The sequence below is a fragment of the Rhizobium leguminosarum bv. viciae USDA 2370 genome (assembly GCF_002008365.1).
GTDB classification, from domain to species: Bacteria; Pseudomonadota; Alphaproteobacteria; order Rhizobiales; family Rhizobiaceae; genus Rhizobium; species Rhizobium leguminosarum.
In genome coordinates this window covers 1-113721 of sequence record NZ_MRDL01000001.1, presented here as the reverse complement: position 1 = coordinate 113721, position 113721 = coordinate 1, and the positions used below count along the sequence as shown (strand labels likewise).

Genomic DNA, 113721 nt, shown 5'->3' with positions numbered 1-113721 from the left:
CAAGCTCTTTACCGAAAGTGCGCAAGCCGCCGAACCGAAGCGCGGCGGCCACCTGAAGCTCGGCCTCGAAGGTGGTGCGGCCACCGATTCCAACGATCCGGCAAAATTCCTGTCGCAGGTGATGTTCTGCATCGGCCGCTGCTGGGGGGACATGCTGGTCGAGTCTGATCCGCTGACGGGTGCTGCCGTGCCGGCGCTCGCCGAATCCTGGGAGCCGTCGAAGGACGCGGCGACCTGGACCTTCAAGATCCGCAAGGGCGTCAAGTTCCACAATGGCAAGGAACTGACGATCGACGACGTCGTTGCGACGCTGAAGCGTCATACCGATGCGAAGTCGGAATCCGGCGCGCTCGGTGTTCTCGGCTCGATCAAGGAGATCAAGGCCGACGGCGGCAATCTCGTGCTGACGCTCAGCGAAGGCAATGCCGACATGCCACTGCTGCTGTCGGACTACCACCTGGTCATCCAGCCGAATGGCGGCGTCGACGATCCGCTGGCCTCGATCGGCACCGGCCCCTACAAGATGACGAGCTTCGAGCCCGGCGTCCGCGCCACCTTCGAAAAGAACAAGGACGACTGGCGCTCCGACCGGGGTTATGTCGATTCGATCGAAATCATCGGCATGAACGACGCCACCGCTCGCATCGCGGCATTGTCGTCCGGCCAGGTGCACTACATCAACCGCGTCGACCCGAAGACCGTCAATTTGCTGAAGCGTGCCCCCAATGTCGAGATCCTCTCGACCGCCGGCCGCGGTCATTACGTTTTCATCATGCATTGCGACAAGGCGCCGTTCGACAACAACGACCTGCGCCTGGCCCTCAAATACGCCATGGATCGCGAGACCATGGTGCAGAAGATCCTCGGCGGTTACGGCAAGGTCGGCAACGACTTCCCGATCAACAGCACCTATGCGCTGTTCCCCGAGGGCATCGAGCAGCGCGCCTACGATCCCGACAAGGCGGCCTTTCACTACAAGAAGTCGGGCCATAGCGGCTCGGTCCTCCTGCGAACCTCCGAAGTCGCCTTCCCCGGTGCCGTCGATGCGGCCGTCCTTTATCAGGAAAGCTGCAAGAAGGCCGGCATCGAGATCGAGGTCAAGCGCGAGCCGGGCGACGGCTACTGGACCAACGTCTGGAATGTCCAGCCCTTCTCGACCTCCTACTGGGGCGGCCGTCCGACGCAGGACCAGATGTATTCCACCGCCTATCTCTCGACGGCGGACTGGAACGACACCAAGTTCAAGCGTCCTGATTTCGACAAGCTGCTGCTGCAGGCCCGCTCCGAACTGGATGAAGCCAAGCGCAAGGACATGTATCGCACCATGGCGATGACGGTGCGTGACGAGGGCGGGGTGATCCTGCCGATGTTCAACGACTTCGTGAACGCCTCCACCAAGCAGGTGAAGGGTTATGTCCACGACATCGGCAACGACATGTCGAACGGCTACGTCGCGACCCGCGTCTGGCTGGACGCCTGATGGCAAGGGGCGTATGCCCCTCCGATCTCTAACGAAGCCGGGACCGTGGGATGAAAACCCGCGGTCCTCCCGACGTTTTAGCGCGAGGTCCTCGCTATGACCAATCCTGCCCCAAGCATCTTGCCCGGCCTCAGGTTCCGGCAGCGTTTTCCGCTGCTTGCCCTCATCCTCGAGCGCTTCGTGCTCAGCCTCGTCCTGCTTTTTGCCGTCTCCATCCTGATCTTCGGCGGCCTGGAAGCTTTGCCCGGCGATTTTGCCACCACCTATCTCGGCCAGTCGGCGACGCCGCAGGCCGTCGCCAATATTCGAGAGGATCTCGGACTGAACCGCCCGATAACCACGCGCTACGTCGAGTGGCTCGGCAACGCCGTCCAGGGTGACTTCGGCACTTCCTGGGCCAGCAAGAATTCGGTGAGCGAACAGATCGGCAAGCGCCTCGGCAACTCGCTGTTCCTGGCGGGTTTCGCAGCGGTGATATCCGTCCCGCTCGCGGTCGGCCTCGGCATGCTGTCGGTGCATTTCCGTAATCGCCTGCCGGATAAGATCATCAACGTGATTTCGCTTGCGGCGATCTCGCTGCCGGAATTCTTCATCGGCTACCTGTTGATCCTGTTCTTCGCGGTGAACCTTGGCATGGCCACCTTTCCGGCGACCGTCTATGACAGTATGAGTTTCGTCGAGCGGTTGAAGGCGATCGCGCTGCCGACGGCGACCCTCGTGCTCGTCGTGCTCGCGCATATGATGCGCATGACGCGGGCGGCAATCCTCTCCGTCATGTCCTCCGCTTACATGGAGACGGCAGAGCTGAAGGGCCTCAGCGCCTTCCGCGCGATCGTCAAGCATGCCGCCCCCAATGCGCTCGCGCCGATCATCAATGTCATCGCGCTGAACCTTGCCTATCTCGTGGTCGGCGTCGTCGTTGTCGAAGTGGTCTTCGTCTATCCCGGCATGGGGCAATATATGGTCGATGCGGTCACCGTGCGCGACATGCCGGTCGTGCAGGCCTGCGGCCTGATCTTCGCCGCCGTCTACATCTTCCTCAATATGACGGCCGATATCCTCGCGATTATCGCCAATCCCCGGCTGAGGCATCCGCGATGAGATTGAGAGACATCCCCATCACCGCCTGGATCGGCATGGCCGGTATCGCCATCGCCTTCATCTTCGCAATCTTCGCACCCTGGCTCGCCCCCTATGGCGAGACGCAGGTCGTCGGCGACGTCTGGCAGCTGCCGGATAATCAATATATCTTCGGTCTCGACAATCTCGGTCGCGATATCTTCTCGCGCCTGATCTACGGCGCGCGCACGACGCTGACGGTCGCATCCGCCGCCACCATCATCTCCTTCTCGCTCGGCATCATCCTCAGCTTCACCGCCGCTGTCTCGCGCGGCCTCATCGACACCGTCCTGTCACGCTTCAATGATCTGATGATGTCGATCCCGACGCTGATCTTCGCGCTCGTCGTTCTTGCGGTGCTGCCGCAAAACATCGTCGTGCTGATCCTTGTCATGGCGATCCTCGACTCCACTCGCGTCTATCGTCTCGGCCGTGCGGTGGCACTCGATGTCGCCGTGATGGAATTCGTCGAGGCGGCGACGCTGCGCGGCGAAGGCAAGCTCTGGATCATCTTCCGCGAGATCCTGCCGAACACGCTGTCGCCGCTGCTGGCAGAGTTCGGGCTGCGCTTCGCCTTCTCGATCCTGTTCCTGTCGACGCTCTCCTTCCTGGGCCTCGGCATTCAGCCGCCGGCGGCCGATTGGGGTGGCATGGTCAAGGACAACAAGGACGGCATCATCTTCGGCATTTCGGCAGCGCTGGTGCCGGGCACGGCGATTGCCGTGCTGGCCGTCTGCGTCAACCTCGTCGTCGACTGGCTTCTGAAACGCACATCCAGCCTCAAGGGAGGGCGCGGCGATGCCTGAGCTTCTTTCCGTTCGCAATCTGAAGATCGAAGCAACCAGCTATCCGCCGGGCGAACCGCCCAAGCGGGTGACGATCGTCGACGGCGTTTCCTTCGACCTCAAGAAGGGCAAGGTCCTCGGCCTGATCGGGGAATCGGGCGCCGGCAAATCGACGATCGGTCTCTCCGCACTCGCCTATGGCCGGGGCGGCGCCGAAATCACCGGCGGCGAGGTCTTGCTCGACGGCGACAATATCCTCGCGCTCGGCAAGAACGGCATCCGCCAGATCCGCGGCGCGCGGGTCTGCTACGTCGCGCAGTCGGCAGCCGCTGCCTTCAATCCGGCGCATCGGCTCGGCGATCAGGTGATCGAGGCTTCAGTCAAACATGGATTGATGACCAAGGACAAGGCGCGTGAGCGAGCGCTTTATCTGTTCGGGGTTCTCGGCCTGCCCAATCCCGAAACCTTCGGCGAACGTTTTCCCCACCAGGTCTCCGGTGGCCAGCTGCAGCGGGCGATGACGGCGATGGCGCTCTGCTCCAACCCCGAACTCATCGTTTTCGACGAGCCGACAACGGCGCTCGACGTCACCACGCAGATCGACGTGCTGGCGGCGATCAAGCATGCCATCGAGGAAACGCACACGGCCGCCCTCTACATCACCCACGACCTTGCCGTCGTCGCCCAGATCTCGGACGACATCATGGTCCTGCGTTATGGCAAACAGGTCGAATATGGCAGCGTCCAGCAGATCATCGAGGCGCCGCGGGAGGATTATACCCGCGCCCTCGTCAATGTCAGGCAGGCCTATCGCGAGGAGGCGGCCGACCAGTCCGCAGCACTTCTCAAGGTCGAAAATGTCAGCGCCGAATATTCCAACGGTTTCAAGGTGCTGCACGATGTCACGCTGCACGTGCCGAGGGGGCAGACGCTTGCGGTCGTCGGTGAATCCGGTTCAGGCAAATCGACCCTGGCGCGCGTAATTACCGGCCTGTTGCCGCCGAGCAGCGGGCGCGTCGTCTTTGACGGCAAACCGCTGATGCCGGGTCTCAAGAGCCGACCGAACGACGATCTGAGGCGTATCCAGCTGATCTACCAGATGGCCGACACGGCGATGAACCCGCGCCAGACGGTTCGAGACATCATCGGCCGCCCGCTGACCTTCTATTATGGCCTCAGAGGTGCCGAGAAGACCGCCCGGGTGAAGGAGTTGCTCGACCAGATCGAAATGGGCAAGGGTTTCGTCGACCGCTACCCGGCCGAACTATCAGGTGGCCAGAAGCAGCGCGTCGCGATCGCCAGAGCGCTTGCCGCCAAGCCCGAACTCATCCTCTGCGACGAGCCGACTTCGGCGCTCGATCCGCTGGTGGCGGAGGGTATCCTCAAGCTTCTCCTGCGCCTGCAGGAAGAAGAACAGCTGTCCTACGTCTTCATCACCCACGACATCGCGATCGTCAGGGCGATTGCCGACAGCGTGGCGGTGATGCATCGTGGCAAGCTGGTGCGGTTCGGTCCGAAATCGACGGCGCTCTCCCCGCCCTTTGACGACTACACCGATCTGCTGTTGAAATCCGTACCGGAAATGGAAATCGGCTGGCTGGAACGGGTGCTTGCCACGCGTCGCATGGAGAGCGCCGGTAACTGACTCGACGAGGGCAGAGCCCTCGTCTCACGGAAAGTGCATCAAGGAATGAGCATGACCTCGCGCGGCTTCGCCACCATCGAGAATGAATGGATTACCCTGAAGGATGGGACGCGGCTTGCCGCGCGCATCTGGATGCCGGATGGTGCTGAGGAAGATCCGGTTCCTGCCGTCTTCGAATTCCTGCCCTATCGCAAACGGGACGGAACCTGCCTCAGGGATGAGTCGACCTATCCGGTGTTCGCGGCCGCAGGCATTGCCGGTGTGCGCGTCGATATCCGCGGATCCGGAGAATCCGGCGGCGTCATCGACGGCGAATATACCGAAAGCGAGCTTGCCAATGCCTGCGAGCTGATCGCCTGGATTGCCGCGCAGCCATGGTCGAACGGCTCGGTCGGCATGATGGGCATCTCCTGGGGCGGCTTCAACAGCCTGCAGGTCGCAGCATTGCGACCGCCGGCGCTGAAGGCCGTCATATCGATCGCCTCGACCGTCGATCGTTACAATGACGACATCCACTACAAGAACGGCTGCCATCTCTCCGCCCAGCTCTCATGGGCGGCAACGATGCTCGGCTACCAGTCGCGCCCGCCCGATCCCGCACTTGTCGGCGAACGCTGGAAGGAGATGTGGCTGGAACGCCTGGCCGGCGAACCCTTCTTCATGGAGGAGTGGCTGACCCATCAGCGGCGCGACGATTTCTGGCGTCACGGCTCGATCTCAGAGGATTTTTCGAGCGTGGAGATTCCCGCGCTTGTCATCGCGGGCTGGGCGGACGGCTACCGCAATACGCCTCTGATGGCGGCCGAAGGCCTGAGCCACAAAGCGAAGGCACTGATCGGTCCCTGGGTCCACAAATATCCGCACTTTGCCTGGCCGAAGCCGCGCACGGATTTCCATGGCGAAGCGATCGCCTGGTGGAACAAATGGCTGCGTGGCGAGGATAACGGCATCGACACCTTGCCGCAGGCCCGCGCCTATATTCTCGATGCCATCCGCCCTGCCCCGCGACGCGACAGCGACCCGGGTTTCTGGGTCGCCAAGGACGTCTGGTCGCCGCCGCAGATGCAGTGTTTCTATGTCGAGCAGTTCGGCAAGCTGACGGAAGGCATGCCGATTCCGCACGCGCCCGAGCATCCCGTCTATCTCCGCTCTCCGCTCGACACCGGGACGGCATCCGGTGAGTATTTTACGCTGAAGCCCGATGCCGAAATGGCGATCGATCAACGCTCGGACGATGCCGGCTCGCTGATCTTCGATACGATGCCGCTTGCTGGCGATTACGACTATCTCGGCCGGCCTGTGCTCACGCTTGCGCTGCGCTCTCGGACGGCGGGCGGAAATCTCTGCGCCCGGCTCGTCGATGTCCATCCGGATGGCACGGCAACGCGTGTCGCCTTCGGCGTCGTCAATCTCACTCACCGCGACGGCAATGCAGATCCCAAGCCGCTGATACCAGGCGAGAAGGTGTCGATCCGGCTGGTGCTCGATGCCTGCGGTTATCGCTTCCGCAAGGGGCATCGCATCCGCCTTTCGCTTTCCACCGCATATTGGCCGATGATCCTGCCGCCGCCTGATGACGAAGGCATCGAGGTCGATATCGCGGCACTCGGCCTGGGGCTGCCGATGCTCGGCGAGCACCAGCGGATCGACATCAAGGAACCGGCCAATCCCGATCCGCTGCCGAAATACATCGAGCACGCGGCCGCCGCGACGAAGCGGCAGGTCGTCCGCGATCTCTCGGCCGCCCGAACGGAGTATCACATCCACGAGGATACCGGGCTCACCGAACACCCTGAGACCGGCCTCTCGACCCGGCAATTGCGGGAGGAAGTCTGGTCGATTGCGCCCGATAATCCGTTGTCGATGACCGGGACGTCGACCTGGACCTGCGACATGCGCCGCCCCGGCTGGTTCGTCCGCACAGTCGCGACCGCGCGCATTGCCTGCACCCGGACCGACTGGATCATCAGCGCTGTCGTCACCGCTTTCGAGGACGATGTGCAGATCTTCGAAAAGGTCTTTGCGGAAAAGCGGATCGCGCGTGACCTGATGTGATCGTTAGAGCCTTTCCGGGTTAGATTGCAGCATTCTGTTGGCTCAAACGGAGTCGGATGGTCGACCGGTCGGCGCGCGTCGTAGCCCGGCTCTACGGCCAAGTGGGCCGGTCGATCAGCCGGCCCGTTTGAGCCAACCCGAAGGGCCAGGCATCTTTCCGCCAGGATCAGAGGCGATCGGCTCGGACGTACCAAGGGGTATGCCCTTCGCCAATCGCCTTTGCCCTGACGAAAACCTGCTCCGGCAGAATGCTGCAATCTAACCCGGAAAGGCTCTAGGCCACTGCCAAACGCCTTATGGCCTCGCACACGGCACGGAAGCCGTCCCGCGCGCCATCGCTCATGTGGCGGGCGCGCAGCCACGCGTGCACCATCTGCGGCTCCTCCCGGAACCAGACTTCGACGCCCTCCGCGGTGAGCCGGGCGGCATAGTGCCGGCCGTCGTCCCGGAGCGGATCGAAATGCGCGACCGTGATGAAGGCCGGCGGCAGCCCGGCAAGCGAAGCTGCCTGCAGTGGTTCGGCAATCTCGTTGCCTGCTGGCGCCCGCAAGATCTCGCGATAATAGGCGACATCCGCCGTCGTCAATCCGGGGGCCGCGGCCATTTCGACATAGGAGCCTGCAGTAAGGTCACCGCCGAGCGCCGGATAGATCAGGACTTGGCCGACGACGCCTGACAGGCCCGCGTCGCGCGCGCGCAACGCAAGGCCCGCCGCAAGATTGGCCCCAGCGCTGTCGCCGATCAGCACGACCTTGCTGTTGGCGGAAAGCAGATGTTTCAACACGGTAAAGCCGTCATCCGTCTGTGCCGGCCAGCGATATTCAGGGGCTAGCCGGTAATCGACCGAAACAAGTTCCGCGCCGGCAAAATCAGCAATCTCGGCGCAGATGGCATGATGGCTCTCGAGCGAACCGACAACGAAGCCACCGCCATGAAGATAGAGCAGAATGGTGCGCGTGCTGATTTTCCGCGGACGGTAACGCCGGATCGGTATGCGCTGGAGCATGCCGTCCGCAAAGATCATCTCCGGGGGCAGCGGGCGATCGAAGCGTGCGCAGAGAGCGTCGTACCAATGTCGCTGCTGTTCGATCGATGCTTGAACGGCGTCTGGCGGATAGAAGGCATCGCAAATCGCGAGAAACTGCAGGATGCCCTTTTCGGTGGGGGCAGGTGGTTGAGCGGACATGGAGGTCCTTTCGCGATTTGGGACGTGACAGGTCATGTCCCTGGCCGACTCTGTCCTCATCATGCGCCTACGTGGCGTGAACAACCTGTCTGGTCGCGACCCGTGAATGTCGCGCCAACTCAAAATTCCCGATAATTTTTTGGCCATCGACCCAAGGAAAGCCATCCGAGAAACGTCTCAATCTGGAAATAGCATCTTGCTTGGCAGCATGGGGTAGGTGCGGAATTGGACGCGGAGCTCATAGAACGAGCGCAGGGCGGCGACCGGGAGGCCTTCGGGCAACTGGTCTCGCGCCATTATGATTTCGTCCATGCGACGGCGTGGCGTTGGTCGGGCAGTTCCACGGACGCCGACGACATTGCCCAGGAGGTCTGCGTCAAGCTCGGCGCGGCCATCCGCAGCTTTCGCGGCGCCAGCCGCTTCAGGACATGGCTCTACACTCTGACGCTCAACGCCGCCCGCGACCATAGACGCAAGCTTGCACGAGAGGAGCAGACATTCCGCGCTTACGCAGCCGAACCACCGCAGGATGCGCCGGGCGGAAATGACGACGAGATATCGAGCGAATTGTGGGCGGCCGTGCGCGCCTTGCCGGAGAGGCAATGCGACGCCGTGCTGCTCGTTTACGGCGAAGGTCTCAGCCATTCGGCTGCTGCCGATATCATGGGCTGCTCGGAGGCGACCGTGTCCTGGCAGGTCCATGAGGCGCGCAAGAGGCTGAAGGCCGTGCTTGGGAAGGAAGAGGTATGACCGTGGACAAGGAACTCGAAAAGCTCTCCCACTCCACACCGCCGGCAGCGACGCCGGAGGCGCGCGCGCGCGCGCTTGCCGCGGCGATGCAGGCCTTCGACACCGCCGGAAATAATGCGCTGGCGCCCCAAGGAAATGCGAAAGGCTGGCGTCAAAGCTCCATCATCAACTGGATATGGAGCCCTGCCATGAACAAGAAATTCCTCGCCGGTTCAGCCCTTGCGACGCTGCTCGTCATTCCGGCCGCCGGTTATCTCGCGATCGAGCTGACCCGCAACGGATTGCCGATCGTCGACCAGACTGAGATCGCCGGCGACCTTTCGCAAGGCGGAGCGTCGAAACAACCGGTCGCAACGGCGGATCAATCGGTCAAGGCCGCGCCGCAACTTCCGCCGCAAGCACCGGCCGAGAACGGCAGCTTGGCTGAGCAATCTGTCGCTGACGCGCAAGCGCTGCAGGACAAGGAGACACCGGCCCTCGCGAAACCCGGCGCGCGGATATCCGAATTCGACGCCAATGACATCGCCACCCTCACGAACAAATCGGAGGGTTCCGCCACGGCACTCGGGGCGGCCAAACGCTCTGCGCCGGCCGCTCCCGGCATCGCCCCCCAGCAGCAATTGGCCGAACCGATGGCCGCCATCGCCCCCTCGCCTGCTCCGCCTGCGGAGGGGCGCGTGCAGATGCAGCTCAATCCCAATCGCGAGCGGTTTGCCAATGCCGCGGCCAATCCGATCAAGAGCGTCTCGACGGATCCGGTCTCGACCTTTTCCGCCGATGTCGACAGCGCGTCCTATGCCTTCGTCCGCCGCTCGTTGACCGGCGGGGCGATGCCCGATCCGCAATCGGTTCGCGTTGAGGAGATGATCAATTATTTCCCCTATGACTGGCCGGGTCCTGAAAATGCCGCCCAGCCTTTCAAGGCGACGGCGACTGTGATGCCGACCCCGTGGAACCACGACACGGAATTGATGCATGTGGCGATCAAGGGCTATGACATCGCGCCGGCGACCACGCCGCATGCCAATCTGGTCTTCCTGATCGACGTGTCGGGTTCGATGGACGAGCCGGACAAGCTGCCGCTGCTGAAGAGCGCCTTCCGGCTCCTCGTCAACAGGCTGAAGGCCGACGATACCGTCTCGATCGTCACCTATGCCGGCAATGCCGGCACCGTGCTGTCCCCGACACGCGTGGCGGAGAAATCGAAGATCCTGTCGGCGATCGACAAGCTGGAGCCGGGCGGCTCGACCGGCGGCGCCGAAGGCATCGAGGCGGCCTACGATCTTGCCAAACAGGCCTTCGTCAAGGACGGCGTCAACCGCGTAATGCTGGCGACGGACGGCGACTTCAATGTCGGCCCGTCGAGCGACGAGGATTTGAAGCGGATCATCGAAGAGAGACGCAGGGACGGCATCTTCCTCACCGTTCTCGGCTTTGGGCGGGGCAATCTCAACGATTCCCTGATGCAGACGCTGGCGCAGAACGGCAACGGCAGTGCTGCCTATATCGACACCCTGGCGGAGGCGCAAAAGACGCTGGTCGAAGAAGCCGGATCGACGCTGTTTCCGATCGCCAGCGACGTCAAGTTCCAGGTTGAGTTCAACCCGGAACGGATCGCCGAGTACCGGTTGATCGGCTACGAGACGCGGGCGCTGAAGCGCGAGGATTTCAACAACGATCGTGTCGATGCCGGCGATATCGGCTCCGGCCACAGCGTCACGGCGATTTACGAAATTACGCCGAAGGGAAGCCCCGCGGTCATGAATGACGACCTGCGTTATGGCGCGGCCAACAATGCGCCGGCCGAGAACGCCGATACCGCGCGTCAAGGCGAGCTTGCCTTCGTCAAGATGCGTTACAAACGGCCGGGCGAGGATAAGAGTGCTCTCGTCACCACGCCCGTCAATGACAGCAACGCCGTCGCCGCCGTCGATGCCGCGCCGCAGGATGTCCGTTTCTCGGTGGCCGTCGCCGCCTTCGGCCAGAAACTGAGCCGGATTGCCGCCGTCGATTCCTATTCTTACCAGGCAATCGCCGATCTCGCCGCGGCATCGCGGGGAGCGGACACTTTCGGCTACAGGTCGGATTTCCTCAGCCTCGTTCGTTTGGCGGACGGCCTCAGTCAACGGTGAGGCATGAGGAAAAACTGCACCAAACGAGAGGCCGTCCCGGAAGGCGGCCTTTTTCTCCGTTATCCCAGTCTCGACCCGTTGGCCGTGAGATAAACGGCGTAGAGAGACGTGCTCGCGGTGATAAAGAGACGGTTCAATTTCTCTCCACCGAACGTAACGTTGGAGACGCCCTCGGGAATATGGATCTTGCCGAGCAGCGTTCCATCCGGATCATAGGCGTGGACACCATCGCCGGCGCTCGTCCATATCCTGCCTTTGCGATCCACGCGAAAACCATCAAACAGACCTGAGGTGCATTCTGCGAAAACGCCGAGATCGGTCAGCCTGCCCTCATTCGAGACTGCGAGCCTTCTGATATGGCGCGGACCGCCGGGCAGGTGCGTTGCGCCGGTATCTGCAACATAGAGCACCGTCTCATCCGGGGAAAAAGCCAGCCCGTTCGGCTTGACGAAATCGGCCGTCACCTGATCGGTCGTGCCCGTTGCCGGATCATGCCGGTAGACGTGGCATCCGCCGATTTCCTCCTCGCCGTAGTCGCCCTCATAGTCGTGGAGGATGCCGTAGCTCGGATCGGTGAACCAGACGGTCCCATCGGACCTGACGGCGACGTCATTTGGAGAATTGAGCCGCTCGCCTGCAATTCGATCGGCCAGAACGGTGATCCTGCCGTCGAATTCGGTTCGCGTGACACGGCGCGTCAGATGCTCGCAGGTGATGAGCCGTCCCTGATTGTCGACAGTGTTGCCATTCGAGTTGTTGCTGGGAGAGCGGAATACCGATGTGTGTCCGCTGGTATCGTCGTAGCGCATCATCCGGTTGTTGGGGATGTCCGAGAAAACCAGATAGCGCCCGGCGGCAAACCAGGCCGGCCCCTCCAGCCAGCGGCCACCCGTCCAAAGCCGCTCGACGCGAGCGTGACCGACGAAGCAGCTTTCAAAGCGCGGGTCGAGAACCTCAAAACCCGTACCGTCAATTTGCCCGAACATGATGCTCCTCCGTTTCCTTCAAATTGTTATCGATATCATCCTGTCGTGTTTTGAGGGCTTCGTATAGACATCTGTCCGCCGACCTCTGCGAAAAGCTGCCAAGAAACTTGGTTTTCAGACTTTGGAACGGTGCATTTCTGCAATAATATCGATTGTGCGATGATAGCGATAACTTTATCGTGTCTAGAATTGCCCAACTCGGAAGCTTTGTGAAAGCGGAGACCAGTGAAAAACGAGGATGAGCCGAAAGACAAGCGTCTCAAGCCGGGAGACGCTCAAAAGCTGACGATGGCGGAGGTCGCCAAATATGTCGGCGTCTCCGCCATGACCGTCTCGCGTGCCTTTCGCCAGGATGCGAGCGTTTCCGAGGAGACCCGCAAGCGTATCATGGAAGCCGTCGACGCGCTCGGCTATGTGCTCGATCTGTCGGCCGGCAGTCTTTCGTCGCGGCGGAGCGGTTTCATCGCCGCCCTGGTGCCCTCGATCAACAATTCGAATTTTTCCGACACGGCGCGGGGCATTACCGATGCGCTGCAGAATACCGGCCTTCAACTCCTTCTCGGCTATACCGACTATTCGGCGGAGAAAGAGGAAGAACTGATCGAGGCGATGCTGCGCCGCCGCCCTGAAGGCATCATCCTGACCGGTGGTTCGCACACGGCACGCGCGCGGCGCATGCTTGCAAAAGCCGGCATTCCCGTTGTCGAAACCTGGGAACTTCCGGAAAATCCGATCAATCAGGTCGTCGGCTTTTCCAACGGCGAGGCGATGGCCTTGCTGGTGCGGACACTGGCCGGCCAGGGATATCGGAAGTTCGGCTATATCGGCGGAACGACGGCGCGCGATACGCGCGGCAGCCAGCGGCGAAGCGGTTTCCAGAAAACTGTTGAAGAACTCGGCCTGGGGCCGGGACGGATGATTTCCTTCGGCGTCCCGCCTATCACCATGGAACAAGGCGGCCAGGCAATCGTCAGCCTGCTGGAGCGCTGGCCAGACACGGAAGTGGTTCTCTGCGTCTCCGACCTTTCCGCCTTCGGCGCCATCATGGAATGCACGCGCCGGGGAATGAAGGTTCCGCGGGACATCGCCATTGCCGGTTTCGGCGATTACGAGATCTCGTCCATCTGTCATCCGCGCATCACCACCATCAATGTCGATTGTTATGGCATCGGCCGTCAGGCGGCCGCCCGCCTGCTGGATGCCCTCCATACCGGCAACTCGACCGGCGATGAGATCACATTGACCGGCTACAAGGTTGTCTTGCGCGAAAGCACGGATCGTAACGGCGCGCCGTCCGCTTGAGTACTGCAGCGCCGCGCGTCTTTTCACATGCGCGGCGCCGTAACACTTTGAAGGCAATTTTATCCCTACATCGATTCCGATCTAAGGAGTTATGCAGCCGGTCAAAAGGCGATCTGCACTTTCATGGACTTGCTGCGGTCGCCTGCCAGTTCGAAGGCGGCAACGGCCTCTTCGATCCCAAAGACACCTGTCAGAAGCGGCTTCAGATCGACGCGACGCGCGTTGATCAGTTCGACGGCGAGCGCAAATTCCTCGTGAAAACGGAATGTGCCGCGCATCTCGATTTCCTTCGCAACGATCATGTTCTGCGGGATAGAGACATCGCCGCCAAGGCCGAGCTGGACGAGAACGGCGCGCGGCTTAAGCGTCTCCAGGCCCGCGCGCACGGCTCGCTCATTGCCCGACGCCTCGAACATGACATCGAAGTATCCCTTGTCAGCGCTGTAAGCGGCAAGGTCGGCAGCATGCGTGGCAACGTTGATCGTTCGATCGGCGCCGCTGGTGCGGGCAATTGCCAGAACGCTGTCGGTCACGTCGGTCGCAACGATCTCGCGGGCGCCGAGAACGCGCGCCGCGACGATCGCCAACATCCCGATCGGGCCGCAACCCGTAACAAGGACCCGTTTGCCGAGCAGCGATCCGGCGCGGTTTGCCGCATGCAACGTCACCGCAAAGGGTTCGGCAAAGGCGGCCTCGTGAATGGAGATGCCATCGGCGACCTTGTGGCATTGCCAGCGCTCCGCCACCAGCCGCTGGCGAAAGCCACCCTGAATATGCGGCATCGGCATGGCACTGCCGTAAAACCGCATGTTGAGGCAGTGGTTTTGCTGCCCCTTCAGGCAATATTGGCAATGGTTGCACGGCCGGCTCGGGGAAACCGCGACACGGTCTCCCACGGCAAGATCGGTGACGCCGGAGCCCAGCGCCTTGACCGTGCCGGCGATCTCATGGCCGAGGATCATCGGTTCGCGCAGGCGAACGGTGCCGAAACCGCCGTGATTGTAATAATGCAGGTCGGAACCGCAGATGCCGCCGGCTTCGATGGCAATCTCCACCTGCCCGGCGCCCGCAACCTCCGGCTCGCGCTCTTCGATCCTCAGATCCTTGGCGGCATGAATGACGATGGCTTTCATATCGGGACCCTCACACGACGGGAGTTGGAAGCGGGCTGCCTGCAAAATGCGCAGCGAGATTGTCTCTGACCAGTTGGCCCATGGCCTTGCGGGTCTCGACAGTGCCAGAGCCGTGATGGGGCTGCAACACGACGTTTTGGAGGGTCAGGAAACGGGCATCGATCCTGGGTTCGTTCAGGAAGACATCAAGGCCAGCAGCCTGGATGGTGCGGTCTTGAAGGGCCGCGATCAGCGCCTCTTCGTCGACGGTCGTCCCGCGCGAAACATTGATCAAGATGCCGTTCGGACCGAGCGCTTTAAGCACCTCAGCATTGATGATTTTCATGGTCGCCTCCCCACCGGGGACGATGACGATCAGAAAGTCGGCCCAATCCGCAAGCGCGATCAGGTCGGGTTCATAGGCGTAAGCTACATCCGTGTGGTCATGGCGGGCGAAATAGGAGATGTCGCAGCCGAAAGCGACAGCCCTCTTGGCGATCGCCTTGCCGATCCGCCCCATGCCGGCGATCCCCACTTTCTTGCCCGAGACGCGCGTCACCAGCGGCATGGCGACACTGCCCCACTGGCCGGAGCGGACCAAAACATCGGCCTGCGGGACCTGCCTCGCCGTGGCAAGCAGCAGTCCGACGGCGATATCGGCGACATCTTCGGTCAGCACATCAGGGGTATTCGTGACGCGAATGCCGTTGGCGCGGGCATAGGACAAGTCGATTGCGTCGGTGCCGACGCCGTAACAGGAGACGATTTCCAGTTTCGGCAATTGCGCCATCAGTTCTGCAGACGCTCCGAGTTCGCCTCGGGTCGCTATGGCGCGAATATCCTTGCCGACCCTGGAAATCAGCTCGTCCCGGTCTGCCGCTTCCCACAGGCGATGGACGCGGTAGTTCGCCTCCAGATCCACCATGTCCCATTCCGGATAAGCTCCAGCCATCAAGATTTCTACCTCAGGCATTCCGTTTCCATCCCGCATTTTGACAGTTGATTATGTTATCGATAACATATAATTCGGAAAAGGGATGTCAAGTGAGTTTCACCGTCAGCGGCAGTTGAAGCCGTCGCCTGCGGCGAGACCGGAGGAGTGATTTACATGAAGAACTTGTTTGATCTTACCGGACGGCGTGCCCTGATCACCGGCTCGAGCCAGGGGATCGGCTATGCCCTGGCCGAAGGCCTGGCGCAGCATGGCGCCGAGGTGATCATCAATGGCCGCACGCCCGAAAGCGTCAAACGTGCGGTCGAGAGCCTCAAGGATCAAGGCCTGTCTGCCCATGCGGCGATCTTCGACGTAACCAGCAAGAATGCTGCCAAAGAAGGCATAGACGCGATCGAAGCCGATATCGGGCCGCTCGACATCCTGATCAACAATGCCGGCATGCAGTTTCGCACGCCGCTGGAAGATTTTCCGGCGGACAAATGGGAACTGCTGCTGACCACCAACATTTCGAGCGTGTTCTACGTCGGCCAGGCAGCGGCCAAGCCCATGATCGCCCGCGGCCAGGGCAAGATCATCAACATCGCCTCCGTTCAAAGCGAACTGGCGCGCCCCGGCATTGCTCCCTACACTGCGACCAAGGGCGCGGTACGCAATCTGACCCGCGGCATGTGCGCCGACTGGGCCAAGTACGGCCTGCAAATCAACGCGATTGCGCCGGGCTATTTCAAGACGCCGCTCAATCAGGCGCTCGTCGACAATCCGGAGTTCTCGTCCTGGCTCGAAAAGCGGACGCCAGCCGGACGCTGGGGCAATGTCGAGGAACTGGTGGGTGCCGCTGTTTTCCTGTCAGGCCGCGGTTCGTCTTTCATCAACGGGCACACGCTGTATGTCGACGGCGGCATTACGACCTGCCTCTGATAGAGACGAGATGATGGATTTCGAGAAGAAGGCACGGCCTCTTGCTGTCGTCGTCATGGGCGTCAGCGGCTGCGGCAAATCCTCGGTCGGAGAACGCGTCGCTGCTCAAAACGGCATGGAGTTTGTGGAGGGCGACCAACTCCACCCCGCTGGAAATGTCGAGAAGATGGCGCAGGGCATACCGCTTACTGACGACGACCGCCTGCCCTGGCTCGACCGGATCGGCGAGGAAATAAAGACCGCGCAAAGAGCATCGCAAGGGCTGGTGATTTCCTGTTCGGCGCTGAAGAGAAGCTATCGGGACAGGTTGAGGCAGGCGGCGGACGGGCATCTCGCCTTTGTTTTCCTCGAAGGGTCCCGCAATCTGCTGCTGTCGCGCATGCAGGCTCGTCAGGGCCATTTCATGCCCGCGACTTTGCTCGACAGCCAGTTGCAGACACTGGAGCCGCCGACCGGTGAAGCTGGTGTGGTGACGGTGGCGATCGACAATGCCTTGGATGATATTGTGGCACTGGCTTGCAAGGGACTGAGCGGCATGGCCGTCAAGGGAGGAGATTAACATGCAGGATAACTATAGAGCAGATGTCGCCGTCATCGGTGCCGGTATCATGGGAACCGCGATCGTCACCCGATTGATCGAAACCGGGCATAAGGTCTCCGTCTTCGACCTGGATACCGAAAAAGTCGCGGTTTTGGAGGCCAAGGGCGCACGCGCGGCCGGCTCTGTGGAGGAAGCGGTCTCACGGTCGGCGTTTTGTGTGCTGAGCCTCAATCACGCCAGCATCGTCCGCGCTGTCGTCTTCGGCGAAAAGGGTGTTGCGGCGGCTGCAAATGCCGACAAGCTGCTGATCGACATGTCGTCGATCGACCCCGCCGAGACGGCTGAGATGGCGATGCGGCTGCGTCGGGAAACCGGCATGGCATGGGTGGATTGCCCGCTCTCCGGCGGCGTGCCAGGTGCGCTGAGCGGACGCCTGACAATTATGGCCGGCGGCAGCCCTGAGGATTTCGAACGGGCGCGCGTGGTGATGCGGCATCTTGCCGCCAATTACACGCTGATGGGTGCATCCGGCGCCGGGCAGACCACCAAACTGATCAATCAGCTGTTTTGCGCCGTGCTGTTTCAGGCCGTCGCCGAGGCGGTGAAGCTCGCTGAAGCCGGCGGCGTCGATCCGGCCGCCATTCCGGCAGCCCTTGCGGGCGGCAGGGCGGACAGCCGGATGATGCAGGAATTCATGGCGAAATTCGCCGCCCGGGATTTCTCGCCGACAGGCAGAATCGACAACATGTTGAAGGACCTGGATTCACTTCAGGCCTTCGCGCTGAAGACCAAGACGCCATTGCCGATGACCGGCTCCGTGGTCGAAATTCACCGCCTGCTCTGCGCTGCCGGTCTCGGGCCGAAGGACTCCGCCGAGATGATGCGTCTTCTCGACGGATTTCAGGCCGGCTGACGTCAATCTCGCTGAGAAATTCGAGATCGTCATCTTTCCGCTTGACCATCCATAAATGTTATCGATAACATACGACCAATGACAACCGCAGCTTTGGGAGGAGCCACAGTGGAAGCCAAGAGACTGCTGGAGTTCCAATCGATCACCAAGAGCTTCGGCGGCACGCAAGCGCTGCGGGACGTCTCGATCGATCTGCGCGAGGGCGAAATCCTCGCGCTGCTGGGGGAAAACGGCGCCGGCAAATCGACACTCATCAAGACGCTTGCGGGTATCTACAAGCCCGATGCCGGCGACATCCTGTTTCGCGGCCAGAGCTACCATCATCGCCCCCCGAAGCCGAACGAGCGGCAGCCGGTTGCCTTCATCCACCAGGATCTCGGCTTGATCGAGTGGATGACCGTCGGCGAGAATATGGGCCTGTCGCAGGGTTTCTCGATGCGTCGCGGCCTGATCGACTGGAACAGGACGCAGGCGCGTGCCAAGGAAGCGTTGAAACTGGTCGGCTGCGATTTCGATCCCACCACGCGGGTCTCGGCGCTGTCGCGCACGGAAAAATCGCTTGTCGCCATCGCCCGTGCACTTGCCGTCGAAGCCGACGTGCTGGTGCTCGACGAGCCGACGGCGAGCCTTCCCGCCGATGAAGTCGATCGGCTGTTCAATGCGATCCGCCCCTTAAAGGATCGCGGCGTCGGGATGATCTATGTCTCCCACAGGCTGGACGAGATTTTCCGGATTGCCGATCGGGTCGCCGTTCTGCGCGACGGATGCATGGTGGGACAGAAGCCCGTCAGCGAGACGACCCCCGACGAGCTGGTGACGATGATCATCGGCCGCAGCGGTGACAGCCTGTTTTCCAAGACCCAGATCACGCCCGGCAAGGCGATCGTCAAGGTTCGCGATCTCGTTTGCGCCGGCACGGGCGCGATATCGTTCGATATCCGCGAGGGCGAGCTTTTGGGATTGGCTGGATTGCGTGGCGCCGGCCAGGAACGGATCGGCCGCGCGCTGTTCGGTTGCGAGCCCTTCAACGGCTCGGTTCTGCTGCATGACGAGGCCCCCGACCTTTCCAGCCCGCGGCGCGCTATGGCGTCGGGCATCGGCTTGATTGCCCGTGACCGGACGGAGGAATCCGTGGCGCTCTCGCTTTCCATTCGGGAAAATACCTACCTCAATCCGGGAGCCGTCGGACGCGGGCTTTTGTCCTTCCTGTCGCCGCGCGGCGAAGCCGATCTTGCCCATAAGATCGGCCATTCCGTCGGCCTGCGGCCGAACGACCCGGATCTGCCGGTAGAGGCCCTGTCGGGCGGCAATCAGCAAAAAGTGGTCGTCGGCCGTTGGCTGGCGACCGGCCGCAAGCTGCTGGTCGCAGAAGATCCGACTGCCGGCGTCGATATCGGAGCGCGTGCGGAGATCTACCGTCTGATCACCCAGGCGCTCGAGGCCGGCCTCGCGGTTGTCGTGGTGTCGACGGACTTTGAGGAAATCGCCCATATCTGCCACCGCGCGCTGGTTTTCTCGCGCGGCAAAATCGTCAGCGAACTGACTGGAAGCGGCCTGACGACGGAGGCGGTCATCACGGCCGCATCCGCGTCGGAAGCTGCTTGAGCCATCGGGAGAACAGCCATGCAATCCATTGAATCCACGGCGCTGGAGCCGACCAAGAGCGAAATGGCCGGTCTGTCCACCGGACAGAAGATCGGACGCCTGATCCCGGTTTACGGGCTGGTGATCTTGACCGTCGGCCTGATCGTGATCTTCTCGATCCTTCTACCTGATACGTTCCCGACCGTGTTGAACGTCCGTTCGATTGTATCAGACAAGGCAATCATTGCGCTTCTGTCGCTGGCTGCGATGATCCCGATGGCATCCGGCCGCATAGACCTGACCGTCGGCTATGGCATCGTGCTCTGGCACATCCTCGCCATCAGCCTGCAAACGGCCTACGGCCTGCCCTGGCCGGTCGCGGTTGTCATCGTCCTCGCGCTCGGCGTCCTGACCGGCTTTATCAACGGGCTGCTGGTCGAAGTCGCAAAGATCGACAGCTTCATCGCAACACTCGGCACCGGAACGGTTCTCTACGCGCTTGCCCTCTGGCACACCGGCGGGCGGCAGGTGGTCGGCGTCCTGCCTGAGGGTTTCTATGCGCTGAACGGCACCATGCTGTTCGGCCTGCCGATCACCGGCTTCTACGTGCTGCTGATTGCGATCTGCATGTGGATCGTGCTCGAATACCTGCCGATCGGCCGCTATCTCTACGCCATCGGCGCCAATCCGAAGGCGGCCGCACTCAATGGTATTCCAGTCCGCAAATTCGTGATCGGCGCATTCGTCACCTCGGGGCTGCTGGCGGCTCTGACCGGGGTTCTTCTCGCCTCGAAGCTGCGCATCGGCCAGGCGAGCGTCGGCCTCGAATATCTCCTGCCGGCACTTGTCGGCGCGTTCCTCGGATCGACGACGATCAAGCCCGGACGGGTGAACGTCTGGGGCACCTTGATCGGCGTCATCATCCTGGCGGTCGGAATATCAGGAATTCAGCAATTCGGCGGGTCGTTCTTCGTCGAACCGCTGTTCAACGGCGTGACCCTGCTGATTGCCATCGGCATAGCAGGTTACGCCCAGCGCAAGCGCGGAGTTGTGAGGAGGATCACACCCGCATCCAAATGAGGATGCCGGCTCATCCCGGCATTTCATAACAAACAAAATGGAGGAGTGAACATGAAGCGCAGAACGTTATTGCAGGCAACGGTCGCAACCGTCGCCGTTATGCTCAGCATGCCGGCATTCGCCGATTCCATGACCGATGCCAAGGCTGTGGTCGAAAAGTATGCTTCCAAGGTGAGCGCCTGGGATGGGCCGACGAGCGGCCCCAAGGGCGCTGCCGGAAAGAACATCGTCATTCTTGCCGGCGATATGAAAAACGGTGGCATCCTCGGCGTGGTCAATGGCGTGCAGGAAGCGGCAGGCGCGCTCGGCTGGACGGTCAAGGCGCTTGACGGCGCCGGTTCAATCGGCGGACGGACCGCGGCGTTCGGCCAGGCCATGGCGCTGAAGCCGGATGGCATCATCATCAACGGCTTTGACGCGGTCGAACAGAAGCCGGCGATGGAAGCAGCCAAGGCTGCCGGCATTCCAATGGTTTCCTGGCACGCCGCCTCGGCGGTCGGTCCGGTTCCCGAAGTCGGCGTCTTCGCAAACGTCACCACCGATGCCATGGAAGTCTCGAAGTCTGCGGCGGATTGGGCCTTTGCCGATGCCGGCGGCAAGCCTGGTGTCATCATCTTTACCGACTCCACCTATGCGATCGCGATCGCCAAGGCCGATCGTATGAAGAAGGAGATCGAGGATCTCGGCGGCACGGTGCTCGAATATGTCGACACGCCGATTGCCGAAACCTCTCAGCGCATGCCGCAGCTCACCACCTCGCTTCTGCAGAAGTATGGCGCGAAGTGGACGCATTCGCTGGCGATCAACGACCTCTATTACGACTTCATGGGACCCTCGCTCGCCTCGGCCGGCATTGCAGGCGACGGAAAGCCGGTGAACGTCGCAGCCGGCGACGGTTCGGAGAGCGCCTATCAGCGTATCCGCGCCAAGCAGTTCCAGGCCGTCACGGTCGCCGAGCCGCTCAACCTCCAGGGCTGGCAGCTCGTTGACGAATTGAACCGCGCCTTTGCGGGCGCTCCATGGTCCGGCTATGTGTCGCCGCTCCATGTGGTGACCAGCCAGAACGTCGAGTTTGACGGCGGACCGAAGAACAGCTTCGATCCCGACAACGGCTATCGCGATCAATACAAGAAAATCTGGGGTAAATAACCCTTCCAGTCAGGGCGTATCGACCGATACGCCCTGATGTTCCGACAACACACCACTATCGATCCAGCTCCGGCGAGTTTTGGAAAAGAGAACCTATGATCATTCGTTATGCTTTGTTTGAAGGCGAAATCCATTCCGGTCGGGAAGAAGAATTCCGCGAATTCGTGCGGCAGCGGCTCGTCCCTCTCTGGACGAAATTTCCGGGAGCCGAAGAAATACGGGTGCTGGATGGGATGGAGCGCGACGAGGGCGCCCCGGTCTACGCCATGGCCTTGGCCATTCGCTATCCCGATATGGATGCGGTGAAGGCGGCACTTCTCTCCGATGTGCGGTCGCAGAGCCGCGAAGTCACCGGCGAACTCCTGCAACTCTTCACCGGCAAGGTGCATCACCACGTATTCTCGGCCAATGAATACGCACCACATATTGCCTGACATCAGACGAGTCTGACATTCAGACGGTTCGGGCGCCTGAAAGGTGGTTGAACAAAGACCCGTAAAGCGCCCGCGGATGACGGTCCCAGGCGCTTTTTTCACGCCTGCTAACGCCGATCATCCTGCGAAGGCGCCGGATGCGATCGTTCCGGTTGCTCGACTTTTGGGGACAATTTTCCACCAGCAGCGCTTTTATTAAACTAAATAGTCTATCGATTTAATAGATTATCCGCCATCTTACCGTGCATCGTTCCTGCAAACAACAATCCGAAACGGGAAGATCGACGATGACACTGGCAAAGACATTCAAAATTGCGTTGTTCAGTCTGCTTGGTCTCAGTGCCATTCATGGTCTGGCGTCAGCCCAGGCAGACGTCCCCCTGCTTTCCAAAGTGCCGCCAGGCACGGTGCTGACGATCGGCGATCCGGTCACTCAGAAAGCTCTCGAGGTGTCCGGCCTCGATAAAGAGCTCAGTTTTGAAGTCAAATGGGCCAATATCAGCGGCGGGCCGCAGACGTCGGAAGCTTTCCGCGCCCATGCGCTCGATGTCGGATCGGTGGCCGAGATCCCCTCGATCTTCGCCAACTGGAACAACCTGCCCGTCCGCAACATCGCCTATCGCGAACGCCGTGACCCGATTGCCAATCCCATCTACCGCTTCGGCATCGCGCCAGGCGCGGCCGTCAAGACGCTGGCGGATTTCCGCGGTAAACGCATCGCCTTCAGCCCGGGGCAGGCTCAGGGCACGCTCGTTCTGCGTGCCCTCCATGCCGCAGGCTTGAAGAGCGGCGACGTCACCTTGGTGGAACTGCCAAGCACCAGCGACGTCTATCCGAAGGCATTGGCGAGCAAGCAAGTCGACATCGCACCGCTCGGCGGCGTCTACATCAGGCGCTATATCACCCAATACGGATCGGACGGAGCGACCCTCGTGAAGCACGGCCTGCGGGACGATCCGAGCCATCTTTATGCGCCGCAATGGGTTCTGGACGACCCCGCCAAGGCGGCCGCGCTCGCCGAATATGTCGGTCTGTGGGCACGCGCCACCGAATGGGTGAACCGGAACCCGGATCTCTGGATCAAGGAATATTACGTCGGTCAGCAGGGCCTTAGCCAGGAGGACGGGGAGTTTCTCGTCAAGCTGACCGGCGAACAGATCGTTCCCGCCGATTGGAGCGAAGTGAAGAAGCGCCACCAGGAAACCATCAACCTGCTGGCGGACGAGCTCGGCTACAAACCCTTCAATGTAGAGCAGATTTTCGACAACCGCTTCGAAAAGCTCGGTGCCGCGGCTTTGGCCAAGAGCCAGTAACGTTCGACATTCCTTCGGAGAGGAGATCTGAAACATGGCAACCACTTGGGATGCAGATGAGGCGAAACTATCCCTGACAACAAGCGGGAGAGTTGCGCATGGAGGCTCACGCGTGGCAAAGGCGGTTGGCGCGGCTAGCTCTGCTGGCCCCCGCGCCCGGCGCAGGCTGGGTCCCGGACCCGCGATCCCTTTCGGGTTGCAGATCGGGCCGGTATTGCTTGTCCTGACCTGGGTCGTCGGTTCGGCATTGGGATGGATCGACCCGCGCATCCTGTCGGCGCCGTGGACTGTCATCGAGGCTTTCGTAAGGCTCATAGAGCAGGGTCGCCTGCAGGACAATTTCGTGACGTCGGCGACCCGCGCCCTGCTCGGCCTTAGCATCGGATTGCTGATCGGCACGATCCTGGCGGTTATCGCCGGCCTGTCCCGGATCGGTGAAGCCCTGATCGACGGGCCGGTCCAGATCAAGCGCGCGATACCGACGCTGGCCCTGATCCCCTTGCTGATCCTGTGGTTCGGCATCGGTGAGAGCATGAAGGTTACGACCATCGCGCTTGCCGTGATCGTGCCGATTTACATCCACACCCACAATGCGCTCCGCAGCATCGACAGCCGTTACGTCGAGCTGGCCGAGACCCTGCGCATGAGCCAGAAGGACTTCATCCTTCAGGTGGTGCTGCCCGGCGCCCTGCCGGGTTTCCTTCTGGGTCTGCGGTTTGCCGTCACCCTCTGCTGGGTTTCTCTTGTCGTGGTCGAGCAGATCAACGCCACCAGCGGCCTCGGTTACATGATCGATCTTGCCCGAAATTACGGGCAGACCGACGTCATTCTCGTCGGTCTGGTGGTCTATGTGCTGCTCGGTCTCGTTTCGGACGCTCTCGTCCGCCTGCTTGAACGGAGGGTCCTCTCATGGCGCCGCACCCTGGCAAACTGAAGTCCGCAACCAAAGCCGTCCACGTGCGAAACCTCGATCGGCGGTTTGCGACGAAGACGATCCTCGACGGCGTCGATCTCGATATTGAAGAAGGCGAGTTCGTCGCCCTGCTCGGCCGCAGTGGTTCCGGCAAAAGCACGTTCCTCAGGGCTCTTGCCGGTCTGGATCATGGTGTCGAGGGAACCGGCACCCTCGAGACGCCGGAGAGCCTCTCGGTGGTTTTCCAGGACGCCCGCCTGCTGCCGTGGCGCAGCGTCATCCAGAACGTCACGCTCGGCCTACGTGGACCTTCCGGCCAGGAAGCCGGACGGAAGGCTTTGGCGGAGGTAGGACTTGCGGGTCGGGAAACGGCGTGGCCGAACCAGCTCTCGGGTGGCGAGCAGCAGAGAGTCGCTCTTGCCCGTTCGCTGGTGCGCGAACCGGCCCTGCTTCTCGCCGATGAGCCGTTTGGCGCGCTTGATGCGCTGACTCGGCTGAAAATGCACGATCTGCTCAGGGAGTTGTGTGCAAGACACCGTCCTGCCGTGCTGCTCGTCACCCACGACGTCGACGAGGCGATTTCGCTGGCCGACCGCATACTGGTTCTCGACGAAGGCCGCCTCATCGAGGATCTCAAGATCGATCTGCCGACGCCGCGCGACCACGGCGATCCGCGCTTTGCGCAATTCCGAATCCACCTTCTGAGCCGGCTCGGGGTCGAGCTTCCGGGCCGTAAGGCCGCCTGACATCCGCAACAGTTCAGTTTGATCTGGAGATAAGCCAATGAGCACATCGAAAAGGCAAATGCGGCTTGGCGCATTCATCATGGCGACCGGCCATCATATTGCCGCCTGGCGTCATCCGGAGGCGCAGGCCGATGCCGGCCTCAATATCGATCACTACCGCGAGCTTGCGCAGACCGCCGAACGCGGCAAATTCGATCTCGTCTTCGTCGCCGACAGTCCGGCTGGATGGGACCGCGCCAAGGACCCGGAAGCGCTTCGCCGCACCGCCCAGGGCGCGCATTTCGAGCCTCTGACCCTTTGGGCCGCGCTCTCCCAGGTGACCAAACATATCGGCTTCGTCGCCACGGCATCGACGACCTACGAGGACCCTTACCTCCTCGCCCGCAGGTTCGCGTCGCTGGATTATATCTCCAAGGGCCGCGCCGCATGGAACGTCGTCACGACAGGCGCGGATGTTTCGAAGAATTTTTCAATCGCAGGCCATCCCGCCCATGCCGATCGTTATGAGCGGGCCGAGGAATTCGTCGACCTGGTTAAGGGCCTGTGGGATTCTTATGAGGACGATGCCTTCATCCGCGACAAGGAAAGCGGGGTCTATCTCGATCCTGACAAGGTGCATCTCGTCGATCACAAGGGCAAATTCTTCTCGGTGGCCGGTCCGCTCAACGTCGGCCGTCCGGTTCAGGGCTATCCTGTTATCGTGCAGGCCGGGGCATCCGAACCGGGGCGCGAACTTGCCGCCCGCACGGCCGAGATGATCTTTACCGCCAACCAGACCTTCGAGGATGCGCAGGAATTCTATTCCGACGTCAAAGGGCGGCTGGCCCGCTATGGACGCCGGCCGGACGAACTGCTGATCAGTCCCGGCATATTCCCTGTTCTCGGCGGGACGGAAGCGGAAGCCCAGGCGAACTACGACCATATCCAATCGCTCGTTCATCCCTCCATCGCCTGGAATATCCTTGCCCGCCACTACAAGGGAGTTGACCTTTCCGGCTACTCGCTGGACGATCCCGCCCCTCCCCTGCCTGAAAATACCGAACTCAACAAAAGCCGCCTCAAGCTGGTTTCCGATCTGGTCTCGCGCAACAATCTGACGCTGCGCCAGTTCTATCTGGCGGTCGCCACCGCTCGTGGCCATCGGACGGTTGTGGGAACGCCCGAGCAGATCGCCGATGCGATGCAGAGCTGGTTTGAGAATGGTGCGGCCGACGCCTTCAACATCATGCCGCCGATCCTGCCCACCGCTCTGACCGATTTCGTCGATCAGGTCGTGCCGATCCTGCGCAAGCGCGGTCTGTTCCGGCACGAATATGAAGGCACGACGCTGCGGGAGAACTTGGGCCTTCAGCGCCCGCCGAATGGCTTTGTGGTTCAGGCGGGGCAGCAGCAAAAGGTGCAGGCGGCCGTATGATTTCCCAGGGGGCTTCCCCCTGGTTTCCTTGTTCCAATCACACAGAACTGCAGCATGCATGAGCAATAATTCCGAATTTCTCTGGTATATTCCCAACGACGTCAAAGCCGGTCATCGCGGCGATTCCGCTGTCGAGAACCACAACAGCCTGGATACGCTGACCAGCCACGCAAGGGCGCTGGAGGAACATGGCTGGAAGGGCGCGCTCATCGGCACCGGTTGGGGCCGTCCCGACACGTTCACCGTCGCGGCCTCACTTGCCGCCCGGACCACCACCTTCGAGCCGCTGATTGCGATCCGCCCGGGCTATTGGCGACCGGCAAACTTCGCGTCCGCGGCGTCGACGCTGGACCACCTGACGGGCGGCCGGGTGCGGATCAACATCGTGTCGGGCAAGGACAATCTGGCTGCCTACGGCGACAGCGAGGGCGATCAGGCGCATCGCTACGGCCGCACCAAGGAGTTCATGCGGCTGGTCCGCAGACTGTGGACCGAGGACAATGTCACTTCGGCGGGTGAGCACTTCCGGGTTGCCGACTCTACCGTGGTGCCGCGCATCCAGGTCCGCGGCGATCGTCGGCACCCGAAATTCTATTTTGGCGGTGCCTCGGAAGCGGCAGAGCGGGTGGCCGCCACCGAGGCCGATGTCCAGCTCTTCTGGGGCGAGCCGCTCGATGGTGTCCGCGAACGGATCGCGCGGCTCAAGGCGCTGAGCAGGGAGCTGGACCGCGACCTCCCGCCGCTGGAATTCGGACTGCGGATAACGACACTGGTCCGGGACACCACCGAACAGGCCTGGGCCGATGCCGAGGCGAAGGTCGCCGAGATGGCCAGAAGCAAGGGCAGCGGCTGGCACGATCACCAGCGCGCGCTCGCCGTCGGCCAGCAGCGGCTGCTCGATCTGCATGAGCGCGGCGACGTCCTCGACGACAACCTCTATACCGCCCCGGGCAAGTTCGGCGGCGGCGGCGCCGGCACCACCTGGCTGGTCGGCTCGGCGGAAGACGTCGCCCGCTCGCTGCGCAAATACCAGGATCTCGGCATCACCCATTTCGTGCTGTCCGACACGCCGTATCTCTCCGAAATCAAGCGGCAGGGCGATCAGCTACTTCCGCTGCTACGCAGCTAAAGCCGGAAGCGCCGACGCTCCGGCACCGCAGCTGCAATTCATGCCGTTGCCGAGACCTTTCAGCAAATCACGGCCCGATGCCAGGACGGCGTCGCGTAGTCGCAGGTAAGCCGCAGAGCCTTGTTGCGCAGGGGAGTCCGCGGATTTCGCAACCACCGGGAGAGCGCTCCTCAAATAGTCCGTCCGAAAAGCGCAAATGCTATCCAGATATGGCGATATAGCATGCTCCGTCGGCTCCGTTTACACTCTCTAAAATAAATTCCTCTAATTTTTTTTAGACATCGGGGCGACGTTCTTTAGGCTCGTCACCTCCGCCATGATGGCGGGTCAGGCACCCGAACTTCGCATGAAATCGGCTTTTATTGCTTTGACGGATGTTCCGTATCTCAAGCGCGATTCCGGGCACAGGGGTGCCTGTCGGAATGCACTCGGAGACATACCGAGGCTCGGCATTCGAACGAGATATGACAAGCAATCCTGGCTGCGAGACATCCTTCCAACAAACCTCACCGCGAGGGGAGAGTGCATATGAAGAATACCATGAGTTTCGGGGTTGTGGCGCGCTTGGCGCTTGGCTTCAGCGTTCTCCTATTGCTGATGGTCGGCTTGACCACCTATTCGACGGAAAAAGTTGCGCAGATCAACGATAAGCTTGGAACCATCAACGACGTCAACAGCGTGAAGCAGCGGTTTGCTATCAACTATCGCGGCAGCGTGCATGATCGGGCGATTGCCATCCGCGACGTCACTCTGGTGACGTCTGCCGATGAGCGGAAGACCGCCGAGGCATTGATCGAAAAGCTGGCAGCTTCTTACGCCGAGAATGAAAAGCGCATGGCGGATATGGTCGCCTCTCCGGCCGGTGCGACGGAACAGGAAAAGACCATTCTCGGTGAGATTGCAGACATCCAGGCGAAGACCAATCCATTGGTCGCCCAGATCATTGCACTGCAGGAGAAGGGCGACGGCGAGGCCGCCCGCAAGATCCTGCTCGAACAGGCTCGACCGGCCTTCGTTGCCTGGCTTGGCGCCATCAACAAATTCATCGACTATCAGGAAGCGCTGAACAAATCGATTGGCGGCGAGGTTCGCAGCACGGCAAGCGGCTTCAAGCCATTGGCGCTGACCGCGCTCGGCATTGCGGCTGTTCTTTCACTGGTTGCCGCCGCCGTCACCGCACGCACGATCGTCGGCCCGCTGGCAAAACTTCAGCTTTCGCTGAAAGCAATGGCCGAGGGCAATCTTGATGGCGATCGTCGCCTCGAAGCGCGGGGCGACGAGATCGGCAAGCTTGCACGGGCGGTAGCAGGGCTGCGCGACGCAATTTCAGCAAAGGCGGAACGGGAAGCTGACGCCGAGGCGAAGAGAGCCGTGTCGGAGCGGCATCGCCTCGAACAGGATGCCGATGAACGCCGCACCCTTGCCGAGCAGACGGACAAGGCTGTCGGCCAGCTTGGCGATGCATTGCAGGCGCTGGCTGACGGCGACCTCACACAGCAGATCGGCACTCCGTTCATTCCCTCTCTCGAAAAGCTCAGAGCCGACTTCAATTCTGCAGTCGAAAAGCTCCGTGCCGCCATGCAGAAGGTTGCCCAGAACGCCAGCGCCATCGCGGCCGGTGCACAGGAAATCCGCTCCGCCTCCGACGATCTCGCCAAGCGGACCGAACAGCAGGCAGCCTCCGTCGAGGAAACCGCCGCTGCCCTGGAAGAGATCACGACCACCGTTGCCGACTCGAGCAACAAGGCTCAGGAAGCCGGCCAACTCGTTCGCAAGACGAAGGACAGTGCGGAGCGCTCGGGCAGCGTCGTTCGGGATGCGGTCGATGCCATGGGCAAGATCGAATCCTCCGCCACCGAAATCGGCAGCATCATCGGCGTCATCGATGAAATCGCGTTCCAAACCAATCTGCTTGCGCTCAATGCCGGCGTCGAAGCCGCCCGCGCCGGTGAGGCAGGCAAGGGTTTTGCCGTCGTCGCTCAGGAAGTGCGCGAGCTGGCGCAACGTTCCGCCAAGGCGGCAAAAGAAATCAAGGAACTCATCAACGCTTCGAATGGCCACGTGAAAAGCGGCGTTGCCCTGGTTGGCGAGACCGGAAAGGCGCTGAAAGAGATTGCAGAGCAGGTACAGCAGGTCGACGGCAATGTGGGGGCCATCGTCGGCGCTTCGCAAGAGCAGGCGACGGGGCTGAAAGAGATCAATACCGCTGTCAACAAGATGGATCAGGGCACGCAGCAGAACGCCGCCATGGTGGAAGAAGCCACAGCGGCCGCCCACAACCTGGCCAAGGAAGCCGACGCGCTGTTCCAGCTGCTGGGCCAGTTCAACATTGGCGGAGCGGTGGCACCGAAGCGCGTAGCGCAGCCCGCTGCCGCGGCGCCACATGCTCAACCGGCGCCCTCGCCTGCGCGCCAGATGGTTGCCAAAGTGAGTAAGTCGTTCCAGACGAATGGGAATGCGGCATTGGCCGGCGATTGGGAAGAGTTTTAAGTCGCCCTGATTTCCCTCCAGTCTATGCTGGAACGCCAAAGCGGCATGATTTTGCGAAGGGCAGCGTTTGCTGCCCTTCGCATTTGAATCTTATGCCCGAGCCGGAGCCTTGACTGGAAGCAGGGCATTGACAACAACCGCAACGCCTATGTTTGCCGCAAGCGCCAGGAGTCCCGTGTAGACGGTGAAGGGTTCGCCGCCGAGGCTGATCAGATGCAAAGGCTTCCAACCGGCATCCCAGACGAGGAAAGTACCGCCGCCGAAGCCGACGAACCAGCCGGCAAGCAGACCGGGTGCGCGGAACCAATTGGTATAGAGGCCAAAGACCAGCGCCGGAAGCGTCTGCAGGATCCAGATGCCGCCGAGCAGCTGCAGGTCGAGTGCGAACTGCGTCGGCAGGAAGATGATGACGAGAAGCGCACCGATCTTCACCACGAGCGAGGTGATCTTTGCAACCTTGGCCTCACCCGCATCGCTGACGCCGGGGTCGACATAGGCTTTCCAGAAATTGCGGGTGAAGAGATTGGCGGCACCGATGCTCATCACCGCTGCCGGCACCAGCGCGCCGATAGCGATCGCCGCAAAGGCGAAGCCGGAGAACCAGCCTGAAAACAGCGTCTTGAACAGCGTGGGAACAACGTCATTGGCGCTGTCGAGCTTCAGGTTGGCGGCATGCCCCATATAGCCGAGCAGCGCCAGAAGGCCGAGCAGTAGCGTATAGGCGGGCAGCATGATCGCATTCTTGCGGATCGTCTTGCCGCTGTTGGAGGCAAAGATGCCCGTCAGCGTATGCGGATACATGAAGGCCGCAAGCGCCGAACCCAAAGCGAGCGTGGCATAGGCGACATACTGATTGCCGCCGAGCAGCAGGTTGCCGGAACCCTTGGCCTGGAAGGCCGCATCGGCCGAGGCGAAGACGTTGGCGTAGCCTCCGAGTTTCGACGGGATCAGTGCGACGGCCGCGATCACGACGATATAGATCATGATGTCCTTGACGAAGGCGATCAGCGCCGGTGCGCGCAAACCCGCGGAGTAGGTGTAGAGCGCCAGCACGATGAAGGCGATCGCCAGCGGCAACTCGCCATGCAGCCCGAGCGCCTTCAGGACCGCCGTCATGCCGACGAGCTGGAGGGCAATATACGGCATGGTGGCGATGACGCCCGTTGCCGCCACGGCGAGTTCGAGACTGCGCGATCCGTATTGACCGTGAACGACGTCGGCAGCCGTTACATAGCCGAAATCCTTGGCGCGTTTCCACAGCATCGGCATGACCATGAAGACGAAGGGGTAAACGACGATGGTGTATGGCAGCGCAAAGAAGCCGTAGGCTCCGACAGTATAGACCAGCGCCGGGACGGCGATCACGGTGTAGGCGGTATAAAAATCGCCGCCGACCAAGAACCAGGTGATCCAGGTGCCGAAGTTGCGTCCGCCGAGGCCCCATTCATCGATATGGGCCAGCGTTTCGGGCTTGCGCCAGCGGCTGGCGACGAAGCCCATGACCGTGACGAGCGCGAAAAAGAAGATGAAGACGGCAAGCGCCGTGCCGTTGATGTCAGTCGTCATGGCGGGTGCTCCGATAGGCGATCCAGGTCAGCGTCGCAGTGATCGGCACCCAGAGAAGCTGATACCAGTAAAAGAACGGAAAGCCGAAAAGCGACGGCTCGCGGACATTGTAGAAGGGCGGCCAGAGCAGACCTATGTACGGAATGATGAGCAGCCACAGCGCTGCCTTGCTACGTGGTTTTTCCATGTCGGAATACCTTTCAGGCGCCGCGACGGCGGTCGCCATGTTCCAGTTGTCGGCGTGGAAGGCAGGTCTGTCAGCCGGCGGCCGCGGCAGGCCGGGTTCGGGTCGCTTGAGGTTTTTCGACCGATCGAAAGCTGATGTAATACATGTGAATTCCTCCCAACGGCTCGCACTTGGCCAGCCGTGGATGGAGTCCTATGGCGTTGATTTTGTCCTCACAAGATGGGCGCGCCACCGAAATGCCGGAGCCTACCCAGAAGTGGGTAGGCTAGATTTACCCGACTTTCGAGACGATGCCGTGATCGAGCGCGTAGCGGATGAGGCCCGCCGTGGTCGTGATGCCGAGCTTCCTCTTGAGGTTCTTGCGATGGGTTTCCGTCGTGGCGGAGGTTATCCCGAGCACGTCGGCGATCTCCTTATTGCTCCTGCCGGCAACGATCAGCCCGAGAATGTCGCGTTCGCGCGGCGTCAGCGGATCGCTCCCCTCCTCGGCGCGTTCGCCCATCAGCGCGTCGAACACGCCGGACGAGAAATATGTCCCCCCACCTGCCACGGTCTCGATGGCCGAGACGATCTCGTCGGTCGAAACGTCCTTCAGGATGTAACCGGCAGCGCCATGCATGACCGAGGAGGAAATATACTCGCGGCTGTCATGCATGGAGAGCATCACGACCCGCGCCTGGGGAAGTTCGTTCCTGAACAATTCGATTGCATCGATGCCGCTCAGCTTCGGCATGTTGATGTCCATCAGCACGACCTGCGGCAGGACTTGCCGGCCGATCTCGAGACCTGTTTGAGCAAGCCCGGCCGTTCCGGCAACTTCGATATGCTCGAATGTTTCGAGCACGGCCTTCAACCCGTCCAGTACCAGCGGATGATTGTCGATCAAGAGCACCCTGATTTTCGGGCGTTCCGTCATGCGGCTTCAGCCTGCTGGTCGGCGGGACGATTGGCCGATTTCGGCATCATCGCCGTCAGCGTCGTCCCGGTCTCGCTGCTGTTGATCAACAGCAGGCCGCGGAAGTGGGCCATCCGCTCCTGCATGTTGCGCAGGCCGAGACCTGATCTGCCGGAGACCCCCTCCTTGATGCCGTCGAAGCCACTGCCGTTGTCTGTGATAGTCATGCGGGCCCGGCCGCCGTCGCTCCAGAGCTTGACCGTAAGCCGGGAGGCGCCCGAGTGCCGCTCGACATTGTTGAACGCTTCCTGTGCGACGCGATAAAGCGCGGTATTGGCTTCGGCCTTCAGCGTGTCGGTGAAGCCCGAAGCGTCGATTTTCGTCTCGATCCCCGTCCGCTCGGCAAAATGATAACACAGCGCCTCGAGAGCAGCCGTCAGGCCGAGGTCGTCCAGCACGCGCGGGCGCAGATCGTGCGACAGCCGCCTGATTTCCTTAATGGCGCTGTTCAGCGCTTCGACACCGCGGTCAATGGTGACAGCCGCATCGTCGACATTGGTTCTGACTTTACGGCCGGCAAGATCCATCGCATAGCGCACGCCGACGAGATTTTGGGAAATGCCGTCGTGCAACTCGCGCGCCAGCCGTGCGCGCTCTTCTTCCTGCGTATCGATGACCCGCTGTGTCAGCGCCTTGAGCCGGCTGTCGGCCATACGCCGCTCGTGGAACGTCAGCAGCATGCAGGTCGTGAAAACGACGAGCACCGAAGGCACGGCGATCAGCGCGACGATGACGAAGGTCCGTCTTATGTTGGCGCGCATCCCGGCGTTGGCGGCGGCACTTTGGGCAAAGACGTCATCCAGGTAAACGCCGGTGCCGACGACCCAGTGCCATTTGTCGAGACTGACGACGAAGGAGAGCTTGTCGGCGATCTGTCCGGTCGATGGCTTCTGCCATTTGTACTGATGCAGACCCCCGCCCGCTCTTGCCGTGGCGATCAGTTCGGCAATGACCTTGTCGCCATCCGGGTCGGTAAGGTCGAGCCAATTATGCCCATGGCGGAAACTCTGGCGCGGATGGACGATGTTGTTGCCGTCGTAATCGTAGACAAAGAAATATCCGTCCTTGCCGTAATCGAGCGAGGTCAGGATCGCCGCCACCTGCTGCTTGGCGGCTTCGTCATCAGAACCGGCATTGTCATAGATCGTCTGGATGGCGGACAGGGCAAGATTGGTCAGGTTGAGGATCTCGGCTTCCTTGGTCTTCAGCATGTTCTGCTCGAACGTGTCGATGCTGTTCTTGGCGAGGTTTGCCGATTGCCATGTGATGAAGGTGGTGATCGCAAGGATCGAAATGACGAGCGGAACGATCGCCAATGCGATGATCTGGTGTCGTAACGTCAACGATCATTCCTCCCGAGAATTTGCGCCCGGAATTATGCCCTTTGTCAAATGCGAGTCCAGCGGCTTGTCGGAACCAATGCCGGCGGAGCCATCGCGTCTGCGCTATTCCAGCGGGACGAAGAGGCCGAGTTTGACGTCGCGCAGAACGACATTCGTGTGCATGCGGCGGATCTGCGGATTGTCAGCCATGATCAGCGCAGCGATGTCGTCGTAATGCTCGACGTCGCGGGCGGTGACGATCGCAATCAGATCGACCGCGCCTGTGACATAATAGACCTGTTGTATGTGATCCTGCTTCTCAGCCCAGAGGCGGAACTTGGCCAGCGCGTCGTAATTGTCCCGCTCGATCTCCATCCCGACGATGAACACCATCGCTGTGCCCGTCGCCTTGCGGTCGACGACGGCCACCTCCGCCTTGATGATCCCTTCTTCGCGCAGCCGCTTCAGCCGCCTCTGCACGGCCGAGACTGACAGTCCGATCCGTTCGGCGATAGTTTCGGCTTTCAGCTGGCAGTCGCGCTGAACGATATCGAGAATGTCGCGGTCAAAACGATCGAGTTGTTCCATTGTCCAGTCCTAGTTCTCGCCGCAACAATTCGCGCATTCTGCCGTACTTGCCGCACGAGGAAGATTATTTTGCATAAAATATGCAGAATAGACGAAAACTGCGCGAAAAAACCGCGTTATTTTATCATTATCCTTCGCAAATTCAATTCAGCCGGAACCATGCATGCCAGATCAACCCTTTCCTGCTCTTCGCGTCGAAGATCTCCATAAAAGCTTCGGCTCGCAAGAGGTTCTCAAGGGTATCTCGACGCAGGCCGCAAAGTCCGATGTGATTTCGATCATCGGCTCGTCGGGCTCCGGCAAAAGCACCTTTCTCAGATGCATCAATTTCCTGGAAACGCCTGATCGTGGCCGCATTGCCGTAAACGGCGAGGAAATCGCGCTCAAGATGGGGCGGGGCGGCCGGCTGCAGCCGCGCAGCTGGCGGCAGATCGAGCGGATACGGACCGGATTGGGGATGGTCTTTCAGAGTTTCAATCTCTGGGCCCATCGTACGGTGCTGGAAAACGTCATTGAGGCGCCGGTACACGTCATGGGCATTTCGCGGCGCGAGGCTATCGAAAAGGCTGAGGCCCTGCTCCACAAGGTCGGGCTCTTCGATAAACGCGACGCCTATCCCGCTTTCCTCTCCGGCGGTCAGCAGCAGCGTGCTGCGATTGCCAGAGCGCTCTGCGTGGATCCTGATGTCATGCTGTTCGACGAGCCGACATCGGCGCTTGATCCGGAACTGGTCGGCGAGGTGCTGAAGGTCATCCGCGATCTGGCGGAAGAAGGCCGGACCATGCTGATCGTCACGCATGAAATGCGCTTTGCCCGGGATGTTTCCAGCCGTGTTCTCTTCCTGCATCAGGGACGGATCGAGGAGGAAGGCTCGCCGGAGCAGATATTCGGGGCGCCGGTCAGCGCCCGCTGCCGGGAATTCACCGGCCTCAGCGCCCACTGATGCGCATCGATCTATCATCGACAACACAAACCAGGAGAATCCTGCGAATGAAACTGCTCCCCACACTGTTCGCCGGTGTAGCGCTAGCGCTTTCCGCCGTCACCGCACAGGCCGAAGTCCGCTTCGGCGTCATGAACGAATCCTATCCACCCTTCTTCGCCAAGGACGCCTCCGGCCAATGGCAGGGATGGGAGATCGACCTTATGAACGCTGTGTGCGAGGAGATGAAGGAGAAATGCTCGATCGTCGAGATTTCCTGGGATGGTCTCATTCCGGCTCTCCAGAGCAAGAAGTTCGACGTGATCTGGTCGTCGATGTCGAACACCGCGGAACGCTCGAAGGTGATCGACTTCACCGACAAATATTACAACACACCGAGCACCTTGATCGGCCCCAAGGACCAGAAACCGGGCGCCACTGCCGAGGACGTGAAGGGCAAGACCATCGGCATTCAGGTGTCGACGATCCAGTCGGAATATTACAAGAAGTATTTCGCCGACGCTGCCGAGGAAAAGACCTATCAGACGCTCGATGAGGCTTTTCAGGACCTCGCCTCCGGCCGTATCGACTATGTTTTTGGCGATTCACTGGCACTTGACGCTTTCCTCAAAAGCGATGGCGGCAAGGATTGCTGCGCCAAGATGGGCGACGTTGCCGACGACAAGGAGATTCTCGGCGCTGGCGTTTCGGGCGGCCTGCGCAAGGAAGACACGGAACTGAAAGCCAAGCTGAACACAGCCATCGCCGCCGTCCGTGCCAGTGGCCAATACGACGCCATCAACAAGAAGTACTTCGATTTCGACATCTACGGCGCGAAGTAAGCAGCTCAACGATGGCGACCACGCAACAAGGTATTCTGGACCTGCTGTCTCCCTATCCTCCGGGATGGGGCGGCGTTCTTCTGGCAGGCGCGGTCTCCACGGTCGCCATCTCGGCTTGCGCCTTCGCGATCGGCCTGCTGCTCGGCACGGGCGGCGCGCTTGGAAAGCTTTCGGGCAATCGCATACTGCGCCTGCTGCTCGATCTTTATACCACGCTGATCCGCGCCGTTCCCGAGCTGATCCTGATCGTCGGGCTCTATTATGCCGGCACCGATGGCCTCAACCGGCTGCTCGCCGCGTTGGAGCTGCCACCGGTCAATGTGAACGGCTTCGTCGCGGCCGTTGCCGTGCTGGGCTTCGTCCAGGGTGCCTACATGACGGAGGTGCTGCGCGGCGCAATCCTCGCCATTCCCGTCGGCCAGATCGAGGCGGCCAAGGCCTTCGGCATGGGGCCGGTGTTGAGGTTCCGACGGATCCTGCTGCCGGCGCTCCTGCCGAACGCGCTGCCGGGCCTTGCCAATCTCTGGATGTCGGTCACCAAGGACAGCGCGCTGGTCGCGGTCGTCGGCTACCAGGAACTGGCGCTCGCCACCCGTCTTGCCGGGGCAAGCACCAAGCATTACTTCGTCTTTTTCCTTGCTTCGGCCCTTCTCTATCTCGCCATCACTCTTGTTTCCAACGTCGTCTTCAAACTGATCGAGGGACGGGTACGGCGGGGGCAGCCGCGTCTTGCCTGAAGAAAGCGCCCCATGAATTTCACCTGGATCTCTTCCTACTGGCCGCTGCTTCTGACCGGCGCCTGGCAGACTGTTTGCCTGCTGGTAATCTCGGTGGTGTTCGGCTTCGTCATCGCCATAGGCCTCGCCTTCGCGCAGGTCAGCGGCGGCAGACTGACGCGGCTGCTCGCCCGCGGCTACTGCACCTTCTTTCGCGGCACGCCGCTGCTGATACAGCTGTGGCTTCTCTACTATGGGGTTGGCTCGCTGCTGCCGATGGTCCCCGGCATCCGCCAGAGCCTGTTCTGGCCGATCCTGCGCGAGGGCTTCTTCTTCGCGGCCGTCAGTTTTACCCTGAACTACGCAGCCTATGAGGCAGAGGTGTTGCGCGGCGCGCTGCTTGCCGTTCCCAAGGGCGAACTCGAAGCGGGCCGGGCCTTTGGCCTGTCGCCCTGGATGCTGACCCGCCGCATCTGGCTGCCGCGCGCCATTCGCATCGCCCTGCCGACGATTGCGGGAGAGATCGTCATGCAGCTCAAGGCGACGCCGCTCGCCTTTACGGTGACGGTGATGGATCTCTACGCCGTGGCAAACAAGGTTCGGCAGGACACGCTGCTCGTCTATGAACCGCTGCTGGTCGTCACCCTCTTCTATCTCGCGCTGACAGCAGTGATCGCCCGCGTCTTTCGAGGTCTCGAAGCGCAGGTGCCGGTTCGCCGCTAGGCCGACGGAACAGGACCGGCCCATGAACTCCCTGGCGCACGAACCACGCGCACCTCGCCCACTTTGTTATGAAAAGCCCGCCGCCGATGACGGCGCGACAGACTGAATGGAGACTGCTTCATGAGCACGACGCGAATTCTCGATGGCGGCATGAGCCGCGAGCTGCTGCGGCTGGGTGCCGAACTGAAACAACCGGAATGGTCGGCATTGGCGCTGATCAATGCACCGGATATCGTCCGTAGGGTACACCGGGAATTTATCGCCGCCGGTTCTGAGGTCGTTACGACGAACAGCTATGCGCTCGTGCCCTTTCACATCGGCGAGGATCGGTTCCGGAAGGAAGGGCCGGCGCTGATCCGTCTCGCCGGTCGCCTGGCGCGCGAGGCGGCGGATGCCGTTACCGATCGGAAGGTGCTGGTTGCCGGGTCGCTACCGCCGATCTTCGGTTCATATGAGCCGCAGAATTTTCAGCCTTCGCGGGTGCAGGATTATCTCCAGGTGCTTGTCGAGAACCTCGGCCCCTTCGTCGATATATGGCTCGGCGAGACGTTGAGCCTGATCGCCGAGGCAGAGGCCGTCCGCAAGGCGGTGGCGACATCAGGCAAGCCGTTCTGGATTTCCTTCACATTGGCGGATGACGAGGCAGCCATCAGTGGCGGCGAACCGAAGCTTCGCTCCGGAGAAAAGGTCGAGGATGCGGCATCCTGGGCGGTTTCATCGGGCGCTGAAGCTCTGCTGTTCAATTGCAGCAAGCCCGAAGTCATGCAGGCGGCTGTGGAGACGGCAGCCCGGGTCTTCCGAAAGATGGATGCTCGCATCGAAATCGGCGTCTATGCCAATGCCTTCGAAGGGGAAACAGGCGACGCAGCCGCCAATGAAGGCCTGCACGATACCCGCGCCGATCTGAATGACGACGCCTATTCGCGTTATGCCTGCTCCTGGGCCGAAGCCGGCGCGACCATCATCGGCGGCTGTTGCGGCATTGGCGCCGCCCATATCCATCGCTTGAGGAAGACGCTTTTGGGTTAAAGCGGCACGTCGGGAACTCGGCTATGTCGCAATTGTCATTTGGCGTTTGACGCCGTCTTCTGGAGTTCGAGGAGAAGCTCGATCAACTTGGGGGCCATCTCCTTTATTTCTGAAAGGTGGACGGCGCTCAGTCGCGTCAGCATCTCGTCCGCTTTGTCAGTGAGCAGAATCGTCTGGCGGCGCCTGTCGGCCGGATCGGCATGACGTTCGACCAGTCCCGCGTCCGACAGCCGCCCGACAAGTTCGGTCGCCGTGTGCGGCGCGATGATCAGCCGCTCGGCTAGCATGCCGATGGTCATGGCATCGCCCCGCTGTCCCTTGATCGCCAGGAGGGCCTGATGCTGCTGTACGGGCAGCCCTTCCGAATGGGCGGCAGAGGCGCTGAAGTCCATGAACTGGCGAAGCGCGAATCTGAGGTCGGCGAGAGCCTCGTAATCCTCCTGTCTCAGCGGCGGCGCGGTCTTCTTCAAAGCTCTTCTCCTCTGCCTCAGCGGCTGCCATGGTCGGCAGCCATTCGGCCATCTCGAATAGAGGGGCACCCGACAACCGGTCAAGGGAGGCATCTACTGAGACATTTTCGTCTGCATGATTTCATCCATTGATTTATATCGTATCACGATATATTGACGCCCCTCAAGCGTACCATTTCCGCGTAGCAGAGGCTTCCATGGCGCAGCATCAACCAAGCAACCGGCCGCACGATTTCACCGGCGGCCTTTCCCGGCGCGAGGCCGGCGATTTCACCACCGACAGGCGGGTCCTCCTGCTGGTCGGCATGTCCATTATTGTCGGCACCGCCGGCGCATTTGCCGCCTGGTGTCTCGTCAGCCTCATCGCGCTGGTGACGAATGTCATCTGGTTCGGAGAGATCGGCATCCAGCCCGCCTCTCTGGCTGCCGTTCCGCGTTCGCTATGGGTGGTGCTGGTTCCGCCGCTGGGCGGTCTCGTCATCGGACTGATGGCTCGCTTCGGATCGGAGAAGATCCGCGGCCACGGCATTCCCGAGGCGATCGAGGCGATCCTGATCGGCGGCAGCCGGATGTCGCCGAAGGTCGCGGTCCTCAAGCCGCTGTCGTCGGCGATCTCCATCGGAACCGGCGGTCCGTTCGGCGCCGAGGGGCCGATCATCATGACCGGCGGTGCGATCGGATCGCTTTTCGCACAATTCTTTCACATGAGTGCGGCCGAGCGGAAGACGCTGCTCGTCGCCGGCGCGGCTGCAGGCATGACGGCGATCTTCGGTTCGCCGATTGCCGCGGTCATGCTGGCGGTCGAACTGCTGTTGTTCGAATGGAAACCGCGCAGCTTCATTCCCGTCGCCGTCGCCGCCTGCGTGTCGATCTGCTGGCGCCCGCTGCTGTTCGGCACCGGCCCGCTGTTCCCGACCCACTTCCAGGTAGACTTGCCCTGGTGGGGGATTTTCGCCTGTGCGGCGATGGGCATCATCTCAGGCCTGCAATCCGGATTACTGACGACACTGCTCTACCGGATCGAGGACCTGTTCGAAACCTTGCCGATCCACTGGATGTGGTGGCCGATGCTCGGCGGTCTCGTTATCGGCCTCGGCGGTCTGATCGAGCCGCGGGCAATGGGCGTCGGTTACGACATCATCGATGGCTTGCTCAACAACCGGCTGCTCGCCCCGGCTGTTATGTCGATCCTGCTGGTGAAGACCGTCATCTGGTTGTTTGCCCTGTCGTCCGGCACTTCGGGCGGCGTGCTTGCGCCGCTTCTCATCTTCGGCGGTGCTCTCGGATGGCTGGTCGGCCTTCTCATGCCGGGCAACGATCCCGGCTTCTGGGCGCTGCTCGGAATGGCGGCGATGATGGGGGGAACCATGCGCGCGCCGCTGACGGGCACTTTCTTTGCGATGGAGATCACCGGCGATGTCAGCGCGCTCGTTCCGCTGCTTGCCGCAACCGTGGTGGCCTATGCCGTCACCGTCCTTCTGCTGCGCCGCTCGATCCTCACCGAGAAGATCGCGCGCCGCGGTCAGCACATCACCCGCGAATACGGCGTCGACCCGTTCGAACTATCCCGGGCAACGGAGATCATGATCAGCGATGTCGACACGCTTCCCGTCACCATGACGGTGGGAGAGGCGTGCGATTTCTTCGCCTCTCAGCAGAAAACGCACCGGATCTATCCGGTGGTCGATGCAGCAGGCAGGCTAGCCGGCGTCGTATCGAGAGCCGACGCTCTGCTCTGGCAGGGGAATCCGGACCTCGCCAGTCAGACGCTTGCGGAAAACGTGACTGATGATTCCGTTCCGGTGGGGCATCCGGATGATACGGTCGCATTCATCGCCGATCTGATGCTGTCGACCGGCGACGGACGCATTCCGATCGTCGATCCGACCTCAGGGAAATTGTGCGGCCTGATCGCCCGCAAGGATCTGCTGCGGCTGCGCAGTTCCTACAGGTCGGCGGAACTGGATCGGCGGCCGTATCTCACCGCCGGAGCGAGGAGCAAGTTGCAATAGCGTTCCGCGGGCGTCCTCCGCATCGCTACTGCTACTGCCGCGCGCCGCATGGATCAGGTCCCATGCGGCGCGCGCTGACGCCTGAAGACTTCAGTGCAGTCCGAACAGGTTCAGCAGCTCTTCGCGGTGTCGAACGAAATCCGGTGCGCTGCGGTCGCGAGGACGGGGCAGATCGATTTCGATCAGACGCGGCTCGCCGCCCTTTTCCCGTGGCAGGATCAGGATCCGGTCGGCCAGGTAGATCGCCTCTTCGAGATCGTGGGTGACGAGGATGGTCGTCACATCCTCATCGCGCCAGATCCGTGCGAGTTCCTGCTGCATGCCGATCTTGGTCATTGCGTCGAGCGCGCCGAGCGGTTCGTCGAGCAGCAGGATCTCGGGCTGGACGGCCAGAGCCCGGGCGATGCCGACGCGCTGGGCCATGCCGCCGGAGAGCTGCCGGGGATAGGCCGCCTCGAACTGCTGCAGGCCGACGAGCTTGACATAATGGCGCGCCCGTCCCCTCGCCTGCTCACGCGACAGACCTCTTGTTTTCAGCCCGAAGGCCACATTGTCGAGCACGGTCAGCCAGGGCAGAAGGCGCGGTTCCTGAAAGATGACGGCGCGCTCTGCGCCGACGCCTCGCACTGCCTTGCCATCGACGAGAACCTCGCCCGTGTCGGAATCCTCAAGACCGGCCAGAACCCTGAGCAGGGTTGTCTTGCCCGAGCCGCTGGGGCCGACGATGGCGAGGCTTTCGCCGGAGCGGACGTGGAGGTTGACATCCCTGAGAACCTGTAGAGGTGCCCCGTTCAACCTGTAGGATTTGGAGAGGTGACGGATCGTCACTTCTCCGCGGCGCGTGTCCTCAGCGATGCTCATCACCATTCCTCAGTTGCTTGCCGGCTTGGCATCGGCGGTAAAGAGGATGTCTTTGGCCGCAAGCTGGCCCTGCTTCAGCTTACCTTCGCGAACCAGCACGTCGATCCAGAACTGGATGTCGCGCTCGACCGGCAGACCGCCGGCGCGCACACCATAGCCGCGGAAGTATTGCGCGATATTAGCGTTCTCGCCGCGCTCGCTGAGGGCCTTGGCCAGGACCTTCTTGGTTTCCTCAGGATGTTCGCGGGCATAGTCGAGGGCGCGGGCCGACTGCTCGACGAAAATCTTCGAGACCTCCGGATGCTGGCGAATGAAATCGCGGCGCAGTACCACGAAGCCCCCGGCAATGTCTCCAAGCACGTCGGTATCGTCAAAAATCGCGCGCAGGCCGCCATTCTTGAGCGCGGCCCCCTCGAAGGTCGTCTGCCAATAGCCGAAGGCGGCAATATCCACCTGTTTGGAGCGCAGCACCTGCTCAAGCTGCGGCCCGGGAACGACGATCTGATTGGCTGCGTCCGTCGGCAGGTCGACGGAATGCAAGGCCTCGCGGATGGTATAGTCGAGATGCGCGCCGAGCGTATTGACCGCGATGCTCTTGCCGGCGATGTCCTTGATACCCTTGATGGGGCTGTCTTCCAGCACGTAAAAGGTCGACTGCACCTCATCATTGATGCCGTTCGAGGGATAAGCGGCGACGAAATCATTGCCGCCGATGATCGAATTCAGGACGGCGGAGGTTGCTGCGCTGCCGATCTCGACATCACCGGATGCGAGAGCGATGAGGGAGGTCGGGCCACCCTGGGCATAGCCGACATTTTCCAGCGTGATGCCCGTGCCGTCGAAATAACCGAGTTCGGCGGCGAGTTCATGGGCGGCAAGACCGCCCTGGCTGGCGAGGTAGCGCAGCTTCACCGTATCGGTGGCTGCGGCCGGCGTGGCAAGACCGAGAGCGATCACAGCCGGCAGAAGGATGTGGCGGGGATGGAATGTCATTTGGTGGTCCTTTTCGGAGGAGGAAATTCGGTGAAAGCAGGTCAGCGGCTCGGCTGAGACCAGCGGCAGAGACGGCGCTGCAGCAAAACGAGCAAGGCATTGGCGGCAAGCCCGAGGAAGGCGAGCAGAAGGATCGCCGCAAACATCAGCGGGATCTGGAAATTGTACTGGGCGTTCATCACCTGGAAGCCGATGCCCTTGTTGGCGCCGATCATCTCGGCGGCAATCAGCAGGAGAAGCGCAGTTGTCGCCGAAAGACGCAGGCCGACGAAGATCGCAGGCACCGACGCTGGCAGGATGACGCGGTGGAAGATGGTCAGCGATCCTGCGCCATAGGTCCGCGCCATCTCGATGAGCTTCTTGTCCACCTCCTTGACGCCGCTGATCGTGGCGAGCAGGACCGGAAACAGCGTCGCCCAGAAGATCACGAAGATCTTGGATGTCTCGCCGAGGCCGAGCAGCAGGATGAAGACCGGATAGAGCGCGAGCGCCGAAGTCTGGCGGAAGAGCTGCAGGATCGGATCGAGCGCCTGTTCCACAGCACGAACCTGGCCCATGAACAGGCCGAGCGGAATGCCGATCACGACGGCAAAGGCAAAGGCGGTTCCGGATCGCTGCAGACTGATGGCGATATCATCCAGCAGTGCACCGTTGGCAAGATTGGTCCAAAGAGCAGAAAGGATGATGTTCAAGGGCGGGAAGACGGCGGGATTGACCCAGCCTCTGGTGCTCGACACCTGCCAGAGCACGAGGAAGCCGATGAGAAGGCCATAACGCGGCAAAAGCGATGCGAGCACGCCGCGCACATGCGAGGCGAGAGGGGAAATATTGCTTTCGCTGCTCTTCAGGCGGCCGAAGCTTCTCGGAAGAGTCTGGTTGATCTCATAAGACATGGACCGCTCCTCACTCTGCTGCCTGGAGAGCGGCACGTCCTGCAGCCCATCGATTGGTCGGGAAAGGCAGGCCGAGGTTTTCGCGAAGCGTCTTGCCCTCATAAGCCGTCCGGAACAGGCCGCGGCGCTGCAGTTCCGGGATGACCAGATCGACGAAATCGTCGAGCGCTGTCGGCAGCCAGGGCGGCAGAATGTTGAAGCCGTCGGCAGCTTCGTTCTCGAACCATTTCTGCAGCGTATCGGCGATCTGTTCGGGCGTTCCGACGATGGTGTAGTGACCGCGGGCGGAGGCAATCCACTGATAGAGCTGGCGAATGGTGAAGTTGTTTTCGTCGGCGATCTGGCGGATGAGGGCCTGGCGGCTCTTCATGCCTTCCGTCGGCGGCGCGGGCGGCAGAGGCCCGTCGAGGTCATAACCGTGCAGGTCGAGCGTGCCGCCGGTCAGCCCATTGAGGAGGCCGATCCCGTCTTCTTCGACGATGAGCGAGGTCAGACGGTCGTATTTCTCGCGCGCTTCCGCTTCGGTCCTGCCGACGAAAGCGGATACACCGGGCATGACGAGGATGTGATCGGGGTTTCGGCCGAGACCACGGGCGCGTGCCTTGATGTCCCGGTAGAACTCCTGGGCGGTTTCGATATGCTGATGGGCGGTGAAGATGACCTCGGCCGTTGCTGCGGCGAGCCCGCGTCCGTCTTCGGATTGGCCGGCCTGGACGATGACGGGATGCCCCTGCGGCGATCGCGAGACGTTGAGCGGACCGCGCACGTTGAAGTGCTCGCCGCGGTGGTCCGTATCGTGCAGCTTCGACGGGTCGAAGAACACGCCGGATTCCTTGTCGCGTATGAACGCGTCATCTTCGAAGCTTTCCCAGAGTTTGCGGACAACGTCGACATGCTCGGCAGCGCGGCGATATCGGTCGGCATGTGGAAGCTGCGTATCGCGGTTGAAGTTCCGCGCCGTCAGGTCGCCCGTGGTGGTGACGACATTCCAGCCGGCACGGCCCTCCGAGATCAGATCCAGCGAGGCGAACTTGCGGGCGGTCGTGTAAGGCTCTTCGTAGGTGGTCGAGGACGTGGCGATAAAGCCGAGATGGGTGGTGAAAGGCGCAAGAGCGGAGAACAGCGTCACCGGTTCGAAGCCGGCGACGCGGGCGTTGCCGCCTTCGCGTGCTCCACCGAAACCGACAGCCAGTCCGTCGGCCAGGAAATAGGCATCGAAGAGCCCGCGCTCGGCCGTCAAAGCGAGACGTTTGTGAAACTCGAAACTGGTCGCGCCATCGGCCGGCTGGTCGGGATGCCGCCATGAAGCAACATGCTGTCCGCCACCGGGAAGAAATGCCCCAAGTCTGATTTTCCGTGTCATTTCGTGTCCTCTCCGTTTGCCGTCAACAGCTCGGCCTTCCCCAAGGCCAAGTATAAAATTGGCTGTTGGACTGCTAAAATACGTTCTCTATTAATTTTATAGAGAAACTTAATTTCATAGTTTCGGAGGAAGAGTGAATAGATTTCCCGGATTGGCGTGAAATCGGAAATCAACGATCGGTGTGGCTACTCCGGGGTATGCGAGCGCGGGCCGGCAAGCGGGATCTGCAGGCGTGGCGAAGAGCCCCGGCTGGGACGACAATGGGCTAGTTCTTCTTAGCGTCCCGTGCCCGCCGCAGCACCGCCGGAGCGAGCATGATCCGATTGACGAGCATGGAATTGAATGCCGGCTAAGCACGAGCATCCGTGCCACCTGACATCGATGCCTTGATGTACTCAGGCATCAGCCTCGTTTCGGCCGGGTCGGGGCATGGTCGAGGCCGGCGGCCGCCTTCTTCAGGCAGTCGAGGTAGCGGTCGCGGTTGGCAATGCCATCGTCGCGCGGCGTGACGAGGCAGAGCGTTGCGGCGGCATGACCTTCCTCGCCCCGCACCGGTACGGCAAAACAGTGGGTGAAGCTGTCGACGATGCTGTTGAAGGTGAAGAGACCTTCACGCTCGGCCTGGCGCACCTCGGCGATGAAGGTTTGCGGCTCGAGCCATTCGCCGTTCGGCAGGCGGAAATCCTGCGGCGGAATGAAGGTCAGGATCTCCTGATCCGACAGATGCGCGACGAGCAGGCGGCCCGAGGCCGTCCACGGGATCGGCACCGACTGCCCGACATCCGTCGAAATGCGGAAGGGGCGTGCGCCTTCGCGCATGCGAACGACCGTGTATCTGTTTCCATCCAGCATGCAGAACTGCGCCGTCTCCCGCGTCTCGTCGGCAAGCTGTTCCAGCGCCGCCTCGCATTCGCGGGTGAAGTCGAAATGGTTCTCATAGGCTGCGCCGAGGAAATACAGCTTGCGGCCGAGATAGACACGCCCCTCGCCGCCGGTGAATTCCAGAATGCCGTTCTGCAGTAGCAGGTTGACGAGCTCGTAAACCGACGAGCGCGGTGCGCCGATCTGTGCGGCGATTTCGTTCGGCTTCAAGGCCTGCCGCTTCTGGCGCAGGAAATCGAGGATCTCGAAGGCGCGGTCGAGCCCTCGGGCGCGCTTGCCGGCTGCTTCGTCCTGAACTGCATCCATTGCTGTCGATCCTTTTTTGTCCGGCCAAGCTTTTCAAGCCGTCTGCCGCATCTGTCAATCGATCCGTCATTCATCGCGAATGAAATTTTTGCACCCCTCTTGCGAGGTAAAAAAATCGGCATAAGATCGCCTCGTCCGGTATATAGATCACATGTACATTATATTGGACATAGATGGCAAGCCGTCAACGCTGCCGCACACAAAAAAGGGGATCAACATGAAGAATCTTGAAAACGGCATTTCCGCTTCGCTGCGCCGCCGCCTTCTTGCGGGTGCCGCCGCCGCTGCGGCACTCCTCGTCTTTTCGGCCGGCACGGCCTCAGCCGCCGCAAATTGCATCAAGGGTGACAGGAAGGCGCCCTATACGATCGGCTGGGCGAACATCTATTCGGTGCCGACCTGGATGAAGCAGACCGAAGGCACCATCACGGCTGAAGTGGAGGAGCTGAAGAAGGCGGGCCTTGTGAAGGACCTGATGATCACGGACGCGCAGGGCAACGCCCAGACGCAGATCCAGCATATCCAGTCGATGATCGACGCCAATGTCGATGCCATCGTCGTGATCGCCGGTTCCTCCAACGCGCTCGACCGTGTCATATCAGACGCCTGCGACAAGGGCATCGCCGTCGTGAATTTCGACAGCCTTGTCAACACCGACAAGGTGACGGCGAAGATCAATACCGATTCCAACGAATGGGGCGCGACCGCCGCCAAGTGGATGGTCGGCCAGCTCGGCGGCAAGGGCAAGATCATCATCATGAACGGCCCGGCCGGCATTTCGGTGAGCGACGACCGCCGCAAGGGCGCCCAGCCGGTCCTCGATGCCAATCCCGGTCTCCAGGTGATCACCGAGACGAATACGGAATATAACGTCGCCCCGGCACAGGAAGCGATGACCAGCCTGCTTTTCGCCAATCCGGAAATCGACGGCGTGCTGTCGCTCGGCGGCGCCCTGTCGGCCGGCTCGGTGCTCGCCTTCGAGCGCCAGGGCCGCGACCAGGTGCCGACGACAGGCGAAAACGCAAGGCAGTTCCTGGAGCTCTGGAAGGAGAAGGGACTGAAGGGCTGGGCGACCATGCAGCCCAACTGGCTCGGCGCGCTTTCCGTTTACACCGCTGTGCAGGCGCTGGAAGGCAAGGACGTTCCGGCCTTCGTCAAGGTGCCGCTGCCTGTCATCGACGACAGCACGATCGGCAGCTACCTCGCACGGGCCGACAAGTTCCCGGCTGACGGCTATATCTACTCGGACTACGACAAGGCGCTCTTCGACAAGCTGCTTGCCACCAAGTAATCCCGGGTTGAGGAAAGCCGTCATGACGGAAGAAAGACCCCTGCTGGAAGCCCGGCAGCTGTTCAGGGGATTTTTCGGCAATCCCGTTTTGAAGGGCGTCGATATCGCCCTTCTGCCGGGCAGGGTTCACGCCCTGCTCGGCGAAAACGGCGCCGGCAAATCCACGCTGATCAACCTCCTGTCCGGTGCCCTCCAGCCGGACGGTGGTTCCATCCTCGTCGACGGCAAGCCCGTCGGGCGCTTCAGCCCGGCGGTTGCGCGCGCGGCCGGTATTGCCGTCGTTCAGCAGGAGCTGAGCCTCACCGCCAGTCTGTCGATTGCCGAAAACATCGGGCTCGGCGCCTTTCCGCGCCGGTTCGGTCTCATCGATTACAAAGCGCTTCATCGCGGCGTGTCAGATGTCTGCGACATGGTGGGGCTCACTGAACCGCTCGACATGCCGGTCGCCGATCTGGCGCTCGGCCGCCGCCAGATGGTGGAGATCGCCAAGGCGCTGTTCCGCAAACCACGCGTGCTGATCCTGGACGAGCCGACCTCGTCGCTTTCCGCACACGAAGCCGGCATCCTCGCCCGTCTGATCGAGACGCTCAAGGACCGTGGCACGGCACTTCTCTACATTTCTCACCGCCTCAACGAAGTGCAGGCGCTCTGCTCGCATGTCACGGTGCTGAAGGACGGCCTGGTCACCGCCGACCAGTCGCTGTCCGGCATCGACGGTGAAGGCCTGGTGCGCCTCATGGTCGGCCGCGAGACCGGCGACCTGTTCCCACCGCGCTCCGTCACAGCTCCCGGCGCGACGCGCATCAACGTCGAAGGTTTTTCCGCCGGCATGGTGCGAGACATCGACTTCTCCGCCCGCGCCGGCGAAATCGTCGGTATCGGCGGGCTGGTGGGGCAAGGGCAGGAAGACTTGCTGCTCGGCTTATACGGCGCGATTCCAGCCTCGGCCGGTCGGGCGGAGGTTTCCGGCAAACCCGCCCTGCCCGCCCATGTCGGCGAGGCGAATGCCGCCGGCATCGTCTATGTCCCGGCCGACCGCAAGCATGAGGGGCTGGTGCTGCCCCACTCCATCGCATCCAATCTCATCTTGCCCTCGCTTGGACGGCTCGCCAGCAAGGGCCTGCGGGACCGGCCGGCGGAAAACGGCCTGGTCGCCGATCTCGCGCGCCGGCTGACGATCAAGGGCGACACGGCCCGCCCGGTGCAGGCGCTTTCCGGCGGAAACCAGCAGAAGGTGGCGCTCGCCAAATGGCTGCCGCTCGATCCCTCCGTTCTGCTCCTCAACGATCCGACGCGCGGCGTCGACATCGAGACCAAGCGGGAAATCTACCTCATGCTCCGTGCCTTCGCCGCCGAGGGGCGGCTCGTCATTCTGGCTAGCTCCGATACGCCGGAGCTCGTGCATCTCTGCGACCGTGTCGTGGTTCTGCGCGAGGGGCGCGTCGCAGCGGCGCTGTCGCAAGATGAAATCAGCGAAGGAGCGATTGTTGGCGCAGCCATGGGTATTACGGCCGCGACGCAGGGAGAGGCGGCATGAGCACAAGTTCGTCATCCCGGCTCTACGGCTCGATCCAGCTCCGCCGCAACCGCGGCCTTGCCGGACTCTATCTGGTTGTCGCAGCCTTTCTCGTCATCTACGCGCTGCTATTTCCCGGCATCCTTTCGATCGGTGGCTTCTCCAAGTTCACGCAGAACTGGTTCCCGCTCGCGCTCGTCACCATGGCGCAGGCGCTGCTCATGCTGAACGGCGGCATTACGCTGGCGATCGGCCCGCTCGTCAGTCTTGGAGCGGTGATCGCCGCGACGACGATGGAAGGGGCGCTCGGCGTGCCGGGCGGCATTCTTGCGGTCTCCCTCGCCGGCCTTTCGATCGGTGCCGTCATCGGCGCCATCGTGACCTATCTGAGGTTGCCTGCGATCATCGTCACGCTTGCCGGCTCCTTCATCATCGGCGGGGTCGCACTGATCCTGCTGCCGCGGCCGGGCGGGTTCATTCCCGATTGGCTGTCGACGATGCTGGCCGGCCACACGCCCGTCGCCTTCCTGCTGCTCGTCGTGATCCTCGTACTCTGGAAGGCCTTTCTGGCAACGCCGCTCGGCCTCGGCATCTACGCGGCCGGCGACAATCCGGTCGGCGCGTTCCGCTCCGGCGTCCCGGTCGAACGGGTGAAGGTCGCAGCCTTCGCACTGTCCGGTCTTCTGGCAGCCCTGACCGGTCTCTTCGTCGCTGCGCAGACCGGCTCGGGTGATCCTGTTATCGGCACACCCTTCACGCTGAACTCGATCGCCGCCGCCGTGCTCGGCGGCGTGGGTTTCCTCGGCGGCAAGGGCACGATGCGCGGCGCGATCTGCGGCAGCCTGCTGCTCTCGGTGATGATCAACGTCATGTTCTTCCTGGGCTTCCCGCCGGTCGCGCAATATGTTGCTCAAGGGTTGATCATCGTCGGCGCGGTCGCCGTTCCGGAACTTCTCGGGCAATCGAGGGCAAGACGATGAACATGATCAGGTCCGCGTTCCGCAATCCGCCGCTGCTGACCTTCCTTCTGGTCGCGCTCGTCTGGATCGTCGCAAGTGTCTCGCTGCGCGGTTTCGGCGCCTATGGCCACCTGCGCTACCTGCTCGAACTCGCTGCTGTGATCGGCATTGCCGCCGCCGGGCAGACGCTCGTCATCCTGATGGGCGGCATCGATCTTTCCGTCGGCGCGGTGATCACCGTCACGGCGATCCTGTTGCCGCTCATCTCGCCGGCGTGGGACCCAAGCGGCCTCGCCGGCATCGCGGCGGCCCTTGCCATCGCCACGGCCATCGGCCTGATGAATGGTGCCGGTGCTGCCTATCTTCGCGTGCCGCCGATCATCATGACGCTTGCCATGGCGACCTTCCTGCAGGGCTTGCTCGTCATCGTCGCCGGCGGCAGCGCGGTCACCGTCAGCAACCCGGCGGTGATTCTGCTCGGGCAGGCGCGGCCGTTCGGCATTCCCTCGGGCATCATTCTGTGGCTCGTCGTCTCGATCGTCGTCCTGCTGCTTGTCCACCGCATGCCGATCGGCGCCCGTTTCCTGGCGCTTGGGGCGAACCCGCTGGCGGCCCGGCTTTCCGGCGTTAGCGTCACCCGCAACACGCTGATCGTCCATACCCTGTCGGGCTTTTTCGCAGGGCTCGCCGGTATTCTCGTGCTCGGCATGAACCGGCAAGGTTATGTCGGCATCGGCGACCCCTACCTGCTGACCTCGATCGCTGCTGTCGTGCTCGGCGGCACCTCCATCCTCGGCGGCCGCGGCACCTATGCCGGGACCATTCCGGGGGCGATCCTGCTCGTCACGACGACGGCGCTGATCACTGTCGTCAATGCCTCGCCCGGCTGGCGATCGATCATGTTCGGCACCTTGATCCTTGCCCTTCTGCTCGTTTCCGGCCGTGAGGCGCGCCGATGACGAAACTCTATGACGGGCCGGTGATCGACCCGCACCATCACCTCTGGGACCTTAAGCTGGAACGTCATCCCTGGCTTCAGAAGGCGCGCGCATCCGGCGAGGAGATGGTTTTCGGAAGCCTCGCACCGATCCTGCGCGACTACGGCATCGACGATTATCGCGCCGATGCTGCCCGCCAGAACGTGATTGCAACCGTGCATGTGGAGGCCGGCTGGTCCGTTGCCTACCCGCTGGAAGAGAGCCGCTGGCTGGATGGCCTCGACCGCAGCTCCGGCGTGGCGCGCCGTTATATCGCGCGCGTGCCCCTCGACGGGCCGGACGCCTTGCGCCTGCTCGAGGCGGAAGCGGCAAATCCCAACGTCGTCGGTATCCGCGATATTCTGAGCTGGCATCCCGATGTGACGAAGAGTTTTGCTTCGCGCGCGAACCGCATGGGCGATCCCGCCTGGCGGGCGGGGTTAGCGCACGCCACGCGGCTCGGGCTGGTCTTCGACCTGATGCTCTATCCCTGGCAGATGAATGAGGCGCTCGAACTGGTGCGCGCTTTTCCGCAAACGCTTTTCGTACTCAACCACGGCGGCAGTCCGGCTGACCGGACGGAGGACGGCATGGCGCTCTGGCGCCGTGGTCTGCGGGCGCTCGGCAGCGAGCCGAATCTGCGCCTGAAGATTTCCGACCTCGTCGCCTACGACAATAAGTGGACGCTCGAAAGCCTGCGGCCGGTGATCGAGCATTGCCTCGATTGTTTCGGTCCGGCGCGCGCCATGTTCGCGAGCGACTTTCCGGTCGCGGGCTTGCACGCTTCTTTCGACGAGGTTTACCAGGTTTTCCGAGCGGTCGCCTCAAAGCTCTCTTACGACGAACAGCGGGCCCTGTTCTTTGCCACCGCCAATGACACCTATCGGCTCGGCATCGCCGATCCCGCCGAGATCGGGAGGGGCTACCATGTCTGACCTTCATATCGCGACGGAAAACGTGCTGATCGACGAGCGGGTGCGCGGCTTTCCGCCGGGCAATCCGTCGCTCCCGCTGGATGCAATCGGCAAGCAGGGATGGAAGCCCTATGACGGCAGGATGGCCCTGCCGCTGATCTCGCTCGACCGGCAGGCCTTCTCCGGCAATGTCGAACTGATGATGGCCTATGTGAAGAGCCTCGGCGCCGAAATCGCCCCGCACGCCAAGACACCGATGTCGACGGCGCTGTCGGAGGCACTTCTGGCGGCAGGCGCTTGGGGCACGACGGTCGCCGACATCCGCCAGGCCGCCGTCCTGCTCAAGGCGGGACAGCGCCGGCTGATCCTCGCCAACGAGATCGGCGGGGCCGCCGCCGCCCGCCGGCTTGCGGCCCTGCTTGGCCACTATCCCGATGCCGAACTCCATATCTTCGTGGATTCGACGGCGCTGGTCGAGGCTCTTCGCTCCGCATGGCAGGAGCGCGCAGATCTACCGCCCCTCGGCCTGCTGCTGGAATTCGGCGCGGGTCGCGCCGGTGCTCGCAGCGTCGACGCCGCCGAGGCAATTCTCCAGGCGATCCTTGCCGTGGAGACGCCGGCCTTTAGGTTGACCGGCATCGCCGCCTATGAGGGCGCGGCGGCGACCGCCGATGCGGAAGAGACGATGCGTCGCATCGATGCGCTGATGGCGGTGACATCGGATTTCCTGCCGAAGGTGCGCGCCCGCATAGGCGACGAGCGGCCGCTCCTGGTCACGGCTGGCGGCTCGGTGTTTTTCGACCTTGTGATTGCCAGGCTTTCAGCCGCCGTTGCGGCCGATCCCGCCTGCTGGCTGGTGCTGCGCAGCGGCGCGATCTTCTTCCACGATCACGGCATCTACGAGCGCGGCCTTGCCGGCCTCGATGCACGCGGCGGTTTCCGCATCGGCGGCGAGACGGCTTCGGCGGCCGCAGCTTTCCGTCCTGCGCTGCGGGTCTGGGCCGAGGTCCTCTCCCGGCCGGAACCGCGGCTGGCGATCTCAGGCATGGGCATGCGCGACGTGGCGATGGATCAGGGTCTGCCGCGGCCGCTGGCGCTCTATCGCAATGGGGCGTATCTCGCCGATCTCGTGGGCGCCGACGTGTTTCGCCTCAACGATCAGCACGCCTTCGTCGCACTTGCCGACGGCAGCGACGTCGCGGTCGGCGACGTCATCGAGTACGGCATCTCTCATCCCTGCACCTGCCTTGACCGGCATGCCATCCTCTACGGCCTCGACCCCGACCATTCGGTGACGACAGCCTATCTGACCAGCTTCGGCTGAACTCTCCCTCCAAAAGCAAGAAAAGGAAAACCCGCAATGATCCAGCGTTATCAGAAAGGTTCGCGTATGAGCCAAGCCGTCAGCTACGGCGGTCTCGTCTATATTGCCGGCCAGGTCGCGGAAAATCGCAAGGCTGATATCAAGGACCAGACCCGCGACGTGCTCGGCAAGATCGACGCCCTTTTGAAAGAAGCTGGCATCGACCGCTCGCGTCTCATCGCCGTCAATGTCTTCCTGCCGGCGATCGTCGATTTCGAGGCGATGAACAGCGTCTATGACGACTGGATCGACATCGAAAACCCACCGGCCCGCGCCTGCACCGAAGCTCGTCTCGCCGATCCCGATCTACGCGTCGAAATGACCGCGATCGCCGCGCTCTAGTGCATCGGCCCGAAAATCGGAATCGATTTTCGGGCCGATGCGCAAGTTGAAAGTGTTACAGCGTCCTTTGCGCGGCTCAAAAAGACGCGCGGCGCTGTAACGGCATCGCAACCGCCCGCACTGGAGACATCATGCACAGCGGTCTCGTCAATCCGATCGACTTTTCGCGCGAGGGCCGGCAGGCCGGCCACCTCGCCATTCCCTATTCGATCGATCGGTCGCCCTATTATCAGATCCGCATTCCGTTCCTTCGCCTGAAAAATGGCGAGGGGCCGTCTTTGCTGCTGATGGCCGGCAACCATGGCGACGAATATGAGGGCGAACTCCAGCTCGGCCGGTTGATGCGGCTGCTTGATGTCGCTGAAATCCGCGGCGCCGTCACCATCCTGCCGATGGCGAACCTCCCGGCGGTGATGGCGGCCAAGCGCTGCTCGCCCTTCGACGGGGGCAACCTCAATCGAGCGTTTCCCGGCGATCCCACCGGCTCGCCGACAGCGCGGATGGCGCATTTCCTCGAACACGAACTTTTTCCGCGCCATGACGTCGTGCTCGACTTGCATTCGGGCGGCACGTCCATGGCGCATCTGCCCTGCACGCTGATTGAGCGGCAGGCCGATGCCGCCCGCTTCGAACGGTCCGTTTCGCTGATGCGCGCCATGGGTGCGGCGCATGCCTTCATCGCCGACAACGGGCCGACCGCGCCGACATCGATGGGGGCTGCGGCAAGGGCCGGGACCGTAGGGCTTTCCGGCGAGTTCGGCGGCGGCGGCACCGTGACGTCTGAGACAATGGCCTTCACGGCGGCGGCAATCGACCGGCTGCTGGTGACACTCGGCATCGTCGAGCGTCCGGTGCTGTCGCGCGCGCCGCTCACCGAGCCCGGGCCGTTGCAGCTGCTTTCGCTATCCCGCCATAGCCAGGGCATCTATGCGAACCACAGAGGCTGGTTCGAGCCGGCCGTGGCACTCGGCGCCACCGTTTCCGCCGGCGACCTTGCCGGATGGTACCATGACCTCGAACGCCTGGATCAGCCGGAGGAAGAGCTGCGCTTTGCCGAGAGCGGCATTGTCATTTCCCACAGGCTGCACTGCGACAGCCAGGCCGGCGACTGCCTGATCCAGGTCGCCGAACCCATCGCATCCTGAGGAGCGCTGATCTGCTTACGTGATTGCGCCGACCGACGTCTTGACCCACTCGAGGCGCTTAGCCGGTATCAGGCCGTAATTGTAGAAGTTCACGCCGTCAGCGCCGGCATCGACGGCGGCCTTGGCGCGTGCGGCGAGCACCGCCGGCCCGCTGACCTCAGGATAGAAGACGCGCAGGCCCACCCCGAGGAACTTGCCCGGTCCGATTGCCGCCCTGCCGGTCCGGATGACATCGCCGACGGCATCCGGCTCCATGTCGTAGCAGCAGAGGATCGCCCCGTCGCAGAGCTTGCCGGCGGCTGCGAGATCGACGCCGCCGAGCCAGCCGTCCTTCAGGTCGATGAGCACGATGCGTGTCCCCGGATCGGCTGCCGCCTTGATCTCGCCGATCAGGCTGGTCACCGGTTCGCTGCGCCAAGTGAGATAGGCATGCAGATCAGGATGGTCGCGAAAGGCGTCGATGCCGGCCGCCGGGAAGTCCGGGAATTGCCGTTCCGGGACAGCTCGTTCGCAGAGTTCGGCGATGAAGCGCCCGACCGACCGGCGCGCACCTTCGACCGGCACGCCGGCCTTTTCGGCGCGCACCGTGCAATGGTCGCAGAAGCAGAGCGACAGCAGGAAATCGTCTTCGGCGTTCAGGCCGACGCCGTCTTTCTCGTGATGATATTCGTGCGCGAATCCCATGAAGTTCGGGCTCTCGAGTTCCACCATATCGGGCTGGTAGTTGGTCGTTATGTCGCGAACAAGGGTGACGGCATAGGCCCGCGCCGCCGGGCTGGAGGGGCAAAGATTGTAGTAGTTGGGATTGCCGAAGGCGTTCTGCGTCACGTGATCGGGATGCAGCATGCCGAGACGGGTATTGTGAAGGCAGACCGTCCAGCAGGAGACCTCGAGACCCGTCGCCTCGCGTCCTTGGACGAGGGCTTCCAGCATGTCGCCGCGCTCAGTGACATTCTCAGCCATCAGCGGCCGGATCAGCTTATCCCGCCATAGGCTCTCATCCGGCCGGAAGTAGACCGTCCCGTCTTCGGGGAAATAGGCCTTCTGCTGTGGGCTTCGGGGCTGCAGGAACCGGCCGGCGTGATAGGAGGTCGCCAGGCTGACCGTCGTCAGGCCTGCACGGTCGCGAAGGTCGGCGGCGAGTGCGGTGAGCCCCTGGTCCTGGATATCCCAGGGGTAAGTCCACATGGAAAGATGCATGGCGTGCTCCCGTCAGATCTGTCCATTGTATAGAACATGTGTCCATAATAGTGTCCAGACTGATCTTGAGGCGGGCGCCTGCTAGTAGCATTTATGCATAAGGCGGCTGGCCGAAAAGGCCAGCCGCCCTTTGAAGTGGCAGGGCTGATAGCTATTGCGCTGTCGCGTCAGATGTCGACGACGAGGCCTTTGGCTTTCAGCACCGGTTCGAGATTGCTGACCTCGATGACCGATTTACCCTGCTTATATGCCGCGATATAGCCGGCCTCGGCATCTTCGCGGGCCTGTGACAGCCTGGCGACTTCCTGCGCTTCCTGGCGACGCACGACCACCAAGCCGTCGGCATCACCGGCGATGATGTCGCCGGGATGGATGATTTCGCCGCCGACGATGATCGTGTCGTTCACCGCCGCAATAGTTTCTTTCACCGTCCCCTTGATGCAGACGCTGAGCGAGAAGACGGGAAAGCCAAGTTCCCTGAGCTGAAGGGTGTCGCGCACGCCGGTGTCGGTCACGAGACCGCCGATGCCCTTTGCCAGGCAGGCGTTGGCGAGGACATCGCCGAAGGATCCGGCCTCTTCGTATTCGCCGGCCGATACGACGATGATATCGCCCGGCTTTGCATAGTTGATGGCAAGCTGCAGCATGATGTTGTCACGCGGCGCGCATTTCACCGTAAAGGCCGGACCGCAGAGTTTCATGCGGTAGTCGACGGGCTTCAGGCGGGAGGAAAGGGCTCCGCGGCGCCCTTGGGCTTCGTGGATCGTCGCGGGTGAAAATTTGGAAACGGCGTCGATATCGGCTTTGCTTGGCCGTTCGGCAATATCTTTAATATGGATCACGGATGCCTCCCATCGTTGGCCGACGGCGGGCATGCCCCGCCGTCTGATTTCGTTTGGACATTATTATCGGATGACACCGAGGTCCTAGGGGATCGGGTCGAACTTCAGCTCCGAGAGCGATACGACCTTGTCGGTGCGCGTCATCTTGTATTCGGTATCCGGGCCGAGCCACTTGTCCCAGATCTTGTTGATCTCGCCTGATGTGTCGAGCTTGCGAAGGATCTCGTTGATCTTGGCGGTCAGCGCCGGCTGATCCTTGGCCATGCCGATGCCGATGGGCTGATACAGCATCGGCTCCTCGATCATCCGCATTGGCTTGCCCTTGCTCTTCGATTCATTGACGAACTTGGTCGTCGTCATGGTGTTGGCCACCATGCCGCGGGCCTTGCCCTGTTGGACGGCGAGATAGGCAGAGGCGGTATCCTGGAAGGTCAGCGGATCGGATTTGTTGAGCTTGATCGACATCTCAGACGTCGAACCCTTGGTCGAAGCGATGCGCTGGCCGGCGAAATCGGCCTTCGTCTTGCCGGCATCGTCCGCCGGCACGATCAGCATTTCCTTGGCGAGATAATAGGGGTCGCTGAACTGGATCTGCTCGGCGCGGCTCAGAGTATAGGCAAGGTTGGCGACCGTGATGTCGACGCGACCGAGCTTGACCTCGGGCACACGCGCTTCGACCGAAACCGGCTTGATTTCGGCCTTGACGCCCAATTCCTTGGCGATGGCGCCGCAGAGATCGACGTCGAAACCGGCCATTTCGCGGGTCTTCGGATCGGGTGAGGCGAAGGGAGGAACGTCGGCGAACGTCGCGCAGCGCAGGGTTTTCGCCGAGATGATGTTGTCGAGCTGATCGGCTTTTGCGGGTACGGCCGCCGCCATGCCGGCAAATGCGACGGTGAGGGTTAGGCATTTCCAGTTCATTGCTGTTCTCCTTTGTTTTTGGTGGTTGGTATCAATGCCTGAGATCAGCGAGGAATCGCTGCGCACGGGGATGGCTTGGATTGTTGAAGAAGTCCTCGGGGGTCGCCATTTCGAGGATCTGGCCCGCATCGATGAACCAGACCCGATCCGCGACGTCGCGCGCGAAGCCCATTTCATGAGTGACGCAGAGCATGGTCATGCCTTCCGACGCCAGGCTCTTCATGACGGCCAACACTTCGCCGACCATTTCAGGATCGAGCGCGCTGGTCGGCTCGTCGAACAGCATCACCGGCGGTTCCATGGCAAGGGCGCGGGCGATTGCCACCCGCTGCTGCTGGCCGCCGGAGAGTTGACCGGGATAGGCCCGGGCCTTGTCGGCGAGACCGACCCGATCGAGAAGCTTGAGGGCCTTGTCCTTTGCAACATCAGGCGCCACGCCCTTCACCCGGATCGGCGACATCGACACGTTTTCGACCACCGAAAGGTGCGGAAACAGGTTGAAGTTCTGAAATACGAAGCCGATCCGGCTGCGCAGTGCATTGAGTTCCTTCGCCCGCATGGCGGCGTGAATGTTTTGCCCGTCGAGCGTAATCGATCCGCTGTTGATCTCCTCGAGTCGATTGATCGTGCGGATCAGCGTCGATTTTCCCGAACCGGACGGCCCGCAGATGACCACGACTTCGCCGCGTGTCACCTGCGCATCGATGTCCTTCAGGACCGGGTAGTCGCCGTAGCTCTTGCAGACCTGCGAAAGCCGGATCGTCTGCAATTCCTGTGCTGAAACTGACATGGTCATAGCTGCTCCGATATGATTTTCGATGGCGCGACCAAGGCGGCAGAGGGAAGGTTGGAAAGTCCCGCACGCCGACGCGTGATGCTCCGCTCGAGGCGATTTGCGAAGTAGGTGAGCGTCCAGCAGATGGCGAAGTAGACGATCGCCAGAATGAGGAAGACCTGGAAAGGCTGGGTCAGGAGCTGGTTGTTGACCTGGCTTGCGGCAAAGGTCAGGTCCGGCACGTTGATCACGTAGCCGAGCGTCGTGTCCTTGATCGTCGAGACGAAGGTGGAGATGATGCTGGGGATCATGTTGTAGAGCGCCTGCGGCAGGATGATGAAGCGCATCGCACCGAGATAGCCGTGGCCAAGCGCACGCCCCGCATCCATCTGGCCCGGTCCGAGCGCGACGATGCCGGCACGGACGACTTCGCTCAGGAACGCGCTCTGATAGACCACGAGTGTCGTCAGCATCGTCACGAAGCTCGGTACATCGGCGCCGGTCAGCAGCGGAACGAGGAAATAGCTCCACAGGATGAGCATCAGCAGCGGCACGCCCCTGGTGAAATAGACCAGCGCAGTGACCGGCCAACGCAGCAGTGGCGACTTGGAGAGCCGCGCCAATGCGAACAGGATGCTGACCGGAAAGGCGAGAGCGATGCTGAGCGCCGAAAGGATCAGCGTATTGGCGAGCCCGCCAAGAGGCCCATTGGGATATTGGCCGATCAGCAGCAGCAGCCAGTAGTCTCGAACGATGGCGATCATGTCGTGGATCATGCGCGCGCGCTCCTGGCAGGATCGGTGCGCATCGACAGATAGGCGCCGATGCTCATGATTACGAGCGAGAAGAAAAGATAGAGAACCGTGCCGATCAGGTAGATCTCGAAGGTCCGGAAGCTGAGGTTCTCGATCTCCTTCACGGCATGGGTCAGCTCCGAGGCTCCGATGACAACGGCGAGACTGCTGTTCTTGAACAGGGAAACGCTGTGGTTGATGAGCGGCGGCAGCGCGTTGCGCACGCCCTGCGGCATGATGACGAAACGCATCGCGGAGACATAGCCATGGCCAAGGGCGCGAGCCGCCTGCATTTGGCCGGGACTGACCGAGCGCACGCCGGACCGAAGATCTTCGCTGAAATAAGCCGCCTGGCAGAGCCCGAGCCCGATCACCGCGAAGATGGCTTCCGCATTATGGACTGCCAGCCATTCGGCTACCCCGCTCGGCATCAGGGTGAAAATCCCGAAGTACCACAGCATGAGCTGAACCAGGGTCGGGACGTTCCGGTGGTAGGAGACGTAAGCGGCGACTAACGGATCGCCGAAGCGAAAGGGCGACAAACGCAAAGCCAGCAGCAGAAGTGCCAGCGCCATCGCCATCGACCAGGAGCCGGCATAGATGATGAAGGTCATCTCGATTCCATGCAGCAGCATGGCGGTGTATTCCGGATTTCCAAGGATTGCCGAAAGGTCGAAACCGCTCACGGGCTTGGCTCCCCGGATTGATCCGTCTTCGCCGCAGCGGATTGATCCGGCTTCGCCGAAGGCTGGGGCTTTGCCGTCTGCAGGCCGCCCATGACCTGCAGCGTCGGCGTGATCTCCATGTGCCCGATATTGACGGCGACGGGGGCTGCTATGGCGAAGGCAATCGCGTCGGCGATGTCGGCCGCCTGCGGCAGTTCGAAGCCGTCGATGAACCGTTCGCGGATGCTGGGGTCATCGCCGTGGACGTGATTGAAGATATCAGTGGCGACCCGGCCGGGGCAGATTTCCGTGACCCGTACCCGCTTGCCGAAAGCGTCGATGCGTAGCTGGTTGGACAGCATGCTCACCCCTGCCTTGGTGGCGTGATAGGATGAGTTGCCGCCGAAATTGTAAGCGCCGGCGATCGACGAGATGTTGATAACATGCCCGCGGTCGCGCGCCACCATACCGGGCACGACCAGCCGGCAGATGTGCAGGACCGCCCGGAGATTGACGTCGACGATGAGATCGATATCGCCCTCGTCGGCTTCCAGGAACTTCTTCGGCCGGTCGACACCGGCATTGTTGACGAGAATATCGAACTCCACCCGACGGGCGAGCTCGGCCATGGCCTGACGGTCGGTCACGTCGATGACGTGGGCGACGCAGCCCGTCCGCGCAGCCAGCTGCTGCAGCGCTTCGGCACTGCGGGCAACGGCATGGACCTCGATGTTCTCCCGGCGGAGCCGCTCAACCACGGCTGCGCCGATACCGGAGGATGCGCCGGTCACCAGTGCGGTCTTGTAGTCGGAGAATGGCATTGTCGTTCCCTTGTTGTTGATTGAAACAGTAGCGAAGCTTTAACCCCTTGCCTAAGACCGATTATCTCTGGAGCAATAAGCAACGGTTATGGAGCCGGGAGGGCTGCTGGAAGAAGAGAAAGAGGTGGTCCCAGCATCACCTCGCAGTATCCCTGCCTCGGGCTGCCAGCGACCGCGTCGCGTTGCAAAAGCAATGCGCGTCTGCAAACATGTAAGCCGCGCAGATCAGAACGGTAGCCCGATCCTCATGGACATCAGACGCCTCAAATCTTTCATCGTGATCGTCGACAGCGGCAGCATCACGCGAGCGGCGGACCTTCTGCATATCGCCCAGCCGGCCCTCAGTCAGCAGCTTGCGGCACTGGAGGAGCATTTCGGCCACAAGCTGCTGATCCGCAGCCAGCAGGGTGTCAGCATGACCGATGCAGGGCATGCAGTGTATCGCCATGCGCAGATTATCCTTCGGCAGATGGAGCAGGCGCAAGCGGATGCATCGGCAGCCGGCAATTCGCTTGCCGGCCGTGTGTCCGTCGGCCTCGTGCCGTTCAGCAGTGCGGCCACGCTGTCGGTCGACCTCCTGGCGGAGACCCGCAAACGACATCCCGGTATTCTGCTGCACCTGACCGAAAGCGTCGGCCAGACCTATAGCCAGATGATCATGAACGGCCGGTTGGAGATGGCGCTTCTCCATGGAACCGGACCGATCAAGGGCGTCCGGTTCGAGCCGATCCTGAGCGAAGAGTTTTTCCTTGTCGCGCATCGGGACTTTGCGATCGAAGCGGATGCGAAACCCGTTCCGCTCAATGCTCTCGACGGAATACCACTGCTGTTGCCGCCGGCCTACAATTTCGTCCGCCGCGCAGTCGACACCGCCTTCACCCGCACCCGCACCAATCTGAAGGTCGTGGCGGAAGTCGAAATCGTCCGCACTCTGGCCCGTGCGGTCGGCAGCGGCCTCGGCGCCACGATCATGCCGAAAGCCATCGCCGACCGTATCGTATCGGAATCGAGTGAGCCGCTGATCTGCCGGCTCGTCTCGCCGCGGATCGAAGAAACACTGTCGCTGTGCGTTTCCGACCAGAATCCCTTGTCGGAACCGGCCCTCGCCGTCAGAGACATCCTTCTCGAGTTGACGGCGCGGCTGAAAAGCTAAACCAGAGGCGCGACGCCGATCAGCGCATATCCTTGCAGAATTGAGCTATGCGGGCGCATCCCTCGCCGAGCTTTTCCATGCTCGTGGCGTAGGAAATCCGGAAAAAGGGGCTCATTCCGTAAGCCGCCCCTTGCACGGTCGCGACATGATGCTCGTCGACAAGCGCCATGACGAAATCGACGTCGGTGTCGATCTTTCGACCGCCCTTGCTGGTCTTGCCGATCAGCCCGGAGATATTGGGGTAGATGTAGAAGGCGCCTTCGGGCCTATGGCAGCGCAGCCCTTCCACCTCCGACAATCTGTCGAGGACGAAGTCGCGTCTTTCCTTGTAGATCGCGGCCCGCTCCTTCAAGAGATCCTGAGGACCGTCGAGCGCCGCGGTCGCCGCAGCCTGCGTCAGCGTCGCGATGCCGCCGCCATTCTGGCCGTTGACGTTGCTGACGGCGGAGATCAGGTCTTTCGGCCCGGCGCAAAAGCCGAGCCGCCAGCCTGTCATTGCGTAAGCCTTGGAGACGCCGTTCATCGTCAGGACGCGATCATAGAGCCTGGGCTCGACTTCCGCGATCGTGCAGAACTGGAAGTCGTCATAGACCAGGTGTTCGTAGATATCGTCGGTCATGATCCAGACATTGGGATGTCGCAGCATGACCTCGGCGATGGCGGCCATCTCCGCCCTGGAGCAGGCGGCTCCGGTCGGATTGTTCGGGAAATTCAGGAAGAGCCATTTGGTGCGCGGCGTGATCGCTGCCTCCAGATCTTCCGGACGCAGCTTGAAGCCGGCCTGCTCGTGGCAGGGGACAGCGACCGGGACGCCGCCGGCGAATTTGACGATATCGGCATAGCTGACCCAGGAGGGCGTGGGAATGACGACCTCGTCGCCCGGGTTGCAGGTTGCCAGCATGGCGTTGAAGATCACCTGCTTGCCGCCACCCGACACCACGATCTGGCTGGCATCATAGTCGAGATTATTGTCCCGTTTGAACTTCCTGATGATGGCGGCCTTCAGTGCCGGCGTCCCGTCCATCGGAGGATATTTCGTATCGCCGGCAAGAGCGGCCGCATGAGCCGCCTCAATCGCGCGGGCCGGAGTGGGGAAATCCGGCTCGCCGGACGAGAGGCTGACGACCTTGATTCCCTTGGCGGCGAGTTCCCTGGCGCGCTGGGTCATGGCGGCGGATGCGGATATGGAGACGTTTTTCAGGCGGTCAGCGATGACGGACATCGACTTGGTCCTTCGATGAGAGATGGGAACGGGAGATCGCCCGCGGGCGATCGGGATTGCGTCAGTCGGCCAGTTCGACGGCAGGCGCGAGCGCGGCACCCGTGGCTTCGATTTCGCCGCGCACGATGCCGGCAAGCTCCAAGGCCCCTGGCGTGTCGCTGTGGACGAGAATGGAGCGGGCCGGCATCGCGATCACGGCTGCGTCGATTGTCTCGACGGTTCCTTCGAGGAGGAATTGCCGCACACGTGCACGCACTGCGGCTTCGTCCTTGATGACGGCCCCCGGCAGCCCGCGCACGACGAGTTTCCCGCCGGCGTCATAGGCCCGGTCGGCAAGGAAAAGCGCCAACGTCTTCAAACGTGCGCGTTTGGCCGCCTGCTGAATCTCGCTGCCATGGGTGACGAAGACGACGAGACCCGCGTCCACCGTGGCGATCGCATCCATCATCAGATCGGCCAGCGCAGGATCGCGATTGACCATATTGCCCATCGCCGCGTGGAAGCTGATATGAGAGACAGTGACACCCTCGGCTTTGGCGATCGCCATTAGAGCCCCCAACTGATAGAGCATCTGCTGGCGAAGCTCGTCTGCCGGAAACGGTATTTCGCGCCGGCCGAAGCCGAGCCGATCAGGCAAACCGGGATGCGCGCCGATGCCGACGCCGTTCAGCTTCGCAAGCCGGACCATTCGCCCCATGATCTCCGGGTCGCCGCCATGGAAACCGCAGGCGATGTTGGCCGACGAGACGAGTTTCATCATCGCTTCGTCATCGCACAGCCGGTAGGGACCAAATCCTTCGCCCATGTCGGAATTCAGATCGATCTTCATCAGTTCCTCCTTTTGACGGCCTGTTGGGCGACACGCATTAGGCCATCGCCTTCAAGGCGCGCTTGACCATTCGGGATGTCTGCCTGACGTCTTCGACATAGCGGGCGACAGCCTGTTCCACCGTGCGCGCCTCCGCATGCGTCGAGCGAACGAATTTCAGGCGGGCGCCGATGCGGGCTTGGCCGAGCCGCCAGAGATCGCATTCGATCACGCCGGCGATCTTCGGATATCCGCCGGCGGTGTTGGCATCGCTCATCTGCACGATAGGTTCGCCGCCGGGCGGAACCTGGATTACGCCGGGCACGACACCGTGGGAGCGCATTTCGATGGACGCCGTCGGCGTGATCGGCTCGCCGGACAGGCGGTAGCCCGTCCGGTCGCTTCGGGAGGAAATCCTCCAGGTCTGGCTCCAGAAGGCTTCGCCATCTCCGGCGAAAAGATCATGCTCGCCGGCCGGCAGGGCGCGGATCGGCAAAACGCCGTCGACAGTGGCCGGGAAGACATCGCGCAGCGCCACGGCCGGTTCGACGACGGCGAGACCAGAGGCCGGCAACATGACCATCTCTGCGTCCTCGCCGACCGCGATCCGATCGCCCTTCGCCAGGGGCCGGCCGGCATTGCCACCAAAGCCACCGCGGAGCGATGTGCTTTGCGAGCCCATGACAACTGGGATATCCAGCCCGCCTCCGAGCGCAACATAGGAGCGTGCAAGCCGCGGGGGCTGTTTCAGTCCGAGAACCTGTCCGGGCTCCGCGAGATAGGCGCACCAGGGAAGCAGTTCCGATCCATCCAGATCGGGATTGCCGTCGGCACCGGTAGCGGCAAAGACGACGCGCCGCTCGAAACGCAGGCTGAACGGGAACGTCTGCACCTCTATCGCGGCGGCATCTTCGTCATTACCGACGAGAATGTTGCCGATCCGGACCGCAAGCGGATCCATCGCGCCGCTCGCCGATACGCCGATGTCGCGATAGCCGGGGCGGCCAAGATCCTGCACTGTATTGAACGGGCCGCTTTCCAAGATCTCGATCATAGCTCAATCCCTGCCGGCAGGAACCGCACCGTATCTCCCGGCGCCATCATCGCGGGGGTCGGTGACGTGGGGTCGAACATCTCAAGCGTCGCGAAGCCAATGGAGTTCCAGCCATTCGGACCTGTGAGCATGGCGACGCCGGTCTGCATGCCGCCGATGGTCACGCAGCCCTTCGGCATTTTCAGCGAGGGCACGGTCTTTCGCGGCATGTAGATGCGCGGATCGAGACCATGCAGATAACCGAAACCGGGAGCGCTGCCCAAGGCGAACACACGGTAGGTCGCTTCATGATGGATGCGGACGACCTCGCGGTCGCTCAAGCCTGAGAGATCGCAAAGGGCTGGAAGATCCGTCGCATGTTCGCCGCCATATTGGACGGGGATCTCGATGGTCTTGCCCTTGAGATCGATGCTACGGGCATTCTCCCATGCCTCCAGCAGCCGGGCGACCACCGCATCGGGATCTTCGGGGGTCTCCTTGAAGATCACCAGCAGATTGGTCATGCCCGGGATGTTTTCCGCAAGGTCCGTCCAACCTTTCACAGTCTGGGACAGAGCCCAGATCCGCCGCTGCGCGATAAGGTCGAAGTCGCCTGGCGCCTCGAGCAGGAAGGATCTGGCGCCGATCGAGGAAACCCGCGCCAGGTTTTTGGTGACCGGAACGATCTCGCGTTGCGATGCATGTCTGTTCGTCGTGACGATCATGACTGGAGCTCGATTTCGAACAGAGGATCACCGAAGCCGACCGGTGCGCCGGGTTCTGCGAGCAGCCTAGTCAAAACACCGGAACGGCTGGCGCGAAGGGGAAGCAGGGTGTGCCCTACCCCGACAAAGCCGACGATATCCGCTTCGGATACGGAGCGCGGCAGATCTTGCGGCGCGGCGGAGGCGGGATGCTCGACATGGAAGCGGCCGGCCATCGGCGCCTTCACAACGACCGATGCGGAGCCGGGAGCCAAACCAGGAGCATGGGGCGTCGCTTCGGGCGGGCTGATCCGGGCACCGTCTTTTCCAGCGACGACGATGCGAAGCTGTCCGTCCGGCCGGGAGATTTCAAGACCGTCCACGCCGGCGGCCATCAGCGCCTCGGTGAGCAATGCGATGGTCGCCGGATCGCTGAAATCGATCGCGCTCATGCCGCCCTCCGCAGCTTCAGCCATTGTTCGAGATAGTGAATGTCCGTCTCGCCGCGCGCGAATGCGCCGTCCTCGAACAGGGCGCGCAGGAAGGGGATATTGGTGGAAATCCCTTCGACCTCAGTGCCGGCAAGCGCTTCGCGCATTCTTGTCATTGCTTCCGCCCGCGTCGGCGCATGCACGATCAGCTTGGCGATCAGCGAATCGTAATAGGGCGAGACCTTGTAGCCGGCATGAATATGCGTATCGACGCGAATGCCCGGCCCGACGGGCAAAGCCAGATGGGTGACGACACCCGCCGATGGCAGGAAGGTTTCCGGATCCTCGGCGTTGATACGGCATTCGAAGGAATGGCCTTCGCATGTTACATCGCCTTGGTTGAGATTCAGAACGTGACCCTGAGCTGCCCTTATCTGCGCCTGGACGATATCGACGCCGCTCGTCATTTCGGTGACGGGATGCTCGACCTGAAGTCGCGTGTTCATCTCGATGAAATAGAAAGCGCCGTCCTCATAAAGGAATTCGAAGGTTCCGACGCCCCGGTAGCCGATCTGGAGGCAGGCCTGCACGCAAGCCAGGCCGACCGATTGGATGATGTCGGGCGCGATTCCCGGCGCCGGCGCCTCCTCCACCACTTTCTGATGGCGGCGCTGCATCGAGCAATCCCGGTGTCCCAGCCACACGGCATTGCCGTGATCGTCGCAAACAACCTGGATCTCGATGTGACGCGGATGCTGGAGGAATTTCTCCATGTAGAGCGAGGGTGAGCCGAAGGCCTTGCGGGCCTCTTCTCGTGTCAGAGCGATTGCTTCATGCAACACATCAGCCTTTGGCACGACGCGCATGCCGCGTCCGCCGCCGCCGCCGGCCGCCTTGATGATGACAGGATATCCGATTTCCAGCGCTATGCGCTCGATCGTGGCGGGATCGTCGGGCAGCGCGGTGTCCGGACCGGGAACGCAGGGCACGCCGGCCGTCATCATCGCTCGCTTTGCCGAGATCTTGTCGCCCATGGTCGCAATCGAGGAGGTGGTCGGACCGATGAAGATCAGCCCCGCCTTTTCAACAGCGTCGGCGAAGGCAGCGTTCTCCGACAGAAAACCGTAACCGGGATGAATGGCGCCCGCACCGGCAAGACGCGCCGCCAGAAGGATGGCATCCTGATTGAGGTAGCTCTTGGCGGCGGTCGACGGGCCGATGCACAGAAAACTGTCTGCGGTCTTGCCGTAAGGCGCTTGCCTGTCGGCCTCGGAGCAAATGGCGATCGTCTTCAGGCCGAGCTCGCGGCAGGCGCGCTGGATCCGGACTGCGATCTCGCCACGATTGGCGATCAGAACGGTATCGAAGCGGCCGGCCGCGGATTGTTCAGGCGTTTCCGGCATCAGGCAATCTCCGCCAGCAGATCGCCGGTCTCGACCTCGCCGTCGTCGATTTTGGTGAGGTGCGTAATGCGCCCTGACCGCGGCGCGGCGATTGTGTTGAAGACCTTCATTGCCTCGATGATGAAAAGGGTCTGCCCCTCCTCCACCTGGTCACCGATTGCGACGAATGGCGGCTCCCCTGGCGCCGGGGTCCGGTGCAGAACGCCGAAGACGGGCGCCTTCACCGCATAGGAGGTTTTCTCGACGCTCGAAGACGCATGGGAGACGGCATCATGGCCAAAGTTCGTCGTCGATCCTGCCTTTTGCGTGGGCTGGGCAGCAGCCTCCTGACCCTGCGACGTACGGAAAATCCGAACCGTCACGTCCTTTTCCGTCACGGTCAGCTCGCTAATATTCGATCGTCCGACAAAGTCGATCAGCGTCTTGATCTTCGAGAGGTCCATGTGCGTGCTCTGAATTTCAGAATTCCACCGCGCAGATCTGAAGTTTCAGATCGCCCGGCGTTGTGATTTTCGTAGCACGACGCGTCGATTGATGGGGTCAGACGAAGTTTTGATGGAGTGCATCCGCGTTCTATCGCGTGCCTATCCGTTGCAGGTCGCCAGACGACCGCAAGCGCTGGACGGCGCTCAAGGCCGGTGGACCTCAACCAGTAATCGACAAAGCGATCTCGAAGTCAGGCAAGCTTGAATGTTTTTAACGCAGCTTCAAACTTACCATTCACATCATCCAGTTTTATGGCAACAAAAAATTCTGTTTCCGGCTTGAATGGGCCAGCATCAAGCTCCGGCTTAACAATTAATGATAGTATCCTGTCTGTACTCGAGGCAGAAGAATCCCTAAAAATCTTAATTTTATAGACCGTTTCATCAATGACACCATTTGGGTTCGAAACATCATCACTGCCGTTTGGTTGAGTAGATATATATATATATAATTTATTGCTTAGGCCGGAGCCCATAATTTTGAAAGGCGTTCGAACTAGTAGTGGAGCAACTACAGTCTCAGGCTCCAGGCGCTCGATTGTAACTTTTGGGGTTGCGGTAGACATGTTGTCCTCCCTAGTCCGTCCTATATTCAGATCAATCGTTGTCGCCAGATCTGCGCGGAATGAACCCGCCTGATCTTGACATCACGCCACCAGAGCGGGACAGGGCACCGCCCGATCTGGACATTGCGCCGCTCGTCATCCCTCGGGGATCAGCAGAAACCTCGACCGACAGCAGAATTTGCTCAAAGGTTCCGGTTTCGGCATCGAGCCTCATTGAGACATCGCTCTTGTCGTAAATCCAGACCCTCATGTCCTTAGCAAGAGCTCCGATTTGGGAACCAAGACCGGTTCGCGCACTCGAACCAGGGGACCGAGACAATCTGTCGTACTCGATATCACCTGCCACGTTCCTTGGGGGTGGATCGTCGGGGTCGGCCCCGGGGCCGTGGACAACGAAGATCACTGGTCGACCAAGTTCAACGAATGTTCCTTCGAATGAGAAAGCAAAAATTCGCGCCATAACCGCGTCGTCTGAACCAAGCTGGTCCCTCAGGAAATTGTTTCTTCCTGCTATTGGTACGCTTAGACCCTGATAAATGGGGCCGCCTCTAAGGATCAGATCGCTAAGCGGGCGCCCGAATAGATGTATCGCCGATATGCCGAGCAAGGTTTCATTGTCTGCCACGTCTGCCTCCATCTACCTGATTATTGACCGATGCTTAATCTCGACAGCAGAACTTTTTCGCGATAACTCATCCTCGGAAGCTCTAGATAATCTATCGGCAGCAATGTCCGCGCAGAAAGGACATGGCTGCGATGCTCGCCGCCTTTGAGGTGCGCGCCGGCGTGCAACTCGCCGATCGCCCGTCGCGTGAAGTTCCTGCTGATAATCCTTGCGAATTGGCCGTTGCTTTCGTCCCGATCGATCGCCAGCACCGTCCTCGCGACATCGCCGTAGTCCAGAAAATCGGGAGCGAGAGCCCACAAGGTTTCCGCCAGATACATCCCGACGATATCGCGTGCGTCGAGCAGTGCTTCGACAAAACCATCTGAGTTCCGCGCGAAAGCGCGGTCGAAAGCGTGCTGCACGGGTGCCTCGGCAGCCGGATCAAATTCGGCAATATCGGAGAGATCTTCGACAGCCCGTGAGATAAGGCCTCGCGCCACCAGGCTCTCGTGAAAGATATCGACGAGTATATCGAATATCGCGCCGGTGAGCGGTTGCGAGAGTTCATGCTCGTCCTTCCACCCATGTGCGAAGTCGGCCATCGTCCGTTTGTTGTTTGCCGACCGTATCTGGCGATGCGGCGAAAATTCCGAGAAGCGCGCCAGGCGATTTGCCCGGTAAAGGTTACCGCGCGTCTCCGCGAGAACATTGTCGATCACGGACGGAAAATGCATGGCCGCGATCAGCGACACGCAGTCGGAGAAGGCCTCTTGGAAGCCAAGATATTCGGGGTACTCGGTTCCCGGGCGCGGCACACCCAGTACGCTGAAGATGATCGCGTGCCCCACCTCATGAGCGATGACGTCGAAATCCAGGCTGAAGGGAAGGACGCGCCCGTCGTTTTCGAACTGGCTCCCAATTTCGAGGAAACCATAGCCGTATTGAGCGTTGTCCCATCGCGGCAGGATCGAGATTTCCAGACGGTCATAATGATCGCGAAAATGCCAGGTGAGCGGCTGGCCGAGATAGCGCTCCCACACATCCAGTGTGAATCGCACGCAACCAAAAACATGCGCGGCTTCGAAGCCAGCCATTGAAGGTCGAAGATAGTCGAAATTGCCGCACCCATCGGGGTTGGCCGGCTGAAGGATTTTCCCGGTCCAGGGCGGCAGATACATGTACGGCGTTCCGAGCGGTCCGCGGTTCACACCGTAAGGACCGGTCTTGCCGACCGGCTCTACAACGAACATGAGATCGTCGGCCGGACCAGCTGTCAGGCTACCCAGCGGAGACGACACTTCGACAATCTCGGGACTGGACCGAGCATCTTCAAATGGAGGCTGTACAAAAAGTCTGAACCGGGTGCTCATCCGCTTCCCCTCAAAAGACTTTTATGATGCCAGTTTAAGTTGACCTTCGGCGCTCGCGAGAATTTTAGCAAGTAATGAAATAGTACTAGCGCCAGCCTGCCAAATGTACGAGGCGTTATTCAGACAGTTCAACCAATCTCGAATAGCGCGGGTGACTGCGAATGGAATCGAGGTCGGAATCGTTCTTGAACCACAGCCGCATCTCGGCGCCGACCTGAGGCATCCAGGCTTCCAGTACCTCGATCGCTCGGTCAATCTCGCCAAGCAGCGCATAAGTGCAGGCGGCGTTGTACTGAATGTTTATGTCGTTGGGATCAGTCGCCAGTGAGCGGGCCAGCCACTCCAGTGCCCGATCGCGGACACCGAGAAAGGCGAGCACGGTTGCTCCAAGACAGGCAACATTGGCATTCTCCGGATGTAGCCGCAATTCTTCCTCCGCCTTTTTCAACGCGATCCAAGCATAACTATTGGCCTTGTCTGTTTGCCCGAGTGAACGAAAGACGTGCACAAGCATGGTCGGCGCACCATAATCGGCAGGCTTGATTTCCATTGCACGCTGAAAGTAGGTGGCCGCCAGCTCGAACTGACCGTCGGTGACGCAAAATTCGGCATAATACCGGTTCGCCTCGTGGCAATCGGCGTCGAGCGATAAAGCCTGCTCGAATGCGGAAACGGCTTCAGCGCGATTGCCGGCGACGGCCAACGCAAACCCTTTGGCCGCGTGTGCCTCTGCCAGATTAGGATCAATAGCGAGCGCCATTGCGGTGTTGGCAAGAATGTCCTTCACCGGGATCTGTACGCCGAACTGGGACCGCAGACGCGCATCGCAAACCGCGACGCCCGCATAGGCGCGGGCATAGTCCGGATCCAATTCGATAGCTCTCGCGAAACTCTGTCTGGCCATGAGATGGTTTGAGCGCGAGGCAATGTGATAGTACTCGCGCCCCCTGAGGAAGTGCGTATAAGCTTCAACGCTCTCTGTCGGCGCCTGCTCGATTGCCTTCTTTTCCTCCGGGAGTAGCTTGACCTTTAGTTGCTCGACGATCGCCTTTGTGATCTCGTCCTGCACTTCGAAGATGTCGGTGAGGTCGCGGTCGTAACGCGCCGCCCACACATGGCCATCGCTGGCTGCGTCGATCAATTCAGCATTGATCCTCACATGGTTGCCGGCCTTGCGGACGCTGCCCTCTACGATATAGGCAACGCCGAGTTCCCTGGCGATGCGCTGCAGGTTCTCGCTGCGGCCTTTCCATGTGAAGACGGTGTTGCGGCTCAGTACAAACAGGCCTGAAACGTTCGAGAGGTCAGTGATGATATCCTCAGTGATGCCGTCGCTGAAAAACTCCTGGGCGGGATCGTCGCTGATGTTGGCAAATGGCAGGATTGCAACCGATGGCTTGTTGACGGGTGCGCGCGTGTGCCCGCTTGCGGCAAGCGGCACCTCCTCACCGGAGGCGACATTGCCCCAATCGGCAAAATAGACATGGACCGGGCGGGAAATGTTTTTGACGGTCTTGGCGCCCTGGTCCGCGAAATCGAGGCCGAGCTTGTTTCCGACTTCGTGGCGCACAGCCGCCGAACAGGCAATGCCGCCAGGATCTGCAAGGGCTTGTAGCCGGACCGCCACATTAATGCCGTCCCCATGAAAGTCATCCGCATCGAAGACGATGTCACCCAGATTCAAGCCTATTCGAAACGCAAAGTGCCTGTCCGCTGGAATCCCCATGTTGCGCTCCAGCATGCCGCGCTGGATTTCGACTGCGCATCGTGCAGCACTGAGCACGCTGCCGAACTCGACCAGGAAACCGTCGCCCATCACCTTGATTATACGCCCGCCGTGGGTCGCGACAGCGGGATCGAAGAGCTCGCGGCGATGCTGACGAAGGGCGTTAAGCGTCTCCTCTTCGTTGGCTTCCAGGAGACGGCTGTAGCCTACCACATCGGCGGCCAGGATAGCCGCCAATCGGCGCTCGACAAGCTCTGCACACATGCCCGTCTCCCCAACGTGCTGGTGGCAATATTACTCAATTCTAGAAGTTAGCCGATCATGTTGCCGGATGATTGTATTACTGACAACTAAAATATCCCTCTGTCGCCAAACCAACAGTTTACGCTAAACACTGTAGGGCTGTAATGGCGTCGACCGACAAGAGATCGAAGTACCGAGGATCAAGCGGCGGGTTTTGATTGATGTCGAGGGTAATCCCCTCGCCGCGGCCGGCTCCGTCAGTTCTTCGGAGCAGCGATGCTCTCCCGCAAGATCAGGCTGCTGCGGATGACGGTACGAACCGTCGCCGTATTCTGCCTCTGGCCAATGGCGTCGAAGAGGAGATCCACCGCGGCGCGCCCCATCTCTTCCACCGGCTGCTTGATCGTCGAGAGTGGCGGAGAGCAAAATTCGCAGACGGGGGAGCCGTCGAAAGAGACGACGGACACATCACCGGGAATACTTAGGCCCGTCCGTTGGATACGGCTGACAAATGAAATGGCCATGTCATCGCTGGTCGCGATGACGGCTGTCGGTTTCTCGGTCAACTCGGCGAAATCATCCGCCGCCTGGACACCAATGTCGAAGCCGTGCTGATAATCGAGATGACCACCCGAGCGATGCACCAAGTCCTCGGACAATCCTGCCGCCTCGAGCGCCTCGAGGACGCCGCCGTAACGCTCGACATCGTGATAGTTGCCTTCAGGCCCCGCAAGATAGAAGAACCGTCGATGACCCAGTCGGATCAGTTCGGCCGTGACGTCGCGCACGGCCTCGCGGTCGTTCGTAACGACGCTCTGCAGGCCGGCATCGCTCATGTCGAGCAGCATCGACACGATCGGCAGGCCGGAATTGGCCAGCGAGCGTCCGTCAACCTCCGGAAGCTTCGACGACAGGATGATGGCCCCGCGCACGCTGCCGCCGAAGGCGAGGTCGAGAATGTGCCGTTCGGAAATCTCGTCGCGGTCGAGGTTGGCGATCATCAGGTTGTAGCCGCCCTGGATCAGCGATTTATTGATACTCTGCAGCACCTGCGGAATGACCTGGGAAGCGCCATAGTAGAGCGATCCCGGCAGAATGATCATGATGATATTGGATTTGCCGACCCTGAGACCGCGCGCCATCGCGTTCGGGGTGTAGCCCAGTTGCCTGGCTGCGGCATTGATCTTGGCGCGCGTCTTTTCGTTGACCCGTCCGGGATTGGCGAGCGCCCGGCTCACTGTCGATATCGCAACGCCGGCGAGCCGCGCGACATCGGCCATCAACGCGCCTGATTGATCCTCCCCGACTACATCCTTGTTTTTGTTCACGGTTCTTTCTTTCTCCGGGATGCTTTTGTTTGCAACTCTAAGACAAGTGGCAGCTTATAGCAAACGTTTGCCAAAAACCGCTTGCGTAAAAAAACAGCTTGGCTATTATCTAATCATGGCAAACGATTGCCATACGCTAATGCATTGAAAATTCTACGACTTATGAATGCGGAACGGGCCTTCCGCAAACGGATAGGTCATGCCTTGAAAAGGGAGTGATTATGGCTGCTGACGACAGGCTGCGCTTCGGCGTCGATCTCGTGACATTCTTCCATCCCGGCTTTTGGGACGTCGATAGCCATGACGCGATCGTCGACTATGCACGCGCCGCGCCGCGCGCCTTCTGGGACAAGATCCTCGACGGCGTCCAGGCCTCCGGCGTTACCGGCGTCGAGCTGACCTTCTCTCCCTTCAACTGGCAGGACGCGATCAAGACCTATGGATCCGTCGATGCCTTCGCGGCCGAGCTGGCAAGACGCGGTCTGACGCTGTGCAGCGGCTTCTTCGCGGAACTTGAGGCGGCCGGCGACTTCGCCGAGCCCGAGGCCCAGCGCGCGCTGATCGACAAGGCGGAACGATATGCCGACTTCCTGAAAGCCTGCGGCAGCGACATCATGGTGATCGGCGCGCCCTTACGCCAGACGCTCGGCGCCCAGCCGGTGCAGTTCCATGATTTCGATCGCGCCAAGGTGATCGCCGATTTTCTGAACCGGCTCGGCGCGACCCTCTATGCCAGGGGCGTACGGCTGGCGCTGCACACCGAGGCGCACTCGATCTTTGCCGCCGCGCGCGACGTCGATCTGATGATGCTTCTCACCGACCCAGCCTATGTGCACATGTGCCCGGATACCGCCCACATCATCGTGGCCGGCTCCGATCCCGTCCAGCTCGTCGATCGCCATCACGAGCGCATGATCATCGCCCACTGGAAGGATGCGCGCGGCCCGCTGCCCGCCGACACCCCGATCGACAAGCACATCCATGAACGCCACCAGCCCTATTTCTGCAGCTTCGGCCTCGGACGGGTCGACTGGCCGGCCTGGATCCGGCTGCTGCGCGACCGGGCCTATGAAGGCTGGGCGATCCTCGAACTCGATGCCGCGCCGGATCCCGTCCGCGACATCGCCAACGGGCTCACCCTCGTCCGGCAGGCGCTCCTGCCGATCTATCGCTGACAGTCATCCCTAAAACAACAAACGCCCCGCAAAGAGGGCATTTTCAAGAGGTGGAACAATGAAGACCATGATGAAGCTTTTTCTTGCCGGCGTGGCATTCGCCGGCCTGTCTGCCTCGGCCCATGCCGAGGACAAGCCGACGATCGAGATCATGTCGTCCTGGACGTCGGGCGGCGAAGCAGCCGCGCTCAACGTCATCAAGACCGAGTTCGAAAAGCGCGGCGGCGTCTGGAAGGATTCCTCGATCGCCGGCTTCGGTGCGGCCGATGCCGCCTTCCAGAACCGTATCGTCGCGGGTGACGCGCCCGGGGCCAAGCAGGGCGTCATCGGCCTCGCTGCCGCTGATTTCATCAACCAGGGCCTGTTCAATCCGATCGACGACGTGGCCTCCTCCGGCAAATGGGCGGACGCCCTGCCGAAATCGATCCACGATCTCATCTCCTATGACGGCAAGGTCTATCTTGCGCCGACCGGCGCCCATGGTGAAAGCTGGCTCTTCTATTCGAAGGAAGCCTTCGAGAAGGCCGGCATTGCGCAGGAGCCCAAGACCTGGGACGAGCTCTTTGCCGATCTCGACAAGCTGAAGGCTGCCGGCCTGGTTCCGGTCGCCTGGGGTGGCCAGCCCTGGCAGCAAACCAAGGTCTTCAACATGATCCTGCTCTCGCAGGTCGGGATCGACGGCTTCCTGAAGATCTATGTCGATAAGGACAAGAGCCCGGCATCCGTCGAAGGCGTGAAGAAGTCCCTTGAAATCCTCGGTAAGCTGCGCGGCTATGTCGATGCCGGTGCAGCCGGGCGCAACTGGAACGACGCGACAGCCATGCTGATCACCGCCAAGGCCGGCGTGCAGTTCATGGGCGACTGGGCCAAGGGCGAATTCACCGTTGCCGGCAAGGAGCCGGGCAAGGATTATGGCTGCATGATCGTGCCGGAGTCGAAGGGCATGGTCTACATCGCCGACTCCCTCTGGTTCCCCAAGACCGGCAAGGCCGAGACTGACAAGGCGCAGAAACTTCTCGCCGAAGTCGTCATGGATCCGGCCGTTCAGGTCGAATTTGCCCTGAAGAAGGGCTCGGTGCCGATGCGCGCCGACGTCGATAAGTCGAAGCTGGACGCCTGCGCGCAGAAGGGTGTCGAGCTGATGAGCGCCGGTGCAATCGTGCCGGACCAGGCGATCGTGCTGACGCCCCAGCAGGTCGGCGCGCTCGACGACTTCGTCGACGAATACTGGAGCGGCGGCTCGAACGATGCAGGCGCCGCAGCCGAAAACTTCTTCGCCGTCTTCGAGTAGGATAGTACCCGTGGCGTCGGCCTGATCCGACGCCACGGCTGCCGGCTGCCGCCTCACGCGGCGGCCCGAGCCCTGCTTTCCACTCCGTCAACGAGCTGGCCGATGTCCATCAAACGCAAGCCCAATCTTTCCGCGACCATCGCCCTGCTGCCGACATGGTTCGTCGCGGTCGTGGTCTTCATCGGCACCATGGCTTGGTCGATCCGCCTGTCCTTCACCAATTCGACGCTTTTTCCGTCCTCGACCTATGTCGGCTTGGCGCAGTATTCGAAGCTCTTCTCTTCCGCCAAGTGGCTAGCCTCGCTGCAAAACGTGTTGATCTTCGGCGTCCTATACGTCGCAGGCTGTTTGCTGCTCGGCTTCTTTCTCGCTGCGGCGCTGGATCGTAAGATCCGCTTCGAAAGCGCCTTCAGGACCATATTCCTCTATCCCTACGCCATGTCCTTCGTGGTGACCGGGCTGATCTGGCAATGGATGCTCAATCCGACGCTCGGCATCCAGGCGAGCGTGCGTTCGCTCGGCTGGGAAAGCTTCGTCCTCGACTGGGTGGTCAATCGCGACATGGCGATTTATGCGCTGGTTCTTGCCGGCGTATGGCAGGGCGCGGGGCTCGTCATGGTCATTGCGCTCGCCGGCATGCGCGGCATCGAGGCCGAGCAATGGAAGGCGGCGCGGATCGACGGCATTCCCGTCTGGCGGATCTATGTCTCGATCATCCTGCCGCAGCTCGGGCCGGCGCTGGCCGCGGCCGGCATGCTGCTCGCCATGGGCGTGATCAAGACCTATGACATCGTCGTCGCCATGACCAATGGCGGCCCCGGCAATGCGACGGAGGTGCCGGCGAAATTTATCATGGACAATCTGTTCGGGCGCCAGAATCTCGGCCTCGCCACAGCAGGCGCGACAGTGCTTGTCCTCGGCGTGATCATCGCAGTCGCCCCGTTCCGCTACATCATGCACGTGCGTGACAAAGCAAAGGGGGCTGCGTGATGGCGCGTCCTCATCCAAACGGCCCGAAGCCGGCACAGATCACCGCCGGGCGCATCGGCCTCTATGCCTTCCTTGTCATCGCGGCACTTTTCTTCCTTTTGCCGCTCTACACCATGGTCGTCACCTCGCTGAAGTCCATGGACGAAATCCGGCTCGGGCAGATCTTTGCCCTGCCGGCCACGCCCGATTTCTCTGCCTGGGCTACCGCCTGGTCGGGCGCCTGCATGGGAACCGTCTGCGTCGGCATTCGCAGCGGCTTCTGGAATTCGGTGGCGATCACCCTTCCCTCGGTCGCGCTCTCGGTCTTCATCGGCGCCGTCAATGGCTATGCGCTGTCGCTTTGGCGGCCGCGCGGGGCAAACCTGCTCTTCGGCCTGCTGATGGCCGGTGGCCTCATCCCCTACCAGATCTTCCTCTATCCGATGGTCCGGGCGATGGCGAATATCGATCTCTACAATTCGCTGGCCGGCATCATCCTCGTGCATGTCATATTCGGGCTGCCGCTGGTGACGCTGCTCTTCCGCAACTATTTCGTCAGCGTGCCGGAGGAGCTCTGCAAGGCGGCGCGCGTCGACGGCGCGGGCTTCTGGCGCATCTTCTTCGAGATCATGCTGCCGATTGCCGTGCCGATGGTCGTGGTGGTCTCCATGCTGCAATTCACCGGCATCTGGAACGACTTCCTGCTCGGTCTCGTCTTTGCCGGGCGCGACAACCTGCCGATGACCGTGCAGCTCAACAATATCGTCAACACCACGATGGGCGAGCGAACTTACAACGTGAACATGGCGGCGACGATCCTCACCGCCATCGTTCCGCTCGCCATCTATTTCCTGTCCGGCCGCTGGTTCGTGCGCGGCATCGCGGCCGGCGCAGTCAAGGGGTAACGCTTCCATGCAATCTGCCGTCTCCGTCAAGGACCTGAAGATCGCCTATGGTGACCATACGGTCATCGAGAAGATGTCGATCGACATCGCGCCGCGAGAGTTCCTGGTGCTGCTCGGCCCTTCCGGCTGCGGCAAGTCCACGCTTCTGAACGCCATTGCCGGCCTCCAGGACATTACATCAGGCGAGGTCTGGATCTCGGGCAAGAATGTCAGCTGGGAGGAGCCGAAGGACCGCGGCATCGGCATGGTCTTCCAATCCTACGCGCTCTATCCCCGCATGTCGGTCCGCAAGAACCTCTCCTTTGGACTTCGCGTCGCCCGTCTGTCGAAGGCCGAGATCGAGGCCCGTGTCGCTCGCACCGCCGCCCTTCTCCAGCTCGACAAGCTGCTCGACCGGCGCCCTGCCGAGCTATCGGGCGGCCAGCGCCAGCGCGTCGCCATCGGCCGGGCGCTGGTGCGCGAAGTCGATGTCTTCCTGTTCGACGAACCGCTGTCGAACCTCGATGCCAAACTGCGCAACGAATTGCGCGTCGAGATCAAGAAGCTGCACCAGCGCCTCGGCAATACGATGATCTACGTGACCCACGACCAAGTCGAGGCCCTGACGCTTGCCGACCGCATCGCCATCATGCGCGACGGTGTGATCCAGCAGCTCGCCTCGCCGGCCGAGATCTACCGCCGCCCGGCCAATCTCTTCGTTGCCGGTTTCATTGGCGCTCCGGCCATGAATTTCATCGAGGGCCGGATCGAGCGCGGCGACGGGGCGCCCATCTTTCTGGGCAACGGGCTGACCATCGATCTCTCCGGCTATTCCTTTGGTGCGGCCGCGGCGGAAGGACCTGCTACACTCGGCTTTCGCCCGGAACACCTTGTGCTCGATGGGGCGGCGAGCGGCCTGCCCATCATTCCGGGCCGCGTTGCTGTCGTCGAGCCGATGGGTTCGGACGCCGTTGTCTGGTTCGACTGGGCGGACCAAAGCCTCTCGCTCCGGCTGATGGGCGACGTGACCCTTGAGCCCGGTGACACCATGGCTCCCGGGCTCGATATCGCCAAGGCGTCCCTCTTCGGCGCTGACGGATCGCGGCTGTGACGCACCATCCCTTTGTTTTCCCGCAATTCCGGGCGCGTTTCGCGCCGTTTTGAGGATTGCTCCAGGACAGGATTTGAAAAGACATGTCTGAGATCGTCTATGATGCGCTGGTGATCGGCTCCGGCGCGGCGGGTTCATTTGCGGCAAAAGAACTGACGGCACAGGGGCTGTCGGTGCTGTTGCTCGAGGCCGGTCCCGCCGTTGGGCCGAAGGATTTCGATCCCGCGCGCAAGAAGGCGCCGGCAAGCAGCATCAATATCTGGGAGCGCGCGCGCGCCACCTTGAAGGGCCAGCCGATCCAGGCCCGCGCGGCCTTCTTTACCGAGCGTTTCAGCCACTTCTTCGTCAACGACCGCAAGAATCCTTATACGACGCCGAAGGGCGAGCCCTTCCTCTGGATCCGCGGCCGCCAGGGCGGCGGGCGTCTCCACAGTTTCGGCCGGGTGCTGCTGCGCTGGACTGACGATGATTTCAAGATCCGCTCTCGCGCCGGAAAGGGTGTGGACTGGCCGGTCTCCTATGAAGAACTGGTGCCTTTCTACGACGAGGTCGAGGCTTATCTCGGCCTCTACGGCAATAGGGATAACGTGCCGAGCTTGCCGGACGGCATCTATGCGAAGCCGGCAAGCCTGACGCCCGCCGAACAGATCTTCAAGCAGGCGGTCGAAAGCCGCTGGCCGGACAGGCACGTCGTCTCCTGGCGTTACATTGCGCCGGACGCCGACCGCATGCCGCGACCGCTGCGAGAGGCTCAGGCCACCGGTCAATTGACCGTCCGCTACGACGCCGTCGTTCGCCGCATCACCACGGACGAGAAGACCGGCCGCGCCACCGGGGCGGAGTTCATCGATCGCAATACGGGCGAAGTATCGACCGCGCGCGCCGCGACGGTGGTGCTTTCGGCCTCGCCGATAGAGAGCGTACGGCTGCTGTTGAATTCGGCGTCGGCGAAACATCCTGATGGGCTCGGCAACAGCTCGGGCGCTCTCGGCCGCTATTTCATGGACCAGCTTCCGTGCCTCGCCTTTGGGTCCTTTTCGAAGGCGAAGGGTTGGGCGGTCGACGAGTCCGCGCCGACCGACCCGTTCTACAATCCGTCGGGCGGGATCTTCATTCCCCGCTTCGGCGAGGGCGATGCCGCCCGCGGCGATTTCGACTACCAGGGAAGTGTCGGCCGTGCGCCGATCTCCGCAGACGCAGATGCACGTCTCGCCTTCTTCGGTTTCGGCCGCATGCTGCCCTATGCAGACAATCGCATCACGCTCGACGTCAGGCGTAGGGATGCCTGGAACATTCCTGTGCCGCATATCCGCTGCGTCATGCGACAGGAGGAACAGGCGCTGCTCAGAAGGCAGGAGGAAACGCTGATCGCGATGATCAAGGAGGTCGGCGGCGACCTCGAATTCATCGGCTCGCCCACCGGCCTCAAGGAGATGGGCAAGGGCGCCTTTCCCGAAGCCGATGCCTTCAGCCGCTTCATGTTCCGCAAATGGTTCCGCAAGACCATGTGCATGGGCGCGGCAATCCATGAGACGGGCGGCGCGCGCATGGGCGAAACCCCGGAGGCTTCGGTGCTCAACCCCTACAACCAGGTCTGGGATGTCCCGAACCTCATCGTCACCGACGCCAGCGCCTTCCCCGGCAGCGGCATCGCCGGCACGACGCTCACCGTCATGGCCTTGACGATCCGCGCCTGCCGGAATCTTGTCGACCAGTACCGGACGGGACAGCTATAGGCGCGCCTCGGCGGCTGAAGCGCATTCGACGCCGCAATCATCGGCTTAAGAGATCGGGACGTTGCTGTTCCGGCTTTGGCTTAGCCGAACCGTCACACAAACTTCGCAGTGACATGCTCCTGTCAAAAAAGCAGGAAGGAAAAGCCCATGTCTCAAACACATCAGGACCAACTCAGCCGTATTAAGGCCGAGATCGCCGACAGCTTCGATGAAGAGCTGGAAATGCAGATGGAGGAAGATCGGCTGGACGATCTGGTCGCCGAAGGAATGTCGGAACCGGCGGAGCAGACGCTCGAGCGAAAGACCTACTTCCGCGAGCTCTTCCGGCTGCAGCACGAACTGGTGCGGCTGCAGGATTGGGTTCAGCATAAGAAGCTGAAGGTGGTGGTGCTGTTCGAAGGCCGGGATTCGGCCGGCAAGGGAGGCGCGATCAAACGCGTGACCCAGCGGCTCAATCCGCGCGTCTGCCGGACGGTCGCGCTGCCCGCCCCTACCGAGCGGGAACGTCATCAATGGTATTTCCAGCGTTATGTCCCGCATCTTCCGACCGCCGGCGAAATGGTGCTCTTCGACCGAAGCTGGTACAATCGCGCCGGTGTCGAGCGCGTCATGGGGTTCTGCACCGATGAAGAGCTCGAGGAGTTCTTCCGCTCGGTGCCTGAATTCGAGCGGATGCTGGTCCGTTCCGGCATCGTGCTGATCAAATACTGGTTTTCGATCACCGACGAGGAGCAGGAATTCCGCTTCAAGATGCGTATCCACGATCCGCTGAAGCAATGGAAGCTCTCACCGATGGATATGGAAAGCCGTGTGCATTGGGAGGAATACACCAAAGCCAAGGAAGAGATGCTGGCGCGTACGCACAGCCCCGATGCGCCTTGGTGGGTGGTTCAGGCCGTGGACAAGAAAAGGGCGCGGTTGAACTGCATTGCCCATCTTCTCGAGCAGATCCCTTACGAGGATGTTCCGAAACCGGAGATCCAGTTGCCGGACCGCATCCGTCACGCCGATTACAACAGGGCGCCGGTTCCGCCTGAAATGCTTGTGCCGGAGCGCTATTGAAAGCATCGCCGCGTTGGGCGGCGGGCTACCGCATAATTCTTCAGTTCGGAATCGTTTGAGAGATTGCTCCGCTACGCCGCGCAAGACGTGGCGTAGCGTCGGATCGCCGGCGACCGTCAGGCGGCGATATCAGCCATGCGGTTCAATTTCGAGACGGCGTCATCCGGCAGCACGAGCGCGGCGGCGGCGAGGTTCTCCCTGAGATGGCCGACGGACGAGGTGCCGGGGATCAGCAAGATGTTTTCCGCACGACGCAGCAGCCAGGCGAGCGCTACCTGCATGGGCGTGGCACCAAGGCGTGCGGCGACGTCGGACAGGGTGGACGACTGCAGCGGGGTGAACCCGCCGAGCGGAAAGAACGGCACATAGGCGGTGCCTTCGTGCGCGAGGTCCTCGATCAGCCTGTCGTCGGCCCGATGCGCCAGATTGTACTGGTTCTGCACGCAGACGATCTCGGTGATCCCACGCCCCTCGGTGATCTGCCTCGATGTGACGTTGCTCAGCCCGATGTGACGGACCAGGCCTTGCCGCTGGAGATCGGCCAGCACTGTCAGAGGCGCTTCGATCGACCCTTCGGCTGGGCCGTGCACATCGAACATGATCCTGAGATTGACGACGTCAAGCACATCGAGGCCGAGATTGCGGAGATTGTCGTGCACTGCCGCGGTCAGCTCTTCACGCGAGAAGGCCGGCATCCATGATCCATCCCCGCCGCGCCGGGCGCCGATCTTGGTGACGATGCTGAGATCGTCGCGATAGGGATGCAGCGCTTCACGAATGATCTGGTTGGTGACGTGGGGGCCATAGAAGTCGCTGGTGTCGATGTGGTTTACGCCGCTCGCGACCGCCTCGCGCAGTACTGCCAGGGCCGCGCCATGATCTTTGGGCGGGCCAAACACGCCAGGACCAGCGAGCTGCATGGCGCCATAGCCAAGCCGCTTCACGCTGCGGCCGCCGAGGTTGAACGTGCCGGATTGATCGATAGTGGACATGGTCTAACTCCTTTCAAGAGATGACACCAAGATAGGCGTTGGCGGAACGTGTGAAAATTGGCTATAATCCGCACGGGCTGTGCGGAGTAGCGAACAGTGAAAGCAGATCTCGGTGATCTCAATGCCTTTGTTGCCGTGGCGCGCGCCGGGGGTTTTCGTGAAGGGGCGCGCGTAAACGGCAGCAGCGCCTCTTTCCTCAGCGAAGCGGTGCGTCGCCTGGAGGCCCAACTCGGCGTCAGGCTGCTCAACCGCACGACACGCAGCGTCGTCCCGACCGAAGCGGGCAAGGGCTTGCTGGAGCGGCTCGGTCCTGCTTTGAGCGAGGTAGAGTCTGCCCTCGACGTCGTCAACGGTTTTCGCGACAGGCCGGCGGGTGCATTGCGCCTCAATGTGCCGGTCAGCGCGGCGCGGCTGGTGCTGCCCGCCATCGTCCCAGCGTTCCTGGCCGCCTATCCCGATATTCGGCTGGAAGTGGTAACCGATGAGAGTTTTGTCGACGTGCTAGCGGCCGGCTGCGACGCCGGCATCCGCTATGACGAGCGGTTGGAGCAGGATATGATCGCAATACCGATCGGGCCACGCGTCCAGCGCTTTGCCATCGCCGCCTCCCCCGACTACCTGGATCGCCGCGGCCGGCTGCAACACCCGAGCCAGCTGCTCGGCCATGCCTGCATATTGGGCCGCTTCGATAGCGGTGCGATGACGGCGCCGTGGGAATTCGAGCGTGATGGTGAGATCGTGCGGGTCGATCCAACGGGGCCGCTGATCGTGCGGGTCGGCGGAGCGACCGACCTAGCCGTCGATGCAGCGATATCAGGAACAGGGATCGTCTGCCTCTTCGAGGACTGGCTGCGCCCGCATTTCGACAGCGGTGCGCTCGAGCCCATCCTCGAACCGTGGTGGCAGCGCTTCTCCGGGCCATTCCTCTATTATCCCGGACGGCGTCTGGTGCCTGCGCCGCTCCGGGCGTTCATCGATTTCGTCAAGGCATCAGCCAATCAGGCTTGATGTTTGTCGGCCAGAGACGTGCCTCCGATCTTCGTTGAGTGCTTCTATGCGTTAGAGCTTGACCTCGGCACTGTCGCCCATATCAGGTTTCTGTTCGAGACCGCGGCGGTCGCCATCTTGATATAGCTGATGATCGTGCCTGGGCTGTCCCAACCACGCAGTCGATCAATGGACGCTTGGGGTTTTCATGACCATTGCGAAGTCTTCGGCGACCAGTTCACTGACGGCGATGAGAACTTCTTCCCGGGAAAAACCCGATGTCAGAGCGCGTTGGATCAGATCCTGCAGATCCGGCTCCACGACATCGCGGCAATCCTCGAGGCGTTCTTCGGAAACGGTGAGGCTATTGAGTTCGTCCATTGTCTGTCCTTTCACGGAATGTAGCAGCCGAAGCTCGGGGCTAGTTGGGAATGGCTGCTAACGGGTGGTCGCCACCCGCTTGGATCCGGCGAGCAGGCCTTCACGCTGCATCTTCTTGCGTGCGGCCTTGCGATGCCGACTGATCGCCTGCGCCTTTTCTCTGACACGCCGTTCGGACGGCTTTTCATAGGCGCGCCGTTCCTTCATTTCACGGAACAGTCCTTCGCGCTGCATTTTCTTTTTCAAGACCCTGAGCGCTTGATCGACATTATTGTCTCTGACGAGTACCTGCATTTCAAGTTCTCCTTGTTTGGGTGGTGCGACGATCGCAGGCTCAGCCAAGCTGCTCGGCGATCAGAGCCCGCAATTCGCGGCGGGTGAGAAGGCAGGGAAACGGCTTCCAGCTTCCAGCAATGCGGCGGACAGCCTCGTCATCCTTACGCGGTTTCGCCACCGCAACCGTGGTGGCTGTATTTATGTGGTTCAAAAAGAATTCCTTTGCCGATCTCGGCCGGCGTCATCGATTGTTTGTGGGGTTGCCCGTCACGCAGCCATAACGGCGCGCACGGATGTACAAGCGCTTCAATCATGAGCCAGCAACAGCTTAGATTTCCGCTTGATCGGGTATTCCCGCAACATAGGTATCGGCGGACACAATTGCAACGGATGGCCCGGATGGCATGGCGCGGGCATCGCCAATCGCCTTCAGATATACTCAGCGCCATTTTATTCAAGTTATCCGGGTATAGTTTTCGCCGAATTTTCTTCAATTTGGCTTGAAAGTGACATTATTCCGCCGGAATGGAAGCAACGCGGAGGTTGGCATCGAAATTAACCTTCTGTTAAATAGACCATTGACTTGTAGTATTAATAGGTTGTTAAAGGAGCCGCTCGCTGAGGTCGAAATTGACCCGCCAATAAACAATTTTAGGAGAGAGCTATGGCTTCGCCGATACATGCAACTGATGATAGTGCAACATTTAAAGAAACCGACGTTATTTCTGGAAATCTGCTTTCCAACGATTCATCCGACAACGGCCACCTGTTCCTGCGCGCCTTCGACGGCGCAAGCGTTGGCGCCAAGGCCGGCAACAGCCAGGTCACCGAGATCCAGGGCGACTACGGCACTTTCTTCGTCAAGCCCGATGGCAGCTACACCTATGTCCTGAGCGACGCGGCCAAGATCGGCTTCGCCAACGGTGAATCGTACCAGGAGAAGGTTTCCTACAAGATCTCCGACGGCAGCGGTCATACCGATGTCGGCCTGTTCACCCTGAACATCCAGGGCGTAACCCAGGTAAAGCCGATCGCTGTTGACGACCACTACAGCTTCAACGAAGGCGACGCCATCGGCGGCAACGTTCTGGACAACGACATTGCCGGCGACAACGGCAAGCTCTTCCTGCGTCAGTTCGACGGCACGAACGTCAGCGCCAAGAGCGGCCTCGACGCTGTTACCGACATCGTCGGCGACCATGGCGTCTTCCACGTCAAGCCGAATGGCGAATTCACCTACACGCTGACGGAAGACCTGGCTGCCGGCCAGAACGTCACGGAAACCGTCCAGTACTACAAGATCTCCGATGGCGAAGGCCACACGGATGCTGGCGTTCTGACGCTCAACATCACGGGCACCGACGCTCATCTTGCTTGATCAGCAGCAGTAAATCAGTCAGACACAACGCCCGCCGCGCAATCGGCGGGCGTCTTCATATGTCCGCTAGTTTTGACGCGCGGTGCCGGCGGGGTTCAATCATGTGCGGTTGAAGGTCTGAAAAGCGGGTATAATACTTTTTAGCTAGTTCTTATAAATGCCGGGGTGGCGTAGTCTTCATGTTCGGAGGACACGCCGTTGACCGAACACATCGAACCCAGGCAAATCGAAACAGACGATCTGACGAAAGTCTGGTCCGTGACGGAGTTCTGCGCGCGTCACCGCATAGATACCGAGGAACAAGCGCTGCTGCTCAAGCTTTTCGGGCCGTTCGCGACCGCCTCCGAATTGCTTCACAATGCCAAGCGCGCGCCAAGGTTCAGATAAAAGGTCCTTCACCTCGTTGCCTGGACGGATGTGCCGATGAGGCCCCCTCTCTCGCTCTTCAACGATCTTGCCATAAATGCCCGGCAGGTCCTTCAGTGAACGAGACTGCGCAAGATATCACCCGATCGGGCGACGCTCGCTGTTCTTGCCTCTCCTTAGACATTTATGCAGTAATCGAAATGGTGCGATCGTTGCAATTGGCGGAACCATCATCGTGAAAACGAGCGGCGCTAGTATGGATCATGTCGATATCATTGATGCTGTCTATCAGGCTGCGGTCCGTTCAGAATTATGGCCGGATACCCTATGTTCGATCGTTGACTACGTCGGCGCCATCGCCGGAAATATTGTCTACCAGGCGCCCGATGGTCGCGGCAGCTTTTTGATCCCCGGCCGCATGCGTGAAGATTTGAATGCGCTCTATCTTCAGCATTATACGGGAAACCCCTATGCCCGCGCATTCGAGAAGGTAAAGCCGGGTGAGATTGCAGTCGGCAATACGTTGATCGATGCAGAGGCCGTCCGGCATTCGGCGTTTTATGCCGATATCTGCGCGCCTCAGCACATCTTCAATCAGCTCTTCCTGCCGCATGCCAGCCTGCACGAGCGTGGAGGTATCGGCGGTGTCGCTCTTTTCCTGTCTCGTCAGCAAGACGAACACGCCGTCGAAGCGGCGGCACGGCTGAAGCTGCTGAGCCCGCATATGGCGCGGGCAATCGATCTTTCCTTTCAGGTAAACCAGATCGCCCGTGCACCCGAATTGCCGCAACGGCTGATCGATGCAATGGCTGATGCGGCCGTGCTGATCGATAGTCGCGGTGCAGTCCTTCTGTTGAATGCGGCGGCCGAAGCACTGCTCAAGCAGGCCGACGGCATTTTCCTCAGCCGATCCGAGAGGCCCTCGCTTGCTGCCCATATTCCAGAGACATCCACCCGGCTATTGAACGCCATTCGCCAGGCGTTGCTGATAGCCGATGGCGAGGACACGCCGTTCGGAGGAGCTTTGTCGATCTCTCGGCCATCGGGTTTGCCACCTTATTTGGTGATGATCACGCCGCTTGCACCGACAGCGGTTTCCATATGGGATGCGGTTGACAGCGGAGCGCGCGTCCTCATTCATATCGTCGATCCGGAAGCAAAGACGCGACGGCAAGCGCAACAACTGCAACACATCTTTGGCCTGACCGAAGCCGAAACCCGGGTCGCTGCCCTGATCGGCAGCGGAATGAATTTGCCCGAGATTGCCGAGGTTCTTGGAATTTCGTCCAACACGGTAAAAACACACACTAGCCGATGCTTTGGCAAAACGGGAACTCGATCCCAGGCGGCTCTCGCCAGGTTGATTGCGTCGATCCCGATCGCGGGAAACAGGACGGCGGCGCCGTCCCGTGCGAAGGGGAAGAGCCTTCCGCGGCAATCGTAAATTCCCAAGCCATCTTCACATTCAGTATGCTTTGAAGAGGCCGCTGCGTGACCTTCATAGGTCAGGGCGATTTTCCTGAATTGCTGCTCACTCTCTGCACAGAATCTGCAATCCGGCGCGGCATCCTTCGGCCATGAGCAAGAATGACATCCCGCTCCGCTTCACTCCGCCCGCTTTGCCGGATCGCCTCCGCAATGACGGATGGTGGCTGACGGAGACAGACGGGCCTCAGGCTGCCGAGAAGGTTTCCGTGATCATGCTCGTCGTGATCGAAAAGCGCCATTTAGAGGAGCAACTATGGACGCAACCGAGACATTGACGCCACCAATCCCTCTCAGGCGCGGCAGCGGCCGAATTGCCGCGCTGCTTGGGCTCGTGGCTCTGGCGGATTTTCTGATCTTCGGCCAGCAGCCCGGGATAAATCTTTTCCTGTTTGCGCTCGCCGTCTGCGCCGGCATTCTACTTTCGGCCGGGAAGATCCGGGCGCCGTCAATGGCTGCTCTCCTGTTTGGTTTTTCGGTTCTGGCGTCGGCGCCTCTGCTGGAAGCGCCCTCATTAGCCGGCACCAGCCTTTGCTTCAGCGCGCTGATAGCGGTTGCTCTCGTCGGCGCCAGGCTTATGCCTCGCAGTCTCACCGGTCTGCCGCTAGTGTTTCTCCGTTTTGCTCTCGTCATCCCCTTGCGGCTTGCCGACGATATTAGGAAATATCTTAAGACGCCGGCCAAACGTTTCTCCTTCACCGTCGTTCGGCAGGGCGTCGGCCTCTGGATCATGCCGCTCGTTCTCGCCGCAGTCTTCGTGTTCCTCTTTGCGGCTGCGAACCCGCTTATCGAGATCGCGCTACGCAGTATTGATTTTGCCGTTCTGCTGCAGTTTCTCGATCTTTGGCGGATCGGTTTCTGGATGATGATCGCCATCATGGTCTGGGCGCTGTTGCGGCCACGCCTGAAGCGTCGCGCTGTGAGGTCGCAAGCCGGCAGGGCCCTCATGATCGTGCCCACCAGAAATGCGCCGCTCGGCCATGCCTCGCTGTTGCGGTCGCTGCTCCTGTTCAACGCGCTGTTTGCCGTGCAGACGCTTCTCGATCTCGTCTATCTCTGGGGCGGCGCAGATCTGCCCGATCACATGAGCCATGCTGAATATGCTCATCGCGGCGCCTATCCGCTGATTGCGACGGCACTTCTGGCCGCCGGTTTCGTCCTCGTTGCCATGCGGCGCGGTGGCCCCGGTGATCATAGTTCGCTCATCCGCGGCCTCGTTCACGCCTGGATCGGCCAGAACATCCTTCTCTGCCTGTCGTCCATGCTGCGGCTCGGGCTTTACGTCGAGGTCTATTCGTTGACGGAATTGCGTGTCGCTGCCGGTCTCTGGATGGGACTCGTCGCTATCGGCCTTGTCTTGATCCTGCTGCGCATTCTGCTCAACCGATCCAACGAGTGGCTGATCGCCGCCAACCTCGCCTCCCTGATTGCGATGCTCTATATCAGCGCCTTCATCGATTTCCCGGCTGTGATCGCCCGTTTCAATGTCGTCCATAGCCAGGAAATCAGCCAGGAAGGCCCACCGCTCGACCTCGATTATCTCTCCTCGCTCGGTCCTTCCGTCATTCCGTCGCTCGATCTCTATCTCCAGATGTTGCCGGGCTACCTGGTCGACAAGCGGAATCAAGCGCTGGCATTTCGGTACTACCTCGTCAGGGATTTCGAACGGCGCCCGCGTGACTGGCGGAACTGGACCTTCCGGGCGGCGCGGCTGGAGACCCATCTTCTATCTCCTGCTGCCATTGCAAGATAGAAAGAGAACGATGACAACAGGTACGAAAAACAACGCAGGACTGGTGGATGGCGCCCCGAATTCTCGTCGTCGATGACGAACCTCACATCCGCGACGTGATTTGCTTTGCGCTTGAGCGCGCCGGCCTGGCATCGATGGCCGCCCGCAACGGCACCGAAGCGATGGCGGCCTTCCGCCGAGGCAACATCGATCTCATCATTCTCGATATCGGCATGCCAGATATGGATGGCCTGGAGGTCTGCCGCCAGATCCGCAAGACGTCGGGATTGCCGATCCTGTTTCTTTCGGCGCGTGACGAGGAGATCGACAGGGTACTGGGTCTCGAAATTGGCGGAGACGATTATGTCACCAAACCTTTCAGCCCGCGAGAACTCGTGGCTAGGGTCAAGGCAATTTTGAAGCGCAGCAGCAATGGGGCAGGACCTGAGAGACGCCACGCCACACTTGTTGCTGGCGCGCTCAGCCTGGATCGTCGCGGCAGGACAGTCACCTTCAGCGATGGTGAGATCGCAATGACGGCGCTCGAATTCGCAATTCTGGATGCTTTGCTGTCACGCCCCGATATGGTTTTCAGTCGCGAACAATTGATGGAAGCGGCCTATGGCGCCGGTACCTATGTCGCTGACCGGACGATCGACAGCCATATCCGCAACATCCGGGCCAAGTTCCTGGCGGCCGGCGGCCAGGGGGTCATTGCAACGGTTCACGGCATCGGCTTCAAACTCGGCAGTGAAATCGGGAGGAAGGCCTGATGCTGGCGCCCAAGGTCAAGACAAAATGGCGGCCGACGCTGGCGCTGATCGTCTATGTCGTGCTTCTTGCGGTCATGGCGCTGCCGATCCTCATCGTCATCTGGTTTCGCACCGTGGAGATGAGTTCGAACCGGATGGCACCTGCGGAAATCGGCGCCCTCGCCGTCGTCTTCATGCTGACGCTCGGCGTTGCCTATGTGCTGACGCGCACCATCACCGGCCCTATCGACGCCTTGATTGCCCGCGCGGACGAGATCGCCCGTGGCGGCAAGGCGGCGATCCGACCGCTTGAAAGCTACGGAACATGCGAGATCGCTTTGCTGTCGCAAAGCTTCCTCGATCTCGCCGGAAAACTGGTCGATCGCACCGAATATATCAGCTCCTTTGCCGCCCATGTCTCCCACGAACTGAAATCGCCGCTGACGGCCATCCGCGGTGCCGCCGAACTTTTACGCGACGATGATGCGGAAAGGCCGATGACGAAGGCGCAGCGTTTGCACTTTCTCGATAACATCGTCGCCGACGCAGTCCGGCTCGATGCGTTGCTGCAGCGGCTGAGGGAACTTGCGCAGGCGGAAACCCTTGTCGCCGAGGGCAGAAGCAGCGTCACCGACATCATATCCTCACTGCGCGGGCGATTTCCCGCCCTGGATATTTCCGGCTTAGGCGATACGGAAATATCGGTTGCTCTTCCTCAGGAAGCAGCCGCCATCGTCTTTGCCAACCTTGCCGAAAACGCTCTTCAGCACGGCGCCACGCTGTTGGAACTCAGAGTATCGGCCGACGCCCGAACAGCCGTCATTCTTGTTCGTGACGACGGCAGCGGTATTTCCGAGGCAAATCGCCAACGCATCTTTCAGCCGTTCTTCTCCACCCGCCGCGAACAGGGCGGCACCGGCATGGGCCTCGGTATCGTCCGCGCCATGCTGAGCTCGCATGGCGGGACGATCCGCATACGGCAGACGACCGGCGGCGCCGGCGCCGAGTTCGAGATCACCATACCTGTGTAATTCTCGCTTGATCGAGGAGATCCACATATGGCTAGCACACTTTGGAGCCTGATACCGACCGCACGCTACCAGAACGCCTGCGGCACGCTGCCCCAAGCTTTAAGCGGGCCGTTGGTACGGGCGAAGGCGAATCGCCCTCCCCTACCGATGCTCGCGCTTATCGCGTCGTATAACCACCGTCGACGACAAGCACTTCGCCGGTGACATAACTTGCCGCTGCCGAGCAGAGGAACAATGCGGCACCCGCCACCTCCTCCGGCTGCCCGACGCGTCCCATAGGCGTCATGCTGCGCCAGGTTGGGAACCAGTCGGGATTGTCGATGCCGCCGCGCGACAGGTCGGTCTCGATATAGCCGGGGGCGATGGCGTTGACGCGGATATTCTCGGCGGCAACCTCACTGGCGAGGCTCTTCGTCATCATGTGGACCGCCGCCTTGGAGGCGTTATAGGCGACCTGGTTCTGCGGAATGTTGGAAACGATGCCCGAAATCGAGCCGATATTGAGGATGGCGCCGCCGCCCTGACGCCGCATGGGTGCGAGTGCCGCCCGGCAGGCACGGAAGACGGTGTCGACATTGACGGTCATGATCTCGCGCCAGATGGCATCGGAGAACTCGCCGCTGTCGCCATGAATGGCGATGCCGGCATTGTTGACAAGGATGTCGAGCCGTCCTGTTCGTGAAAGGGTCTCAGCGACGAGTTCGTCGGCAGCGCTTTCCTTCATCAGGTCGGCAACAATGAAATCGCAATCGACGCCGGCCTTGGAGAGCCGCTCTTCTGCCGCTGCATTGCGGCTTCGGCCCGTGATGATGACTTTGGCGCCCGCCTCGCCGAGCGCCTCGGCGATCGCAAGCCCGATGCCGCGCGTGCCGCCGGTCACCAGCGCCACCTGTCCGTTCAGGCGAAATCTGTCGAAGATCATGTCCGTTTCCTCTCGGCGATTGTTGAAGGCGATCACGCTTTCGTCAGATGTCGGCGCTCTGCGGCAGGATAACGAGATCGCGAATCGTAATGTTGCGTGGGCGAGTCAGCATGAAAAGCACGGCCTCGGCCACTTCGTTCGCCTCCATCAGGCCGCCCGCGGCGAGCGCCTCATCCAGCTTCTCCTGCGGCCAATCGCTGAGAAGGGCGGTGACGACCGGACCGGGAGCGATGGCGCCGACGCGCAAGCCATGCTTGGCCACCTGCCGCCTCAGCGTATGGACGAATGCCTGGACCGCATGTTTCGAGGCGGTGTAGATCGGTTCCCAGACGACCGGGATCATGCCGGCAACGGAACTCGTCAGGATGATATCGCCGGTCTTGCGCTCGACCATATGCGGCAGAACGGCATGCACCGAGCGGAATGCGGCGTTGATGTTCAGATTGAGCATGCGGTCCCAGGCATCAGGGTCGCCACCCAATACCTCACCGCCGATGTAAGAGCCGGCATTGGCGTGGAAGATATCCAGCTGGCCCGCTTTTTCCAGGATCTGCGGCATCATCCCTTCAACGCTTTTCGGATCGGTGAGATCGATGACCAACGGAATGGCGTTTGCGTCGAGTTTCGAGCAGATTTCCTTCAAGGCTTCTTCATTGCGGTCAACCAGCACGACCCGAGCGCCCGCGGCAAGCAAAGCCTTGGCGCATTCAAGGCCGATACCCGACGCCGCTCCGGTGACGGCCGCGACTTTTCCAGACAGATCCTGTCCCATTTTCTTCCTCTGGTTTCCTGGTTGCTTAGAGCATCTCCGTTTTCTTCGAATCACGGAAGTGCTCTATCTCTTTGTTTTCACGCAATTCCGGACGCAAAACCGCTGCGCACTTTTGCTGAAATTGCTCTAAGCCCGGCCGTGCGAGATCCGCGATCGGCGTGCCAGCGAGTCGACGATGACGGCGACGGCAAGGACGGCGCCCGTGATCATGTATCGAAGCGACGATGACAGATCGAGAAGCGTCAGCCCGCTGGCGATCGACTGAATGACGATGATGCCGAGAAGCGCTGAATAGGCACTGCCACGCCCGCCGAACAGGCTCGTGCCGCCTATGACCGCCGCAGCGATGGCGTTGAGATTGACGTCGCCGGTGCCGGCCTGCTGACTTGCCGTCGCCAGCCGGGCGGCAGAGAGAACGCCGCCGGTTGCCGCAAGCAGGGCGCACATGACGAAGGCGCTCGTGTAGATCCGCGAGACGTTGATGCCGGAACGACGGGCCGCTTCCCTGTTGCCGCCGACGGCGTGCATGGAGCGTCCCCATTTGGTGCGCGTCAGTGCATAGTTCATGGCGACGGCGAGCCCGACGAAAAGACCGAACATCCACGGAATGCCGCGCGACTGATTGAGATAGAACGCGACTGCTTCCAGGGCGAGTGTGATGATGACAGCGCGGATAAGCAGCCCGCGGGCCGATTTTGCAGACAAGCCGGCCGCTCGCCGGCGCGCCGACGTGCGGTAGCTGGAGAAGAAGAAGGCAATGCCGGCAAGTGCTACCAGCAGATAGGCGATCGGGTCCGGCATGACCATGATTTGGCCGAAACTCACGAGCCAGGAGCCATAGGGAAGATTGATCGAACCCGTCGCTCCGAGGATATAGAGCTGCAGGCCGAGAACCGCGAGCAGTCCGGACAGGGTGGACACGAAACTCGGCATGCCGAAGCGGTTGAAGACAAACGCGTAGAGCGAGCCGATCAGGGCGCCGACGATCATCGCGGCGAGGACTGCAAGGACCACCGGCCAACCCTGGTTGACCCAGAAGACGCCGACCAGCGCCGAGGCGAAGCCGCTGACGGAGCCGACGGAAAGGTCGATCTCACCCACCATCAGGATACAGACGATACCCAGCGAGATGACGCCGACCGTCGAGCAGTCGAACAGCATGTTGACAAGGTTGCTGCTGGAGAGAAACACCGGATTGAGCGCCTGAAACACCGTCCAGATGATCGCCAGGCCGACAATGACCGGCAGTGAGCCGAGATCGCCGGAGCGGATGCGATCCCAAAAGGCCTGGATCGAACCGCCGAAACTGTCGTCATGGCGCACTCTCTCATCACGCCGGTCGAGCAGCGCCGGTGCTGCCGGATCATTGTCGATGGTCTTCATCATGGCCTGCCCTCCTCGTTCGGTTGGCTTTGCGCCTGGCGGCGCGACGCTCGGCGGGAGACGGAATTGTTGGATGCACCGGTGATGGCGCTGACGAGCTGCTCGTTGGACGCGTCGGGCAGCATGGTGCCGTTGTTGCGACCGAGGCGAAGGACGACAATGCGATCGGCGACGGCGCGCACATCCTCCATGTTGTGGCTGATCATGATGACAGCGAGGCCGCGTTCCCGCACGCGCTCGATGAGGTCAAGCACTTCAGCGGTCTGGGCAACGCCGAGCGCTGCTGTGGGTTCGTCGAGCATGATCAGTTTCGGCTCGAGCAGCAGCGATCGGGCGATCGCTACCGTCTGGCGCTGTCCGCCGGAAAGTGAGGCGACGGGCTCGCGCACACTTGGAATGCGAGCCGAAAGCTCATTCAAGAGTTGCCAGGCGCGGATCTCCATGGCGACCTCATCGAGCTGATAGGGGCTGAGCTCCTTGCCGAGGAAGATGTTGGCGACGACGTCGAGATTTTCGCAAAGTGCCAAATCCTGGAACACCGTTGCAATGCCGAGGCCGAGAGCAGCACTTGGGCTCGGCAGGTTCACCGGCTTGCCTTCGAACAGGATCGTGCCCGAGCTTGGCTGATGCACACCGGCCAGGATCTTGACCAGCGTCGATTTGCCGGCGCCATTGTCGCCCACCAGCGCCACGACCTCACCGGCATACACATCCAATTCGATATCGCTGAGCGCCGACACCGCCCCGAAGTTCTTCGATATTCCGCGCAGACTGAGGACAGGCTGACGGGAAGGGTCAAGATTGTGAGAGGTTTCAGACATCGCCTGGCCTTTCGGAAAAAGCAAAACGGAAAGCGCGACCGGCGGCCGGTCGCGCTTTCCTTGCGGGTTACTTCGTGATGCCAAGCTTCTTGCAGCCGTCGGCATAGCGGCCGGTGCACAGCTCCTCGGCGGTGTTGATCTTCTTGTCGATGATCTCGGCCTTGAGGTTTTCGGCAGTGACGACGGCAGGGACGAAAAGCTGCGCCGGCGTGTCGTAGAGCGTCATTTCGGCCTTCGGCGTTTCTCCGGCCAAGAGCTTTACGGCGACATCGGCAGCGGCGGCGGCGACGATTTCGCTCGGCTTGGAGATCGTATTGTACTGATCCCCCGCGATGATCAGCTGGAGTGCCGCGATCGTCGCATCATTGCCGGTCACCGGCGGCACGGGTTCGACACCCGCCGCCTTGAAGGCTGCGATGGCGCCGCCACCAGTGCCGTCATTGGCAGCGACCACACCGACGATCTGTTTGCCGAAGCGGGTGATTTGGCCGCCGGCCCATTGCTGGGCATTCGAGGGCTGCCAATTGGGTGTGTCGAATTCAGCAAGCGTCTTGTATCCGCCACTCGCCAGACCCTCATGAATGCCGTCCTTGATCAGCCCGGCAGCCGCATCGGTCGGCGAACCGTTGATCTGCAGGATGCCGCCTCCATCGGTCGGCACATTCTCAGCCTTCAGATGCTGGACGAGCGATTCCGCAATTGCCTTGCCGATCGCCTTGTTATCGAAGGAGACGTAGAAATCGGCCTTGCCTTTCGGAATCGGACGGTCATAGGCAATGACCTTCACACCCTGGCTCTGTGCGAGCTGGACGAGCGATGCGGCCGCCGCCGAATCCACCGGGTCCAGCACGATGACTTTGGCGCCCTGGGTGATCGCCGAATTAAACTGCTGCTGCTGTTTTGCGATATCGGCATCGGCGTTCTGATAGAGAACCTTGCACGACGCGCAAAGCTTCTTCATTTCCGCGACGAAGCCCGGGTGATCGTGCTCTTCGTAGCGGGTAGAGCCCTGATCGGGCATGAGGAATGCCACTGTCGCATCCGAAACGGCCGTTTGCGCAAAGGCGGAAGTACCGCCCAGCAAGGACAGGACAAATACCGCGGCGCCTGCCGCCTGTGTTGAGAATTTCATCATTTCCATCTCCTCCCATTGGTAAAAATTGTGTAGGTTCGTGATTGCACTGCCTGCTGTGGCCGTTCGGCTGAATGAACGGTCGCGCCTGTCCCGGCGTTTGATGTTTTTGAGGACAAGCATCTCCGATCGCGAGCCGCTCATCGCACGCCCACGTTCAAAGTCAGTGTCAGTTTTCGCTCCTCCTCCTTGTCCTCCCTCGTCCCTTGGACCGTGCTCGTTCGGCTCCTCCAGAGCATTTCCGTTTTTCTCCGAGTTACGGAAATGCTCTGTCTTTTGTTTTACGCAATTCCGGACGCAACACCGCTGCGCACTTTTGCTGGAATTGCTCTAGGCCGCCTTTGCCACATTGATATTGTCACCCAACAACCGCCGGAAACGCGAAGGCGTCATGCCTTTTTCCGCGAGAAACTGCCGGTTGAAGTTGGACAGGTTGTTGAAGCCGACCTCGAAGCAGATATCGGTGATCGATGCATGGTCATCGCTCATCAGGATCTGGCAGGCGAGATTGATGCGCAGGCGTTTCACATATTGTACCAGCGACATGCCGGTATGGCGGCGGAAGCCTCGCGAAAAGGCGCCGGTCGACTGTTCGGCGATCGCCGCGAGATCAGCTTCGTCGAAGGATTTCGTGAGGTTCTCTCTGATATAGGCGAGCGCCTTGTTGATGCCGGCCGACATGTAGCCCGATGGATCGGGCAAATAGCTCGGGCTGGCGAGAAGCTGGGAATCCTGCGCCCGGCTGAGCAGGCCGACGATCATCATGAACAGCTCGATGCGACGCACACCATGCGCCTGCTGCACCTCGTTCATCAGGGGAGCAACCTGCCGGCTGGTATCGGCGCCGAAGAGCACGCCGCGGCGGGAGGCTTCAAGAACCGGATCGAACGGGCCGAGCTCGGCCAGCACCTTCATCGTGTCGCTGATGAAGCCCTCGCTGAACTGGATGAGCTGGCATCGAAGCGGAATGCTCGAGCCCTTCGGGACATCGCTGATCCAGTTGTGGGGGAGATTGGGACCAGCAAGAACGAGATTACCAGGCTCGAATTCGCCGATGAAGTCGCCGACGAAATACCGTCCCGTTGTCGCCACGACGAGATGAAGTTCGTATTCCGGGTGAAAATGCCAGCGAACAGTATGGTAGGGATAGCCATGCGCCTTCGTTGCGAAAGATTCGCCGGGCCGGATCTGAATGACTTCCAAGTCAGGTTCCATTGTCTCCTCCTCCGAGGACGGTTCCAGGCCCGCCAGCCAAATTCTTTTTGGCTTTTATTGTTTAAGGGGAGTGTAATGGGCTCATGTCCCGCCCGCCACCACGATTCCCGGTCAAAACCGATACTTTTTTGACAATAGACGCTGCGCAGCCGGCGTAAAGACGACAGCAATCCGCATTTCAGATCGTCTAAGGGCCGGCCTCAGGCGGCCAGGGCTGCGATGACGTTTCTGACCAGCGCAGAAGAGGACAGCCGGCTTGTGGCGCAGCTAGGGGCGCCGATCGCACCGACCCGCACGGAAACGCCGCCGCGCGCATTGGCGATCGCAAACATCGACTCGTCGGTCAGATCATCGCCGATGGTAATCGGGCAGCGGTTCTTGAACGGGTCGGACTGGAAAAACCGTTCCAGCGCATCGCCCTTGCTCGACCGTGCCGGACGCAGCTCGAATACCATCTTGCCGAGCTGCAATGCCCAGTTCGGCCCGGCGAGCTCAGCATAGTGGTGCATGCGGTCTGCGAGCACCTTTTCATATTCGGGCGCGAGCCGGTAATGGGCGGCAACGGCCGCACCCTTATCCTCGATCAAGACTCCAGGATAGTGCTCGGCTTCCTCCGTCAGCGCATGCTTCAGCGCCTGAAACTCAGCTGTCGCCTCGACCGTCTGCATGCCCGCGGCGTTCCTGATTTCCGCGCCGTGCAGGCCTGCTGTCGGAAATGCAAAGGGTTTGAACAGCGCGTCTGCATAGGCAAGCGATCGGCCGGTGACCAGTGCCAAGGCACCGCCAAGCTTGTTCGACAGGCGATGAAGTTGTCCGGGGAGCGCCTCTGGGACCTCGATCGCATCCGGCGTGGGCGCGAGATTGAGCAGCGTCCCATCGATATCGAGAAACATCGCCCAGTGGTCGGGCTCTTCCAAGACCAGTGAAAGCATTTCCTGAGTAGCGTCGTCGTCCTGCACGGCATTCTCCAAACTCTGCAATCATTGAAGCTAGGTCGCCGGCCAACAAGGACAAGGTGGCTTTTCAGACTCCGGAACATCCTAAGGCTAGTCCGCGTTGTGTCTCGCCGCCCGTTCGAGCACTCGCGCCCTAGAAGGTACATTGATGGCCAAAAGCAGTTCAGATCCCCGTGATGAGGTCAATGCCCCGCTGGCACATGGCGCTTTAAACCTGCCATTGGTGGTGATCGACGATTACAACAACGAACTGCGTGACAAGAATGGTTTCGTTGGCGACAACGCAAACAAGAAGACTTTCCAACAGAAGCTTGATGATTGGAGAAAACGCATCCGCAAGGTCGGAGACGACCCGATCGGCAAGATTGAGACCGACAAGCTCTCCAAGAAAAAAATCGACGCTATTTTGAAGGGCGATGATTTGGCGGCGGCGGCGTTGATCATGGGGGCTGTGGAGGATTTTGCCCAGGACTTTGCCGATGTGATAGGCAAGTTTCTGAAGGACAAACGCTGGGGAAAGACGGAACGCATCGTCGTTGGCGGCGGCTTCCGACGGAGCCACTTTGGCGAACTGGCGATCGCCAGGACGATGGTTATTCTCAAGGCGGCCGGCATCGCCGTCGAGGTCGTGCCGATCGTTCACCACCCCGATGAGGCCGGACTGATCGGCGCGGTCCACCTGATGCCCCGCTGGATGTTCAAAGGCCACGAGGCCATCCTCGCCGTCGATATCGGCGGCACCAATGTTCGCGCCGGCGTCGTCAAATTCGGAAAGGACGACGTGCCGAATTTTGCGGATGCAAGCGTCTGGGATTCGGCCATCTGGCGTCATGCCGACGACGAGCCGAGCCGCACTGCGACCATCGAGAAGTTGGCCGCGATGTTGCGGGATCTGATCGGTAAGGCCGAAAAGGCCAATCTCAAGCCGGCGCCCATCATCGGGATCGCATGCCCCGGCATCATCAAAGCCGATGGCTCCATCGAACGCGGCGGACAGAACCTGCCCGGCGGAAACTGGGAGAGCGACAGCTTCAACCTTCCTGCCGCACTGATGAAGGCCATTCCTGAGATCGGCGACGACAGCACATTCGTGATGATGCACAACGATGCCGTCGTGCAGGGATTGTCGCAGATCCCTTTTATGAACGACGTGTCGAGATGGGCAGTGCTGACCATCGGCACGGGGTTGGGCAACGCGCATTTTACCAATCGCGAAGGAACGAAGGCGCGGTAGGCTCAGCAATTCGAGACGTCCGGCGCTGCCCCATGACGCATTTCGGGGTGCGCTTCAAGATGAGAGCCCTCCCCTTTCCTGCCCACGTTGGAATACATGGTGATAACTCCGACAGACGGTTCTCGGCAGGTTTAAATTGCGCTTATCTCTGCAACTCCACGCAATCGATCCGCAGACGAAAGATGGACTATGAACTTCAAGGGAATAAGCGCCCCGCTTAATGCCGGCCGTCTCGAACAGATGCTCGGCCTTGCCCCGTCACGCCGCGATGCCGAAACCGAGGACGCTAGTGACAAGCCCTCCAGCAACGAACCCGCCCGCGGGCTGGAGGCTGAAAGCTCATGCCGTTCGTCTGCCTATAAATGAGAACCGATTGTCTGATTCGGACCGTGCTCAGCTCGGCCGCTAGCCGGTGGGTCGGCAATGGCGTTCAGCCGTATCGAAAATGGGCTGTAACGAAAGGATGGGGGCGATGGATGCGGACACGGCCGCCATTGTCAGCTGACAATTGAGCTAAGAATTTCCCGTGACTTCCGAAAGAGACGCGGGCGCTCTGGTCGCGTGGCATTCTTCTCTCGCTAGGAAACTCTGGGATTTTCGACAAGACCAACGCTTTGCTATCGCCACGGCCACAACGGCGCTCGCTCTCTCTGACGGGTCCTTCATTGCATTCGCCGTCGTCGAGAAGCCCACATAAACACGACGGTCTTGTTTGCGCTTGGAGCAGATCGGCAAGGTCGGCGTGCGCGGCATCGAGCTGGAAGGCAAAGCCGCCATCAACGACCGGGTCAATCTCACACTTGCCTATTCTTATTGGGATGCCGAAATCCGCGAGGACGGAACCGGCGGCAATATCGGCAACTGGCCCTCGCGCGTGCCGCGGCATCTGGCATCGGCCAGGCTCGACTACACGGTCCCTGGAGACGGAAAGCGCGGCGACCTGACGCTCGGCGGCGGTGTGCGTTATATCGGCCAGACCCATGGGGACGAGGCGAACACCGTATCGGTCGCAGCCTATACGCTCGTCGACGCAGCCGTCAGCTACAAGGTGACGCCTGACGTGACGCTTGCCGTCAACGCGACGAATCTGTTCGATCGCAAATATGTCGCCAGCAGCTACTTCTGCACAGAATATTACGGCGATCGGCGCAAGGTCGTCGGCACCCTGAAGTATTCCTGGTAAAGGTTGGCGGACGCCGCCTTGTCCAATCAAGGCGGCGCTCGCAATCTGCGCCAAGGGATCACCCTCTCGGCAATGTGGACTGCATTTGGTCCATTCCGGAAATGATAACCCCACGACGAGGCTTTGATTGACGCAAGAGGGAGCCGCCTCTACCTAAGAGCGAGTTTTCATTTCGAACGTGCTCCAATTTGGCAGGTTGAACATGTCCGAGAGTTCCCCGAGCTCAGTCCCGAAAATTTGGCCGTCCCCGAATCGGCCCGGCTTCCGCAAAACTTTCGCTTTAGAACTCGACGACCATCTTGATATCCAGCATGCATCGCGGCAGCTTCTGCCAACCGGTCCAACCGTGGGGGCAGCGGGAATCGTTGCGCTGTTCGTCGCGCTGATTACCAATTTCGACAAATGGCAGGCCGGTGACGTCGGGACATTCGCTATCTATGTCCTCGCAACAATCGTTGCTGGCGCGCTCGGGGTCTTTCTGTTGCTCGGGCCGATCCGGCGATTCCTGCGTTCCATGTATCGCCGACGACTGGTGAAGGCGGAAGCGATCGGCAGGCCCGTCGAGTCTACCGTGGACCAGAGCGGCATCAGCTACACGGTCCTGGGTCAGACGGTCACATGTACCTGGGATTCGCTCTATGCGCTCGAAGAGGATGCCGGAACCTTCCACTTTTGGATGTCCAAGATGGTCTCTCATCCGTGGCCGGCGAGATTGTTTGCCTCCGAGGAGGAGCGACAGGTCTTTCGCGAAAGCGTATTGAAGTGGTCCGGCCGGTCGTTCTCCCCGCCCGTACTGGCCCGCCTCGGAGCAAGAGGCAGGGCCAACTTGCCGGCGAATGAGACGACGCCAAAGTGAGATCATTGATGGTGTTGCGTGGGAACCCCCTCAGCCGACAACGCGCTTCCGCATCAACAGCATCAAGAACGGTGCGCCGATGAGTGCGGAAACAAGACCGGCCGGAATCTGGTAGGGCGATACGATCGTGCGGCCGACGAAATCGGCAGCAACCATAAGCCCCCCTCCGATCAGAGCGGCACCAAGCATTTGCGGCAGCGCGCGTGCCAATCCCGCCTCCCGCGCAAGGTGAGGTCCCATGAGGCCAATGAATGACAATGGGCCAACCGTCAGCGTCGCGGCAGCCGTCAACAATCCTGCGAGGCCAAAAAGCGCAAATCGCGATTTCGCCAATGGTACACCGACCGCCGCCGAAGGAGACGGCCCAAGGGGAAGTATGTCAAGCCAGCGGCGGACGGCGAGCGAGACGGCAATCAGCACGGCGCCGAGCGCCACCTCCGTTGCGGCGGTCGATCCCTCGATAAGATAGGTGGACCCGCTCATCCACCGCATCAGCAGAACAGCTCTCGGATCTCCCGTCGAGCTCAACACGCCGACGACGGCATCGACCATCGCGCTTAAGGCAATGCCCGCAAGCAGGACTCGCTCGGGAGCGAACGCCGATCGCCGGGAGCTGGCGAAGATGACGACAAGCACACTGATCGCACCGGCCACGGCAAAGACAAATTGACCGGAAAACCCTGGAGCGACGGCAAAGAGGGCAATCGCAACGCCGAAGGTCGCTCCGGCACTGATTCCCAGAACTTCGGGACTTGCCATTTCGTTGCCGGTCAGCCGCTGAAGAATAGAGCCCGCGACCGCAAGCATCGCGCCCGATGTCAGGGCGGCGAGGATTTTAGGTATCCTGATGGCAAGGACATCGTACGAGAACTCGCCGGAAGCGAGAGCCCAGCCGCCATTGAGGTCACGTCCGAGAAAAACGCTGACCGTCAATAGCACAAGCAGGCCGGCAGCCGCGATGATGACCGGTGCCGTTCCATCCCACCGGCGGGACCGTTTGAACGCCGGCGATTGCTGCAGTCTATGACGGATCTTCAGACGCGGCAGCAGCGCGAGAAGCAGCGGCGAACCGAAGATGGCTGTTACCGCCCCCGTCGGCAAAAAATCGCCAAGCCCCCCTGCGGCCAGTTGCAGAACAGAGTCGGCGAAGAGAAGCAGCCCGGCGCCGATCAGGGGGGACCAGAAGATGAGCTGCGCGGGACGCCGTGCTCCGGACAATCGCGCAATCGTCGGCGCGACCAGTCCAATGAAACCAATGACCCCAACGGCGCTCGTGACAAATGCAGCAAGCGCGACAGCAAGCGCCACGACAATGAAGCGCAGGCGGACCAATCGGACGCCCAGCGCCGTGGAACTGCTCTCGCCAAGATCGAGCAGCGAAAGCGGTCTCATCACGAAAGCGCAGACGATGGCGATGGCGCCGAACTTCCAAAGAAGCGACAAGGGAATGACCCAGCTTTGCTGTGCCAGCGAGCCGGCGCCCCAGATGAACAGGCTCGAGAGATAGCGCTGGTTCAAATAGGTCAGGATGGCAGAGAGGCCACCACACCATAGACTGAGAACCAGCCCCGACAGAACAAGCGAATAAGGCGAAAAACCGCGGCGCGCGCCCAGGCTGACGACGATCACGGCAGCGGTCGCACTGCCGATCAGAGCGACAAGATCACGGCCGGCGCCAAGCAAGTCGGGGAGAAACAGCGATGTTACCACCAGCGCCAGGTTTGCTCCGGCCGACACGCCGAGGGTGGTCGGATCGGCGAGCGGGTTTCGCAAAACTTGCTGAAACAGCGCCCCCGACAAGGCAAGCGCGGCTCCGGCAATCAGCGCCGTCGCAAGACGGGGAAGCGTCGAATAGGTGAACACCATTCGCGTGACATCGTAATCCGGTCGACCCATTTCTGACAGCGCTGGAACGGCAAGAAACCACGATGCCACGCCTCCACCGCCAATCAGGAGGAGGAAGACAATTGCTGGCCCGATATTGTCGCGGCGGGATACCATCATGCTTCTTTTTCCAGAAGATCTGTCAAAAGGCCCGCGAAGCGCATGGCCTCGTTCACCATGCCAAACATCAGGGCCGGCGGCAGAATCGACAGATGGCCCGGACGCGCAAACGCCAGCCTGTTCCACAGCGGGCTCTGAGCGAGTTTCGGAAGAACGTCCGGAGGAACGGGATCAAAGGCGATCAGACGCGCGTCCGGATCGGTGATCTTGGAGAGATCTTCAATACCGATCGTTTCAAAACCCCAGTAGTTCGACTCTCTGGTCCAGGCGTTGCGGACACCGATGCGCTCGAGCACATTGTGGAACAGCCCAGGACTCGAGTAGATGCGGACATGGCGGGCATCCATGAAATTCACGAGGGCGACTGGCGGCAGGTTCTTGCCCGCCAGCCGACTGCGGCATCGCTCGAAGAAGGCGTCGGCGCGCGCGAGGAACTGCTCTGCTTCATTCTCGCGGCCAAGCTCACCAGCCAATTTACGCGTCGCCGCGATGGCAGCGGGAAGAATAGATCCAATGCCCGGCGTAAAGACTTCCAGCCGAACGACTTTCGCCACCGACTGTAGCTTGGGCAACAGCTCATCCAGGTAAGGTGTGGTCAAGACAATGTCGGGCTTCAGCGTGACGAGAATTTCAAAATTGACCTCGAACGAACTGCCAATATCGACGACGGATTTTGGCATCGGCGGCTCGACAACCCATCTGTCCCAATCGGCGAGGTCCGAAATCCCGACCGGAGGCAATCCGAGGGATAAGAGAGTGGACGCAAGGCCATAGTCGAGGCTGACGATCCTTGGGCCTATCGACTGCGCAAACAGCGGAGCTGGAACGACCGAGGCCGCCGCGAACTGCAAAAGGGAGCGCCGCGTAACACCCATTGCACGCCTAGCCTCAACAAACATAGGCGAGCGGATAAGGCAGGTTGGGCGCGGAGATCACATCCATGTCGATCCCATAGATCTCTTGCAGCGTGTTTGGCGCAAGGATCGCGCTCGGCGTTCCGCTCGCAACAACGCGACCGCGTTTCAATGCATGGATCCGATCGCAGAAGCGAGCGGCCATGTTGATGTCGTGGAGTACGATGACGACACTGCTTCCAAGCTCGTGCGCCAAGCGTCGCACAAGGGAGAGCACCTCAATCTGATGCGCAACATCGAGTGCCGCAGTCGGTTCGTCGAGCAACAGGCAGCGAGCATCCTGAGCGATCAGCATCGCGATCCAGGCACGTTGCCGCTCACCGCCTGACAATGTTCCGACGATACGGTCGGCGAACTTCTCGATATACGTTGCTCGGAGGGCTTCCTCGACTTTCCCTTCATCGTTCTTGGTGAAGCGGCCAAGCGCCCCGTGCCACGGATAGCGACCGCATCCCACAAGCTCGCGGACTGTCATTTCCGATCCGGTCGTGACATCCTGGGGCAGATATGCGACCGAACGAGCGAAGACGCGTTCACCATACGTCCTAAGATCCCGGTTGCCGTAAGAGATCGATCCAGCGCTCGGCACAAGCTGGCGAGCCAACATCTTGAGAAGACTGGATTTACCGGAGCCGTTGTGGCCGACCAGTGCCACAACTTCTCCTGCCGGAAATTTGAGACTTACATCGCGGAGAATCTCGTTCCCCTCTATCAAAAGACCTATATTTTCGGCGACAAAAGTTTCAGCCGTTCGAGGCGGATCTTGCGTCGGGGGGAGCATAGCCACGTGACATCCTTTAACCGGGTGATAGCTCGGTACTAAAGATGAGACTAGCAATCAACTATTTTCGTTGTTCCAATATCTCTGCCTAGCGCCTCGTCATCCTCACGCGGGCGGCAGGCCTTTCGGCCACCTGGTCAGGTTGACTTTCCCAAGTGCGATGCGCCGTCTCAAGGACGCCCAAGGTCGCAACATATCTCAACAATAAAGTGCAAACCGCAACACCGAACCGCAGCATAATGAATCGGTCCCAGCCGACTTGCCGGTTTGCTGAAGCCTTCTCCAATCATCGAAATGACGAGGCACTTTAATGTACACAAAGATAATCGCGCTGGCCGCTGTGGCTTTCTCGGCGGTGCCGGCCTTTGCCGCCGATGCCGTGGTTCAGGATCCTGCTTACGTTCAACAGGGACAGACCCAGTCGGCCTTCGACTGGTCGGGATTTTATCTCGGGCTTCAAGGCGGATACACCTCGACACATGCGAGCTACCTCGACGGTTCCGAGCAGGATCTTGATGGAGGTTCGACGGGTATCTACGGCGGATATAATTTCCAGCACGGTCCTTTCGTCTTCGGTATCGAGAATGACTTCAACTACAACTGGAAGGATGGGAGCGACGTTTCCCTCAAATGGGATGGCTCGGCGCGTGGACGTGTGGGATATGCCTTGGACCGTACGCTGATCTATGGAACCGGGGGTTTGGCGGCCGCGGGCGGAGAAGTCGACGTGCCTGGAATTGGCAAGAAGGACGACATTCTGATTGGCTGGACCGCCGGTGGCGGTGTAGAACGCGCCCTGACCGACAATATTATGATGCGCGCTGAATATCGCTATGACGATTTCGGACGCAAGGATTTCGGCTCGGCGCTCGGCGATTTCGAGGTTAATCAGCAAAAGGTGACGGTCGGCACGAGCTTCAAATTCTGAATGTCTGATCTCCGGTTGGGATGAGAAATCCGCGGCGAATCCTGCCCGGTGCTTGGAGATAGGCTGATTTGACAACCTGCTATCGGCCGCCGGCATTGCGGCCGAACTGCATTTTCGGGCGATGCTGCGGATATTGGCATTGCAGGCAATCTCTGATCTAGTCTCGAACTCTCTCCGCCGGGCAGTTCAGCCGCAGGCTCATGATATTTGAAACGAGCGAGAGCCATATTCTCATGACCACTCACCGCTTCATCCCGACGATCTTTCACAATGTCATCGGCTCTCTTCCGCCGGCCCTGCGTATCGCCGACGGCGACACCGTGGTCACTGAGACGCTCGACGCCGTCGGGTATGACAAGGACGGCGTCAAGCAGACATTCGGCCCCAATCCGATGAACGGCCCGATCTTCGTGGAAGGTGCTGTGCCCGGAGATGCGCTGAAGGTCGAGATCATCAGCATGATCCCGACCAGGGCCACGGGGTTTACCCGCAGCGTCGTCGCCGCCAATGTCGTCGATCCCGAGACGGTTCGCGACCTGCCGGCGCGCGATATGGCCATCTGGGTCATCGACCGCGAGGCATTGACCGTTCGGCTTTCCGAGCCGGTCGCCGGCCTCGAAAACCTCGTTCTGCCTCTCACCCCGATGATCGGCTGTTTCGGCGTGGCGCCCAGCCTCGGCCAGGCAATATCGACCGCAACCAGCGGCGAATATGGCGGCAATATGGATTATCGGCTGTTCGGCCCCGGCACCACGGTCCGCTTCCCGGTAGCCGCTCCCGGCGCCCTGTTCTTCCTCGGCGACTGCCATGCCGTGCAGGGGGATGGCGAGATCGTCGGAACCGGCGTCGAGACGACGTTCGAAGTCACGGTGCGGCTGACGGTGGAAAAGAAGGCCGGACTGGTCTGGCCGCGTGGGGAAACCGCCGAAGACATCTTCACTATCGGCAACGCCCGGCCCCTCGATCAGGCGCTCCAGCATGCGACCAGCGAAATGTTGAATTGGCTGGCATCAGATTATGACCTGGACAGGACGGCGGCCAGCCATCTGCTCGGTCAGGTGGTGCGTTACGATGTCGGCAACGTCTTCGATCCCGCCTATACGATGGCTTGCCGTGTTGCCAAGAAATGGCTGGTTCGTCGATAGAGGGTTCTCGGGAGCTGCCGTCCCCGACAGGACTCTGGACCAGCCCAGACGGTGAAATGATGCGCGACGATCACCAGGTCTGCCATGGAGCGCGCCTCGTCGACGGAACGAAGGTCGCGTTTATGGCAACGGCTGATGACTTCGCAGCGGTCACCCCGAAAAATGGAGGGAAGATAGGAAGCGCCCGTCGTCTATCGGTTAGGGCACCATGGGGAAAAGGGGTTCGACTCCCCTAGGGCGTGTCATTCCAGCTCTATGTCAATGCATCTTCGATCTGTGCAATTCTTGCATTAAGCTGCGGGAATGAATTTTGCCAATAGCGGTAGGTATTCACCAGGTTGCGATATGACGCAGGTAAATCGCTTGCTGGCAAATAGCCTTTTTCAAAGGCAAAATTAAGCACATCCTCATAATAGGTGATCGCATAGATGAACTTCCAGTTGATCTGCGGGTTCGACGTGGCGTTCTCATGACGCCTAAAGTACGAGAGCGGCTTGGGATGTATAACGAAATCGCCGAGTTGAGCCAATTCAACCCACGCCGACAGGTCAATCAAGCCTCGGAAGAGATCACCTTCCATGCGATACAACCGGAATTGTCCATCGCCGTCAAATGCGTCCGCCTTGCGAAATAAGGCTGTTGTGTACTCCCCAACAAGATTCACATGATTGAGGGCCGTCAACCTTAGGAAATCACGGCCGGAAACCATTTTTAAGCCGTCTCCGGAAGCGTTGAAATGGTTGATGAAACCAGTCGTATGATTTCGGTCATCGATCAGATGGCGTGGAGAAAACGCAAGGCGCGTATTTCTATCCCTTGTCGCATCGAGTGCCTCCAACAGGAATTGTACGCAAAAAGGATGAAGAACGTCATCATCGAACAGGAATTTTATGTATTCGCCGTTCGCAATCTGAACCAGTCGACGCACGTTGCTCTCGGGCCCGGGATTCGGATTACGGCTATATTGAACAAACCGAACATATTTATCACATATTACCTTGATTGCATCGGTCGGACAGTCGTCAGACACAAGAATTTCGGCATCGACAAAGCTCTGGGCCAGTGCACTTCGAAGGCACAGCTCGAAATAATCGGGATTATATGCAGGAATACAGATCGATACACGCGGCATCGATACCCTCCGGACTTAAGAAAGATTGGAATTGGACGCAATTACCGCGTCCCGCCAGCTTCGCACATAAGGAAAATACTGGCGCAAAGATCGGGATAGATTTGCCCCAGGTGATAGCATCCCTCGAGATATTCGCTGGAGATAATATCGGTCTCCAACAGCCGATCCCACTGAAAATTGGCCAACGCTTTGAAGAAGATGCCTGAGCGATGCACCACATTTAGCCCCGCTAATTTAGCATCACGCTCCAAGGTGTCCAACGAGTATGTGATCCGATGACCGTGTTCCAACTCCGCCGGCGTTACTGCCGAATTGTGACGTATCAAACCCATTTTGACCGCGATCTGACGTGAGGGAGCGTTCGCATTTGGGCAAACCAAGAAGAGCCTACCGCCTTCCGACAACCATTCCTCGTTGACACGTCTAAGCACTCCCACAGGATCATCCAGATGCTCGAGAACGTGCGTCAGCAGAATATTGTCATAGCGCTTGGGCAACGTCACGCCTTCGAAGACGTCGTTGATAAATATCAGCCCTTCGCCTAGATCGCGCTTCGCTATGGCTATCGCCTCGTCGGATGCTTCGACGCAGGTGATGTCGTCAAAATACGGCATCACTCGTTTGGTGAAATCGCCTCGAAAACTTCCAAGCTCAAGTAAACTCCCCCGACGAAAGAATGGAATAAAGGACTTCAGCATATAATGATGCATGACATCGAAATCGAAATTGTAAGCATAACGATGATCACTGGTGTCTTTTATTTCATTGTTATAATCACGCTTGTCGGTCACTTTTTGGCCCCCAAATCCAGCTTCATAATGAGCGTTGACTGCCCGCCACCCAACGGCACAAACCCAAATTTTCCGTAGACCGCGACTGCCGCCATATTCCCAGCCTCTACTTCAAGCTGTATTGTGCCGAAGCCTTTTTCGTCTGCGTGAGTGATGCATTGCTCAAGCAACGTCCCCGCTATTCCACGGCCTCGCCAATCCTCAAGCACACTCACGTTCGTAATGAATGCCGACTTCAGCTTGTCGTCGTTGCAATACATAGCCAAGAATCCGACTAACATGCCGTTCGACCATGCCTCGAAGCGCTCGGCATTTAGAAGAATTTTCTGCGCATAGATCCCAATGTCGATTCTTGCACTGAGCTCGGTTGCAAAACTCTCACCGCACTCGTTTAAGTGTCGGGCTATTTCGTCTACCGAAGCGAAGTTGCGGCTCCAATTTGGGGTCAAGCGGTCCGCTCCAATATCGCAGCGCCGAATCCATACCGGCCGAAGTGGTTTCCGTTGTACAAAAGGTAAATAGCACCGTCTGACTCAAATACATGCGGATAGCAAAGCATGTCAGAATCCCACTCGCCACTTGTTCCTTCGATTGCTAGTTCGACGTCATCGCGCGACCAGTTAATCAGGTCGTCCGAACAGGCGTGGCCGATTTGATAGCCACGGCTTTTATTCGTGCGAAAATCTGACGATTGCCGGTAGCAAAAGAACATATGATGACGCCCCTCGATCTCGATGACCGTAGGTAAAGCCTGGCTTTCATCTGGACCAAGCCGATCAGCGATAATCTGTCGGGCTTCTTCCTTCTGCCAATTGATGCCATCCCGGGATGTTGCGTGACCGATTTTATAGGTGCGGTCTGGCGCGGTTTCGGAGGAATATACTTTCCATCCAGTTCCGAAAATGTACCACATGTGGAAGGTGCCGTTGATGAACCGTACGAAGCCATCGCCGACCAAGCAAGGCTCGCCGAGCGACGCAGACAAAACTGGCCCATCGCCGATCCTCTTGAACGACAACCCGTCGTCGTCACTGACGGTGAGGCCGATTGCAGTATCAACCGATACCGCAACCCTTCGATTCCAACCGCATGAGTAGCCGTAGATCTTTCCTTCATGTCGTATCACGTTCATCGGGAAGATACCGTGCTCGTCGAAACAGCCTAGTTTCCCAAGCTCTATAACGGGCCGGTCGGAAACTCGAACAATCCGATCCATTGTCTTATCCATATCAACGAAAGCGATATGGCTGAGATACTTGCCATTCGTGTCAACGGCGCGAGTTGAGAAGTATATTCGGATAAAGTCGTCGAAAACGAGTGCTTGAGGTGACTGCGCGTATTCGACACATCCTGCCGGCAGCTGATGGCGAGTGGGATCGAAGATCTTACCTAACTTCTTCCAGCGCATCTTCGTCATACATCACCCAACTTTCCGTCGAGGATAGCAAGACCGAAGCCATTGCGACCGACCTGATTGCCGAGATAAGCCATGTAGGTCTTGCCATCGATCTCAAAGACGTGCGGATAGCTGACCATCTCGTCGTCCCATCCCGTATCCGATACAGTTAGGCCAGCCTTGGAATCGTCGCGATGCCAGTTGATCAGATCAACGCTCGATGCATAGCCGATTCGATAGCCTTTTTCTTTACCTCTATAATTCGTGCTATACCGGTAACAGAAGAACATGTGGTATTTCCCCCCGGCAAAAATCACATCGGGGCTGGCCTGTGCTTCGTCATCTTCGACAATGCTGTTGATCAGGTTTCTATTTAGCTTTGTCCAACGGATGCCGTCTTCCGAGGTAGCGAGCCTTATTTTGTAGACAGGCTCAGCGCGCCCGTCGGCCATCTTCCACTTGGAGCCAGCGATGTAAAAGAGGTACCAGGTATTGTTAAAGCGCCGGATTTTGGGACCGCTCAAAACAAACGGCTCATCGGGCGAATATGGTAGCACCGGTCCACGACCTGCCTTCACGAACGTTCGACCTTCATCGGTACTTAGTGCCAAGCCGATACCGACGTTGAAAGGCACGGACTCGCAACGAGTCCAGCCGGCATAGTAAGCCCGAACGATATCGCCATCTCTTGCTACGGAAATCGGATAGGTACCAAATTGGTCAAATTCACCAAGGCTACCCAATTCCAGAACGGGACGTTCGCTGATGTGCCTGACTTTGAACAAATCAGCTCTGTCCACGTCGATATAAGCGGAATGCGACACATATTGCCCGGATTCGTCTGCCGGTGGTCGGCAGGAAAAATATACGCGCACAAAATCATCGAAAATCAGGGTTGCTGGCGCCTGAGCAAACTCCTTGAGCCACGGGCGATTCGTCACATCTTGCGGCGTGAACACCTTGCCCAGCTTTTGCCATTTAAACATCTACGTCACCGACTGGATTTCTTGATGGAGTCCGGACTGCCGAGTGCGGCAGCGACTACGGTTAAATAAGCTCATATTCGTTGAGTATCTTCGCCTGGATGCTCTCGGCGGAGTTGAACATGATCACGTCGATGATCGATAACCAAGGCAGGAATTCCGCTCCAAACTGGGGATATTCTAAAGGCTTCGATTTGATGAATTTCAGGTCGATGTCACGCGCATTGAACGTTTCGCGCGAATAGAGATCCACTCCCCCGATTGCGTTTATATATACGCTTGCACCGGCCTCTTCACAAAGAGCCAAAACCTTTGTCTCTGCCTTAAGACCGTGATCTATTTTCATTTTGGACGAGACGATGAATTCTGTCTTGATGCCGAGATAATCGCAAATTTTCGTGATTGAATTGAATATATAGGAATAGAGGTTGCTGTCTTGGAAGCGGATTGCCTGTTCTATCACTGGAAAAGCATTTGAAAAAAATGGTGCACGTCGATAGGCGCCTTGAATTTGATTAACTAGCTTATTGCGGTCGAACTCTGTCGACAGTGTGCGGTCGCATATATCTAGGCTGTCCGACGCGGCCTTAATCGGCAGAGAAAATGTATAATCTTCACCATTCCGCAGTATGCGGTTTCGATTAATCCAACCCTTTTTTGTATATTTTATGTTGTCGTAGACAACAAATTTATCGACCGCGTGGATCAGCTGAAAGTAACCAATATAGGGGAAGAAATATGGCTGCATGATAGCCAGTTTCATCTCATATATCCCTACTTGCGGTGAAAGCACCTGTGCTCAATGAAGCAATGAGCGCGCAGACCCTGTCGACGATCTCCATCTCCATGTCCGGATAGATGGGAAGGCAGAGCACCTGTTGTGCGGCCTCGGTTGCGACCGGGAGGTTCGAGGGCTGCGAGGAAGGCAGGCTACGGTACATCGAGAAGCTTGAAATCAGCGGATAGAAATAGCGGCGCGGATGAATGCTGTTTTCCTTCAGCCGTTCATAGAGCCCATCGCGTGAAATGGGGTAGTCAGGGCGTACGAGGATCGGGAAATAAGAGAAGTTGGAGACGGTCTCGCCGGAACGGTCCAGGCATTCTATGCCGGCCACGCCACGGAGCCGCTCACGATATGCACTGTCGATCAAACCACGCCTTTCGAGCGCGAGCTTGATGTATTTCAGCTGCAACAGGCCG

At 60.6% G+C, this 113721-nt stretch carries 109 protein-coding genes and 2 pseudogenes (1 of these 111 only partly in view); 55 read left to right on the top strand and 56 right to left on the bottom strand.

Going from position 1 to position 113721, the window contains the following annotated elements; genetic code table 11:
* The 5 genes from BS629_RS00555 to BS629_RS00535 all read left to right on the top strand — a co-directional run.
* On the top strand, positions 1 to 1480 hold the 3' portion of the coding sequence (locus BS629_RS00555) for an ABC transporter substrate-binding protein (RefSeq protein WP_018246827.1). 110 nt of this gene lie to the left of the window's left edge; 1480 of the gene's 1590 nt are visible here — the last part of the coding sequence; the start codon falls outside the window, past its left edge; the stop codon is at positions 1478 to 1480.
* Positions 1481 to 1576: 96 nt separating this feature from the next.
* Complete coding sequence (locus tag BS629_RS00550; RefSeq protein WP_018246828.1) at positions 1577 to 2581, top strand: ABC transporter permease; 1005 nt, start codon at positions 1577 to 1579, stop codon at positions 2579 to 2581.
* Positions 2578 to 3405 (top strand): ABC transporter permease, encoded by an 828-nt coding sequence (locus tag BS629_RS00545; RefSeq protein WP_018246829.1) that lies wholly within the window; start codon positions 2578 to 2580, stop codon positions 3403 to 3405. Before BS629_RS00550 ends, BS629_RS00545 begins: the two co-directional genes overlap by 4 nt.
* On the top strand, positions 3398 to 5029 hold the full coding sequence (locus BS629_RS00540) for an ABC transporter ATP-binding protein (protein WP_018246830.1): 1632 nt from the start codon (positions 3398 to 3400) through the stop codon (positions 5027 to 5029). The genes BS629_RS00545 and BS629_RS00540 overlap by 8 nt, the downstream gene beginning before the upstream one ends.
* A gap of 51 nt (positions 5030 to 5080) precedes the next feature.
* Positions 5081 to 7084 (top strand): CocE/NonD family hydrolase, encoded by a 2004-nt coding sequence (locus tag BS629_RS00535; RefSeq protein ID WP_026188804.1) that lies wholly within the window; start codon positions 5081 to 5083, stop codon positions 7082 to 7084.
* 274 nt (positions 7085 to 7358) lie between these two features.
* Here the strand turns inward: BS629_RS00535 and BS629_RS00520 are convergent, their stop codons facing one another.
* Entirely contained in the window at positions 7359 to 8270 is a 912-nt protein-coding gene (locus BS629_RS00520; RefSeq protein WP_018246832.1) for an alpha/beta hydrolase, read from the bottom strand.
* A gap of 225 nt (positions 8271 to 8495) precedes the next feature.
* Between BS629_RS00520 and BS629_RS00515 the strand changes: the two genes are divergently transcribed.
* Together BS629_RS00515 and BS629_RS00510 are read left to right on the top strand one after the other, a co-directional pair.
* Complete coding sequence (locus BS629_RS00515) at positions 8496 to 9020, top strand: RNA polymerase sigma factor (protein ID WP_018246833.1); 525 nt, start codon at positions 8496 to 8498, stop codon at positions 9018 to 9020.
* Positions 9017 to 11152: a vWA domain-containing protein gene (locus BS629_RS00510; protein ID WP_018246834.1), complete on the top strand. Its 2136-nt coding sequence runs from the start codon at positions 9017 to 9019 to the stop codon at positions 11150 to 11152. Before BS629_RS00515 ends, BS629_RS00510 begins: the two co-directional genes overlap by 4 nt.
* Positions 11153 to 11211: 59 nt before the next feature.
* Here BS629_RS00510 and BS629_RS00505 read toward each other — a convergent pair whose 3' ends face one another.
* Positions 11212 to 12138, bottom strand: a complete 927-nt coding sequence (locus BS629_RS00505; protein ID WP_018246835.1) for an SMP-30/gluconolactonase/LRE family protein — start codon at positions 12136 to 12138, stop codon at positions 11212 to 11214.
* Between the two features lie 225 nt (positions 12139 to 12363).
* Between BS629_RS00505 and BS629_RS00500 the strand changes: the two genes are divergently transcribed.
* Positions 12364 to 13440, top strand: a complete 1077-nt coding sequence (locus tag BS629_RS00500) for a LacI family DNA-binding transcriptional regulator (protein WP_018246836.1) — start codon at positions 12364 to 12366, stop codon at positions 13438 to 13440.
* Positions 13441 to 13541: 101 nt separating this feature from the next.
* On the opposite strand, the gene BS629_RS00495 is transcribed toward BS629_RS00500, so the two are convergent.
* Positions 13542 to 14573, bottom strand: coding sequence for an L-idonate 5-dehydrogenase (locus BS629_RS00495; RefSeq protein WP_018246837.1), 1032 nt, complete (start codon positions 14571 to 14573; stop codon positions 13542 to 13544).
* Positions 14574 to 14583: 10 nt separating this feature from the next.
* On the bottom strand, positions 14584 to 15525 hold the full coding sequence (locus BS629_RS00490) for a 2-hydroxyacid dehydrogenase (RefSeq protein WP_018246838.1): 942 nt from the start codon (positions 15523 to 15525) through the stop codon (positions 14584 to 14586).
* A 135-nt stretch (positions 15526 to 15660) separates the two neighbouring features.
* Here BS629_RS00490 and BS629_RS00485 point away from each other — a divergent pair, with 135 nt between their 5' ends.
* The 13 genes from BS629_RS00485 (at position 15661) to BS629_RS00425 (ending at position 30131) form a co-directional block, all read left to right on the top strand.
* Positions 15661 to 16425: an SDR family oxidoreductase gene (locus tag BS629_RS00485; RefSeq protein ID WP_018246839.1), complete on the top strand. Its 765-nt coding sequence runs from the start codon at positions 15661 to 15663 to the stop codon at positions 16423 to 16425.
* A gap of 13 nt (positions 16426 to 16438) precedes the next feature.
* A complete protein-coding gene (locus BS629_RS00480; protein ID WP_020572937.1) occupies positions 16439 to 16984 on the top strand; it encodes a gluconokinase in 546 nt (181 codons plus the stop codon).
* Position 16985: 1 nt separating this feature from the next.
* Positions 16986 to 17879: an NAD(P)-dependent oxidoreductase gene (locus BS629_RS00475; protein WP_018246841.1), complete on the top strand. Its 894-nt coding sequence runs from the start codon at positions 16986 to 16988 to the stop codon at positions 17877 to 17879.
* Positions 17880 to 17987: 108 nt separating this feature from the next.
* Positions 17988 to 19484, top strand: coding sequence for a sugar ABC transporter ATP-binding protein (locus BS629_RS00470; protein WP_018246842.1), 1497 nt, complete (start codon positions 17988 to 17990; stop codon positions 19482 to 19484).
* 18 nt (positions 19485 to 19502) lie between these two features.
* Positions 19503 to 20543: an ABC transporter permease gene (locus BS629_RS00465; protein ID WP_018246843.1), complete on the top strand. Its 1041-nt coding sequence runs from the start codon at positions 19503 to 19505 to the stop codon at positions 20541 to 20543.
* Positions 20544 to 20594: 51 nt separating this feature from the next.
* Positions 20595 to 21692: an ABC transporter substrate-binding protein gene (locus BS629_RS00460; RefSeq protein ID WP_018246844.1), complete on the top strand. Its 1098-nt coding sequence runs from the start codon at positions 20595 to 20597 to the stop codon at positions 21690 to 21692.
* A 95-nt stretch (positions 21693 to 21787) separates the two neighbouring features.
* Positions 21788 to 22126, top strand: coding sequence for a hypothetical protein (locus BS629_RS00455; RefSeq protein WP_018246845.1), 339 nt, complete (start codon positions 21788 to 21790; stop codon positions 22124 to 22126).
* Between the two features lie 287 nt (positions 22127 to 22413).
* Complete coding sequence (locus BS629_RS00450; protein ID WP_018246846.1) at positions 22414 to 23439, top strand: ABC transporter substrate-binding protein; 1026 nt, start codon at positions 22414 to 22416, stop codon at positions 23437 to 23439.
* A gap of 34 nt (positions 23440 to 23473) precedes the next feature.
* Positions 23474 to 24373 (top strand): ABC transporter permease, encoded by a 900-nt coding sequence (locus BS629_RS00445; RefSeq protein WP_018517714.1) that lies wholly within the window; start codon positions 23474 to 23476, stop codon positions 24371 to 24373.
* The gene (locus BS629_RS00440) at positions 24349 to 25098 is read left to right on the top strand and encodes an ABC transporter ATP-binding protein (RefSeq protein WP_018246848.1); all 750 of its coding nucleotides are present in this window, start codon (positions 24349 to 24351) and stop codon (positions 25096 to 25098) included. The genes BS629_RS00445 and BS629_RS00440 overlap by 25 nt, the downstream gene beginning before the upstream one ends.
* A gap of 37 nt (positions 25099 to 25135) precedes the next feature.
* Positions 25136 to 26512, top strand: a complete 1377-nt coding sequence (locus BS629_RS00435; protein WP_018246849.1) for an LLM class flavin-dependent oxidoreductase — start codon at positions 25136 to 25138, stop codon at positions 26510 to 26512.
* A gap of 58 nt (positions 26513 to 26570) precedes the next feature.
* Positions 26571 to 27641, top strand: a complete 1071-nt coding sequence (locus tag BS629_RS00430; protein ID WP_018246850.1) for an LLM class flavin-dependent oxidoreductase — start codon at positions 26571 to 26573, stop codon at positions 27639 to 27641.
* Between the two features lie 528 nt (positions 27642 to 28169).
* Positions 28170 to 30131, top strand: coding sequence for a HAMP domain-containing methyl-accepting chemotaxis protein (locus BS629_RS00425; RefSeq protein WP_018246851.1), 1962 nt, complete (start codon positions 28170 to 28172; stop codon positions 30129 to 30131).
* A 90-nt stretch (positions 30132 to 30221) separates the two neighbouring features.
* Here BS629_RS00425 and mctP read toward each other — a convergent pair whose 3' ends face one another.
* The 5 genes from mctP to BS629_RS00400 all read right to left on the bottom strand — a co-directional run bounded on the left by mctP (position 30222) and on the right by BS629_RS00400 (position 34749).
* Positions 30222 to 31697 (bottom strand): monocarboxylate uptake permease MctP, encoded by a 1476-nt coding sequence (mctP, locus tag BS629_RS00420; protein WP_018246852.1) that lies wholly within the window; start codon positions 31695 to 31697, stop codon positions 30222 to 30224.
* On the bottom strand, positions 31687 to 31884 hold the full coding sequence (locus BS629_RS00415; RefSeq protein WP_018517713.1) for a DUF3311 domain-containing protein: 198 nt from the start codon (positions 31882 to 31884) through the stop codon (positions 31687 to 31689). Before BS629_RS00415 ends, mctP begins: the two co-directional genes overlap by 11 nt.
* Before the next feature lie 271 nt (positions 31885 to 32155).
* The gene (gene mctR / locus BS629_RS00410) at positions 32156 to 32800 is read right to left on the bottom strand and encodes a two-component system response regulator MctR (RefSeq protein ID WP_018246854.1); all 645 of its coding nucleotides are present in this window, start codon (positions 32798 to 32800) and stop codon (positions 32156 to 32158) included.
* Positions 32797 to 34182 carry a two-component system sensor histidine kinase MctS gene (gene mctS, locus BS629_RS00405; protein ID WP_018246855.1) on the bottom strand — a complete coding sequence of 462 codons (1386 nt, stop codon included), beginning with the start codon at positions 34180 to 34182 and terminating at the stop codon, positions 32797 to 32799. The genes mctR and mctS overlap by 4 nt, the downstream gene beginning before the upstream one ends.
* A 102-nt stretch (positions 34183 to 34284) precedes the next feature.
* On the bottom strand, positions 34285 to 34749 hold the full coding sequence (locus BS629_RS00400) for an Lrp/AsnC family transcriptional regulator (RefSeq protein ID WP_018246856.1): 465 nt from the start codon (positions 34747 to 34749) through the stop codon (positions 34285 to 34287).
* 163 nt (positions 34750 to 34912) lie between these two features.
* Between BS629_RS00400 and BS629_RS00395 the strand changes: the two genes are divergently transcribed.
* The 5 genes from BS629_RS00395 to BS629_RS00375 all read left to right on the top strand — a co-directional run bounded on the left by BS629_RS00395 (position 34913) and on the right by BS629_RS00375 (position 38981).
* Positions 34913 to 35692, top strand: coding sequence for an ABC transporter ATP-binding protein (locus BS629_RS00395; RefSeq protein ID WP_018246857.1), 780 nt, complete (start codon positions 34913 to 34915; stop codon positions 35690 to 35692).
* A gap of 47 nt (positions 35693 to 35739) precedes the next feature.
* Positions 35740 to 36513 (top strand): transporter substrate-binding domain-containing protein, encoded by a 774-nt coding sequence (locus BS629_RS00390; RefSeq protein ID WP_026188805.1) that lies wholly within the window; start codon positions 35740 to 35742, stop codon positions 36511 to 36513.
* 11 nt (positions 36514 to 36524) lie between these two features.
* On the top strand, positions 36525 to 37250 hold the full coding sequence (locus BS629_RS00385; protein WP_018246859.1) for an ABC transporter permease: 726 nt from the start codon (positions 36525 to 36527) through the stop codon (positions 37248 to 37250).
* Between the two features lie 12 nt (positions 37251 to 37262).
* Positions 37263 to 37952, top strand: a complete 690-nt coding sequence (locus BS629_RS00380) for an ABC transporter permease (protein ID WP_018246860.1) — start codon at positions 37263 to 37265, stop codon at positions 37950 to 37952.
* 120 nt (positions 37953 to 38072) lie between these two features.
* Positions 38073 to 38981, top strand: coding sequence for a homocysteine S-methyltransferase family protein (locus tag BS629_RS00375; RefSeq protein ID WP_018246861.1), 909 nt, complete (start codon positions 38073 to 38075; stop codon positions 38979 to 38981).
* 35 nt (positions 38982 to 39016) lie between these two features.
* Here BS629_RS00375 and BS629_RS00370 read toward each other — a convergent pair whose 3' ends face one another.
* Positions 39017 to 39451 carry a MarR family winged helix-turn-helix transcriptional regulator gene (locus BS629_RS00370; protein WP_018246862.1) on the bottom strand — a complete coding sequence of 145 codons (435 nt, stop codon included), beginning with the start codon at positions 39449 to 39451 and terminating at the stop codon, positions 39017 to 39019.
* A 197-nt stretch (positions 39452 to 39648) separates the two neighbouring features.
* Between BS629_RS00370 and BS629_RS00365 the strand changes: the two genes are divergently transcribed.
* The gene (locus BS629_RS00365) at positions 39649 to 41463 is read left to right on the top strand and encodes a chloride channel protein (protein WP_018246863.1); all 1815 of its coding nucleotides are present in this window, start codon (positions 39649 to 39651) and stop codon (positions 41461 to 41463) included.
* A gap of 90 nt (positions 41464 to 41553) precedes the next feature.
* Here the strand turns inward: BS629_RS00365 and BS629_RS00360 are convergent, their stop codons facing one another.
* The 5 genes from BS629_RS00360 to BS629_RS00340 all read right to left on the bottom strand — a co-directional run bounded on the left by BS629_RS00360 (position 41554) and on the right by BS629_RS00340 (position 46761).
* Positions 41554 to 42324, bottom strand: a complete 771-nt coding sequence (locus tag BS629_RS00360) for an ABC transporter ATP-binding protein (RefSeq protein ID WP_018246864.1) — start codon at positions 42322 to 42324, stop codon at positions 41554 to 41556.
* 9 nt (positions 42325 to 42333) lie between these two features.
* Entirely contained in the window at positions 42334 to 43317 is a 984-nt protein-coding gene (locus BS629_RS00355) for an ABC transporter substrate-binding protein (protein ID WP_018246865.1), read from the bottom strand.
* 41 nt (positions 43318 to 43358) lie between these two features.
* Entirely contained in the window at positions 43359 to 44210 is an 852-nt protein-coding gene (locus BS629_RS00350) for an ABC transporter permease (RefSeq protein ID WP_018246866.1), read from the bottom strand.
* Positions 44211 to 44220: 10 nt separating this feature from the next.
* The gene (locus tag BS629_RS00345; RefSeq protein ID WP_018246867.1) at positions 44221 to 45573 is read right to left on the bottom strand and encodes an LLM class flavin-dependent oxidoreductase; all 1353 of its coding nucleotides are present in this window, start codon (positions 45571 to 45573) and stop codon (positions 44221 to 44223) included.
* Positions 45574 to 45975: 402 nt separating this feature from the next.
* Positions 45976 to 46761, bottom strand: a complete 786-nt coding sequence (locus BS629_RS00340; protein WP_018246869.1) for an IclR family transcriptional regulator — start codon at positions 46759 to 46761, stop codon at positions 45976 to 45978.
* Positions 46762 to 46978: 217 nt separating this feature from the next.
* On the opposite strand from BS629_RS00340, the gene BS629_RS00335 reads away from it, so the two are divergent.
* From BS629_RS00335 to BS629_RS00300, 8 genes are all read left to right on the top strand, one after another.
* A complete protein-coding gene (locus tag BS629_RS00335; protein WP_026188806.1) occupies positions 46979 to 48052 on the top strand; it encodes an ABC transporter substrate-binding protein in 1074 nt (357 codons plus the stop codon).
* A 22-nt stretch (positions 48053 to 48074) separates the two neighbouring features.
* A complete protein-coding gene (locus tag BS629_RS00330) occupies positions 48075 to 49589 on the top strand; it encodes a sugar ABC transporter ATP-binding protein (RefSeq protein WP_018246871.1) in 1515 nt (504 codons plus the stop codon).
* Positions 49586 to 50548: an ABC transporter permease gene (locus BS629_RS00325; protein WP_018246872.1), complete on the top strand. Its 963-nt coding sequence runs from the start codon at positions 49586 to 49588 to the stop codon at positions 50546 to 50548. The genes BS629_RS00330 and BS629_RS00325 overlap by 4 nt, the downstream gene beginning before the upstream one ends.
* Entirely contained in the window at positions 50545 to 51486 is a 942-nt protein-coding gene (locus tag BS629_RS00320) for an ABC transporter permease (RefSeq protein ID WP_018246873.1), read from the top strand. The genes BS629_RS00325 and BS629_RS00320 overlap by 4 nt, the downstream gene beginning before the upstream one ends.
* Positions 51483 to 52439: an amidohydrolase family protein gene (locus tag BS629_RS00315; RefSeq protein WP_018246874.1), complete on the top strand. Its 957-nt coding sequence runs from the start codon at positions 51483 to 51485 to the stop codon at positions 52437 to 52439. Before BS629_RS00320 ends, BS629_RS00315 begins: the two co-directional genes overlap by 4 nt.
* Complete coding sequence (locus tag BS629_RS00310) at positions 52432 to 53742, top strand: alanine racemase (RefSeq protein ID WP_018246875.1); 1311 nt, start codon at positions 52432 to 52434, stop codon at positions 53740 to 53742. The genes BS629_RS00315 and BS629_RS00310 overlap by 8 nt, the downstream gene beginning before the upstream one ends.
* Before the next feature lie 36 nt (positions 53743 to 53778).
* Entirely contained in the window at positions 53779 to 54123 is a 345-nt protein-coding gene (locus tag BS629_RS00305) for a RidA family protein (protein WP_018246876.1), read from the top strand.
* Between the two features lie 131 nt (positions 54124 to 54254).
* The gene (locus BS629_RS00300; protein WP_018246877.1) at positions 54255 to 55268 is read left to right on the top strand and encodes a succinylglutamate desuccinylase/aspartoacylase family protein; all 1014 of its coding nucleotides are present in this window, start codon (positions 54255 to 54257) and stop codon (positions 55266 to 55268) included.
* 15 nt (positions 55269 to 55283) lie between these two features.
* Here the strand turns inward: BS629_RS00300 and BS629_RS00295 are convergent, their stop codons facing one another.
* The 7 genes from BS629_RS00295 to BS629_RS00265 all read right to left on the bottom strand — a co-directional run bounded on the left by BS629_RS00295 (position 55284) and on the right by BS629_RS00265 (position 61286).
* Complete coding sequence (locus tag BS629_RS00295) at positions 55284 to 56468, bottom strand: hypothetical protein (protein ID WP_018246878.1); 1185 nt, start codon at positions 56466 to 56468, stop codon at positions 55284 to 55286.
* 167 nt (positions 56469 to 56635) lie between these two features.
* Positions 56636 to 57310: a 4-carboxy-4-hydroxy-2-oxoadipate aldolase/oxaloacetate decarboxylase gene (locus BS629_RS00290; protein WP_026188807.1), complete on the bottom strand. Its 675-nt coding sequence runs from the start codon at positions 57308 to 57310 to the stop codon at positions 56636 to 56638.
* Between the two features lie 84 nt (positions 57311 to 57394).
* On the bottom strand, positions 57395 to 58231 hold the full coding sequence (locus BS629_RS00285) for an ABC transporter substrate-binding protein (protein WP_018246880.1): 837 nt from the start codon (positions 58229 to 58231) through the stop codon (positions 57395 to 57397).
* A 31-nt stretch (positions 58232 to 58262) separates the two neighbouring features.
* A complete protein-coding gene (locus tag BS629_RS00280; RefSeq protein WP_018246881.1) occupies positions 58263 to 59027 on the bottom strand; it encodes an amino acid ABC transporter ATP-binding protein in 765 nt (254 codons plus the stop codon).
* Complete coding sequence (locus BS629_RS00275) at positions 59024 to 59782, bottom strand: amino acid ABC transporter permease (protein WP_018449058.1); 759 nt, start codon at positions 59780 to 59782, stop codon at positions 59024 to 59026. Before BS629_RS00275 ends, BS629_RS00280 begins: the two co-directional genes overlap by 4 nt.
* Entirely contained in the window at positions 59779 to 60486 is a 708-nt protein-coding gene (locus BS629_RS00270; RefSeq protein ID WP_003555457.1) for an amino acid ABC transporter permease, read from the bottom strand. The genes BS629_RS00275 and BS629_RS00270 overlap by 4 nt, the downstream gene beginning before the upstream one ends.
* Positions 60483 to 61286 (bottom strand): SDR family oxidoreductase, encoded by an 804-nt coding sequence (locus BS629_RS00265; RefSeq protein ID WP_018246883.1) that lies wholly within the window; start codon positions 61284 to 61286, stop codon positions 60483 to 60485. Before BS629_RS00265 ends, BS629_RS00270 begins: the two co-directional genes overlap by 4 nt.
* Before the next feature lie 193 nt (positions 61287 to 61479).
* On the opposite strand from BS629_RS00265, the gene nac reads away from it, so the two are divergent.
* Positions 61480 to 62439: a nitrogen assimilation transcriptional regulator NAC gene (gene nac, locus BS629_RS00260; protein WP_018246884.1), complete on the top strand. Its 960-nt coding sequence runs from the start codon at positions 61480 to 61482 to the stop codon at positions 62437 to 62439.
* 19 nt (positions 62440 to 62458) lie between these two features.
* Here the strand turns inward: nac and BS629_RS00255 are convergent, their stop codons facing one another.
* The 12 genes from BS629_RS00255 to BS629_RS00205 all read right to left on the bottom strand — a co-directional run bounded on the left by BS629_RS00255 (position 62459) and on the right by BS629_RS00205 (position 74365).
* Positions 62459 to 63661, bottom strand: coding sequence for a pyridoxal phosphate-dependent aminotransferase (locus BS629_RS00255; protein WP_018246885.1), 1203 nt, complete (start codon positions 63659 to 63661; stop codon positions 62459 to 62461).
* Between the two features lie 61 nt (positions 63662 to 63722).
* Positions 63723 to 64490: a 5-oxoprolinase subunit PxpA gene (locus BS629_RS00250; protein WP_018246886.1), complete on the bottom strand. Its 768-nt coding sequence runs from the start codon at positions 64488 to 64490 to the stop codon at positions 63723 to 63725.
* A 37-nt stretch (positions 64491 to 64527) separates the two neighbouring features.
* Entirely contained in the window at positions 64528 to 65523 is a 996-nt protein-coding gene (locus tag BS629_RS00245; protein ID WP_018246887.1) for a 5-oxoprolinase subunit C family protein, read from the bottom strand.
* Positions 65520 to 66227, bottom strand: a complete 708-nt coding sequence (pxpB, locus tag BS629_RS00240; RefSeq protein ID WP_018246888.1) for a 5-oxoprolinase subunit PxpB — start codon at positions 66225 to 66227, stop codon at positions 65520 to 65522. The genes BS629_RS00245 and pxpB overlap by 4 nt, the downstream gene beginning before the upstream one ends.
* Positions 66224 to 66658 carry an acetyl-CoA carboxylase biotin carboxyl carrier protein gene (locus BS629_RS00235; RefSeq protein WP_018246889.1) on the bottom strand — a complete coding sequence of 145 codons (435 nt, stop codon included), beginning with the start codon at positions 66656 to 66658 and terminating at the stop codon, positions 66224 to 66226. Before BS629_RS00235 ends, pxpB begins: the two co-directional genes overlap by 4 nt.
* On the bottom strand, positions 66655 to 68040 hold the full coding sequence (accC, locus tag BS629_RS00230; RefSeq protein WP_018246890.1) for an acetyl-CoA carboxylase biotin carboxylase subunit: 1386 nt from the start codon (positions 68038 to 68040) through the stop codon (positions 66655 to 66657). Before accC ends, BS629_RS00235 begins: the two co-directional genes overlap by 4 nt.
* On the bottom strand, positions 68040 to 68483 hold the full coding sequence (locus BS629_RS00225; RefSeq protein ID WP_018246891.1) for an acetyl-CoA carboxylase biotin carboxyl carrier protein: 444 nt from the start codon (positions 68481 to 68483) through the stop codon (positions 68040 to 68042). Before BS629_RS00225 ends, accC begins: the two co-directional genes overlap by 1 nt.
* Before the next feature lie 233 nt (positions 68484 to 68716).
* Positions 68717 to 69091: a hypothetical protein gene (locus BS629_RS37945; RefSeq protein ID WP_131586931.1), complete on the bottom strand. Its 375-nt coding sequence runs from the start codon at positions 69089 to 69091 to the stop codon at positions 68717 to 68719.
* 31 nt (positions 69092 to 69122) lie between these two features.
* Positions 69123 to 69728 (bottom strand): hypothetical protein, encoded by a 606-nt coding sequence (locus BS629_RS00220; protein ID WP_018246892.1) that lies wholly within the window; start codon positions 69726 to 69728, stop codon positions 69123 to 69125.
* An 8-nt stretch (positions 69729 to 69736) separates the two neighbouring features.
* A complete protein-coding gene (locus tag BS629_RS00215) occupies positions 69737 to 71068 on the bottom strand; it encodes a gluzincin family metallopeptidase (protein ID WP_018246893.1) in 1332 nt (443 codons plus the stop codon).
* 115 nt (positions 71069 to 71183) lie between these two features.
* Positions 71184 to 73058, bottom strand: a complete 1875-nt coding sequence (locus BS629_RS00210; protein ID WP_018246894.1) for an adenylate/guanylate cyclase domain-containing protein — start codon at positions 73056 to 73058, stop codon at positions 71184 to 71186.
* A gap of 236 nt (positions 73059 to 73294) precedes the next feature.
* Entirely contained in the window at positions 73295 to 74365 is a 1071-nt protein-coding gene (locus BS629_RS00205) for a LacI family DNA-binding transcriptional regulator (protein ID WP_026188808.1), read from the bottom strand.
* Between the two features lie 221 nt (positions 74366 to 74586).
* On the opposite strand from BS629_RS00205, the gene BS629_RS00200 reads away from it, so the two are divergent.
* The 7 genes from BS629_RS00200 to ppk2 all read left to right on the top strand — a co-directional run bounded on the left by BS629_RS00200 (position 74587) and on the right by ppk2 (position 82593).
* Positions 74587 to 75540 (top strand): sugar phosphate isomerase/epimerase family protein, encoded by a 954-nt coding sequence (locus BS629_RS00200; RefSeq protein WP_077987915.1) that lies wholly within the window; start codon positions 74587 to 74589, stop codon positions 75538 to 75540.
* A 58-nt stretch (positions 75541 to 75598) separates the two neighbouring features.
* Positions 75599 to 76831, top strand: coding sequence for an ABC transporter substrate-binding protein (locus tag BS629_RS00195; RefSeq protein WP_018246897.1), 1233 nt, complete (start codon positions 75599 to 75601; stop codon positions 76829 to 76831).
* Between the two features lie 102 nt (positions 76832 to 76933).
* Positions 76934 to 77821, top strand: coding sequence for a carbohydrate ABC transporter permease (locus tag BS629_RS00190; RefSeq protein ID WP_018246898.1), 888 nt, complete (start codon positions 76934 to 76936; stop codon positions 77819 to 77821).
* Positions 77821 to 78705, top strand: coding sequence for a carbohydrate ABC transporter permease (locus BS629_RS00185; RefSeq protein ID WP_018246899.1), 885 nt, complete (start codon positions 77821 to 77823; stop codon positions 78703 to 78705). The genes BS629_RS00190 and BS629_RS00185 overlap by 1 nt, the downstream gene beginning before the upstream one ends.
* Before the next feature lie 7 nt (positions 78706 to 78712).
* On the top strand, positions 78713 to 79795 hold the full coding sequence (locus BS629_RS00180; protein WP_018246900.1) for an ABC transporter ATP-binding protein: 1083 nt from the start codon (positions 78713 to 78715) through the stop codon (positions 79793 to 79795).
* An 83-nt stretch (positions 79796 to 79878) separates the two neighbouring features.
* Positions 79879 to 81531, top strand: coding sequence for a GMC oxidoreductase (locus tag BS629_RS00175; RefSeq protein ID WP_018246901.1), 1653 nt, complete (start codon positions 79879 to 79881; stop codon positions 81529 to 81531).
* A 147-nt stretch (positions 81532 to 81678) separates the two neighbouring features.
* On the top strand, positions 81679 to 82593 hold the full coding sequence (gene ppk2 / locus BS629_RS00170) for a polyphosphate kinase 2 (RefSeq protein ID WP_018246902.1): 915 nt from the start codon (positions 81679 to 81681) through the stop codon (positions 82591 to 82593).
* A gap of 116 nt (positions 82594 to 82709) precedes the next feature.
* Here ppk2 and BS629_RS00165 read toward each other — a convergent pair whose 3' ends face one another.
* On the bottom strand, positions 82710 to 83585 hold the full coding sequence (locus tag BS629_RS00165; RefSeq protein WP_018246903.1) for an aldo/keto reductase family oxidoreductase: 876 nt from the start codon (positions 83583 to 83585) through the stop codon (positions 82710 to 82712).
* 96 nt (positions 83586 to 83681) lie between these two features.
* Here BS629_RS00165 and BS629_RS00160 point away from each other — a divergent pair, with 96 nt between their 5' ends.
* Positions 83682 to 84593 carry a LysR family transcriptional regulator gene (locus BS629_RS00160; protein ID WP_018246904.1) on the top strand — a complete coding sequence of 304 codons (912 nt, stop codon included), beginning with the start codon at positions 83682 to 83684 and terminating at the stop codon, positions 84591 to 84593.
* 51 nt (positions 84594 to 84644) lie between these two features.
* Here BS629_RS00160 and BS629_RS39515 read toward each other — a convergent pair.
* The 4 genes and pseudogenes from BS629_RS39515 to BS629_RS39070 form a co-directional block, all read right to left on the bottom strand.
* Positions 84645 to 84745 (bottom strand): annotated as a pseudogene (locus tag BS629_RS39515) (pyridoxamine 5'-phosphate oxidase family protein); the annotation flags it as partial.
* 13 nt (positions 84746 to 84758) lie between these two features.
* Positions 84759 to 84953 carry a hypothetical protein gene (locus BS629_RS00155; protein WP_003538349.1) on the bottom strand — a complete coding sequence of 65 codons (195 nt, stop codon included), beginning with the start codon at positions 84951 to 84953 and terminating at the stop codon, positions 84759 to 84761.
* A 57-nt stretch (positions 84954 to 85010) separates the two neighbouring features.
* Positions 85011 to 85247, bottom strand: a complete 237-nt coding sequence (gene rpsU / locus BS629_RS00150; RefSeq protein WP_018246906.1) for a 30S ribosomal protein S21 — start codon at positions 85245 to 85247, stop codon at positions 85011 to 85013.
* A gap of 40 nt (positions 85248 to 85287) precedes the next feature.
* A complete protein-coding gene (locus tag BS629_RS39070) occupies positions 85288 to 85440 on the bottom strand; it encodes a hypothetical protein (RefSeq protein WP_018246907.1) in 153 nt (50 codons plus the stop codon).
* A gap of 453 nt (positions 85441 to 85893) precedes the next feature.
* Between BS629_RS39070 and rapA2 the strand changes: the two genes are divergently transcribed.
* From rapA2 to BS629_RS00115, 6 genes are all read left to right on the top strand, one after another.
* Positions 85894 to 86607, top strand: coding sequence for a calcium-binding lectin RapA2 (gene rapA2, locus BS629_RS00145; RefSeq protein WP_018246908.1), 714 nt, complete (start codon positions 85894 to 85896; stop codon positions 86605 to 86607).
* A 198-nt stretch (positions 86608 to 86805) separates the two neighbouring features.
* Positions 86806 to 86994 (top strand): hypothetical protein, encoded by a 189-nt coding sequence (locus BS629_RS00140; RefSeq protein WP_018246909.1) that lies wholly within the window; start codon positions 86806 to 86808, stop codon positions 86992 to 86994.
* A gap of 76 nt (positions 86995 to 87070) precedes the next feature.
* Positions 87071 to 88417: a helix-turn-helix transcriptional regulator gene (locus BS629_RS00135; protein ID WP_376775203.1), complete on the top strand. Its 1347-nt coding sequence runs from the start codon at positions 87071 to 87073 to the stop codon at positions 88415 to 88417.
* Between the two features lie 297 nt (positions 88418 to 88714).
* Positions 88715 to 90211 carry a DUF4153 domain-containing protein gene (locus BS629_RS00125; RefSeq protein WP_026188809.1) on the top strand — a complete coding sequence of 499 codons (1497 nt, stop codon included), beginning with the start codon at positions 88715 to 88717 and terminating at the stop codon, positions 90209 to 90211.
* Positions 90212 to 90258: 47 nt separating this feature from the next.
* Entirely contained in the window at positions 90259 to 90963 is a 705-nt protein-coding gene (locus BS629_RS00120; protein WP_018247119.1) for a response regulator, read from the top strand.
* Positions 90963 to 91973: a sensor histidine kinase gene (locus BS629_RS00115; RefSeq protein ID WP_018246912.1), complete on the top strand. Its 1011-nt coding sequence runs from the start codon at positions 90963 to 90965 to the stop codon at positions 91971 to 91973. Before BS629_RS00120 ends, BS629_RS00115 begins: the two co-directional genes overlap by 1 nt.
* A gap of 157 nt (positions 91974 to 92130) precedes the next feature.
* Here BS629_RS00115 and BS629_RS00110 read toward each other — a convergent pair whose 3' ends face one another.
* The 7 genes from BS629_RS00110 to otsB form a co-directional block, all read right to left on the bottom strand.
* Positions 92131 to 92895: an SDR family NAD(P)-dependent oxidoreductase gene (locus tag BS629_RS00110; protein WP_018246913.1), complete on the bottom strand. Its 765-nt coding sequence runs from the start codon at positions 92893 to 92895 to the stop codon at positions 92131 to 92133.
* A 43-nt stretch (positions 92896 to 92938) separates the two neighbouring features.
* Positions 92939 to 93667, bottom strand: coding sequence for an SDR family oxidoreductase (locus BS629_RS00105; protein ID WP_018246914.1), 729 nt, complete (start codon positions 93665 to 93667; stop codon positions 92939 to 92941).
* A 126-nt stretch (positions 93668 to 93793) separates the two neighbouring features.
* Positions 93794 to 95053: a sugar ABC transporter permease gene (locus BS629_RS00100; RefSeq protein ID WP_018246915.1), complete on the bottom strand. Its 1260-nt coding sequence runs from the start codon at positions 95051 to 95053 to the stop codon at positions 93794 to 93796.
* Positions 95050 to 95871 (bottom strand): ATP-binding cassette domain-containing protein, encoded by an 822-nt coding sequence (locus BS629_RS00095; RefSeq protein ID WP_026188811.1) that lies wholly within the window; start codon positions 95869 to 95871, stop codon positions 95050 to 95052. Before BS629_RS00095 ends, BS629_RS00100 begins: the two co-directional genes overlap by 4 nt.
* A 67-nt stretch (positions 95872 to 95938) precedes the next feature.
* Positions 95939 to 97012 (bottom strand): ABC transporter substrate-binding protein, encoded by a 1074-nt coding sequence (locus BS629_RS00090; protein ID WP_026188812.1) that lies wholly within the window; start codon positions 97010 to 97012, stop codon positions 95939 to 95941.
* A gap of 321 nt (positions 97013 to 97333) precedes the next feature.
* Positions 97334 to 98218 (bottom strand): helix-turn-helix domain-containing protein, encoded by an 885-nt coding sequence (locus BS629_RS00085; RefSeq protein WP_018246919.1) that lies wholly within the window; start codon positions 98216 to 98218, stop codon positions 97334 to 97336.
* 200 nt (positions 98219 to 98418) lie between these two features.
* Positions 98419 to 99198 carry a trehalose-phosphatase gene (otsB, locus tag BS629_RS00080; RefSeq protein WP_018246920.1) on the bottom strand — a complete coding sequence of 260 codons (780 nt, stop codon included), beginning with the start codon at positions 99196 to 99198 and terminating at the stop codon, positions 98419 to 98421.
* Positions 99199 to 99322: 124 nt separating this feature from the next.
* On the opposite strand from otsB, the gene BS629_RS00075 reads away from it, so the two are divergent.
* From BS629_RS00075 to BS629_RS00065, 3 genes and pseudogenes are all read left to right on the top strand, one after another.
* Positions 99323 to 100408: an ROK family protein gene (locus BS629_RS00075; protein WP_018246921.1), complete on the top strand. Its 1086-nt coding sequence runs from the start codon at positions 99323 to 99325 to the stop codon at positions 100406 to 100408.
* Positions 100409 to 101129: 721 nt separating this feature from the next.
* Positions 101130 to 101591 (top strand): annotated as a pseudogene (locus BS629_RS00070) (TonB-dependent receptor domain-containing protein); the annotation flags it as partial.
* A 202-nt stretch (positions 101592 to 101793) separates the two neighbouring features.
* On the top strand, positions 101794 to 102447 hold the full coding sequence (locus tag BS629_RS00065; RefSeq protein ID WP_077987913.1) for a hypothetical protein: 654 nt from the start codon (positions 101794 to 101796) through the stop codon (positions 102445 to 102447).
* Between the two features lie 30 nt (positions 102448 to 102477).
* On the opposite strand, the gene fhuB is transcribed toward BS629_RS00065, so the two are convergent.
* Genes fhuB through BS629_RS00050 form a run of 3 tightly spaced genes read right to left on the bottom strand, consistent with a single transcriptional unit; the run spans position 102478 to position 106146 of the window.
* Positions 102478 to 104448, bottom strand: coding sequence for a Fe(3+)-hydroxamate ABC transporter permease FhuB (gene fhuB / locus BS629_RS00060; protein WP_026188813.1), 1971 nt, complete (start codon positions 104446 to 104448; stop codon positions 102478 to 102480).
* The gene (locus tag BS629_RS00055) at positions 104448 to 105326 is read right to left on the bottom strand and encodes an iron-siderophore ABC transporter substrate-binding protein (protein WP_018246926.1); all 879 of its coding nucleotides are present in this window, start codon (positions 105324 to 105326) and stop codon (positions 104448 to 104450) included. Before BS629_RS00055 ends, fhuB begins: the two co-directional genes overlap by 1 nt.
* Positions 105327 to 105339: 13 nt before the next feature.
* Positions 105340 to 106146, bottom strand: a complete 807-nt coding sequence (locus BS629_RS00050; RefSeq protein WP_032980105.1) for an ABC transporter ATP-binding protein — start codon at positions 106144 to 106146, stop codon at positions 105340 to 105342.
* A gap of 310 nt (positions 106147 to 106456) precedes the next feature.
* On the opposite strand from BS629_RS00050, the gene BS629_RS00045 reads away from it, so the two are divergent.
* Positions 106457 to 107074, top strand: a complete 618-nt coding sequence (locus tag BS629_RS00045) for an outer membrane protein (protein WP_018246928.1) — start codon at positions 106457 to 106459, stop codon at positions 107072 to 107074.
* 233 nt (positions 107075 to 107307) lie between these two features.
* Entirely contained in the window at positions 107308 to 108219 is a 912-nt protein-coding gene (locus BS629_RS00040) for an acetamidase/formamidase family protein (protein ID WP_018246929.1), read from the top strand.
* Positions 108220 to 108472: 253 nt separating this feature from the next.
* Here BS629_RS00040 and BS629_RS00035 read toward each other — a convergent pair whose 3' ends face one another.
* From BS629_RS00035 to BS629_RS00005, 7 genes are all read right to left on the bottom strand, one after another.
* A complete protein-coding gene (locus tag BS629_RS00035) occupies positions 108473 to 109351 on the bottom strand; it encodes a glycosyltransferase family 2 protein (protein WP_018246930.1) in 879 nt (292 codons plus the stop codon).
* Positions 109352 to 109392: 41 nt separating this feature from the next.
* Entirely contained in the window at positions 109393 to 110142 is a 750-nt protein-coding gene (locus BS629_RS00030; RefSeq protein ID WP_018246931.1) for a class I SAM-dependent methyltransferase, read from the bottom strand.
* Complete coding sequence (locus BS629_RS00025; RefSeq protein ID WP_018246932.1) at positions 110139 to 110591, bottom strand: GNAT family N-acetyltransferase; 453 nt, start codon at positions 110589 to 110591, stop codon at positions 110139 to 110141. Before BS629_RS00025 ends, BS629_RS00030 begins: the two co-directional genes overlap by 4 nt.
* Positions 110588 to 111559, bottom strand: coding sequence for a glycoside hydrolase family protein (locus BS629_RS00020; RefSeq protein WP_018246933.1), 972 nt, complete (start codon positions 111557 to 111559; stop codon positions 110588 to 110590). The genes BS629_RS00025 and BS629_RS00020 overlap by 4 nt, the downstream gene beginning before the upstream one ends.
* The gene (locus tag BS629_RS00015; protein WP_018246934.1) at positions 111556 to 112524 is read right to left on the bottom strand and encodes a glycoside hydrolase family protein; all 969 of its coding nucleotides are present in this window, start codon (positions 112522 to 112524) and stop codon (positions 111556 to 111558) included. Before BS629_RS00015 ends, BS629_RS00020 begins: the two co-directional genes overlap by 4 nt.
* Before the next feature lie 61 nt (positions 112525 to 112585).
* Positions 112586 to 113284, bottom strand: coding sequence for a WbqC family protein (locus tag BS629_RS00010; RefSeq protein ID WP_018246935.1), 699 nt, complete (start codon positions 113282 to 113284; stop codon positions 112586 to 112588).
* A gap of 1 nt (position 113285) precedes the next feature.
* Positions 113286 to 113721 (bottom strand): DegT/DnrJ/EryC1/StrS family aminotransferase (locus tag BS629_RS00005; RefSeq protein ID WP_198943665.1); only part of this gene is annotated, 436 nt, incomplete at its 5' end.

What these genes read in the sequence shown, in the direction of transcription:
- BS629_RS00550 (WP_018246828.1), top strand. Translation starts at nt 1,577, where the DNA reads ATGACCAATCCTGCCCCAAGCATCTTGCCCGGCCTCAGGTTCCGGCAG.
- BS629_RS00545 (WP_018246829.1), top strand. Translation starts at nt 2,578, where the DNA reads ATGAGATTGAGAGACATCCCCATCACCGCCTGGATCGGCATGGCCGGT.
- BS629_RS00540 (WP_018246830.1), top strand. Translation starts at nt 3,398, where the DNA reads ATGCCTGAGCTTCTTTCCGTTCGCAATCTGAAGATCGAAGCAACCAGC.
- BS629_RS00535 (WP_026188804.1), top strand. Translation starts at nt 5,081, where the DNA reads ATGACCTCGCGCGGCTTCGCCACCATCGAGAATGAATGGATTACCCTG.
- BS629_RS00520 (WP_018246832.1), bottom strand. Translation starts at nt 8,270, where the DNA reads ATGTCCGCTCAACCACCTGCCCCCACCGAAAAGGGCATCCTGCAGTTT.
- BS629_RS00510 (WP_018246834.1), top strand. Translation starts at nt 9,017, where the DNA reads ATGACCGTGGACAAGGAACTCGAAAAGCTCTCCCACTCCACACCGCCG.
- BS629_RS00505 (WP_018246835.1), bottom strand. Translation starts at nt 12,138, where the DNA reads ATGTTCGGGCAAATTGACGGTACGGGTTTTGAGGTTCTCGACCCGCGC.
- BS629_RS00495 (WP_018246837.1), bottom strand. Translation starts at nt 14,573, where the DNA reads ATGAAAGCCATCGTCATTCATGCCGCCAAGGATCTGAGGATCGAAGAG.
- BS629_RS00490 (WP_018246838.1), bottom strand. Translation starts at nt 15,525, where the DNA reads ATGCCTGAGGTAGAAATCTTGATGGCTGGAGCTTATCCGGAATGGGAC.
- BS629_RS00485 (WP_018246839.1), top strand. Translation starts at nt 15,661, where the DNA reads ATGAAGAACTTGTTTGATCTTACCGGACGGCGTGCCCTGATCACCGGC.
- BS629_RS00480 (WP_020572937.1), top strand. Translation starts at nt 16,439, where the DNA reads ATGGATTTCGAGAAGAAGGCACGGCCTCTTGCTGTCGTCGTCATGGGC.
- BS629_RS00475 (WP_018246841.1), top strand. Translation starts at nt 16,986, where the DNA reads ATGCAGGATAACTATAGAGCAGATGTCGCCGTCATCGGTGCCGGTATC.
- BS629_RS00465 (WP_018246843.1), top strand. Translation starts at nt 19,503, where the DNA reads ATGCAATCCATTGAATCCACGGCGCTGGAGCCGACCAAGAGCGAAATG.
- BS629_RS00460 (WP_018246844.1), top strand. Translation starts at nt 20,595, where the DNA reads ATGAAGCGCAGAACGTTATTGCAGGCAACGGTCGCAACCGTCGCCGTT.
- BS629_RS00455 (WP_018246845.1), top strand. Translation starts at nt 21,788, where the DNA reads ATGATCATTCGTTATGCTTTGTTTGAAGGCGAAATCCATTCCGGTCGG.
- BS629_RS00450 (WP_018246846.1), top strand. Translation starts at nt 22,414, where the DNA reads ATGACACTGGCAAAGACATTCAAAATTGCGTTGTTCAGTCTGCTTGGT.
- BS629_RS00445 (WP_018517714.1), top strand. Translation starts at nt 23,474, where the DNA reads ATGGCAACCACTTGGGATGCAGATGAGGCGAAACTATCCCTGACAACA.
- BS629_RS00440 (WP_018246848.1), top strand. Translation starts at nt 24,349, where the DNA reads ATGGCGCCGCACCCTGGCAAACTGAAGTCCGCAACCAAAGCCGTCCAC.
- BS629_RS00435 (WP_018246849.1), top strand. Translation starts at nt 25,136, where the DNA reads ATGAGCACATCGAAAAGGCAAATGCGGCTTGGCGCATTCATCATGGCG.
- BS629_RS00430 (WP_018246850.1), top strand. Translation starts at nt 26,571, where the DNA reads ATGAGCAATAATTCCGAATTTCTCTGGTATATTCCCAACGACGTCAAA.
- BS629_RS00425 (WP_018246851.1), top strand. Translation starts at nt 28,170, where the DNA reads ATGAAGAATACCATGAGTTTCGGGGTTGTGGCGCGCTTGGCGCTTGGC.
- mctP (WP_018246852.1), bottom strand. Translation starts at nt 31,697, where the DNA reads ATGACGACTGACATCAACGGCACGGCGCTTGCCGTCTTCATCTTCTTT.
- BS629_RS00415 (WP_018517713.1), bottom strand. Translation starts at nt 31,884, where the DNA reads ATGGAAAAACCACGTAGCAAGGCAGCGCTGTGGCTGCTCATCATTCCG.
- mctR (WP_018246854.1), bottom strand. Translation starts at nt 32,800, where the DNA reads ATGACGGAACGCCCGAAAATCAGGGTGCTCTTGATCGACAATCATCCG.
- BS629_RS00400 (WP_018246856.1), bottom strand. Translation starts at nt 34,749, where the DNA reads ATGGAACAACTCGATCGTTTTGACCGCGACATTCTCGATATCGTTCAG.
- BS629_RS00395 (WP_018246857.1), top strand. Translation starts at nt 34,913, where the DNA reads ATGCCAGATCAACCCTTTCCTGCTCTTCGCGTCGAAGATCTCCATAAA.
- BS629_RS00390 (WP_026188805.1), top strand. Translation starts at nt 35,740, where the DNA reads ATGAAACTGCTCCCCACACTGTTCGCCGGTGTAGCGCTAGCGCTTTCC.
- BS629_RS00385 (WP_018246859.1), top strand. Translation starts at nt 36,525, where the DNA reads ATGGCGACCACGCAACAAGGTATTCTGGACCTGCTGTCTCCCTATCCT.
- BS629_RS00380 (WP_018246860.1), top strand. Translation starts at nt 37,263, where the DNA reads ATGAATTTCACCTGGATCTCTTCCTACTGGCCGCTGCTTCTGACCGGC.
- BS629_RS00375 (WP_018246861.1), top strand. Translation starts at nt 38,073, where the DNA reads ATGAGCACGACGCGAATTCTCGATGGCGGCATGAGCCGCGAGCTGCTG.
- BS629_RS00365 (WP_018246863.1), top strand. Translation starts at nt 39,649, where the DNA reads ATGGCGCAGCATCAACCAAGCAACCGGCCGCACGATTTCACCGGCGGC.
- BS629_RS00360 (WP_018246864.1), bottom strand. Translation starts at nt 42,324, where the DNA reads ATGAGCATCGCTGAGGACACGCGCCGCGGAGAAGTGACGATCCGTCAC.
- BS629_RS00355 (WP_018246865.1), bottom strand. Translation starts at nt 43,317, where the DNA reads ATGACATTCCATCCCCGCCACATCCTTCTGCCGGCTGTGATCGCTCTC.
- BS629_RS00350 (WP_018246866.1), bottom strand. Translation starts at nt 44,210, where the DNA reads ATGTCTTATGAGATCAACCAGACTCTTCCGAGAAGCTTCGGCCGCCTG.
- BS629_RS00345 (WP_018246867.1), bottom strand. Translation starts at nt 45,573, where the DNA reads ATGACACGGAAAATCAGACTTGGGGCATTTCTTCCCGGTGGCGGACAG.
- BS629_RS00340 (WP_018246869.1), bottom strand. Translation starts at nt 46,761, where the DNA reads ATGGATGCAGTTCAGGACGAAGCAGCCGGCAAGCGCGCCCGAGGGCTC.
- BS629_RS00335 (WP_026188806.1), top strand. Translation starts at nt 46,979, where the DNA reads ATGAAGAATCTTGAAAACGGCATTTCCGCTTCGCTGCGCCGCCGCCTT.
- BS629_RS00330 (WP_018246871.1), top strand. Translation starts at nt 48,075, where the DNA reads ATGACGGAAGAAAGACCCCTGCTGGAAGCCCGGCAGCTGTTCAGGGGA.
- BS629_RS00325 (WP_018246872.1), top strand. Translation starts at nt 49,586, where the DNA reads ATGAGCACAAGTTCGTCATCCCGGCTCTACGGCTCGATCCAGCTCCGC.
- BS629_RS00320 (WP_018246873.1), top strand. Translation starts at nt 50,545, where the DNA reads ATGAACATGATCAGGTCCGCGTTCCGCAATCCGCCGCTGCTGACCTTC.
- BS629_RS00315 (WP_018246874.1), top strand. Translation starts at nt 51,483, where the DNA reads ATGACGAAACTCTATGACGGGCCGGTGATCGACCCGCACCATCACCTC.
- BS629_RS00310 (WP_018246875.1), top strand. Translation starts at nt 52,432, where the DNA reads ATGTCTGACCTTCATATCGCGACGGAAAACGTGCTGATCGACGAGCGG.
- BS629_RS00305 (WP_018246876.1), top strand. Translation starts at nt 53,779, where the DNA reads ATGATCCAGCGTTATCAGAAAGGTTCGCGTATGAGCCAAGCCGTCAGC.
- BS629_RS00300 (WP_018246877.1), top strand. Translation starts at nt 54,255, where the DNA reads ATGCACAGCGGTCTCGTCAATCCGATCGACTTTTCGCGCGAGGGCCGG.
- BS629_RS00295 (WP_018246878.1), bottom strand. Translation starts at nt 56,468, where the DNA reads ATGCATCTTTCCATGTGGACTTACCCCTGGGATATCCAGGACCAGGGG.
- BS629_RS00285 (WP_018246880.1), bottom strand. Translation starts at nt 58,231, where the DNA reads ATGAACTGGAAATGCCTAACCCTCACCGTCGCATTTGCCGGCATGGCG.
- BS629_RS00280 (WP_018246881.1), bottom strand. Translation starts at nt 59,027, where the DNA reads ATGACCATGTCAGTTTCAGCACAGGAATTGCAGACGATCCGGCTTTCG.
- BS629_RS00275 (WP_018449058.1), bottom strand. Translation starts at nt 59,782, where the DNA reads ATGATCCACGACATGATCGCCATCGTTCGAGACTACTGGCTGCTGCTG.
- BS629_RS00265 (WP_018246883.1), bottom strand. Translation starts at nt 61,286, where the DNA reads ATGCCATTCTCCGACTACAAGACCGCACTGGTGACCGGCGCATCCTCC.
- nac (WP_018246884.1), top strand. Translation starts at nt 61,480, where the DNA reads ATGCGCGTCTGCAAACATGTAAGCCGCGCAGATCAGAACGGTAGCCCG.
- BS629_RS00255 (WP_018246885.1), bottom strand. Translation starts at nt 63,661, where the DNA reads ATGTCCGTCATCGCTGACCGCCTGAAAAACGTCTCCATATCCGCATCC.
- BS629_RS00250 (WP_018246886.1), bottom strand. Translation starts at nt 64,490, where the DNA reads ATGAAGATCGATCTGAATTCCGACATGGGCGAAGGATTTGGTCCCTAC.
- BS629_RS00245 (WP_018246887.1), bottom strand. Translation starts at nt 65,523, where the DNA reads ATGATCGAGATCTTGGAAAGCGGCCCGTTCAATACAGTGCAGGATCTT.
- pxpB (WP_018246888.1), bottom strand. Translation starts at nt 66,227, where the DNA reads ATGATCGTCACGACGAACAGACATGCATCGCAACGCGAGATCGTTCCG.
- BS629_RS00235 (WP_018246889.1), bottom strand. Translation starts at nt 66,658, where the DNA reads ATGAGCGCGATCGATTTCAGCGATCCGGCGACCATCGCATTGCTCACC.
- accC (WP_018246890.1), bottom strand. Translation starts at nt 68,040, where the DNA reads ATGCCGGAAACGCCTGAACAATCCGCGGCCGGCCGCTTCGATACCGTT.
- BS629_RS00225 (WP_018246891.1), bottom strand. Translation starts at nt 68,483, where the DNA reads ATGGACCTCTCGAAGATCAAGACGCTGATCGACTTTGTCGGACGATCG.
- BS629_RS37945 (WP_131586931.1), bottom strand. Translation starts at nt 69,091, where the DNA reads ATGTCTACCGCAACCCCAAAAGTTACAATCGAGCGCCTGGAGCCTGAG.
- BS629_RS00220 (WP_018246892.1), bottom strand. Translation starts at nt 69,728, where the DNA reads ATGGAGGCAGACGTGGCAGACAATGAAACCTTGCTCGGCATATCGGCG.
- BS629_RS00215 (WP_018246893.1), bottom strand. Translation starts at nt 71,068, where the DNA reads ATGAGCACCCGGTTCAGACTTTTTGTACAGCCTCCATTTGAAGATGCT.
- BS629_RS00210 (WP_018246894.1), bottom strand. Translation starts at nt 73,058, where the DNA reads ATGTGTGCAGAGCTTGTCGAGCGCCGATTGGCGGCTATCCTGGCCGCC.
- BS629_RS00200 (WP_077987915.1), top strand. Translation starts at nt 74,587, where the DNA reads ATGGCTGCTGACGACAGGCTGCGCTTCGGCGTCGATCTCGTGACATTC.
- BS629_RS00195 (WP_018246897.1), top strand. Translation starts at nt 75,599, where the DNA reads ATGAAGACCATGATGAAGCTTTTTCTTGCCGGCGTGGCATTCGCCGGC.
- BS629_RS00190 (WP_018246898.1), top strand. Translation starts at nt 76,934, where the DNA reads ATGTCCATCAAACGCAAGCCCAATCTTTCCGCGACCATCGCCCTGCTG.
- BS629_RS00185 (WP_018246899.1), top strand. Translation starts at nt 77,821, where the DNA reads ATGGCGCGTCCTCATCCAAACGGCCCGAAGCCGGCACAGATCACCGCC.
- BS629_RS00180 (WP_018246900.1), top strand. Translation starts at nt 78,713, where the DNA reads ATGCAATCTGCCGTCTCCGTCAAGGACCTGAAGATCGCCTATGGTGAC.
- BS629_RS00175 (WP_018246901.1), top strand. Translation starts at nt 79,879, where the DNA reads ATGTCTGAGATCGTCTATGATGCGCTGGTGATCGGCTCCGGCGCGGCG.
- ppk2 (WP_018246902.1), top strand. Translation starts at nt 81,679, where the DNA reads ATGTCTCAAACACATCAGGACCAACTCAGCCGTATTAAGGCCGAGATC.
- BS629_RS00165 (WP_018246903.1), bottom strand. Translation starts at nt 83,585, where the DNA reads ATGTCCACTATCGATCAATCCGGCACGTTCAACCTCGGCGGCCGCAGC.
- BS629_RS00155 (WP_003538349.1), bottom strand. Translation starts at nt 84,953, where the DNA reads ATGGACGAACTCAATAGCCTCACCGTTTCCGAAGAACGCCTCGAGGAT.
- rpsU (WP_018246906.1), bottom strand. Translation starts at nt 85,247, where the DNA reads ATGCAGGTACTCGTCAGAGACAATAATGTCGATCAAGCGCTCAGGGTC.
- rapA2 (WP_018246908.1), top strand. Translation starts at nt 85,894, where the DNA reads ATGGCTTCGCCGATACATGCAACTGATGATAGTGCAACATTTAAAGAA.
- BS629_RS00135 (WP_376775203.1), top strand. Translation starts at nt 87,071, where the DNA reads ATGCCCGGCAGGTCCTTCAGTGAACGAGACTGCGCAAGATATCACCCG.
- BS629_RS00125 (WP_026188809.1), top strand. Translation starts at nt 88,715, where the DNA reads ATGGACGCAACCGAGACATTGACGCCACCAATCCCTCTCAGGCGCGGC.
- BS629_RS00120 (WP_018247119.1), top strand. Translation starts at nt 90,259, where the DNA reads ATGGCGCCCCGAATTCTCGTCGTCGATGACGAACCTCACATCCGCGAC.
- BS629_RS00115 (WP_018246912.1), top strand. Translation starts at nt 90,963, where the DNA reads ATGCTGGCGCCCAAGGTCAAGACAAAATGGCGGCCGACGCTGGCGCTG.
- BS629_RS00110 (WP_018246913.1), bottom strand. Translation starts at nt 92,895, where the DNA reads ATGATCTTCGACAGATTTCGCCTGAACGGACAGGTGGCGCTGGTGACC.
- BS629_RS00105 (WP_018246914.1), bottom strand. Translation starts at nt 93,667, where the DNA reads ATGGGACAGGATCTGTCTGGAAAAGTCGCGGCCGTCACCGGAGCGGCG.
- BS629_RS00100 (WP_018246915.1), bottom strand. Translation starts at nt 95,053, where the DNA reads ATGATGAAGACCATCGACAATGATCCGGCAGCACCGGCGCTGCTCGAC.
- BS629_RS00095 (WP_026188811.1), bottom strand. Translation starts at nt 95,871, where the DNA reads ATGTCTGAAACCTCTCACAATCTTGACCCTTCCCGTCAGCCTGTCCTC.
- BS629_RS00090 (WP_026188812.1), bottom strand. Translation starts at nt 97,012, where the DNA reads ATGGAAATGATGAAATTCTCAACACAGGCGGCAGGCGCCGCGGTATTT.
- BS629_RS00085 (WP_018246919.1), bottom strand. Translation starts at nt 98,218, where the DNA reads ATGGAACCTGACTTGGAAGTCATTCAGATCCGGCCCGGCGAATCTTTC.
- BS629_RS00075 (WP_018246921.1), top strand. Translation starts at nt 99,323, where the DNA reads ATGGCCAAAAGCAGTTCAGATCCCCGTGATGAGGTCAATGCCCCGCTG.
- BS629_RS00065 (WP_077987913.1), top strand. Translation starts at nt 101,794, where the DNA reads ATGTCCGAGAGTTCCCCGAGCTCAGTCCCGAAAATTTGGCCGTCCCCG.
- fhuB (WP_026188813.1), bottom strand. Translation starts at nt 104,448, where the DNA reads ATGGTATCCCGCCGCGACAATATCGGGCCAGCAATTGTCTTCCTCCTC.
- BS629_RS00055 (WP_018246926.1), bottom strand. Translation starts at nt 105,326, where the DNA reads ATGGGTGTTACGCGGCGCTCCCTTTTGCAGTTCGCGGCGGCCTCGGTC.
- BS629_RS00050 (WP_032980105.1), bottom strand. Translation starts at nt 106,146, where the DNA reads ATGCTCCCCCCGACGCAAGATCCGCCTCGAACGGCTGAAACTTTTGTC.
- BS629_RS00045 (WP_018246928.1), top strand. Translation starts at nt 106,457, where the DNA reads ATGTACACAAAGATAATCGCGCTGGCCGCTGTGGCTTTCTCGGCGGTG.
- BS629_RS00040 (WP_018246929.1), top strand. Translation starts at nt 107,308, where the DNA reads ATGACCACTCACCGCTTCATCCCGACGATCTTTCACAATGTCATCGGC.
- BS629_RS00035 (WP_018246930.1), bottom strand. Translation starts at nt 109,351, where the DNA reads ATGCCGCGTGTATCGATCTGTATTCCTGCATATAATCCCGATTATTTC.
- BS629_RS00020 (WP_018246933.1), bottom strand. Translation starts at nt 111,559, where the DNA reads ATGACGAAGATGCGCTGGAAGAAGTTAGGTAAGATCTTCGATCCCACT.
- BS629_RS00015 (WP_018246934.1), bottom strand. Translation starts at nt 112,524, where the DNA reads ATGTTTAAATGGCAAAAGCTGGGCAAGGTGTTCACGCCGCAAGATGTG.
- BS629_RS00010 (WP_018246935.1), bottom strand. Translation starts at nt 113,284, where the DNA reads ATGAAACTGGCTATCATGCAGCCATATTTCTTCCCCTATATTGGTTAC.